An 84,600-nucleotide genomic window follows, 5' to 3' on the forward strand; every position below is an offset into this window, starting at 1 on the left:
CGTACGACGTAATATAGGCTGTGTACCGCAAGATAGTAACCTATTCTATGGTTCAGTCAGAGATAACATTACTTTAGGCCGCCCTTTGGTGGACGATCGTGATGTGATGGATGCAGCAAACCGTGCCGGTGTGACAGCCTTTACTCAGCAAGACCCTGCCGGCCTAGAGCGTCAAGTGGGTGAAGGCGGTGGTTTACTTTCTGGTGGTCAACGTCAGTCAATTGCGATTGCTAGGGCTTTCTTAGGCCGTCCTCCGGTATTGCTAATGGATGAGCCGACCAGTGCAATGGATAACCGTTCAGAAATGCACATTAAGCACCAGCTTAGCCAACTGTTACCAAGTGAAACGCTGATCCTTATCACTCACAAAACCTCGATGTTAGATGTTGTAGACCGAGTCATCGTGATGGAGAAAGGCAGCATAATTGCTGATGGTCCGAAAGCGAAGGTTCTGTCCGATCTCAAACAAGGCCGTGTAAGAGCAGTTAGCTAAAGCCTGTCATCAACACAATCATCAAAGGGGGGAGCGAATGCTCCCCCCTTTTTTATTCCCTTAAACCATGACAAAAAGGGAACAAAGTAACTGGACATTTTCTTATTTTCTCGAAGTTAAGTTGAGTAAAATACCAGGCTATCCATTAACAAAGGGCTCTTGGTGTCTAATCTCAACCTGCTTAGGTATTATCAGCGAATCGCACCCATCGGTGTCGGTAGCGAAATGAAAACCACAGTACAGGAAGTAGCTGATTTACTGTGTACTTCTCCTCGACATGCCCGCAACCTGTTATCACAAATGCAAGACCTAACGTGGTTAACCTGGCAACCGAAAGCCGGTCGAAACCAACCTTCATCGCTACTGTTAAATATCGAATTAGGCGCACTCAAGGAGAGACTTGCTCTAGAGCGAATCCAACAAGGTAAGTATGAGAAAGCTTTGGCTATTCTTGATGAGGACGAAGCAACGTTTGGCCGCCTGCTGAAAACCACCTCAGGGGCTTCTGTTCAGGAAGGCCGTGTCAGTATCCAACTCACATACAAACGCATGTTCGAGCGCATTGTGCCACACCAATTACACCGCTGTAGCGAGCGCTTCTTCTTGCGTCAGGTTTATTGCTGCTTGGTCTCCAGCCATGACAATGGTGTTATCAAACCAGAACTCGCTCACCACTGGCGTTATGACGAAGCAAGCTATCAATGGACATTCCATCTTCGCCCTGGACTTACGTTCCACAACGACGAACCAATAGACGCTGATACCATTGTGAGCCTCTTTGCTAAACTCAGTGCCCTTCCCTATTATCAAAAAGAACTCGCGCACGTCAACGACATCAGCGCACCACATCCACTGAAAGTGGTATTTACATTAAGCAAACCAGATCAAGGGTTCGCAGGGCTTGTCTCTGGTGTCAAATACGGTATTCAGCCAGCAAACCAAGTCAATGTTGCAAACAACAATGCGGTGATTGGCAGTGGCCCATTTACAGTGGTCGAACACGACAAAAATAAACTTAAGCTGCAAGCGTTCGATGGCTACTATTCATGTCGTGTGTTAGTCGACTTAGTTACGATTTGGAGCGTCAACGACGAGAAAATGGAGAACCCATCGCTATCTAGTGACGCACCTATTCAAGTATCTGAAACGACAAGCGGTATTGAAGTCTCAATACAAGCACCCAATGCTACTCAAGCGAGTCAACACAGTCGCACTGAAGATGGCTGCTTGTTCGCGTTATTCAACCACCATGCAAAGCATCCGTTAACACGTGCCCAACGCTGTTACATTACGGAATTGATTCAACCGCAGCGACTACTCGAAGTATTCCAGAAAAAGAAGGTTCATTACGGCAGTGTCGTAGCCAATAACTTATTACCAGTTTGGAATCCCGTTTTACGCCCGTTTGGTGAATTCAGCGCGCTACCAAAAACCATTACCATTGCTGGATACAACTACACAGCATTGCGTCGATGCGCTCGGGCTATTTCTTCAGTACTTGCCGAACACAATTGCGTGGTTGAAATGGTGATGTATTCCTATCGAGAGTTGAGTGAGAAAGCGAACAACGGCACACTCGATGAAACACTGATCTTAACCAATATCAATTTAGACGATAACCGTCATGCTTCAGCATTTTCTAATTTCGACTGTAACAACGTGCTGTACCACACTTTAGGGGAGGCAAATGCAAGTTGGCTTGATCAGCAATTGGAAAACCTAAGAGCGAGCACGCCGCTTGAAGATTACCTAACGGCGTTAGAGCCGATCGCTTCAACCTTGGTCAGTGAATACTGGATTGCCCCAATGTTTCATCACACTCAAACATTACGATTTCAAGGTGTCTTAGAAGATGTCGCACTCACCAACTGGGGATGGCCAGACATTCGCTCGGTGTGGTCTTCTGATTAAAGAGAGGTTGCGATGAGGATGTTTTTGATAGAGGCGCCGCACACTGGCGCCTTTTATAGTGAAATGTCTTCTTGTTCCATCTTAAAGGAACATTGAATCTCGTATTGGTTGAAGGAAAACACGCTTCCTCCATGGGTGCGCTTGGTTGTCACCGTTTCATCACCAAACTGCACGGTGACTCGTGTATAAACCTTTTCGTGTGCTTCGACTGTACATTCTGCTAGGTTCGTTTCAAATTCCGCTTCCAGAGTATCAAGCTTTTGTTTAGTGCTTTCTATGGCGTGATTGTTCTTCTCGCGCTGCTGCTCAATTTGTAACGCTTGTTCTTCACTTCGTTCTGCTTTAGGTAATTTTTTAAACTCAAGCTCTTGGCGAATTACGTCCATAGTCTGTTCTTGCGCGTGTCTATAGATTTCCTTAAGTTCAGCAATCTTCTGTCGGTAACCATCATAGCGTGCAAAACCATGAACCTTAGTTGCAGTATCTCCTTCAACGCCTAAGAAAACGCACTCCACCTTGCCACCCACTTTCGCTTCACCGCCACTGAGTGTGCCGTGCTTCTTGAGTGAGTCCATCACAATAAGGTTGTTACCACAGCGTATTTCGTTACTCATGCTGTGCACGCCAAAACGAATATCACCCGCCGTCTGTAATTCGGCGTTTTGAGCATAGCTTGCCGTGATAGAACCTTTGCTAAATACCTTACAGCTTTTCGGTTCTCCCTCTTTGGTCGTATGTCCGATGATTCCTTTCGCGACTTTGATATCGCCTTGCGCCTGAACTTCAGCCGATTCAATAAAGCCGCCGACGGTAATGCTCCCTGTGGCTTTCACAACCATACCTGGTTCAATGTTGCCAGAGACAAACACGTTACCTTTAAACTTTATGTGTCCAGTAGAGACATCGACATTGCTAACACACAATGCGTCATCCACTTCGATGGTTCGATCTTTAATGATGGGTAAGCCGGGGTGGGAAGCGAGCAATAGATTTGGGTCATCAGGAGAAATGTAGGTGCCTTTACCAGGCTTGATTAAGCTGTCTTGTCCAGGGATTGGCGGGATGACTCGACCTTGAACCGTAAAGCCAGCGACGCCTTTAGTCGCGGGAGTGCGCTTCATCAATTGGTCATTCAGTCCAACGGTGATGGTTTCTCCCAAATCCCGCATATCTATCTTGCCTTCGTCTTTACCTCGGGGCTTTAGAACTTGACGTGTAATGTCTTCCACGAGCGCTGCAAACTTGGCGTCTTTACCCCTGATCGGCTGAGTGCCTTTAGCGACAGGCTGAGTAAACTTTTCTCCCGGCCTAAGCTTACTACTCATCATTAATACTTTTCTGAGGGCTAACTTATTAATCCCTTTAGTGATGTGAGCTTGGGCTAGACAATGAATGATGTCACTACCGCGCAGAGGGTTTCCGTTGTATGGACCAGTGACAACAAGACTCGCTAACATCTCATCATCGGATAGTTGCACCTCTACACTGGCGTCACGAACTTCAGCAATCAGAATACCTTCGTAAGCTTCGCCTTTGCCTTCTTTAGCAAGAGAGACAAAACGCAGCACTTCTTCTTCAAAAAGAAAATAGCTTGATGCGTCTATTGCTTCCAAGGCTGGTGGCAGTGTCTTGTTATCAAAGCTTGCATCAACCACAAACCCTGACGGCAGACATGCCATCACTTGTTGCTTATCTTCCGACAGTGTAACGATGTTATCCCACATTCGAATTGAGTATCCCTAATGACTCAGTTGTTATTCAGTCTATATAAATCAATCTGAGCTTAGAATCGTCACATTATAATAATCAGCGTCACATCACTTACTTTCGTGACTGCATAGATGACTCATAAATAAGACGTACTCATTTTATGATTTGTCTCACCTTTACAAAGGCAAAGCGACAATTCTCACACGGTTTAATTTGAAGTTTCATTGTCTAATGATGTGGTGACTTATCTGAGTTAAATAGGAAATTGAGATAGTGGAATCGAAATGAGGCTGAAGGCGTGGGATTGAGGAACAGTTTACAGTGTAAATTCAAAATTCTAATTTACACTGTAAATTCACCAATAAGGCTTCTACATCTTTTCGAAATTGAGCCTCAACTTGCTTACGCCCAATAAAGTTAAACTGTTCAACACAGCTCCCCCACCCTTTCTGTTGAACAACTTTGGCAAGCAACAAATCAGAGACGGAAGAGTGAACGACATTCGTAGAATCGAGAACTGTTTTCTGAGCTTGGCGTGCATTACTAATAAGCACCAACTTCAACACACTGTAGCCAATGCTATCGTAACTATTCCCTCCATCAACATAGTTCTTGATAAGTTGGACTTCGAGTTCGCAGAACGATTCAGAATAAGTTGGCAACAATGCTCGCACCATATCCACTTCAAGAGATGCCAGAGAGCCCGAAACAACAAAACAAAAACTACGCTCAAAATGGTTCAGAAGTTGGCTGATCCAACTTTCTGAATTTGCATTAAGAGGCTTAACCATTAGCACAGAGTGACAGCCACTTGCCTGATCACGCTGGTGGCCAATATGTACTGGTGCAAAATCATTATTACGCCAGAATGCAATCAAATCGCTTGTCGCTCCAAAACTCGTCGCTAAGTAGTCGGCTTGTTCTATGTGCTGTGACAACTCGTCCAGCATCCAACTGCCGATACCAAAACCTTGGTGACGTGTTGAAACCGCAATGCGCATGACTCTGATACAGCGGTTCTTTGCCGCTTGTACTGCGCCAAGTTGATTTGCCAACAACACCGGAGCCAGATGACCTTGAGGCCTACGTTTTCCAATTTGAATCTGGGAAATCAATTCGCTGTCTAACCCACCCTCTTGCGTGACCAGAATACACCCCAAACATTCTTCTTGCTGCCAAGCCGTGTACAACTGAATCGCAGGGTTATTGAGAAATTGCATCAAGTCATTTGGGGATGTTTGATAATGAGCATCGACCAATAGCGAAAAACATTGTTGAAGCGTGCTCGGGTTAGTTAAACAATCTTGCTTAGATACCTCGACCAAACTTAGTGAGCTGAGTTCCTCACTAGAAAGTAACTCAACATCGCGCTCTACGGCATCATTTGATGAGGCGGCACCAAGTAAGAAACAACCAAATAACCAGGCTTCAAGCGGGTCGTTATTATTCCAACGGATAGGTTGTTCCAGCTTATAGCCTTTCCAGCCAGGTCGGTGTTTAGTAAGCCATGCTTCGAATTTGATTCCGAAACCTCGACCACTGCCTTCATAGCCGTGCACCGTGGTTGAAAAAACCATACGGTGATAATTGTCGACCATAGATTTCGACATTGGAATAGGAATCGCCGCCGCTTCATCAACCAATAATAAATCACACTCGGGCTTTGATTTTAGTAGTTCGTCTGGCGCAACAAATCTAAGGCTGCCGCCTTGATAGCAAACATGAGTGGCATTCACGACTTTACAGCCATTGAGCCGTTGCTTCGCATGTGAAAAAACAGGCTCAGTGGCTTTGACAGATGGAGCTGTCACAATAATGTTGAACCCGCGACGTTCAACCAAAAGCTGCGCTGCTGCAATACCTAATGTAGAGCTTTTACCACGGCCTCTATCAGCCGTTAAAATCAAAGGACGCTTTCGATGACCAGACACCACTTTTTTGACTAACTCAATGGCGATATTCTGCTGCTCAAATCGATCTAGATGTTTTGGAGCGTTACTCTTTTGTGGAAGTAAATCGAAGCTGCGTTCCAATCCTGAAGCTTCATCATCTTGAGACACAGAAATAAGCTTTTCGAAATGCGTATGTAACCAACGTTGGCCAAACACTAAACCTTCGGTATTTTCGATATCAGGCGGTAACACCAACAACAGTCCGCCACCGACCAAGGCACCGAGTGCTGCACTAAAGCCATTCGCATCAAACTGCTCTCTAAAATCACAAACAAGCACTTGGCATTCGCGACCAAGAAGTTGCTGACCTTTCTTTGCAGGCGCATGTATAACGCCATCAAATGGAGTCCCACCAATTTGGAAAACCGTTTGTGTATTGTTCTCTTTGAGGTAACTAGAAATAGCTGAGTTTTGCCATGTCGCATCGCCATTAAACACCACGCCGTAACGGTGATCATTATGTTGGGCGATATCGGAAAGTGTATGCAGAAACGTGTTGATTGGGCTTGTCATAATTCGTGTCCAGATTCATCTAAACACAGTTTATCACAGCCAAATAAAAAGCCGCATAAAGCGGCTTTAGAGAAGTTTTGGAAAGTAATCGACTTAGTCGAGTTTCGATTGCACGAACGCTAGGATTTCTTGCATCGTTGCATCATCAACTTTCTTCAGGTTTAACGCTAGGTTTGAACCCTTACGGCTGTATGAAGCACGACCTTTGATAAGCTCAACTTTTGGTGACGCCTTTTTCGCTGGCGCAGGAGCCAGTTCAAGAATCCAACCTTCTAGCGTTTCCGTTACGTCTTTAGTTAGACGAGTTACGCCTTGTGCTTCACTGCGCTGCCATACAAAACCTTCAGAAGCATCACACTTAGTGAGTAATGTTTGCTGCTGGTCTTCAGTCAGGCCACTGAATTGTTTATGCAGTTTAACAATCGTTGGACGACCAAGGTCGCTCACATTTGGGTAAGCTTGAAGTAGTTCAAGTGGTAAAGCAGCTGCTTTCAAAGCACCACTCACTAGCGCTTCGCTACACTGGAACATTTTTGCTAACGCTTTTTGGTCTTCAGCTTCGCCTTTATCAAGCTTGGCTTGCATCTCTTTACCCTTCTCGTACAGAGAAAGCGGCTTATGAGCGTTGGCTACATCAGATAAAAATTTAGCGTGTTCGCCGTTAATGTTTTCAGCAACATAGATTAGGAACTCTTTGTCAGCCAAAATACATGACATACGACGACGGCTACCATCAAGAACTTCAATCTTACCGTCTTTGTTTTTACGACCTACTGCTGGGTATTGCTGGCCGCGTTCTTTCAGTGTTGTAAGAACATCAGAAAGAGCATGTTCGTTTAGGAAAGATTGTTCACGAGCATTCTCTTCAAAAACAACGGTGCGAGTTGCTACTTCAGAAGCAGGAATTCGAACCAATTCAAATGAAACTAAATCTTCGCCAGCAACAGAAAGCTCGATCACTTGAGCCTGTTCTTTGGCAGCAGTTTGCGCTTCTTGGGGCGTAGCAACACGACGTTTGTTTGCCTTACCAAATAGCTTTGCATTTAAGTCAGATGTTTTAATTGCCATTCTTGTTATCCCTGATTAAGTGAAGGCCAGTTGCTATGTAATACTCGCTCTAATTCTAGAGCACTTTTTTGTACCGCGTCTTGAGCGACAGCCAGAGTCTTCTTACCGCCTTCAAAATCACTCACTGTAAGGTCGAAAACCGTGCTGTAAGTATCTGCACAAGTCTCGAATGCACGGCTTCTTGGAATCGTTGCCATCATTACTTGGTCATTCAACAGGTAGTTCATTTCAGTCAGTACTGATACCTGTTTCTTGTTGTCGTCTTCAAACATGGTTGGCATTAGACGAACAAACTCAAGCCCTTTCCAATCGTCCGGGAACATTTCGTACACGGTTGGTAAGTGTTGGAAGAAGTTAACCGTTGAAGCCCAATCCAAACGCTTCGCCGCACATGGAATCAAAAGTGCGTTAGACGCGTACATTGCATTCCATACCAGCGGGTCTACGTGCGGGCCGGTATCAATCATAATCACGTCAAAATCATCCGCGATTTTATCGATAAGCTTCTCTTTTAAGAGACGGACAATATCTAAAGACTGATCTTGAGAAAGGCTTTGCCACGCTTCAGCGTTGAACATTGCATCTTCTGGGAAAGCAGAAATAGTCTTTAGGTTTGGGTATTGTGTTGGCAACAGTACATTTTTACGCAGAAATTCTTGGTCAACTTCTTGGCCTTCTGGCACGTTGTCCAACATGATATCAACAGCAGAATAAATGCTATCGTGCTCAGTACCACTGATTTGTGGGTTTAGGAATAAGCGCAGAGAGCCTTGTGGATCTAAGTCAATCAGACAGATACGGTAACGTTTATCAAGATTCAAAGATAAACATGCCGCTAAATGAACCGCTGTCATTGATTTACCCGTACCACCCTTTTGGTTCTGTACGTTGATAATCCATGGCTTATTCCCCGCATGCTGTTTACGTTGGTGGAATTTTGGCACTTCAGCCGCGTCCATCAGCATGTGAGCTTCGGTCAATGAAATTGAGTAATGGTTAGCATTATTCTTCGTAAACTGGTGGCCTTCCGCCTCAAGCTTAGTGATAGCTTCATCCAATTTACGACGAGTTAAGCCAGAACGAGTCTCCATCATAGCCTTAGACATAGGCGGAAAATGCTCATCACTTCGTTCTTCCAAAATAATCTCAATTCGGTCAGCCTGAACTTGTTGAGTTTGTTCGGCTAGCTGATAGAGCTTATCAATCGTTTGTTCTCTTTTCATTGCCAGTTTCCGTAATGATTAACTAAGTACAAATTGTACAGCGATCACCGATAAAAACAACAAAAACATGAACATACATTTATGAGTAAAATCACATAAAATAGACTGAATTTTTACAGTTTGATGAAATAGTATCTAAAACAAATACAAATTTGACTACTTTCATAGTGCATAACTAACCTAATTTCCCCTTAGATTTAAAATGTTACAGCATCACTTATTTACAATGTAAATGCTAAAATGCCCAAAAAACGCCGGAACGATTGAAATACAACCATAGATTACGGTCTATGTGATTTTCATTCTAAATTACAGGCGAATCACGCAAAAAATAACAATACATGAAAATTGGAAGTTCGATTTGAGAAAAGCGATTCGATACCGAACCATTTCAAAGTAATGAGCACCATTGAATAATGGACAAGCTAAATCACAACCGGAAGAATGATCATGGTGTAAATGACGAATTCTACAATTGATAAACTGATATTATGAAGCATGATCAAGGTTCATCGTCGCCAATATTGATCCGAATGAATGTCTATTCAAAATGATCAACTTCCGGAAAAATGATCAAGTAGATATCGTTCCGGAAGCATATATTTTTGGACCTAACTTACGGACAAATGCTTTTGGAATGGGGATTCAAGGCTTATTGGGCCTCATTGCTAGGAAATTCAATCGACACAAGATGGGAATACAGAAACATGACAATTTCATGATCATGCTTCCTACCTTTGGTTAGGTGTCTTTTTAAAATGAGAGGCAACCTGTGATAAATCAATATTGAATGGATTTTGTACGAAACAGGGCAGGAACAATGAAAATCACGACTTACTTGATCATTGTTCCGATAAATTGGTCGTCAAAAATATCCACACAGTCAGCAAATAAGCGCTTCGAAACAAAGTAGACAAAGATCGGCTGTGGATAAGCTGTATAACCATAATGATCATGCTTTCGAATCAACAATGATCATGCTTACAATGACTTAATGATCATCGTTCTGACTCACTGTGATCATGCTTTCTTCTGTTTTATGATCATCGTTTCGAGTAACTTATGATCATGCTTTCCAAGCGTATTTTATTTAACACTTTAAATTCAGCAACTTAAAAGCAAACTTACAGCCAGATCATTAGATCACTTAATCATTTAAGATCATATTAATCAAAAAGATCAGTTATTTAAAAGCCAATAAATTCTCTTTATTTATGATCATTCTTTCTTTATCATTCAGGAACTATAGTGAAATTACGGTTAGTGTGATACGGATCAAAAATGAAACCAGAAGAGAAATTGTTAATTAAGGCACGAAGCCACAAAGATGGTCATTTATTTGAGGTATCTGAAACAGCCGTTGAATGGATTGAACAATATCAACACTTCAAAGGTGTCACTAAAAGCATAGTTGAGCTTCTTAACCTAATTTCACTTCGTGGATTTAGCAGCAAAGATGGATACGTTTCAACGACCGAGATTATTGAATCAACCGATGGTCAAGTTACCCGCGCAGCTTTGCAACAAAGATTGAGAGCGGCGGTAAATATCGGTCTTTTCAAGCAAATCCCTGTTCGCTTTGAAGAAGGCCTAGCAGGAAAAACCATGCTGCATCGTTTTGTGAACCCTAACCAATTAATATCGGTATTGGGTGCCACCAGCTTGGTGACAGAAAGTGTCAAACAGAATGAAAAGCAAAAGCGTTCTAAAGCCCTAGCTCAAACCAAAGTTAACAAACGCCTGCTGAATGAACACGGACTCAATACCCCACCAACAATGAAAGATGAAGCGGACCAGTTCATTGTGTCTCCCACAAACTGGGCGGGGATTATTGATCAAGCGTTAGCGCCACCACGAACGCGTAAGAGTTACCAAAAATCAATGGTTTCGATCTCAGGTACTCGCGCAGTGATCGAGACAAGATCATCGAAAAATATCATGACGGTTGATGATCTCATGACGCTATTCGCTTTATTTACACTCACCGTCCAATATCATGATCACCACCAAGATGATTACCATCTTGATGCAAAGCACACACCGAACAAAACACCACTCTACATCACCGATATTTTGTCGCTTCGAGGCAAAAAAGACAGCGGCCCTGCACGTGACTCAATCCGTGACAGTATTGATCGTATCGAGTTTACAGATTTTCAATTGCATGAGCTTACTGGTCGTTGGCTTAGCGAGAACATGCCAGAAGGCTTTAAGAGTGATCGTTTCCGATTCTTAGCGAGAACCATTACTGCATCAGAAGAAGCGCCTACAGAGGGCTCTGACGGTGAAATTCGCATTAAACCGAACCTATACATCCTTGTTTGGGAGCCATCGTTCTACGAAGAGCTGCTGACACGTGATTATTTCTTCTTGTTCCCGCCAGAGATCCTGAAGCAACATACCTTGGTTTTCCAAATGTATTCTTACTTCAGAAGTCGTATGGCACGTCGTCATTCTGATTGCATGCTGTTAAGCGAACTTAATCAGAAGTTGGCTCGCAACATCGATTGGCGTCGATTCTCAATGGATCTGATCCGTGAATTGAGAAAGCTTGGCGAAGCAGGAGATCAAGAAGATACCTTCCTGGTTAACCTGTGGGGTTACCATTTGACGATCACAGCTTTGATCGAGAAAGGGAAAACTACAGACTATCAAGTTGATATTAAATGTAACGTGGAAGAAGTATTGCGTTACTCGAGAGCCCGTACCACCAATGCCGGTAAACGTAATATGGCACCAACTCTGCCAAACCCGCTCCGCAACGAGATGGTATCGAAGCAGAAGCTGGAAGAGCTGTCTGAAATTATCGATGGTGAGTTCGAACCAATCCAACGCAAGGCACCATCACCAAGAGGCAAATTAGGGCGTCGTGTTAAGCAGCGTAAGCACTCTGTTGAGATCAATGCTGATGAGATCATGATAACACTCTCTAAATACACCTCTGCAGAGGCTCTAGAACGCAGTATAACGGCTTTATCTGCTATGACAGGGCATTCACACGCCTCAATCAAAGAAGAGTGCTCAGAGCTTATTGAGAAGCTTGATTGGCTAAGAGTAGGGGATGAGATCATTCCTTACGAAACGTTAAGTAAGTTAATTGAGCTGTACAACGACCGCGATAGTAACAGCAACCGCCACCTTTCGATTGAACGTCTTATCTCTGGCTTAGCGGTTCGCCGCAAAGTGTGTAAGCAAGTTCACGAAGGGCATTTGGATGAGAATGTGTTCTTAGCGTTAGATGAGATGGCGATTGGCCACTAATTCTGGGCCTGTTTTCAGGCCTGTGAATGGAAATTTGAAACATCATTAGGTGTTGATAAGAACCGCACCTAACGCTGACAAAGTGATGACAAAGTAGCGCACTCGGTTGATTATTATTTATCCCGAATAGACAACCTTTTGTCCTTTCTTATGATTAATAGATTGGCTCATATTTTGTTACATCATACTGAATAGATTTTTGCGAGTTCCCTAAGGGACTCGCTTTTTTTTGTCTAAAATTCGGCTAGCCATTAAAAATCAATAGTTTAGTGTGTTTCCTTCCGAAGCATGATCAAGGTTAGATCATGCTTTCATGGATCTTGTTCATTGGCAGGAAAGGAAGCTTCTTAGGGGCGACTGTGGATCAAGTGAGTAGCGATCAGTGAATCTGATGTTTTACATTACCTTGATCATCGTTTCGGGGATGGCTCGCCATGAAGCGGACGTGCGACTCGATCAACTTCTCTGATTCTGCTTGCCAGCGCGGCTCCTGCTGTTGATTGGCAAACTCGAGAGCCAGTACACACAGATGCTGAACTCGTTGAGTACACCACTCTTGCAAGTCTGGTTCCGCTTTGGGGTCACAAGACACCGCTTGCAGCTTGCCGTAAGCAAACATTAGGTATTGGTAAGCCTTTTCTTGATGGTGTGCATTTTCGTTCGGCTGTCGATAGAAGGTAAAGATTCTCAGGCAGCCATCTAACCAACATGCGATACCTTTGCTTTGTTCATCCGTGATCAATGGCCCCCAGAGTGCATCTGGAGGCGTTAAGATCAAAGGTTCTAACCGTTCCACTTGATCATGCTTTCGGGCTTTGTACCAATCTCCGATCCGCTCTAACCAAGTGTCTAGTTCATTCATGCAACATTATCCCATTGTTTTACAAAGTGATTATCAGCAACTTGCTTAACGTTATGCTGTATTTCACTGCTTTGTTCTCGAATACGATCAGCGTCTATTGAATAGTTTGGTTCATTTTTAACGAGTTCGCCAAATGGCAGATCAGGATCTGGCACCGCAGAGATCAATAGCTTGGTGTATGGGTGTTGAGGATTGGTCAAGATCGACTGAGTGGATCCCCATTCGACGATCTGTCCTTTGTACATAACTGCTGTTTCTTCTGCGATGTAATGTGCAGTCGCGAGATCATGGGTTATGTACAAAAAGCCAATCCCGAGTTCTTTCTTCATTCGTTGCATTAGGTTGAGCACGCCAAGTCGAATCGAAACATCCAGCATGGAGGTGGGTTCGTCGGCAAGAATAACCTCAGCTCCAACCGCCAGTGCTCTTGCTAGGTTAACCCTTTGTCTTTGGCCTCCACTGAGCTCGTGGGGGTACTTAGCCAGTGTTTCAATGGGTAACTCCACCAGCGTTAATAACTCTTCCAGGCGCTCTGCTAGCGCTTGTTTGTTGGCGACTTGCTTATGAATCTTGAGAGGGCGTGTTAAATGGTGCTCTATAGTATGTGTCGGATTCAGCGAGCCAAACGGGTCTTGGAACACCATTTGCACTCGGCTGCGGTAGTCCAAGGTGTCTTTGCGGCTGTTGAGGGTTGAGATGTCTTTGCCATTGAATAGGATCTCGCCTTCTGTCGGTGGGTAAACCTTGGTCATTAGCCTCGCGCAGGTACTTTTTCCGCAGCCTGATTCGCCAACGAGAGCTAACGTTCTTCCTGCGTATAAGTCAAAACTCACGCCATGCAGGGCTCTAAATATCTCCTCTTTGCCAAATCCGCCACCAACGGTGAACTCTTTAACGAGGTTTTTTACTTGCATAATTGGTTGTGACATTGAGGCTCCTAGCACGCTGTGGCGTGAGCATGTTCGTGAATATTAGGGAATGAACTCCACAGCTTTTGGGTGTAGGAGTGCTGAGGGTTATTGCGAATTTCGTAGGCTTGATTGACTTCAACTATCTTGCCATGACGCATAATGGCAATGCGGTCACACAGCTGGCTCATCAGGGCCAAATCGTGGGTGATAAAGAGGATTGAGAAGCCGAACTCTTCTCTGAGTTGGTGTATCTGTTGCAATATTTCTCGTTGAACGACGACATCTAGAGCCGTAGTTGGCTCATCCATGATGATCAGTTTGGGATTGAGCGCGAGAGCGATTGCAATCACCAGTCTTTGACGCATACCGCCGCTAAATTGGTGAGGATATTCGGTTAGGCGATGGCGAGGAATATTCACTAAGTCGAGCAGCTTTTCTGCGCGATCCTTGGCTTGTTCATCACTCATCCCTTTGTGGTGGCGTAACACATCGGCAAACTGTTCTTCAATGGTTAACACTGGGTTGAGTGAGTTCATGGCACTCTGGAACACCATGGCGATCTCACTCCAGCGTAATGTATTAAGCTGGCTGTCAGATAGTCTCAGTAGGTCTTGCCCACCAAAAAGTATTTGACCGCCAGAGATGAATGCGGGCGGCTTATGAAGTCGGTTAATGGCAAACGCGATGGTGCTTTTGCCACACCCCGACTCGCCAGCCAGACCAAAGATTTCTCCTTGTCCTATGCTAAAGCTGACGGACTTTACCGCGTTGAAGTCTCCGTCATCGGTGATGTAGTCGACACATAGGTTCTTCACTTCGAGAAGAGGTGTATCTGGATTTTCCATAGACATGATAGATACTCAGTTATGATATTGATAACCATTATCATTAACATGTGTTGGATTTAGTGAAAGCGATCAGCACAAAAACAATGAAGTGCCTCGAAATTTATCTTGGGGTATTTCAGGAATTTTCAGTGGGAAACGCGAAAACTAAGGGAGGAAAGTGAGAGTTGGATCAAACCACATTTCTTATGGGGAATCTTTTAAATGTAATTGCAGAAAATGGCTTTGGCAAAGTTTAAATGAGCCATTTATTAATTAGCTTTATGAAGCGTCGGAATCATCACATTTCAGTGCAGAATTTCTTAACAAGCGAAATAGCATTTGCTACAGATTACCTGTCCATTACATGGTGCTTTTCGGAGGAAAACATGTCCATTAATTCTATCAACCATGATGAAATGACAAACATTGCAAACAAGTGGGATGCTGAAGAAGAAGTATCTTTCAAACCAGAAAAGAAAATGAAGTCCGCTGAAGCTCGTCGTCGTATCGAGGCTCTAAGAGAAATTAGAGAAAGCGGTTTGAGTCTGGAAGAAGCGAGGGAGCTGGGTCTGATTCACTAATATCCCCGATTGCATTTAAGAGGGTGGCTCAGTGCCACCCTTTGATTTATAAGCACTTTATTCATTTATCACTCGATTCCGATCTGCAATTTACCTTCTACGCTCAAAGCTCAATCACACAAATTTTCTCAGTGGTCTCTACTTTTCGTCTAAAAACAGGCTGACGGCATACTCTTGAACTAAGTTGTTTGACAGCAATATGCAACGCCACTAGTTTTAAAGTCACAGCAAAAATATGCGATGACGTTGGTGAGGAGAAGGCTATGTCCAATTCTGTGGCTCAAGCTGAAGAAGTGTTGTTTTATGAACCAGAAGATCCGAACGGATACCTCTCTAATTTCGCAGCTTGCCCTATCAAAGTCGATGATCAAGTTTGGGCTACAAGTGAGCATTATTATCAGGCGATGAAGTTTTCTTCACCGTCGCTGAGAAACATCATTCTTGAAGCGAACACTCCCGCTGAAGCATTCGCTTTGAGCCGCCAATACGAAGACCAGGTTCGAGAGGACTGGTACGATATTCGTGTAGAGGTGATGCGATTCATTGTGACCGAGAAATTCACACAGAACCCGCAGTTTGCTCTGTTTTTAACGAGCACGGGCGATTCGGTGATTAAAGAGCACTCTCATAAAGACCATTTTTGGGGAGATGGGGGAGACGGAACCGGTGAGAATCACTTAGGGAAAATTTTGATGGCAGTGCGCCAACAACTTCGTAGCCAGCAACTGCATTTGATCACATCACATTAAGTACACATTAAAAAGGCCGCTCTGGTTAGCTTATACGCTAACCAGAGCGGCCTTTTTTATTTCTATAGCTTCCGGTATCCGAAGCCGCTAGAGTGCGTTAGCGAGCGATACGTTTAATCGAATCCTATAGGTATCTTTGTACGATGTCGTCGAGTTGTCCATCGTCTTTCATTTGGTCTAAACGTTGGTTAATAAAAGTCTCGAGCTTGGGATCCATTTCTGGGTCGAAAGCCAAATGAATTGGGTAGTTGTTGATGACTGAACCGAAGTCCTGCATTTGGTAATCATCGATATTGAGTTTCTGTTCATTTAGGTTGTATTTGATTCGTGATTCCATCTCTACAAATACAGTATCACCGGGTGCACGGTTAAGTACGCGGAACGCAGCTGTGTAATCTTTTACTCGAATCTCATTGAGCTTACCTTGCTGGATGTACGGCTCTAAGTTTGGATACTCAAACCCCACCAGTAACACCACGGCCTTTCCGTCCAGATCATCAATCGTATTGAACTCGAATGGCTTTTTACCGCTACTCAGCAATACGTGTTTTACATTGTAAATTGGCTCTTTAGATAGGTTGGCTGATTGGATGTTTCCCCAGCTAGGGCTACCATAAGTGACCCAATTTGGGTTCTCCCTCACATCTAGCTTGTCGATCATTCGATTAAAAGGGTAGGTGTGGTAGTTAATCTCGTACTGGCTGTCATCAAATACTGCTTCCACAATATCAGATACGATTCCAGTGTGAGATGACCCGTCAGTTTCGATCTGAAAAGGTTGCGCTTGGCTCGCAATAATGTAGTAGTGAAGAGGCTCGCTTGAAAAAGCATAACTGCTTGAAAACAAACTGACTATGGATGCAACGATAAGATGTTTTTTCATAACCTTCCCTAGTTATTTGATGAATGACTACTATTATACTAGTTGAGTAATTGTAGTTTGCTAAGATAACAACAATGGTAATTTTTGTATGGTGAAAAAAGGAAAACGCTATATTGGACTCTCTCGACAGTTGATCGGGGCCATCATTGCAATCAGTACCTTATTCACAGTCATAGTGACAGGTCTTGGGTTATATGTGGAGTACCAAAATCGAGTTTCTTTTATCAGTTCTCAGATCGAACAGGTCAAAGCAGGCTACCTTTCCGGTTTAACTTCGAGCCTTTGGGTTGAAGATCGGGCTCAGCTGTTTGTGCAAGCGGAAGGTATCTCTCGTCTTCCCTCGGTCAGTTACCTTCTCATCGAAAGCCCCGATGAAAAAATTCTAGAGCTAGGTCGTCCAGCGACTGGGCAGTCATACTCTCAGTCTTGGGAAATGGTTTACCAGATGGGGGGGAAAGACTTCCCATTGGCAACCCTCACGGTGCAGTCCGATTTAAGTATGATCCTCAATGACTTTGAAGAACGAGTGCTGTTGCTACTCGCTTTCGAAGCCGTGAAAATCTTTCTATTGTCATTGGTGTGTTTGGTCATCGTGTATCGCTTGGTCGTAAAACGTCTAATGACCATGTCATCACAGATTAACGAGCAGCAAGTTGAAGACAACAAACCGCGCTTTATAACCCCAACCGATTCTACCTACAAAGACGAAATATCGACGTTGGAAAACAGCTATAACCAATCGATTGAACGTATTCGTCAACAATATCAAGAGTTGATCAAAGCCAAAGAGACCGCTGAAGTTGCTAACCGCAATAAGAGTGAATTTTTGGCTAACATGAGCCACGAGATCCGAACTCCCATGAATGGAATCATCGGACTTTCGTCTCTGCTATCTGAAATGGATATGCCGAAAGAGCAAAAAGAGTATGTCAACATGCTCAATACCTCTTCACTTACCCTGCTAGACCTTATCAATGACATCTTGGATTATTCGAAAATTGAAGCGGGACGTTTAGAGCTTCAACAAGAGCCGATGAAAATGATGGGCATTGCGGCTGATGTTGAGTCGACGTTCAGAGTTAAAGCTGAGCAAAAAGGGCTTCGATTCCAACTAGCAATAGACCCTAAGATTCCAACCATGGTGATTGGTGATGGAACGCAGCTCAGACAAGTGCTGAATAATTTAGTGGGTAATGCCATTAAATTTACTGAGCGCGGTCATGTGACGCTTTCTCTTCGTCTAGAAAAAGTGATTGAGCCTGAGCAGAAATTGAGAGTTCGATTTGAAGTTGCCGACAGCGGTATTGGTATCGCAGAAGACAAACAAAAATCGGTATTTGATAAGTTTCAGCAGGCTGATGGCAGTACCACGCGTATTTACGGCGGTACCGGATTGGGTCTCACCATATGCGATAAGATCGTGACCTTAATGGGCAGTAAGCTTGAGCTAACCAGTATTGAAGGGAAGGGCAGTACCTTTTACTTTGTGGCTGACTTTGATCCGTGTTTGGAGATTGACGAAAGTAATATTGATTTTAATAAGGTCTCGGTGTTGCTGGTAGATGATAGCCAACTGAACATGCGTATCACATCGACACAGCTACAATCGTTTGGTGTGTCCTCTACATGCTGTGAAACCGCAACCCAAGCGCTAGAGCTCGTTTCAGAGTCTGTCGAAAACGCTTCGCCTTACGACTTAGTGTTGATTGATAAAGTGATGCCTTCTATCGACGGGTTCCAGCTTGCAAGAAACCTGATAGAGCGCTTCGGTAAAGCCTGCCCTAAGCTAGTTATGATCTCTGCTGACCCTCGTAAGCAAGACGAAATGCATGCCAAACAAGTGGGTTTTATTGCCTACATTGCTCGCCCGTATCAAGATAACCAGCTTAAGTGGACCATCAGTGAGGTATTAGCGAGATCGGCGGACACCTCGACCTTCACCTATCCAAACCGCGGTGAAGTCGCGTTCAAGGACAATGAGCCTGTACCAACCACTAAACCAGCGGTGGTGGCGAAAGAGAGCGTTAAGGCTGAAGAGTCTAAGCCTCAACCAGAAACCTCGTTATTTAGCGGTAAAGTTCTGGTGGTTGAAGACTCTAGAGTCAACCAGCAGGTTGCCAAGATGATGCTTAAGAAGCTTGGCTTTGAGGTCGACATTGCCGATAACGGTAAAGTGGGAGTCGATAAGTTTAAGCATAATGAGTATCAGATGATCTTCATGGACTGTCAGATGCCAGTGCTCGATGGCTTTGAAGCGACAAAACAGATTAGAGCACTCGAAGAAGGGACGTCGAAACATATTCCTATCGTGGCGCTAACAGCCAATGTCGTGCAGAGAGATAAGCACTTATGTTTTGATGTGGGGATGGATGAGTTTTTACCTAAACCCGTGAACCAAGGTAAATTGAGAGAGATTGTCGCGAGTTTTTTGTCTGATAAAAGCGAACTAACAGGAGAAAGTGATCAGAAGATTGTTTAGTTCGCACGCCATTAAATCTCATCGTTAGAACCCAAAACTCCGACCTAATCCGTCGGAGTTTTTGTATATGTAGGGTTACCCTCTCAACGGATGCGGCACTAGCCAATACTATCGATGTGGATCACTACTGAGTCTGGTCGCCAGTATTCCAATTCACAGTCCATCAACTCGCCATCTTGTTTGTAGTTCACGCGGCAGATCTTCAGCACCGGTTGCCCCTCAGCTAAATTCAACGCCTTAGCGACATAGGCTGGGGCTGAAGTGGGAATGACATCAAAGCGCGAACGTTTGGTCTCATAGCCATACTTCTCTCTATAAATACCTGTTAGCGACATGGTGAGGTTTTCCGACAATATTTTTTCAAACAAGGGGGCTTTCAATACGTTTTCGACGAACAGTACCGCTCTGCCATCAATAAAGCGTAATCGCTCGATCACGTGTATTGGTGTTATCTGTTCTATCTCTAATGCTCTGGCGTAATCACCTGCCGCCATCTCTGTGCGAGTGCTCAGCAGTCGTGTTTCTGCGATGCGATCTTGTTCGCGAATCATTTGATGAAAGTGAGAACGAGACAATGGGTTGTAGCGAATACGTTCGGGTGACACATACCAGCCTCGGCGCTCCTCTCGGTATATCAGGCCTTCGGTTTCTAACGACACCAATGCATCTTTGAGTGTGATTCGTGTGGTGGAAAACAGTTCGCTGAGCTCTCGTTCGGATGGCAGTTTTTGCCCCTCGGTGAAGATACCCGATTGAAGTTGTTCTCTGATGCTCGCCTTAATTCTACCTAGCTGTGTCCCTGATTGCGCTGTTGCCAATGTTCTCATTACTGATCTAGTCCATAAGTTCGTGTGCTCAATAAGGTAAACCATGGAGTTAACAGGAATGTGACAGTAAACAAAGGCTTACTGTCATATGGGTGAAATAGAACTGCCATGAAAATGCACCCTAACTGTCAAATAAGTTGCGCGAAAGCGTCACACTCTGGCGATAGCATACAAAACGAACTTACTGACCTAGTCCAGAGGGATAGAGACAATGAAAACTTTGCTTAGCCGTTCAACTGTATCGCCAGCCAAACTGAGAGATTTACCTGCAAAACTGTTAGGCGCAACGCTAATAACGGCAACACTTTCAATGCCAGCGATGGCGAAGGATGCTGATCTTGAGTCACTGATTGAAGCCGCTCAAAAAGAGGGCGCGGTTTACAGTGTGGGCATGCCAGACAGTTGGGCAAACTGGAAAGGCACATGGGCTGATCTGAAAGCGAACTACGGTTTGAAGCATCAGGATACAGACATGAGCTCAGCACAAGAGATCTCGAAATTTGAAGCAGAGAAAAGAAATGCAACCGCAGATATCGGTGATGTTGGCTTCGCCTTTGCACGTGTTGCGGTGAAGAAAGACGTGACTCAGCCATACAAGCCAAGTACTTGGAATGATATTCCAGACTGGGCGAAAGACAAAGATGGTCACTGGGCTCTGGCTTATACGGGCACTATCTCATTCATCTCAAACAACAATCTTGTTAAAGACGCACCAAAATCTTGGAGTGACCTACTAGAAGGCGATTACAAAGTCACTGTTGGTGACGTAGGCGTAGCAGCACAAGCAAACAGCGCGATTCTAGCGGCGGCATTTGCGAATGGCGGTGACGAGTCGAACCTAAAACCGGCGATCAAATTCTTTGGTGAACTAGCGAAGCAAGGCCGTCTATCTTACACCGATCCAAGCATTGCGAACCTTGAAAAAGGTGAAGTGGAAGTAGCGATCATGTGGGATTTCAACGCCCTAAACTACCGCGACAAGATTGACCGTGAGCGCTTTACTGTAAATATTCCACAAGATGGTTCAGTGATCTCTGGTTACACCACCATCATCAATAAATACGCAAAGAACCCGAATGCGGCGAAGCTGGCTCGTGAATACATCTTCAGTGACCAAGGCCAGATCAACCTAGCTGAAGGTTACGCGCGCCCAATCCGTAGCAACGTGACGCTTCCTCAATCAGTACAAGACAAGCTGATCTCGAACGAGCAATACAGCAACGTTCATCCAGTCACTGACTTCTCAGCATGGGAAAAATCAGCACGTCGTCTGCCGCGCCAATGGCAAGAAAGCGTCTTGATTCATCAGCAGTAATCCATATTCAAAACAAGCAACAGAGAATAGACCATGAGCAATAAGGTTATCCTTGTTGTTCTAGATGGACTGAATTATCAGGTAGCCCGTGATTGCATGGGCTACCTGAACGGTCTTCTAGAACTGAGTGATCTTCAGGAAAAACAAGGCGACTCGCTAAATGTGAGCACGCCAAAACACAAGCTTCGCGCCACACTTTACCCAATGCAGTGTGAGCTGCCGTCCATGTCACGTCCACTGTATGAGTGCATCTTAACCGGAGTTCGCCCCGTTGAGAGTGGCATCGTTAACAACCAAATTGTGCGTTTATCGAATCACGAATCGATTTTTAGTTTGGCTAAATCACAGGGCAAAGTAACGGCTGCCGCGGCGTATCACTGGGTGAGTGAGCTGTATAACCGAGCGCCTTTTGATGCAGTGCGTGATCGCTTTACCAACGACGAAACCATGAACATTCAACATGGCTGTTTCTACCACTGGGACCACTACCCAGATGAAGCCTTGTTCTTGGATGCTGAGCATTTGCGTGTCACCCATCAGCCGGACTTCTTGCTGATTCACCCAATGAACATTGACGACATGGGCCACAAGCACGGGTTGGACTCTCGCCAATACCGTAATAGTGCACGTGGCGCCGATATCTACCTGTCGAACTACCTTGAGAAATGGGTGGACGATGGTTATCAGGTGATCATCACCAGTGACCACGGCATGAACAATGACTTGTCTCATGGTGGTATTCTGCCTGAAGAGCGTGAAGTGCCATTCTTTGTGATTGGCGATAAGTTCACACATCAAGAATGTTCAGTGAAACAGACTTATATTTGCGGCAGCGTGTGTCAGCTACTCAACCTTGAACACGATAAATCTTACACTCAGGAATTGTTGGCCCTATGAGCAGTTCTGTAATCACGCAGAGCGATGACTCTGCGCTTAAACCTCAAACCAAATCTTGGTTCAAACGCTTCAAGCCCGCCTTATGGCTTGCGCCTTTCGCCCTGTTTTTCTATCTGTTCCAACTGGCACCTATGGTTTGGGTGTTGATCAACAGCTTCTTCTACGACGATGAGCTCTCTCTCGAAAACTATTCCGAAATATTCGATTCTGCCTTCATGATGCAGGCCTTTGGCAACAGTTTATGGTTGTCGATTTGGTCGAGCATTGTTGGCTTAGCGATTGCGACTCTGTTGGTCTCTTCATTGCGCCGCGTTGATTCTAAAATCCGCGATGCGGTGATTGCCTTTACCAACATGAGCAGCAACTTCTCTGGTGTGCCTCTGTCGTTCGCCTTCATCATTATCCTAGGCACCAATGGCGCTATCACCTTATTGCTAAAGCAGTACGGATTGCTGGGTGATTTCGACCTGTATGGCAAGTGGGGCTTGCTGGCGATTTATATCTACTTCCAGATCCCATTGGCGGTGTTGTTGCTGTATCCAGCGTTCGATGCATTGAATGACGACTGGCAAGCTGCCTCGGCACTGCTTGGTGCGAGAACTTGGCAATACTGGACCAAAATAGCGTTGCCTGTGTTATCACCGGCCTTGTTCGGCACCTTCATCATCTTGATTGCTAATGCAATTGGCGCGTATGCGAGCGTGTATGCGTTGACTTCGGGTAACTACAACGTGATTACGATTCGAATCGCGAGCTTGGTATCGGGCGACTTGTTCCTTGAACCCAACCTAGCAGCCGCAATTTCCGTGATTCTGATGGCGATGCTGGCCTTCATCACCGTGATTAACCAATGGCTGATCAGCAAAAGCTACGCAGGGAAGAGAAAGTAATGAACACCGTAAATACTCGCTTTCATAAAACCGTGGTCTATTCGATCGTTGGTATTATGATGATTCCGATCTTGGCGACCTTCATTTACTCGATCTCTTCGCGTTGGGGCGCGACGATCTTGCCTGATGGTTTTACTTTGGATTGGTACATCAACCTGTTGACGGATCCTCGCTTCTTACAAGCCTTTGGTCGTTCACTATTTATCTGTGTGGCGGCGTTGTCACTGAGTGTGGTGTTGGTTCTACCTGCGATTTTCGTGGTGTTTTACTATTTCCCGAAACTCGACAAGGTGATGAATATCCTCATCTTATTGCCGTTCGCAGTACCGCCAGTAGTATCGTCGGTGGGTTTGCTTCAGCTGTATGCCGATAGCGAAATCTCTTTGATAGGCACACCGTGGATTCTGATTGGTACTTACTTCACCATCGCGCTGCCATTCATGTATCGCGCGATTGCCAACAGCTTTGAAGCTATTAACCTGCATGACTTGATGGACGCGGCTCACCTGCTCGGCGCAAGCACGACTAAGGCGTTTTTATTGATTATTCTGCCAAACCTTAAGAAAGGCTTAATGGCATCGCTGTTCTTGTCATTCTCGTTCCTATTGGGCGAGTTCGTGTTCGCCAACATCTTGGTGGGTACACGTTACGAGACGCTGCAAATCTACCTATACAACATGCGTCAAACCAGCGGTCACTTCACGTCAGCCCTTGTGATGACGTACTTCCTGTTTATTTTCTTACTGACTTGGTTGGCAAGTCGTTTCAGCCAAGGAACCAAATAATGAGCTTTGTAAATGCGAAAAACCTCACCAAGCGTTTTGGTGACAACACAGTATTTGAAGATATTGAATTTTCCATCGAGAAGGGAGAGTTCATCACGTTGCTTGGCCCAAGTGGCTGCGGTAAATCGACCTTGCTACGTAGCTTGGCTGGTTTAAATCCGGTCGATGGTGGCGAAATCTGGGTGAATGGTGAGGAGATTACTCACCAAGTGCCGCAAGAGCGTGGCATCGGCATGGTGTTTCAATCTTATGCGCTGTTCCCGAACATGACGGTTGAAGGCAACATTGCGTTTGGCCTTAAGATGAAAAAGCTTGCTGCTGACGAGATTAAGCGCGAAGTTGCGAAAGTGATTGGGCTGGTGGATTTAACGGGCAAAGAGAAGTTCTACCCGCATCAGTTATCAGGCGGCCAGCGTCAGCGTGTGGCTTTGGCAAGAGCCTTGGTGGTCAAGCCGCGTATTCTGTTGTTGGATGAACCGCTTTCTGCGCTGGATGCGAAGATCCGTAAACATCTTCGCCAACAGATCCGAGACATTCAAAAAGAGATGAATCTGACCACGATCTTCGTGACTCACGATCAGGAAGAGGCGATGATCATGTCTGACCGTATCTTCTTGATGAATAAAGGCGAGATCGTACAAGCGGGTACACCTGAAGAGATCTACACTCAACCGGCCAATGAGTTCGTGGCAGGATTCATGGGACACTACAACTTGGTGCAAGCGAACAAGGCTAAGCAGCTGTTTGATATTGAAACCGAGTGGAAGGTGGCGATTCGTCCTGAATCTATCTACGTTAAAGAGCAAGGCCGACAATATGGCGAACATATCTCTGCGCCGAAAACCGGCACTATTCGTAACCACCAGCTGTTGGGCAACGTGATTCGCTACCAAGTGGATGTCGACGAGTGTGAGCTGACGGTCGACCTGCTGAACCGTTCTTCTGAACGACTATTGGCAAATGGCAGCCAACTTGAACTCCTGTTTAACCTTAATGAAATTCAACCTGTGAGAGCCTAAGATGTTCAAACCTTTGTATGTATTTGATATGGACGAAACGCTGATCAATGCCGATGCAGCGATGCTCTGGAATGAATTCTTGGTTGAAAAGGGCATTGCTACAGCGCCGAACTTTATTGAAGAAGACCAGCGCTTAATGGGCTTGTATTCGGAAGGTAAGCTGAACATGGAAGACTACCTCACGTTCGCTATGGAGCCACTCGCTGACATGCCAACTGAGCAAGTCAGCGCTTTGGTGGAAGAGTGTGTTGAGCAGTATATTTTACCTAAGCAGTTCAAACAGTCGAAACCATTGATAGAGCAGCTGGAGCGTGATGATATCGACATGTTGATCATCTCGGCGAGCGTCACTTTTTTAGTAGAAGCTGTGGGTCGTAAGATTGGTATCGAGAATGCACTCGGTATCGATTTGGTCGAAAACCAAGGCCGTTTTACTTCTCAAATATTAGGTGTGCCGAGCTACCGAGAAGGTAAAGTCACCCGTTTGAAAGAGTGGTTAGACAATCAAGAAACTAACTATTCAGACATTCACTTTTATACCGATTCAATCAACGACTTACCTTTGTGTGAACACGCTGATTTTGCGTATTTAGTGAACCCATGCCCGCGTTTGAAAGCACTGGCCGATAAACCGAATTGGTCTATTCTCAACTGGGATTAACGCGAACCCTATATTCGAATAAGCTTCGTTTTAGAACTTATCAAGCCGCTGACTACAGCGACTTTTTGTTTGCCAGTGAATGAGGTTTGACGGAATTCTCTAATCTGCACTTTTCATTGAAAACCTCGAATGTAACAACTTAATAACATTCCTTGCTTGGTTGTAAATCAAACCACCATCATTCAATCCCTTGATAGTGCTTACTTTCTTGTGATTAGAGTTTGTCTGTAACAAATATTTTACAAGGTGACGGGTTTTTAGCGTGATTGTCCATTTCTCTCCATCCATTCCAATCTGTCGGCTTGTGGGCCAAATTTAATTAAGGACAAAAAACAAACAATCATTTCACAAAAAACGTAACACAAGACCGATAGGTACAAGGAGAAAGTTCATGGTGGAGTCATACAACCCGCTTGGTACGGATGGATTCGAGTTTGTTGAATACACAGCTGTCGACCACAAGGGAATTGAGCAACTTAAAGCGCTGTTTGTGTCACTTGGCTTTGCCGAGATTGCTAAGCACCGTTCAAAAGAGGCTTGGCTTTATCGACAAGGTGACATCAACTTTATCGTCAATGAACAACCACACAGCCAAGCTGAAGCGTTTGCTAAAGTTCACGGCCCATCGGTGTGTGGCATGGCGTTTCGTGTTAACGATGCAACCACGGCAATGACGCAGGCGTCTAACGGTGGTGGTGAAGAGTACAAGACAGAAATCGGGCCAATGGAGCTGAGTATTCCTGCCATTTATGGCATTGGTGAAAGCTTGCTTTATTTCGTAGACCGTTACGGCAAGCAGAGCATCTATGATGTTGATTTCCGATTCTATGATGATGCAGAAGAGCGCATGGCGAAAGCGGATGTGGGCCTCTACGAGATCGACCACCTTACGCACAACGTGAAACAAGGCAATATGGATCTGTGGTCTGGTTTTTATGAGCGTATCGGCAACTTCCGTGAGATCCGATACTTTGATATTGAAGGTAAGCTGACAGGCCTTGTGAGCCGCGCAATGACTTCACCATGTGGCAAAATCCGCATCCCTATCAATGAATCTTCAGATGACAAATCACAAATCGAAGAGTTCATCCGCGAATACAACGGTGAAGGCATTCAACACATCGCACTTGCGACAGATGACATCTACAAAACAGTGAAAACTCTGCGTGATCGCGGCATGGACTTTATGCCAACGCCGGATACCTACTACGAGAAAGTTGACGAGCGTGTTAAAGGGCATGGTGAAGATACTGATCTACTGCGCGAGCTGCGTGTTCTGATTGATGGTGCACCGACGAAAGACGGCATCTTGCTGCAAATTTTCACACAGACGGTTATTGGGCCTGTGTTCTTTGAAATCATTCAGCGTAAAGGCAACGAAGGCTTTGGCGAAGGCAACTTTAAGGCGCTGTTTGAATCGATAGAAGAGGACCAGATTCGTCGAGGAGTATTAGACGATGCATAAATGGATCTCGTTTCCTCATCGGGAGGGGGTGTGCTCTAAACAAGCGCATGCTGATTTCCCCGAAGAGGCTATCTATGAGCGAGAGGCGGGCCGAAGTGGTTTCTTCGGCCCTGCCGCTCATTTCCATCACCAACATGCGCCAACAGGTTGGTCAGAGTGGGAGGGCGACTTACGCCCTCGCGCTTTTGATTTTACGCTGGTGGACAAAGCCAGTCAGATAACCCCATGGGCTGTGCCTCATCTTTTGCATAACGCGGACTGCAAAATTCGCGTATGGCGCATGGATGAGAAGATGGATTTCTTGGTACGTAACTCCGATGGCGATGAGCTACTGTTCATTCACCAAGGCAGGGCTGATCTCTATTGCGATTATGGTCATTTAGAGGTTAGTGAAGGGGATTACGTGATGATTCCGCGCTCGACTAATTGGCGCTTGGAGCCAAGTGAGCCAATGTTCATTTTGATGATTGAGAACACCGACGCGGCTTATTCCTTGCCGGAGAAGGGCATGGTCGGCAATCACGCGGTGTTTGATCCGGCGGTTCTTGAAATTCCATCGATCAACGATCAATTCCGTGCTCAGTATTCAGAAGATCAAACCCAAGTTCAGGTGAAACGCCATGACAAAGTCAGCGTGATCACTTATCCGTTCAATCCTTTAGACGCGATTGGTTGGCATGGTGATTTGGCTGTGGTGAAAGTGAACTGGCGCGATATCAGACCGCTGATGTCACATCGCTACCACTTGCCACCGTCTGCGCATACCACTTTTGTTGGCGCGGGCTTTGTGGTGTGTACCTTTGTGCCGCGCCCGATTGAGAGCGATCCTGGCGCATTGAAAGTGCCGTTTTACCACAACAATGATGATTACGACGAAGTACTTTTCTATCACGCTGGAGACTTCTTTAGTCGCGACAATATTGAAGCGGGCATGGTGACTTTCCACCCTGCGGGCTTCACTCATGGGCCTCACCCTAAAGCTTTTAAGGCTGGGCAAGCGTATAAGAAAAAGTTCACCGACGAAGTGGCTGTGATGATCGATACTCGCCATGCACTGCAGTTCTCTGACGAGCTCGATAGCGTTGAGAACAAAGAATATGTCTACAGTTGGCAAGAGAAGTAAGGGGCAACAAGGATGAAATTAGCAACCAAGAAAAATGGTACTCGCGATGGTCTTTTGATGGTCGTGAGTAGAGATCTCAAACAGTGTGTGCCAGCGACGGAAATTTTTCACGCGATGCAACTGGCGCCAACCATGCAAGTCGCCCTGGATAACTGGGACAGTGTGGCACCTCAGTTAGAAGAGCTATACAACTCGCTCAACACTGGCCATGTGACGGGCAGTGAAGTGTTTGCGCCTCAATATTGTGAATCGCCTCTGCCACGCGCTTATCAATGGGCGGATGGTAGCGCGTATGTAAACCATGTTGAGCTGGTGCGTAAGGCTCGTGGTGCTGAAATGCCAGAAAGCTTCTGGGTTGATCCGCTTATGTATCAAGGTGGCTCAGATGCCTTTATTGGTCCACGTGACAATATTGAATTTGCCAGTGATGAGTGGGGTATCGACTTCGAGGGAGAAGTTGCGGTTATCACCGGAGATGTGCCAATGGGAGCTAGCGCCAAGCAAGCGCATGATTCGATTCGTCTGCTAATGTTGGTGAATGATGTGTCGCTGCGTGGTTTGATTCCGGCTGAGCTCGCCAAGGGCTTTGGTTTCTTCCAGTCTAAGCCCTCTTCAGCGTTTTCTCCGGTTGCCGTTACGCCCGATGAGCTAGGTGAACAGTGGAAAGGCAGTAAGGTGCACCTGCCACTGACTTCAACCTACAACGACACACCTTTTGGTTGCCCGAATGCCGGTGTCGACATGACCTTCAATTTCGCGGAGCTGATTGTCCATGCTTCGAAGACTCGCCCACTGTCGGCTGGTGCGATCATTGGCTCTGGCACGGTATCGAACAAGCAAGGTACTGACCACGGCACCTCAATTGCGGAAGGCGGTGTGGGCTACTCGTGCATTGCTGAAGTACGCATGATAGAGACAATTCGTGATGGTAAGCCGTCGACTCAATTCATGTCGTTTGGTGATTCGATTCGTCTAGAGATGTTCGATGCCTCTGGTGACTCGATCTTTGGCGCGATTGACCAAAAAGTCAGTCAATATCGACCACGCTAGTGATAACGACAAGAGTAAAGCGACAGAGATGAATAGTATGGACAAGGGCTCTTTATGAACAAGAAGATCACACTCTATGGTTACTGGCGCTCTTCGGCAGCCTATCGAGTGCGCATTGGGTTGAATTTAAAGCAACTTAGCTATGAGTCGAAATCGGTGCATTTGGTGCGTAATGGTGGCGAGCAGCATGATCCACAATATCACGAGCTCAATGCCAGTGAATTAGTGCCCGTGCTGGTGGATGGTGACGTTCAACTCAATCAGTCGCTGACAATCTTGCAATACTTGGACGAAAACTATTTGTGTGAGAGTTGCCCAGACACCTTGTTGATCCCTGAGCAACCCCCACTGCGTTACCAAGCGCTGGCGATGGCTCAGGATATTGCGATGGAAATTCACCCTCTGAACAATCTGCGTGTGCTGCAGTATCTGGAGCGAGAATTGTCGTGCGAACAAGAGGCGAAAAAGGATTGGCTTCATCATTGGATGAGCCAAGGTTTCCATGCTTTAGAAGAGAAGCTGGCGAAGCACAGAAAAGCGCACGGCGACTCGGTGTATAGCATCATGGATTCACCCTGTATCGTCGATATTTGCTTGGTGCCGCAAGTTTACAATGCGCTACGCTTTGATGTGGATATGTCGCCTTATCCGCTGATCAACTCGATTGTTGCAGCGTGTAACCAGTTACCTGCGTTCATTGATGCGATGCCAGAGAATCAGGCAGATGCGAACGTATAGCTCAGATTAAGCCCCAACGGCTGTTAAGAGTAGAAAGCCCTCCATGATGTTCATTCGTGGAGGGCTTTTTTTCAAGTTTAAAGCGAAATCACACGCTTGATCTCATCGAGCACATCCGCATTGGCTATCGCACCGATGTTCTCAACGGGTTTGCCATTTACCACCTGTTTCACTGCCAGCTCTACCAGTTTTCCTGAGCGTGTTTTTGGCACGTCGCTGATAGTAAAAATTTGGCTTGGTACATGCCTAGGTGAACAAGAGGATTTGAGCTTGTGCTTAATGGCGGTCAATAGCGTTTCATCTAGAACCACATCTTGCTGCAGTTGAACGAACAACCAGATCTGCTCATTGCGGTCGACATCTTTTCCTACTGCAATGGAATCTATAATGCCCTCAATGGTGTTCACTTGTTGGTATATCTCAGCAGTGCCAATACGCACACCACCAGGGTTGAGTGTGGTGTCACCTCGCCCGTAGAACAGATAACCGCCATGCACGCTCTGTGCGACTTCGTCTCCGTGATGCCATACATTTTCGAACCTGTCCCAATAAGTGCTGTGATAATGCTCTCCTGTGTCATTCCAGAAGCCAACTGGGAAATTGGGGAGGGAATTTGTACACACCAGTTCACCACGTTCGTGATCGACTTTATGACCCGTTGAATTGAATACCTTGATGTCGACGCCAAGCCCTGCCTGTTGGCACTCACCGCGATACACTGGTGATATAGGGTTACCTAACACAAAACAGCCACAGATATCGGTGCCGCCAGAAATAGACGCCAAATGCAGATCTTGTTTGATGTGTTTGTAAACGTAATCAAATTGCTCTGGGTAAAGCACAGAACCCGTTGAGCACAGAGTTCTTAAATGAGGTAGAGAGTGACTGTCGATAGGCGAGATCTCTGCCTTCTCAATCGCTTCTAGATACTTGGCAGATGTACCAAACAGCGACACATCGGTGCGTTGTGCTAAGTCCCACAGAACATTGGGTTGCGGGTAAACAGGGCTGCCATCAAAGATCACCAAACAAGCACCGCTGGCAAGTGCAGAAACGTGCCAGTTCCACATCATCCAACCACATGTGGTGTAGTAGAAAACGCGATCGTTCGGCTTAACATCGCTGTGCAGTTGATGCTCTTTTAAGTGGTTGATGATGGTGCCGCCAACAGAGTGCACAATGCACTTTGGCTTACCTGTGGTTCCAGAAGAGTAGAGCACAAACAGCGGATCATTGAAGCCGATACGCACAAACCGAACAGGTTGTGGCTGGTAATGATTGATAATGTTGTTCCAGCTTTGCAGCGACACGTCACTCTCAAAATCATTCTTTTTTAAATAGCCGATTTGACACACCTGTTTTAGCTCACTGAGGTGCTCAATGATGGCGCTGTTCTTGTCTGCCATATCAAATGTTTTACCATTGAAAGTGTAACCATCGCAGGTGAATAGCACCTTGGGTTTAACTTGGCCAAACCGCTCAATCACACTCTCAACGCCAAAATCAGGCGAGGTTGACGTCCAAATCGCACCTAAGCTGGTGGTCGCGAGCATGGCTATCACTGTTTGTGGCAGGTAGGGCGTATACGCAGCAACCACATCACCTTGCCTGACGCCGCTATCAACAAGCCATTGCTGAACGTTGGAGACAGCTTCATATAGGGCTTTCCATGTGTAGCTCTGCTGCTCACCACGTTCATTCTCAAACCAAATCGCTTGCTCGTCAGGCATGGTTTGCGCCAAGCGAAGCAAATTTTCGGCATAGTTTACTTGCGCATTCGGAAACCAAACTGCATCACGATTCGATTTAGGCTGCTGCCAGCGGCTCTCACCTTGCGTTTGGATTTCACTTCCTTGCGAGCCAACCACGCCACAAAACTGCCACACGTTTTTCCAAAACAATTCCGGCTGATCCACCGACCATTGATGGAGTTCGGCGTAGCTTTGTATGCCTCTCTCTCGGTTTAATTCAGAGAGATTAAGACTGTCGATAAATCGGGTTAAGTTGGCATTGGCGATACGCTGCTCGCTAGGCTGCCAAACTGACTTGTTGCTTTCGTGCATTCCTTTACCTTTAACAAAAAGTTAACGATTTCAGTCTGGTATTTAGGGTTTACAAAGTCAAAAGATCAGCAAAATAAGGGTACGGCGGGATTGTGTAAATAAAATGTTACACAATCTGGGTTTTGGAAAAATAGAGCAAATTGGCGCTTATAAGGAGTGGAGATAGGCTTAAAGGGAGACATTCGAAAGGAGGTATGTAATGACTCAATATCATTCTAAGCCCGTGAGCCAAGAGGGATGGGTTGAGTGGAGCCTCGAAGAAGACGCCATTTGGCACGACTTGGTGACAAGGCAACTGGACGTCATTAATGACCGCGCTTGTGAAGCCTATTTACACGGATTGACGCTGCTTGATCTGCCATTAGATAGAGTTCCTCAACTCCCTGAAATAAACAAAGTATTAAAAGAAACAACAGGTTGGCAGGTAGAGCCGGTACCAGCCTTGATAGATTTCGATCGTTTTTTTGACTTGCTTGCGAATAAGAAGTTTCCCGTCGCGACGTTTCTGAGAACGCGAGACGAGTTTGATTACCTACAAGAGCCAGACTTTTTCCATGAGATTTTTGGTCACTGTGCCATGCTTACTAACCCTGATTTTGCTGCGTTCACTGAGCATTATGGAAAACTGGGTCAAGCGGCTACTTCTAAGCAGCGGGGTTATCTTGCCCGTTTGTATTGGTTTACGGTTGAGTTCGGATTAGTAAAAGAGGGCGATAGATTGAAAATCTACGGCGGCGGCATTCTCTCTTCTCCAGCAGAAACCAATTATGCGCTAGAAGGGGATTTGGCTGTTCGTGAGCGTTTTGATTTACAAACGGTGCTAAGAACGCCTTACCGCATCGACATCATGCAACCGAAATATTATGTGATTAATGATTTGGCTGAACTGTTTCAAATCAGCCAAGAAAACCTGTTACAGCAAGCTGATCTCGCGATTGATGCGGGGCTACTACCACCACTTTTTGAACCCAAGGAACCGACACATGTTGAATGAACTAAAATGCGAAGCCTGTAGTATCGATGCGATTGCCCTGACTAAAGATGAACAACAGTCGCTATTGCTGGAGTTGTCTGATTGGCAAATCATCGAAAGAGACGGCATCCCGCAGCTTGAAAAGGTATACAAGTTTAAGAACTACAAACAAGCATGGGCATTCAGCAATAAAGTGTCAGAGTTGGCAGAAGAAGAGTTCCATCATCCTTCTATCCTACTGGAGTGGGGTAAAGTCACCGTCACTTGGTGGAGCCACTCAATCAAAGGCCTACACAAAAATGACTTCATCTGTGCTTCACGCTGCGATGTGTTCGCGGAGAGTGAATAGTCATTCTGGGCTGGAGAAGTACTTCTCCAGCCTCAATGATTTGAATTCCCCTTTATTCGGCTCACTTTATGATTTGAATAATGACCTTAAACACCTCATAATGTGATTTGAATAAGTGATACTTTCGCATCATGGGGCGTAATATGTGGATTTGGCAGCAAGATAATTGGCCAAACTTTGTTTGGGATAATCAGAGAATAGGCGTGAGGTTAAGAGAAGTTCGGCTTAATCAGGGCATTTTATTGGGCAAGATTACCTCTCAATCTGCAGACCAAACGCAAACAATGCTCGATACTTTGCTAGCGAACATTGTCCACTCCAGTGCGATAGAAGGAGAAAAGCTGAATGCCTTCTCTGTTCGTTCTTCTTTAGCCAACAAACTTGGCGTGAGCGAAGAGCGACCTTTTCCTACGACAGAACAAACCGATGGCCTAGCTGAAATTATGTTGGATGCGGTGCAGAACCTAACAGAGCCACTAGCGCTTGATAGGATCTTACATTGGCACGATAGACTGTTTCCTCAAGGCTACACCATGTTTAACCCTGTAGTTGGAGGTCAACTACGAGGTGACGCTCCGATGCAAGTGGTATCAGGAAGAATTGACCGTCCAACTGTGCACTTTGAAGCGCCTAGCCGAGACATTCTTGATGTTGAGCTAGATACATTTATCACATGGTTTAATGATTCACTTACCGACGCTACACTCGATCCCTTACTTAGAGCTGCGATAACTCACCTTTGGTTTATCACCTTACACCCGTTAGATGATGGTAATGGTCGTATTACTCGATTGTTGACCGACTTGGCGTTAGCACAAGCAGAGAAGCAATCGGTACGTTTCTATGCGATGTCGGTGGGGATACTTGCTAATCGCAAACATTACTACGAGATATTGGAGAAAACCCAGAAAGGGGGACTCGATATCAGCGATTGGTTGATGTGGTTCTTAGATACATTAGATGAGACGTTTACAGGCGTTTTTTCTGAGGTTGACCAAACCGTTTATAAGACCAATTATTGGCGAAGTGTAGATCAAACTAAGCTTACTGTAGAGCAAGTGAAAGTGCTTAATAGAATGCTTGATGGTGATTTCTCAGAAGGTATCAATGCTAGTCAATATAAAAAGGTAGCGAAGGTGAGTAGTGCCACAGCAACACGTCATTTGAGCGCGTTGCTTAGACATGGTTGCTTGGTCAAATCTGGTTCTGGCGGCCGAAGCACCCGCTATCTGTTGCCGAAGTAGGGCTTTAACTTCAAACCTCCTTGCCTCACTACTTGAGGTGGACCTAAAGGCAATCGCATCAAATTTTGGGCCGATATTGTTGATTTTTCATCGTTCTTATTCAATCAACCCGCCTCAAGTTCCCTTAAGTCAACTCTAGAACCACTACTTTTTCTTAATATTTCCACTCATTGTATCCTTGTAAATATCAGCCTTAGTGGTAAGTGATTATTAATATTAGAAAATATCTAGTAAAATTTCAAAAGCTAGTACCATGCGTAAAGTTTTACTAGCGAGTTTAGGAACTCTTTGTCTAAAAGCTGTTGAGCTAGAAGGATTAATTAATATGGTTCTGTATCAAAGTTATGCGCAAGAACTGCTTAGTAAAATAGGTAGGTTAAACCATTTGGTAAAACATGCCCCTTCAATTGGAACATTTCATGAGAACATTGTTAGCAATTACTTAGAGGGTTTTCTATCTCGACGATTTTCTATCAAAACAGGGTTTGTATTTAACTCAGAGACAAATGAAGTTAGTCCTCAGTTAGATATTTTAGTCATAGATGAAATGTCCCATCAGCTTATCTCTTTAAGGATGGAAACTTTGTAGTTGTTGTGCCTGATGCTGTTGTGTGTGCGATTGAAGTTAAAACAAACTTTGATAAAGAGGCCTTCGATGATATTTCCCAAAAGTCACTTAAATATCGAAAAGTACACCCTAAAGGGGTTAACTTGTTAGCCCTTTGTTTTAATTCTACAGTGCAAGTCGAAACATTAAGTAAGTGGTATCGCGCGCAGTCTATTGATGATTTGTGGTTAAATTACCCATCAGAAATTACGATCATAGACCGATGCATTATTCAATCAAACCCCGAGCCTCTTGTTAAGCCTTCTGGCGCCTGTCGTATCGTTTGTAATGATGGGGTTGAGATTGAAGAAGCACTACTAACTAATTTCCTATTTACCGTAATGAAGCGATGTGAGCTCAAAGCTGGTGTGAATGACGCCAGAACTATTGGCGCTATTTTTGCGGGTGACTTTGATCGCTTATTTACAATTAAACATCACGTGTTTAAATACGGAGTCGGTGAAGTTGGACTTGATGAGCTCAACCGAGTAGATGGTTCTTCCATATATAAACATTCAACTTGACCTACATCAGCACTTGCTTGGTTTCTTGTCTCATAAATCCTTTCTGCTACTCATAGTATTGGTTTTATGAGGCTGCTCTATGATATATTTCTCGGCCAAGTGTATTACAGACGAAGGCGACTAATGTCTATCAACCTTTCACTCCTTCCACCCAGCGAGAAAAACAAAATCGAACTGGATAAGCAGGCATCGTTTCTAGTATGGAAATTGAAGCAGGCTAAATGTGGCCCAGAAGCCATTGTTGAAGAAGCAATGAAGCTCGGTGACCCAGATGAAAAGGCGTGGTTTGAACAGTCTGTAGAAAAATACAAACGAGTAATGGGCGTCGCATAACCGCAGACAAACCTTGCTCAGCAAAGCTGTAGAATTGAAATGACACAGTAATTTGCTAGAATTTGCCCCGTTAATTGAATCAGAGAGAAGATCCCGATGGGAAGAAGTTTTGAAGTGCGCAAAGCCTCAATGGCTAAAACTGCTGGCGCAAAAATTAAAGTTTATTCCAAATACGGTAAAGAAATTTACATGTGTGCGAAGAATGGTGGTTCAGATCCAGACATGAACCTGTCGCTAAAGCACCTTATTGCTAAAGCGAAGAAAGACCAAGTTCCTGCACACGTTATCGACAAAGCGATCGACAAAGCAAACGGCGGCGGTGGTGAAGACTACGCTCCAGCTCGTTACGAAGGCTTTGGCCCAGGCGGCACAAGCGTAATCGTTGACTGTCTAACTGACAACGGCAACCGTACTTTCCAAGACGTTCGCCAATGTTTCGTTAAAACTGGCGCGAAAATTGGTGTTGAAGGTTCTGTTTCTCACATGTTCGCTCACCAAGCTGTATTCCAGTTCAAAGGTGAAGATGACGAGATCATCCTAGAAACACTAATGATGGACGACGTAGACGTAACAGATGTTGAGCTAGAAGATGGTGTAATCACTGTATTCGCTCCAACAACTGAGTTCTTCAAAACGAAGACTGCACTAACTAACGCGTTCCCTGAGCTAGTTCTAGATGTTGAGGAAATCACTTTCGTTCCTCAAACTATGACGCCAGTAGCGGAAGAAGATTCTGAGAAGTTCCAGAAGTTCCTAGACCTTCTTGATGACTGTGATGACGTTCAGCAGGTATACCACAACGCTGAGCTGTAATTTTTACAGTTACAAATAGTTAATAAAAAACCGAGCCTAGTGCTCGGTTTTTTTATGCTTTGAGTATTGATCAAGCCTTGATCATCGTTCCGTATTTTTGCCAACAAAGAGCCCGTTGATACAGCACTGATTAGCAAAGCGTGCGCGGTCGACAAATCCACTCAGATAGCTTTCGAATCAAAGGGAGTACTGTAAGGTTCAGCACAATGGCACATGGCCAAGCAAGAAAGAAGCTTTGTAACCAGATTGGCGGCCACTCGTGGCTGAATCCCATTTTGTAGCCAGAAATTAACCCAGACATGATGGTTGCCATGGTGAGTGAGGATAAAATCGCGGTTACCCAAAATTGTTTTTTGCTCATATATGTTTCTCCCGTGATTTTCTGTAACTGATGAGATAAGGTTACAACTATCCATTAATGAGAAAAATAGGCATAAATAGAAGTATGAATTCCATATTCGGAAACATTGACGATCTATTCCTGTTTTGTACTGTGGTTGAAGAGGGCTCGTTGCTGTCGGCATCGAAGCGGCTTCAACTGCCTGTGTCGACTATGTCACGCCGATTAACCGCTTTAGAAGAGCGTTTGAGCATCCGCTTGTTAGAAAAGAAGGGTAGGGAGCTTGTTGCGACGAAAGATGGTGAGGCGGCCTTTGCAGCGCTGAGCAGTGGTATGGAGTCCCTTCATCAAGGCTTTAGTAGCCTGCTTGAAGAGCGCGACGCTATTCAAGGCAAGATAAAACTCGCCGTGCCTCATAATTTCTATAGTGGTTTTCTTCGCCCGACTGTCGAGCAATACCTTACTCAATATCCAAATGTGCAGCTCAATTTGATTTTGAGCCAGCAACAAGTGGTGCCTCAAACCGACCGTGATTTGTTGATCACGTTTCAGATTTCCGACATGGACGGCATGATCGCTCGACCATTGTTTAAAGCGAAACATGGCTTTTTTGCAAGCCAAGCTTATTTAGATTCGCGTGGGCCGATCGTTAAACCAGAAGATCTTGAACATCAAGACTGGATTAACGTTGATGATGTGTTTGATATGCCGCTCTACAAAGCGGGTCACCTGGAACAGATGGTGACGATCAAACCCAAGTTTATTGTGAACGATATTCATGCGGTCGCGGCAGCAGCGCAGAAGGGGCTGGGTATCGCTTCGCTGCCTTTTCGTCATGTATATCCGGAAATGAATCTGGTTCAAGTGCTCCCTGAGTACCATCGGGGTGATCGCCAAGCGTATTTAGTGTACAAAGAAAGAAAATATCAGCCGAAGGCTTTAACTCTGCTTATTGAGGCGTTAATTAAAAGCGTTCAGTCGTTCCATAGCGATGAGCTGAGTTAAATAAAAGGAGAAAGAAATGAAAGTAAGTTTTATCGGGTTAGGCGTTATGGGTTTCCCAATGGCAGGACACCTAGTCAAAGCCGGTTTCGAGGTAACGGTATTTAACCGTACTCACAGCAAAGCATTGGACTGGGCTGAAAAACACCAAGGTAAAGCCGCTGAGAGCGTTGCTGAGTGTGTGGCAGAAGCTGATGTTGTGCTGGTTTGCGTGGGTAACGATGATGACGTACGCAGCATGACAACCAGCGAAACAGGCGCATTGGCCGCTATGAAGCCAAACGCGATTCTTGTTGATCACACGACAACCTCTGCAATCCTTGCTGAAGAACTTGAAGTTGTAGCGAAAGAAGCGGGTATTCGCTTTATGGATGCACCAGTGTCTGGTGGCCAAGCGGGTGCAGAAAACGGCGTGTTAACTATCATGTGTGGTGGTGAACAGGAGCTGTTTAACGACCTTCAACCTGTGTTCGAAGCTTACGGTAAATCGTCGGTTCTGATGGGTAAAGTCGGCCAAGGCCAACGTGCGAAAATGGTTAACCAGATCTGCATTGCTGGTGTGTTGAATGGCTTATCTGAAGGCTTAGTGCTTGCTGAGAAATCAGGTTTGGATATCCCAACTCTGGTTGATTGCCTTAAAAACGGCGCTGCTGGCTCGTGGCAGATGGAAAACCGCGCGACGACAATGGCACAAGACAAGTTCGATTTTGGCTTCGCCATTGATTGGATGATCAAAGACTTAGGTTTCTGCCTAGATGAAGCTGAGCGTCAAGGCATTCAACTTCCATTGACGGAGAAGACCAACAACGCATACAAGGCACTGTCTGCACAAGGTGAAGGCCGCATGGATACCTCAGTATTGATGAAAGCCGTGGTTGAAGAGACTAAGAAGTAGAAAGATAGAAGCAATAGAAGCAATAGAAGCTTCGTTTAGATAACTAAAAATAGCCGCTCATCAGCGGCTATTTTTGTTTGTAAAAAGCAATAACGAACCTATCTCGCTCGTGTTAGGGAATTAACTACCCAGACTGAAGCATGACCCTTTTAACCACGTCATGAACCGCAAGATTTAGAGGGCTTTGACGATCGACAAGACGCATGCAGGATACAAGGTTTAAATCAATTCTAAGCGCTTTGGGGGGCTGTATCGTATTAAGCGAAGCGTCCTTCCAACTGTCACTTAACACGCAGGCGTGTTCTCCCTGCTCGAGAATTTGCCTCGCAACTGAAAAATTGTCCACTGTGATACTGATGTTGGGGTTAATTCCACTGCTTCTCAACATCTCTAAATATCGGTAGCGGTCTTCATTCCAGCCTTGACTGCGGATCTTGATAAAAGGCAATTGCAACGCCTCTTCCCATGTTAGTGGCCCCAATGATTTTGACACGGCGACCACCAGTTGGTCGGCCATGATGCGTTTCTGGAAGATATTGGTACTGCGGTCTTCGTTTAGAAAGTGCACACCCAAGGTGATATCACCCTCTTCTAATTTTTGCTCTGTATCTGATGTCCAAGTCTTCAGCTCTATTTGTGCTTTGGGGAATGTTTTCGAAAGTTCCCTAAATAAACTTAGACCTGAAAATTCGAGTGTGGAGGCGAAGAAAGCGAGGGTGATTGGCCCTTCATAGGTAGCAGGATCGAATGTTACTGGTGAGGTAGCTGAGTGCACGAGCGACAGAGCTTGCTCAATCTTGGGCAAAATAGATTTGCTGTAGTGCGTTGGCCTCAACCCTTCCGTGGTACGTTCGAAAAGTGGGTGTCCTAATTGCTCTCTTAGCTTGGTCATTTGCTTGCTGACAGCGCTCTCTGAGATCCCCAGCTTTATCCCAGCCCTTTTTAGGCTATTCGACTGACACAGCAATACAAACGTACGTAGTAAGTTCAAATCTACACTTTCCACCTTGGCAAGTCCTATTTTCCATGCTTTCCATCTTGGCAGTATAGAGTGATCACTGTCGGCGGAGCAAACAATACTCTTCCAAATGACATTCACTTTGAAATATAAAGGTCGCTACTATGAAAACACAATTTCCCCTTACTGCTGTTGCTTTATTCTCAACCAGCGTTATTGCAGCGCCAACTATTGTCACGGAAGATAATTTTGCTCAGGCATACACCAATATGCGCCTCGGCGCTGTGGTAGAAAAAGCGGGTGGTATCAACACATTTTTTGAGATGCCAGTACCGAGCAGTGTTCCTGAAGAGCAGTTCGTTGTACGAATGAATCGAGACACTTTCTATTCTGTTTCTGTCATCGATATGTCGAACGATGATGTCTATGTGACTGTTCCAGAAACCGACCAATATGTATCGCTGCAAGTCGTCGATGAAAACCACGAAACACAGCCAATGATCTACGGTTCGGGTCGCCATAAAATCAGCGCAAAAACGGATCACGCATTTGTTATTGTTCGTGCTCTTGAAGATGATGCGCGCCGTAACCTGAAGATTGAGACCAGCAGCGATAAGCCGTTTGTTGTAAGAGAGTGGGACATGGCGTCATTTAAGGCCACGGATAGAGCTGGTAACATCGATTTCAGTGACGGCTATGATCAATCAAAAGCGTTTGGTAACAAAGAAAGTGGTCAAACTGATTACATGAATTATGTTGGCGCGGCTGGTGGCTGGGGTGGCGCAATGGTCGAAGACAACATCTATCAAACCAGTCAGTACTTCGATGCGAATGCATGTTACGAGACGACTTTCAAAGACCCGAAGGCAGGGGCATTCTGGTCTGCGACGGTTTACAATGCTGATGGGCGTATGTTTAACGATAAGGCTAACATTTCGAGTGAAATGGAACCTGTTATGAACAGTGATGGGACATATACTCTCCGTTTTGGGTGTGACGGCCAGCCAAACAATATTCCAACGATGGAAGGCAATAATACGGGCAAATTTAATGTGCTTATGCGCCATTACAACCCAAGTGAGCCAGTCAGCAAAGGTGAGAAAGGTTACAACCCGGTGACGATGATTAAGAAAGTCGGTTAAGTTAATTCAGCGGTTTTTATGGAAGCCGTAGTCGACAAAACGAAAAATAGCCGCTAATTAGCGGCTATTTTTGTTTGGTTTGAGTGATCTAGCTTTATTTTGTTCTTTCAGCTGTATTGGAAGCTTTAATTCCTAAATGTGCCAGAGGCAAAAGTAGTTCATTGGACATCACGTTGTGATAATTTCCTTTATGAACTAAATCTTCTTGGCTTTCATCAAGAACCAATTCGATATTGTTTGCTAGATCTGGAAGCAGTAATCGAAATGTGTGTTCTTTAATGCGGCTTAAGAACTCAGTACCTAACTGTGCAAGTTCATCACCAATGACGACCAAGTCTGGGTTTAGCTGGTTAATGTTATTAACTAAACCGTGCGCTAAGCATTTAGCTAAATAGTCGACGGCACTTATTGCAGCTTGTTCTTGGTTATGGAATGCACTCACTACTACTTCAAAATCTGCGGACTCTAGTGATGCTTCAAGTTTGTAGCGTTCTATTAAGGCTGTCGTTGAGCTGTAAAGTTCAAGGCAACCTAGGTTCCCACATTTACATTGTGGCCCTTGAAAATTAATAGATGTGTGACCAATTTCTCCTGCGGCACCTAAGCTGCCATGGTAAACCTGTCCTTCGATAACCAAACCAGAGCCCACGCCTTGTCCAAGAGACACATACAATAAAACACTCGCATCATAAGTGTTTTGCAATTGACGCCAAACTGCAAGTGCTGCCAATTTAGCATCGTGACCGGCATAAATTGGATGGTCAGGAAATTGTTCACGCATATGAGAGATAAAATCAATATCTTGCCAGTTTTTAGCATCCGTCATTAGCATGATTTTATTGTCTTGCTCTAAAAATGGCCCAGGCATAGCAACAGCGATACCTAGAACATCACCTTCTTGCTTTTGAAGTACATCGCTTACTTGCTGTGTTAAATACGCGATTAGCTCTTCTGGACTATTATCGATATTGATTGGTTTGACTATGCTAGTCAGTGAAGCGCCATTGAGATCGAAGGTATCAATAGAGAAGTTAGTACGTTGTATTCGAACAGACAAAATTCGCAGGTGTTGAGTGTTGAATCCGAGATAGATAGAGCTCCGGCCACGCGCGGCTTTTCGTACGCCAGTTTCTACGATTAGCCCTTGTTCTATTAGCGGTTTAATTGCTCGTGTCACTGTCGCTTGATCAAGCCCAACGAGTTGACTTATCTCTTTTCTGGAGCAACTACCACTTGTGTGAAGTGCATTAAGAATCACGCGTTTATTATGATTTTGTACATCATCTAACGAAACGCCTAGTCCGCTTTTCATAGGCTTGTTCATAGTTCTCCTGACCAGTTTGATCTGCAATAACGTTCCAATGGCTCTATACAATATATTGAAAAAGTTAAGTTTCAATAAAATCATATAGTTAGAAATAGGCTCTACTTTACTTATGTGAGCGTAATCTCAAGTTCATCATACTATATTTGTTAGCTGCAATTAAATGAAATATATTTGATTGCAGGTTGCAATTAAATATATTTCGATAACATTGGAGGTCCTTGTGGTATTCGATAAGAAGAAGCATCAGGCAATTATTGATCAAGTTGAAGATTACATCGCTGAGCATAAAGATACAGTCAAGCAGCACCATTGGCGTGAGCATTACCATTATCAAGCCCCTGTTGGTTGGATTAATGACCCGCACGGTTTGATTCAGTATCAAGGTAAATATCACCTCTTCTATCAGCATCACCCATTTAGTGGAAAGTGGGGCACCATGCACTGGGGGCACGCTGTCAGTGAGGATTTGATTCACTGGGAAACTCTGCCAGAAGCGTTGGCACCAAGCGAAGAATATGACGGCTGGGATGGCGGCGGTATCTTCACCGGTAGTGCGGTTAATAATGATGGCGTGATGACATTGTTCTACACGGGATGCGCACAAGCTCGCCAAGTCCAATGTATGGCAACATCGACGGATGGTATCAACTTCGAAAAATATGATGGAAACCCAATCTTATCGGATCCACCAGAGGGAATTAACCTACATGACTTCCGCGATCCAAAGGTTTGGAAGCATGAAGGCTCATGGTACATGGTGACAGGTGTAACAGATGGCGTGAGTGATCTCATCAATGCATCAAACTACGAGACCAATGGATTTGGTAAAGTCTGTCTGCACAAGTCAGACAATTTAACCGATTGGGAATTCGTAGGGTACTGTGTTGAAAGTATGGGCGAATTGGGGACAATGCTTGAGTGCCCAAATATCTTCAAATTGGGTGACAAACATGTCCTTATGTATTCACCAATGGGTATGCAACAACGCCAAGTGGTTTACCTTGTTGGTGACTTAGACTACCGAACTGGTAAGTTCCATTGGTCCACTATGGGCTCATTAGATTGGGGCTTCGACTACTACGCACCACAAGTCTTCGATGATGAAAATGGGCGTACTCTCATCCAAGCTTGGATTGGTTCATGGCCATTCATGCCATGGTGTGATGGCACTTACGATACGAGTGAACTTGGTTGGTACGGCAGTATCACATTGGCTCGTGAAGTCTCTTTATGTCACGACGGGAAACTGAAGTTCACACCAGTGCAAGAAGTTGAAAAATTGCGTCATTCGCCAAAAAGGCATACAGAGCTAGAGTTAAACGATGGTGAAAAGTTCGCATTTGAAGCCGGTGATAATGTTCACTGTGAAATCATTGCTGACATTGACCTAGCTGCTAGCGACTGTGATAGCGTTGTGTTTGAGATTCGTAGTAAAGGTGAACAGAAAACACTGATTGAGTTGGATCTTAAGAAAGGCGAGTTGGCCTTTGATCGTACCCAGTCAGGTAGCCGCTCCGCTTTACGTAGAACATGCCCACTAGAGTGTGCAAGTAAGGATCGAGCAAATATCCGTATCTTTATGGACAGTATTTCTGTGGAAGTCTTTACCGATGGCGGTCGTACTGTGATGACCAATAACATCTTTTCTGATGAAGACAGTGCAGGCCTCTATGTATACGCTAAGAACGGTAACGCAAGAATTGAAACACTAAAAACATTTGGAATGAAAAGTGTTGCCGAATAACTGATTCAGTCTTCCTCCTCTTCTATTTAGCCCAGCATATTGCTGGGCTTTTTTGTTTCTTAAAAAGAGTTTCTATTAAAAAACGAGCCTCTTTCCCCTGCTGAAAATAAAGATCTTCAGAACAAAAACACGATCCTTTTCACATTCTAAATTCTATTTAATTGTTTCTTGCAATTAATTTGAGTAAGTTTAATTGCAAGAAACAATTAAATCACTTTGGAGAAGAAAATGGCTATCGTTACACTAAGACAATTACTGGATCATGCTGCAGAAAATGGTTATGCAGTGCCAGCATTCAACATCAGCAACATGGAGCAAGGGCTTGCTATTGTTCGCGCGGCAGCAAAATGTAATTCAGGTGTCATCCTGCAGGCGAGTATCAATGCTCGTAAAAGCTACGCTGGTGACGTGATGCTTTATAAGATGGTTTGTGCTCTGGCTGAAATGTTCCCGAAAACGCCAATCGTTCTTCACCAAGATCATGGCAACAGCGAAGAAACTTGCCTTTCAGCCATTCGTCACGGCTTTACGTCAGTGATGATGGATGGCTCATTAGAGCGAGATGCTTCAACCCCAAGTAGCTATGATTACAATGTAGATATTACGAAGCGTGTGGCTCAATCTGCACACTGGGTTGGTGCGTCTGTTGAAGGCGAGCTGGGTTGTATTGGCTCTTTAGAAACAGGTGAAGCGGAAGCGGAAGATGGTGTTGGCGCGACTGGCATTCTTGAAAAGAGCCAACTTCTAACTGACCCGGACCAAGCTGTTGATTTTGTAAAAAGAACTAAGGTCGATGCATTAGCAATCGCTTGTGGTACAAGCCACGGTGCTTACAAATTCACGCGCAAACCCGATGGCGATATCTTAGCAATGAACGTTATTGAAGAGATTCACTCAAAGCTCCCAACCACTCACCTTGTTATGCATGGCGCATCTTCGGTACCTCAATACCTTCAAGATATGATTAATGAGCATGGTGGTGAAATGCCTCAAACATACGGCGTACCAATTGAAGAGATTGAACGTGGTATTAAGCATGGTGTTCGTAAGGTAAATATCGATACTGACTGTCGTATGGCGATGTCCGGTCGCTTCCGTGAACTCGCGATGAAAAACCCGCAAGAGTTTGACCCACGTAAGTTCCTGTTAGCTGGAATGGACGAATTAACGAAGCTTTGTTTAAACCGATTTGAACGCTTTGGCTGTGCTGGTCACGGTGACAAGATCACACCTATTTCTATGGATGACATGGCTGCACGCTACGCTAGCGGTGAGCTTTAATTCAAAGGAGTTCTACGTATGGGAAATTGTGTATTTATAGGCAGAAGCACGATTGATTTAATGAGCTTTGTTGAAGTGATGCCTGGCCCCGACCAAAAGGTGAATGCCATTGCTGATTTTATTGGTGGTGGTGGGTCTGCACTCAATGCAGCGATTGCATGCAACGCATTAGGCTCTGATGTACACCTTTGGACATGTTTAGGTAAAGAGCACCTCTATAAATCGATAGTGACAGCAGAGCTTAATGAACACGAAATTTCGGTTGTGGATTTAAGTTTAGACGATGAATACCAGCTACCACTATCGAACATTATCTCTGCAAAGCAAACGGCATCTAGGCTTATTGTTAACGCCAGTCAGCCCGATTGCGAGCAGGTGATAAGTTTAGACCCGAAATGGTTAGACAATGCAAAGCTTGTGTTACTTGACCAATATGAACATCCGTTTGTAAGTGCGAACGTACAAGCACTAGCTGAGTTTACTGGGGATATTGTTTTAGACGCAGGTACTTGGAAATCACACAGCGAACTGTTTTTGTCTCTCTGTACTATCCCTATTGTTTCAGAGGAGTTCACCAACGGTGACAAAGAGAAAATGCAGGAGCTTTGTGACCAATATGGGATAAAAAAGTGGGCAATGACGCTGGGTGACAAAGGTGTTTTTTATAGTGATGAGTCTGGTAGTGGGTTAATTCCTGCACCTAAAGTTGATGCTATCGATACGCTAGGTGCTGGAGATATTTTCCATGGGGCCTTTTGTCATTACTACTCAGAGAATCAAGATTTCCGAGGCTCTTTGAAGAAAGCTAGTCACATAGCGGCATTATCATGTACTGAATTAGGAACCAGATCATGGCTAAAACACATTCGTTAGCGGTTGATGACATTGCAAGTATTCCTCAGCTGGTTGCCAATACTTACCAAGAGTCTGGGAAACCGATTCTTGTCATCGGTATATCTGGTGCACCAGCTACGGGTAAATCAACTCTGTCAGAATCTCTACATACCGGATTATCTAAGTTAGGTCTCAAAGCCCAACTATGTCCTATGGACGGCTTTCACTACCCCAATTCGGTACTGAAAGAGAAAGGACTGACGTCAGTCAAAGGTAGCATCGAAACATTTGATGTAACCTCATTAGCACATTTGCTTTCCAAAGCGGTGACGCCAAACACTGACGCATTCTTTTGGCCGAAATACTGTCGTGAGTTACATGATCCCATTGCAGAAGGTTTTTTAATTGAGCCAGACACTCAAATTATTTTACTTGAGGGCAATTACATCTACTCAACCGACGAAGACTGGCGACCAGTCAGCGATTTAATTGACTTGAAGATCTTTCTCACAGCAAGTGAAGAAGTACTCAGAGAGCGATTAATATCAAGACACCTAGCTGGTGGAAAGTCGAAAAAAGAGGCGCTCGATAAAACCGAGCGCGTGGATCTAGTCAATGCGTTAAAAATAAAAAAATACGAATCAAACGCAGACTACGTAATCCAGACGCACTAGAACAGCGTCCCATGTACCCTACAATTCTCATGGAGAGATCAAATGATTCTTAGTGAAAACAATAAGAAGATGTTCTTTTTGACATTTATTTGCGCGGCGGCAACCATCGGTGGTTTCCTATTTGGAATGGACACCATTGTTATTGGCGGCACAATCACACAAATCACACAACAGTTTGAATTATCGGCCTTACAACAAGGTTGGTATGTATCTTCAGCGCTCGTGGGATGTCTATTTGGTAGCGTAATAGCTGGTCCTATTGCGGACTATGCTGGGCGTAAGAAACCTCTGATGTTAGGAGCTCTATTAGCCATCATCTCTGTACTTGGTTGTATGTACGCAAACTCATTTAACTTGCTTATCTGGGCTCGCATTATTGGTGGCTTCGGTATTGGTATCGCAACTGTAGTTTGTCCTATGTATATTGCTGAGGTAGCTCCAGCAAGGCATAGAGGTAAACTCAGTAATCTGTTTCAAGTTGCCATCGTTATTGGTTTAACTTGCTCAGTTATCACCAACACGCTGATTGTTAACTACAGCCAGTCAGCCGTTGTTACCGGTCATTACCTTGATCATTTCTTTATTACTGAAAACTGGCGTGGCATGTTCTCTGTTGAATTCTTACCTGCTGTCATTTTTCTAGGGTTAGTAGCGTTTTTCCCAGAATCACCTCGTTGGTTAATATCTAAAGCGAAAGAGAAAGAAGCCGCGAGTATTCTAAGAAAGTTCCTAACCAAAGGTGAAGCGGAAGAAGCGATCATTGAATGTCGTCAAGTTATCCGCTCCGAGAAAACAGGTTCTTACAAGCAGCTAGTTAAAAACCCAGTGATGCGTTTTGGACTGATGACGGGGATATTACTAGCAATCTGGTCAGAATGGTCTGGTGTAACAGTTGTGATGTACTACGGCCCTGTAATGCTAGAGGAAATCATGGGTAACCAAGGTTCAGCACTAGGTGGATTTGGCTGGATCTGTTTAGTCAGCGTTATTTTTACCTCTTTATCAATGGTGTTCATTGACAAGGTAGGCCGTAGAAAAATGCTGATAACCTCTGCAGTTGGTTGTTTCACTTGTCTGATTGGCCTTGCGATATTCTTCGACAGACCTGACACTCCACCAATGTTGATTGTTGGATTAATGGCGTTCTTTGTTGCCTTCACAGCACTAGGTTTAGGCCCTTTGAAGTTCACAATTTCAGCTGAGATTCTGCCAACTTCTGTTCGTGGCCGTGCAGTCTCTATCACGACTGCGGCTATTTGGATTCAGGGCGTTATTTTGAACTCATTCACGCCTGCTTTTAGAGAATCATTTGGGACATCTGCGCTCTTCATTATGTTTGCGATCATCCTACTTGGACAAGTTTGGTTTGCTATCAAAATACTTCCTGAAACAGCAAATCGCAGTTTAGAAAGCATCGAGAAAGAATTAAAGCAGCGCTTCGACATACAAAAAGTTGAAGAAAAAGAGCTTCAACCAAAGCAAGTGTAGCGATCACTTGTTGCTAATATGGATAGAGCCTCCAGTATTTGGAGGCTCTTTATTTTCTCTAAACTTGCCAAGTACCTTCCCCATTCACACCCTCTCTCAGCCATTCACTCCTCATTATTACCATTCGTCGCATTGATAAAACGACGTGACAGTTTGTGGTTAACCTTTCAACGTCAACATTTGAAAGGGATTAGAAATCATGACTGCTTCAAACACTTACAACTCATTTACTGCTCTGTTTCGTCGTTCACTTTTAATTGGGTTAGCTTCAATCGCTCCTACGCTGGCGCTAGCTAATCCAAGTTCAGACGTGCTTGATATTTACAACCAAGCCGCGCAAGGCAATGAAGACCTAGTCGAGGTGGCCTATGAGCGCCTCAATGACACGCTGCAACAAGACGGTGCAACACCACTAACCTTGGTCTATTTAGGCAGCACAGAAACCTTAATGGGGCGTGATGCGTTCTTACCTTGGAACAAGATGAAGTATGTCGAAAAGGGCTTATCGACCATAGATAAATCATTGGTGTTGCTGAAAGACGAAGACCAACCCATTCATGAACAACCTCGTGTTCAAGGATTACCAGATTCTTACCTGACTCGCGCCATGGCCGCGGTGACTTACACCTCTCTACCAGACATGTTTAACCACTTTGATCGCGGTTACGATCTGTTCCTCTCGCTACTGGCGGAAGATGAATTTCAACAACAGCACTTCTCTGCAATCTCATGGATTTATCGCTACGCCATTGCCGCTTCGATTCGTGCTGAAGACCTTAAGCAAGCACAAACGTGGCTAGAACAAATGGAAACAGCCGATGCTGGCAATATCGAAACTATGACTGCGAAGGCGCTAATAGCGAAAGCCAAGTAATAGTTGCGAAAGCGAAATAAAGGGCATGGAAGCTAAATAGTTGGCGAGTAATCAGAGGAAAACGGGATGATAGAATTTAAAGGAATCGGCAAATCTTATCTCACGGGCGGTCAAAGTGTAGACGCTCTCAAGGGAGTCGATGGTCAGATTAAACGCGGTGAAATGGTGGCGTTGTGCGGCCCGTCGGGATCGGGGAAAAGTACACTGTTGAACATCCTAGGTTTGTTGGATATGGACTATCGAGGTGAAATAAATATTGATGGCAAAGCGTATCCAACAGAGCAGATTGCTGCTGCGCGTTTTCGTCGCCAGTCGTTGGGTTTTGTGTTTCAGCGCTTCAATCTTGTTCCGGTGATGACAGCGCTTGAGAACGTCGCATATCCATTGATGTTGAACCAATGTTCGAAGCAAGAACAGCAGGTGAGAGCGCAAGATATGTTAGAGCGTGTTGGGTTAGGAGATTACATTCATCATCGTCCAGACAACCTTTCAGGCGGTCAGCAGCAACGTGTCGCGATAGCCCGAGCGTTAATCCACAACCCAAGCCTAGTGATTGCCGATGAGCCGACTGCTAGCTTAGACAGCCATACCGCCAACCTGGTGATCGACATTATGAAAGAGCTCGGTCATGAGATGGGCACTACCTTTATCGTCGCAACGCACGACCCAAGAATGGCACTGCGCTGTGACCGAGTGATTGAACTTATCGACGGACAACTGGCACCACAAGCCACAGCAACGGAGGCTATCTCATGGGCAAGTTAACACAAAGAATGAGCACGTTTTTGTTTCCAACCTCTGTGCGTTTGGCATGGCTCAACTTATTGAGAAACGGTCGACGTAGTCTGCTTTCGGTGTTGATCATCGCGATTGCCGTATTTGCACTGACGTCGGCAGGAGGCTATGGGCTTTACACCTACGAATCCTTAAGGGAATCGACCGCGCGCGATACTGGCCATCTCACTTTGAGCACGCCGGGATACTTTGAACAAGATGAAGATATGCCGCTGAGTAATGGTCTGGATAACGCTCAAGCGCTCACCAAGAGCATTATTGGCGACAGCGATGTGCGTGGTGTTCAGCCACGAGTTTACTTTAGTGGTTTGGTGTCTAACGGAAGCAAGTCGACCATCTTTATGGGAACGGGTGTTAATGAGCGAGAATTCGACATGAAAGGACCTTTCCTTGACGTGCGCAGCGGTCAAACCCTCTCGGATGTGAAATCACCAAGATACGATAGCCAAGAGCCACAAGTGATGCTCGGAACCGACCTTGCTCGTAACCTCAAAGTGGCTGTTGGTGATTGGGTAACGCTGCTAGCTACCACCAGTGACGGTGCTTTGAATGCCTTTGATTTTAAGGTGCAGGGTATCTACTCGACAGGAGTACCTGAGCTGGACAAACGTCAGTTGTACGTGCACATCACCACCGCACAAGAGCTTTTAGCGTCAGACAAAGTCAGCACCTTGTCGGTATTTCTTTTTGAAACTAATAATACTTCGACGGTTCAACAACGCATCCAATTGGCTTTGGACAAGCAAGTTGGTCAACAAGGCTCAGATATTGAGATTACCCCATGGCAAGATCGTGCGTTCTTCTACACCAAGGTTAAAGACCTTTACGACCGTATCTTCGGCATCATGGGCGCAGTGATGGCATTGGTGGTATTCGTATCTTTGTTCAATACCATGACCATGTCAGTGACGGAGCGAACTCGTGAAATTGGCACTTTATCGGCACTCGGCAGTTACCCTTCTGAAATCGTGGCAGGTTTTCTAAAAGAGGCGGGCTTACTGGCGGTGATTGGCAGTGCGATAGGCGCACTAGTGAGTGGTTTAGTGTCGGTGTTATTACTGGTGGTTGATGTGCAAATGCCACCACCTCCAGGACGAACTGAAGGTTACCCTCTTAATATTTATTTCTCATTGGAATTGGTTGGTTATGCCACCTTGGGTGTACTGACGATCTGTTTGCTAGCCGCTTATTTCTCTGCTCGCAAAGGCGTAAATAAGCCAATCACGGAGGCGCTGGTTTATGTATAAATTTACTCGTTCACTCACTGTTTTAGGTTGTGCGTTAGTGTTGGTTCTAGCATCGGCATCAAGCTGGGCTATCGATTCACAGCAAGTTACCGAGATGATTGCTAAGGCAGACAGCTACCGTTTGAACAGCGAACAGGCATCAAAAGTGGTATCTCTGGTCGCGCTATATCAAGACGAGCAACTAGACAAAACCCGCGAATACAACGTCTACACAAGACCAAACCGAGAGTCGCTGGTCGTGTTCAAGTCGGCGGTCGAGGCGGGTCAAAAGATGTTGATGATAGAAGACAACTATTGGTTACTGATGCCGAAATCTCGCCGTCCAATTCGTATCACCCCGATGCAAAAACTGCTTGGTGAAGCTTCGGTTGGTGACATCTCGACGCTGACGTGGAGCGAAGACTACCAAGGCGAGTGGGTTGCTGAACAATCGGTTGAGATGCCAAGTGGTGAACAGCTTGATACCCATCACTTAAAACTCACCGCAAAAACTAAGGGCGCGAGTTATCAATCTATCGATCTGTGGTTAACAGCAGACCGAGCATTTCCAGTCAAAGCAGATCTGTATCTGCGTTCAGGAAAGCTAGCTAAGCAAGCGTGGTTTACTGAAGGCGTGCGTGATGGCTTGCCAAGTGTGGTGTCGATGACCCTACTCGATAAGATTCAACCAAGTAAGAAAACCGTGATTGAGTACCGCGAGGTAAGCGAACAAGCCTTGGCAGACAAGTATTACAACCCCGCTTATTTATCACGTAATAGCGTGTCTGGGCTTTAGGTGGGTGGTATGAAAGCTTCTAGCCGTCGATTCCACATCAAGCCTTCAATCGCTAGCTTGTTTGCATTGTCTTGTGTGAGTAACACGACTCAAGCGGACGATCTGAGCTTTGCGTGGGACTGGCAACTGAGTGCTGAAGCTGTTGAATCGCGAGAGTCGCCATTTAGCCCTTTCGAATCTGACAATAGCCAGTCACTCAATGGCTTGCTGGATCTTGAAGTTGGATATGGCAATTGGCTGGGCCTTTTTGCAGTGAAAGCCAATGACATTTTGACTAATACTCCTCAAAACCAAGACGCGAGCTTTAAATCGGAATTCATTGTGCGCGAGTTGTTTTGGCAAGGTGGTGTTGAACTGTCTAATTCAGCGTTCGGTGATCACTACCTCGATGTCACGCTCGGTAAGGTTCGCCTTGATTGGGGCGTTGGTTATGGCTATCGACCTTTAGACATCATCAAGCCTTATCGACAAAACCCAGTGGGCATTGTCGCAGAAGAGGGCGCCGGTGTAGCTTCAGCGTCACTGTTCGATATGACGGGCGAATGGACCCTGCTTTACAGCGATTCATCATGGACCTCCCAAGATGTGAATCAGTTCGAAAAGCAGAATCAGCAACAAGGGTTCGGCTTACGTCGTTATAACTTAGTAGGCGATCACGAATATCAATGGGTCGCTTATTACGACGATGTACGCCACGGTTTGCTTGGAGCGAGTTTGGTGTCGGTATTAAACCTCGCGTGGGAGTTTCATGGTTCGATGGTTTATCAGCGACAAAGTTTGGGTTACAGCCAGCCCAACTCACCGCTTGAACCGGTTTATCTAGAAGAGCAGGGCGAGGCTTATCAAGCCTTAGTCGGACTGACATGGGCCAATGAAACGGGCCACAATGTAGTACTGGAATACTGGTTTGATAGCCGCGCTTGGAGTGATTCTGAGTGGCGAAGCGCTTTAGAGAATGCGGAGTCTTTGTCTCTTAATCCCATGACAATATCGTTGGCGAGCTCTTACGCTCAAGGTTATCAGCACGCTAACTTGGTTCAACACAACCTCATGTTTCACTGGTCTTTGGACTCGACACATGGCTGGTTTGAAGATATCACGCCAACATTTGATGTCATGCTGTCTCCAAAAGACGGCGGCTTTATTGCTACGCAGTGGCTCAATTATCAGGCTTTCGATAATGGCGATTCATCGTTGGAATTGGAACTTGCTGCACGCTTTCTAGGCGGTAAAAGTGATTCTGCTTACGCGAACTTACCGGATAGTCATATGATTCTTTTAAATATCAAAGGACGATTTTAATGGACACTTCTTCAAACAGTCGCTTTTCATGGATCAAAAGCTTTGCGTTCACCACGCTATTTTGCGTTCTTATTGCAATTACAACTAACACGATTTGGGGAGGCGGGTTAACGCTTAACTTGGCCATCAGCTTCGGCTTTGGCTACAGCGCGGTTGGCTCTTCGTTTGTGTTGGTTAAGTGGTTTAAACGTGAATCTCGCGTATTTGAAGTCGGCGTTTCGATGCTCATTGCTATGGTGGTGGGTACCTTGAATGCGCACTATTGGTTGAACGGCTTTTTCGGCTCTAACCTTTCCGATCTTAAGTCCGTGATGCTGCTTGGTGTGATTTTCTGTTCCGTTTGTTATTACTACTTCTACACAAGAGAGCAACAGTTACGTGCCGATAATGAATTAGAGGTGGCGAAGCGTCACCAAGCTGATCAAGAAAAGGTCGTCGTACTTAGCCAGTTAAAACAGCTGCAAAGCCAAATTGAGCCGCACTTTTTGTTCAACACTCTTGCGACCATCAATGTATTGATTGAGAGTGACAGCGCCAAAGCTAAGTTGATGCTTGAAAAACTGACTGACTTGTTGCGTGTGACCCTGAAGAACAGCCGTACTGAGCAATCGACTATTGCTCAAGAGGTCGATTTGCTCGACGCGTATCTTAACATCCAGAAGATACGATTAGATGAGCGTTTGACGTTCTCGATTGAAACCAACGACATTAGCGAGCAGCAAGTGATTCCACCTTTCTTGATTCAACCTTTAGTTGAGAACGCGTTAACACACGGAATTGAACCTAAGGCTACTGGTGGTGAAGTCAATATCCGAATTGTTAGACAAGACGATCAGATGAGAATTGAAGTATCAGACAGTGGCGTGGGACTGACAGCACCGTCTATTGCTGCTGGCCATGGTGTGGGATTGAGTAATATTCGTCAGCGTATTGATACCTTATACGGAGATAAGGCGAGCCTGACGATCACAGAGCAAGCGACTGGCGGCGTGGTGTCTACTATCTTGTTGCCGCTCATCAGCGAAACTAGCTCCGAGAATGCAGTTCTGAAACTCTAAGTACTGTTACGAAAACAGACGATTTACAGTGTGAATTTAAAGGAAGAATAATGATCAACTCAGGACTAAAGCCCAGCGTGACGGCAATTATCGCAGACGATGAAGCACTGTTAAGGCATCACTTGGATAAGAGTCTTGCTGAGGTTTGGCCTGAGCTAGAGATTGTCAGCAAGGCCCAAAATGGGGCAGAGGCTATGCAGAGTATTCAGCAGCTTCAACCTGACGTCGTCTTTCTTGATATTCGCATGCCAGAGCTTGATGGTATTTCGTTAGCCAAACAATTGAACAAGCTTGCATCACCGCCGCTGGTGGTCTTCATTACGGCTTACGACGAGTATGCCGTTAAAGCTTTTGAGCACAATGCGATAGATTACCTACTCAAGCCAATCAATGAAGAGCGCCTGCTAGTTACCTGTCAGAAGGTTCAAGCGCGCTTATCAAGTAATCAAACACAGTCCGGTCACATGCCAGAACAACCCGACATTGCTGCACTCATGAGTCAACTTCAGCAACTGTCACAGTCGGCGTCACAGCAAACGCAGCCTCCTTATTTGTCGCAGAAAAAGTATCTCACGTGGCTCAAAGCCAGCGTTGGCGAAGACATTCACCTGATCGCCGTCGATGATGTGGCGTATTTCAAAGCAGAAGATAAGTACGTATCGATATTTAAGAAAGGGCAGGGCGGGCTTTTACAGGAGTTTATTCTTCGTGTATCTCTAAAAGAGTTACTCGCTCAACTTAATCCGGATGAGTTTTGGCAGATCCATCGTTCAGTGGTGGTGAAAGTGTCGGCTATTGATAAGGTCAAAAAAGGACTATCCGGTCAGATGTCGGCGTATGTATCCGGTGACAAGTTGCCAATCAGCCGTGCCTCGCAAGCTCTGTTTAAAGGCATGTAGGGAAGTGGCTTAAAGGTATGTAACGATCTCGCAAATCGCACGATGATTTATAAAATGTAGATCGCAATCACAAAGATACTTATTTGGTTGTATATCAAATAATAATCATAAGCTCAATCTGTATATTGTCAGTCAATAACAGTAAGAGGTTGTTATGAAAACATATTATTTAGCAGCGGCAATATGCCTATCTGTGGTGGGGTGTAGCTCAACATCCAACATCACTGAACAATTAATCCAACCAGATCCTGCCTGGACTTCAGGTCAGTTGGAAAACGGTCTTACCTATCATATTTATCCAGATCATGAAGCATCGGTATCTGTACGTTTAGTCGTGCATGCAGGCTCCATTCAAGAAACACCTCAACAAGAAGGCTACGCTCACTTTGTCGAGCACATGGCATTTAATGGTAGCAAGAATTTCTCTCAAAACGATGTGATTCGTCTATTTGAAGATGCGGGTTCTAGTTTCGGCGCGGACTTAAATGCCTATACCTCTTATGAAGAGACGGTGTATGAATTAGATTTGCCAGATAACCTCCAATTAGAGTCAGCGTTAACCTGGATGCGTGACATTGGGGATGGTCTCGATCTTGCCAGCTCAGAAGTTGAAAAAGAGAAAGGCGTCATTCTCGGAGAGTTCCGCATGGCTCGCCTTGATGATAAGTCATTCGGAGAGATATTTTACGACCACTTCATTGAAGGCGGTCCTTACGACTCTCAAGATTCATTGGGCACCAAAGCGTCAGTTGTTGATGCAACCTCTCAAGGCCTAGGTGACTTTTACCAGACTTGGTATCAACCTCAGATCGCAGAGTTAGTGATTTCTGGTGATGTTGACCTCAAAACCTTGATTCCAATGATTGAAGAGAAGTTTTCGGGTTGGGAGCGCGGCGAAACGCCAAGACCAGAGAAACAGAAAACGACTTCGTTTAATGAAGGTGATTATGTTGAGTATGCAGGCAGAGAAGCGCCAAGCATCACTTTAACGTTCAATCGTGGTCTGTATCACATCGAAAACCATGCTCAACAACACCAGCGTTGGTTAGATGAAACGGCTCTACAACTCATTCGTCAAAGACTCGAAACGGTATTCAATGACGCAGCCTTACCGACCCAATGGGTAGCATCTGAAAACTATCAAATGGGAGCTCTGAATTATTCATCAATCAGTGTTGGTTTCCCGAATGGTGGGCGCGACGTAATCCAACAGGAGCTTCTCTCGACGCTGGCATCACTGCGTGATTTTGGCGTGTCGAAAACGGATATCGTTGCCGAGCAGCATTATTACCAAGACCTGCTAGATAACATCGAACATGATTGGGATAAGTTTGATAGCGCTGATCACGCGAGCGATAAAGCGAGTGCTCTTGCCAGTGGCCGAATCGTCCAATCACAGAAAGACTATCAAGCCAGCCTAGAAGCATTCATCGCTAATCTAAGCCTTGAAACGATCAACGACAACATCAAGAATCTGTTTTCTGATGATTACTTCCTTGTTATTGGCATGGACGACTCTGAAGATAGAACCGCTGTCGTCAACTCTTTAGATAGCTTAAAAGCCACTTACAGCGAGCCAGGAACTCCACTGCTCGCTGTTGCTTCTGCAAGTGCGTTTGCTGTTCCTAGCTCGACGGGCGAGGTTGTGCTTGTCGAACAAATGTCGGTAGATCCATACATTCAGAAATGGACGTTAAGCAATGGCGTCGATATGTGGTACCTACGTGATTATGCTGCGGGCGATGATGTTGGTGTGATGTATATGAGCCTCGGCGGAAAAGCCGCTTTAGAACCGAGCTTATACCCAGCGGTTGAAGTTGCATTGCCGACGTTTGCTCGAAGTGGTGTCGGTGAGTTTACGGGCTCTGAGCTTTTAGCGTACTTTGATCGTGAAGATATTAGAGCTGATTCCTTTATTGGTAATACTCGTCATGGTATCGAATTTAATATTCAGAAGGATGGGCTAAAAGATACATTTGCTGCGCTGTATACCTTCATCACGGCACCTAAAATCAACCCTGAGCAACTAGAGGCAGTGAAGCAAGAGTTTGTACAGGGACAAGAATCTTTCTTGAGCAGTCCTGTCGGTCAGTTTGAACGCGCAATAAACCAAAATATCTATAGTCCGGATAGTCGTCATCTGTTGGTTGATAAAGAGCGTGTTGCAGCGGTTTCAGTGGAAGATGTCGATAACCTTCATCAGCAGCTGTTTGGTCAAATGAGACATAACCAGCTGGTAGTCGTTGGTGATATCGACCCAAGTGTATTGAAGCCTTTGGTTCAGCAGTACTTGGCTTCTATTCCATTGGAAAAAGCCGCGATACCTGAGTTTAAAGTGGCTTACAACCAGCCATTAGAGTCACGTATTGATTTGGCGATTAACAATGTAAATAGTGCTGAGTATATCTTGCGAGTGATCTCTGAACCCGCAAGCGCTACCGAGCAAGACTTCACGGCAAAAGATATTTTCATGGAAAGCTTACTAGAGCGCCTACTGGCGACTCGTTTAGATAGCTATATTCGTGAAGAGTTAAGCTTAGATTACTCGCCTTATACCTACTCAGCATCTGCCGATGGGGAACCGTCTCTTGAGTGGGTTATAGGGGCGATGGTCGCGCCAGAGAATGTCGAAAAGGTAGAGCTGGCAATCGATAAGGTCATTAGCGACCTTCTACAAGGTGTCTCTGAGCAAGAGATGCATGCGGTGGTGAAACAGTTTGAAGCTGATTTTAAGCCTCTTGAGATGAGCTCTATCGATCAAGCCTGGTATGTATCTCGTTACCTACTTCATGGCTACGATATCGACGCTTTATCTCAAGTGGAACGAATGGCGAGATCGATTTCTGCAGAAGATATGAATGCGTTAGTGCAACGTATCTTTGGTGAAAATAGCCGTAAGGTTAAGAACATCATGCGACCGAAAGCGTCATAACAATCAGCGTTGGACGCATACGTAATGGAAAGCCAAGCCTAGTTGCTTGGCTTTTTCTTTTTTTAGAAGCATTGAAGCTTAATCGGTTGCATCGAATCATTTTCTAAAAAAATGTTTTAAATCAAGACAGCGTTTCATTTGTGTTGTAGATTGGCGATCTAAGAGAATGTTGTTTGGATATTAGATTGCTTAAACTGGGTACCCGATTAGTCTTAATGTTGTTTTTACTGAGCTTTGGCTTAGTGAATTCTAACGGCTATTCGTTTCCTTCTAAGCCGTTTCAAATCGAGACTGCTCAACAGCAATCTTTCGCGCAAAAACAGTGTCAGAACGCTGCCATTGATGACCCATCGGCCTATTTGGAGTGCGATAAAGTTCAAGTAGGCGCTTCGTCAGTAGGTGACAGCTCCAATTATCACGATACTGAATCTAGCCTTCAAGCGACCACTTACCGACGTATATCAACTAATGAGCAAGAAAGCGCGCCCGATCTTGAGCCTGCTTATCATTTGCTGATTGACTTCTCTCCCCCTTCTTTACTGGCTTCGCTGTTAGCGACAACTCCGATGTTGGACCTCAAACAGCACTGGACCAGTATTGTCAGCTCTCCACCTTCCCGTTTGTCGGGGTGGAAAGAGGGCAACATCCAATATTCACATTTCCGAGAGCTTATTAGCTAATCGTTTGCCCCTGATTGGTCGCATCGACGATCCCTTGTGTCCGTTGTTCTAGCCAATCCTCAAAACAATTCGCGAATGCACTCTGCTGCCGTTCAATCAGTTTGGCCTGGTTGTCGTAAGTTTCGTGCCTGTTCGCAACATATTAGCTTAAGAAATAAGAGATCTTGACTGTGAAAAAACGCATTCCAAGAAAACAAATCAACCACTACTCGAAGTGGAAATACGTGGTACTTATCACCACCATTATCATCATGATTCTGAGTGCTTTACCGTCTTGGTATGGCGAAGATGCTTCGGTACAAATTAACAATCGCTCTGAGCAAACCATCGACGCGACGCAGGTGACTCAATACCTAGCGAGCGAAGGCATCCAAGCTAAATCGGCTTATCAGAAAGACAAGCGTTTAGTGGTGATCTTAGAAGATGTCGAGCAGCAAGCAAAAGCCAAAGAAGTGCTGAATGAGCGTCTGCTTGATACTGCAACCGTCGCGCTAGCAATGGAGCCAGCGGCACCAAAATGGCTAACTGACATGGGTTTTGCACCGATTCAGCTAGGCCTGGATTTACGTGGTGGTGTGCAGTTCTTGCTCGAAGTAGACATGGAACCGGTTTACCACGCGCAAGCGCAAGCCGTGGTGGACGAGATCACCAGCCAAGTGCGTTATGCCCGCGGTAAAGTTGTAAACGACAAAGTGGAATTTAACTTCCGTACCGATGCGGATTTTGAAAAGGCGCAGAAGCTGATTCGTGAAGAGTTCCCGCAATGGCTACGTGACAGCTCAGACAAAAAGCTGACTCTAACGCAATCTGAAGATGAACAACGCACGCTTCGCAACCTAACGGTTCAACAAAACCTACAAATCATGCGCAGCCGTATTGAAGAGCTAGGTATCACCGAAGCTTCAATTCAGCGCCAAGGCGAAAGCCGTATCCGTATCGAATTACCGGGTGTACAAGATCCTGCAGCTGCAAAAGACGTGATTGGTGCCACTGCATCATTGGCATTCTACTCGGTTTACGACAACCCAACACGCAACACTCAAACGCTAAAAGATACCGATGGCAACCATGTGGTTGTTGCTCGCAAAGCAGTACTAAGTGGTGAACATATTATTGATGCACGCAGTGGCATTGGTGAAATGGGCAGCGCAGAAGTAAACATCACCCTAGATTCTGCGGGTGGTAAGAAAATGTCTGAGTTCTCTCGTCATAATATCGGTAAGCCAATGGCGACAGTGTACAGCGAGTACAGCCGCGACAGAGCCGGTAACAGCGAGAAAACCAGTGAAGTGATCAGCGTTGCGAACATCCAATCTCAATTGGGTAGCCGCTTCAGAATCACAGGGGCAGGCAGCATGGCTGAAGCGCAAGAGCTTGCTCTGTTGCTTCGCGCAGGCTCACTAACGGCGCCTGTTACCATTATTGAAGAGCGTACCATTGGTCCATCTTTGGGCGCAGAAAACGTGACTAACGGCTTTGCTGCACTGGCGCTTGGCCTTGGTCTTACTCTAACGTTCATGGCGCTATGGTATCGCCGTCTTGGTTGGGTCGCGAATGGTGCGCTTATCGTTAACATGGTGACGCTATTTGGTCTGATCGCATTGCTACCGGGGGCGGTTTTAACGCTGCCGGGTATTGCTGGCTTGGTATTAACCGTTGGTATGGCGGTGGATACTAACGTACTTATCTTCGAACGTATTCGAGACAAAATGAAAGAAGGACGCAGCTTTGCTAGCTCCATCGATCGTGGTTTCGATAGCGCGTTCTCATCTATCTTTGATGCTAACTTCACCACAATGATTGTAGCTGTCGCTCTTTACACCATTGGTAACGGACCAATTCAAGGCTTTGCTTTGACACTGGGCTTAGGTCTTTTAACCAGTATGTTTACGGGCATTTTTGCTTCACGAGCGATCATCAATTTGGTTTGGGGGCGTGACCAACGCCACGATGTAAGGATTTAAGCATGAGTACTTCAACAAAAATGACAATTTCAGAACGCTATTTTTCAAATAGCAATATGACTCTCCTGCGTAAGGTGATGTCGGTAATCTCTATTGTGTTGTTCATGAGCTCAGTAATGCTGGTGGCCGTGAAAGGGTTTAATTGGGGCTTGGACTTTACAGGCGGTGTAGTTGCTGAGGTTCAACTTTCTGATCAAGTGACCAAAGACGCATTGAAAACACAGCTTGATGCCGCGTTCCAACAAGACGTGCAAGTGGTTGGCATGGCAGAGCAAGACCGCTGGACTATTCGCTACAGTCAACTAACAGACGCACCGCAGATCAACTTAGTTGATGCTTTGGCATCGGTGAGTGACCAAGTGAAAGTGCTGAACAGCAGCGTGGTTGGCCCTCAAGTGGGTCAAGACATGGTTGACCAAGGTGGCTTAGCGGTATTGGTGTGTTTCTTAATGATCATGCTTTACCTAAGTGTACGATTTGAATGGCGTTTAGCTCTAGGTGCTCTGGCTGCGATCATTTACGACGTGACGATTATCTTCGGCTTATTCGCCTTGACTCAGTTCGAGTTTAACCTAACGGTGTTAGCGGCGGTATTAGCGATTCTGGGCTACTCACTGAATGACTCAATCATCATTGCTGACCGTGTCCGCGAGATGCTGCGTGGCAACCCTAACGGCGATACCGACAACCTGCTTAACGAATCAGTCAAAGCAACGTTCTCTCGTACTATGGTGACTTCAGGTACGACGTTGTTGACGGTATCTGCGCTTTGGTTGCTTGGTGGCGCAGCGCTACAAGGTTTTGCGATTGCATTGGTTGTGGGCATTGCGAGTGGTACTTGGTCTTCAATCTCGGTCGGTATCACCCTTCCGAAACTACTTGGCCTACAGCCTTGTCACTACCAAGTGAAACCGCCTGTAGAAGTTGAGGGTGAGTACCCTTAAGTTATCTAGTTTGATAATGCTGCAACTCAGTAAATGAGTTTACTTTAGCCCTTCGTTTTTAACCGAACGAAGGGCTTTATTTTATTTAAGAGTCAATTAGTTAGAGAAAAGAGAGCCTATTTCAAAAAACGACGGGTTGAGCAGGCAAGCACTAATGATATGAAGTATGTTTATATGACGTTAGTAGAAATGAGGCAAGGGAATGGAATATCGACATCAATGTCACGTAGGCGACCACGGTGATGCACTGAAGCACCCTGTATTAAGTGCTCTGGTTCAGTCATTAATGCAGCAGCATTCGCGCCTCAATGTTATCGACACTCACTCAGGTACAGGGTGTTATGACCTAACCACAGCACCAAGTAATCACGCAGGCGAATTTGCAGAAGGGGTTGGGTACCTTTGGCGAAACAAGGCCTACCTTCCTGAGTCATTCGCATCTTTTATGTCGGTGCTGGAATACTACAATCCGAATCAACTTATCACGTTGTATCCCGGCTCGGCGGCGATCACCTATCAACAAGGTCGTAGCCAAGATAGCTTTTATTTTTCCGATATTCAGCAAGATGAAGCCGATTTACTGCAAACCAATATTGAGAAGTTGCAAGGCGATCTGGATGTCTCTAGCAAGCTGACCATTAGTGCGGGCGATGGGCTTAAAGCACTGCCTGACGATGTCGCGAAACATGATAGCCACCACCTGATTGTGATCGACCCACCTTACGAAACGGATTCCGAATATCTCGCGGTGATTGATGCTTTGGTTAAGGCCTATCAACAGTCAGAGAGAGTATCTGCATTAATTTGGTATCCGTTATACACCGATGATCGAAGTTCTCTAATATTGGACCACTGTGTGACAGCGGTGACAGATGGCTTGCTGCCAAGTCCGATAAAGTCGGAATTACGATTGCGTGATCCGAAAGGAGATGACCGCCTTATTGGTAGTGGCTTGCTGTTATTTAACCCACCACAAGGCATTGCAGGGACGGTTGCTGACACGCTTGATTATTTGCATAGTCAGCTTGCAACCAATGGTGAAGGCTATTGGCAAATGAAAAGTCTATAAATCTGATTGGTATGGGCCTTCTGATGAATTAGTAGACGCAGTTCACTAAATCACTGTTATTTATGTGGTTTAAATTGACCAAACGCTAACTTTTATCGATTGATTAATTGCCGTGAATCATTTAAAAATGGAATATCAGTGCGCGCAAGTGCATAATGGCTCATAAGTTAAATAATTAGCCCAAATTAATATCAGATTGTGGTTTACCCCCTAAACTGCATTAGGCTCGCACTAGTCACGCGAGCCTTTCTTTTGCCTGAAGGAAAACTTAAGGCAGCACTATCACTTCAAAATCCACTACAACGCAGGATAATCGATATAGCCTTTTTCGTTGCCGCCGAATAGGGTCGCACCATCGAGTTGTGCTAGCTCGCTGCCGTTTTGTAGGCGTGATACAAGATCTGGATTTGCTACGAATGGGCGACCAAATGCGACGAGATCCGCGTAGCCTTTGCTTAGCACTTCTTCGGCGCGTTGTGGTGTGTAGCTGCCAGCGACGATGATGGTGTTAGAGAACAACTCTCTTAGTTCGACTCGGAAGCTTTCAGGGATAACCGGCGCATCATCCCAATCAGCTTCTGACAGGTGCAAATAAGCGATATCACGAGCTTGCATTGCTTTCGAAGCCTCCAAAATTGTTGGCACTATGTCTGGGCAGTTCATGTCTTTGAAGGTGATGAATGGCGCCAAACGCACGCCAACTTTATCGGCACCTATCTCTGCAATCACAGCATCAACCACTTCAATCAGGAAGCGAAGTCTGTTCTCACGGCTTCCACCATAGTTGTCGTTGCGCTTGTTTGAGTTGGTTCTTAGGAACTGGTCAATCAGGTAGCCATTGCCACCGTGGATCTCGACGCCATTAAAGCCTGCCTTGATAGCTTTCTTTGCTGCATTCGCAAAATCTTGAACCACTCGATCGATGTCTGCTTGAGTCATCTCTCTTGGTTGGATGCAATCCACCGTATTGCCGTTGCCATTCTCATCAGCAATCCACACCTGAGTTTCTATTGGAGCCAAAGCTGACGGAGCAATTGGTAGTTCTCCCTTTTGAAAGGTAGGGTGAGACACGCGGCCGACATGCCAGAGCTGACAGAATATTGCTGCGCCTTGTTCTTTGGCTGCTTTGGTTACTGACTTCCAACCTTCAATTTGTGCATCGGTATAAACGCCGGGAGTGAATGAGTAGCCTTGAGAGTCGTCAGAGATCTGCGTCGCTTCAGTGATGATAAGCCCAGCGTTAGCACGTTGTTGGTAATAGGTCGCCATCATGTCGTTTGGCACGTTTCCAGGTTGGCTAGTACGAGCGCGTGTCATGGGTGCCATAACGACACGGTTTTGAAGTGCTAGACCTTTGAGCTCTGATGTTTCGAATAATTTGTTCATGGTATCTACCTTGTTTTAATTCAGTACTTTTTAATTCAATGTTTTTAGTTTTGTATTCGGGTTATAGAGCGGATTACTTGCTTTCCGCTGGGCTGAAAATAGAGTTGCTTTGTGGCTTATCAGCTCGGTTGGCTTTAGCGATAAGTAGCAAGCCAATTACAGGAACAACAATGGCTGCGAATGGAATCATGCCTGCACCTAACTGGCTGTCGAGTACCATGCCACCAAGGAAACCACCGAAGGCATTCGCTAGGTTAAAGGCTGAAATGTTGGCTGTAGCAGCAAGTTCTTGTCCTTCACCACCGTGGTTCATTACTCGAAGTTGCATGGCAGGAACGTTCGCAAATGATGCAATACCAAAGACAAATGCAGCTGCAACGAATAGGATTTTGTTGTCTACCACTAGGCCCACCACAACCAGTGAAGCGATCATCGCGATTGCCCAAAACATGGAAGCTTTGCCTAAATCTTTATCTGAAGAGCGGCCGCCCAATGTGTTACCTATGATTAAGCCCACACCGACAATCACTAAGATCCAAGTGACTGAGTCTTGACTGTAACCCGTGATGTGCATGGCAATAGGCGCAAGGTAGCCGTAAAGCGTCATAAACCCAGACCAAGCAAAAGCGGTGATCGCCAAGCTGATAAGCAGCATTGGATTTTTAAATGCCATTAGTTGAGTCTTGATGTCTTTCGCTTCGCTATGACCGCTTGATTTGATTGACGTTAGGATAGAAATCATCGCGATGGTGCCAAGTGCAGCTACGGTAAAGAAGGTGGTGTGCCAACCGAACTGCAAGCTAATCCATGTACCAGCGGGAACGCCAAGAACGTTTGCCAGCGTTAAGCCTGCGAACATTTGACCAACCGCGCGGCCTGCCATTTTTTCCGACACTAGGTTGGTCGCGACAACCGCACCTATGCCATAGAAAGGACCTTGAACTAAGCCAGCAATCACACGGCTAGCGAGCAGTAATGGATAGTTAGGCGCTAGGGCTGACAAGACATTACCAATAATGAATAGCGCCATTAATCCAATCAAAACCATCTTCTTATTAAAGCGTGCAAGATAGATAGTTAAGATCGGCCCGCCGATAACTATAGCTAACGCATAAGCACTGATTAGATAACCTGCTTGGCCTTCTGTGATCGAAAGGGATGTGGCAATTTGTGGAAGAATGCCTGCGATAACAAACTCAGCGGTGCCGATTGCAAATGCAGCGAGTGTCAGTATCCAAACTTGGAATGGGATCTGTTCTTTTTTCATGATGATCTGCCTATGTAAATTCTGGTTTGTTAGGACGCTTAGGTACACGTCCTAACGATTGTTCTTTGTGTCTTTGCGAGGTGTTTTAGCCGAGCAGCGCGCCGCCATCGATGTCGATAATTGAGCCAGTCACATATGAGTTTTTAATCGCGAACAGATAGCCCATGGCGGCCTCTGAAGCATCACCGACTTTGCCAACAGGTAAGTTCTTCTTGGCGTTGTCGTACATGGTGTTACGAGATGAGTCGTCCATATTCTTGTAGGCTTCGGTCATGGTTAAGCCTGGGCTGACGGCGTTCACTCGAATAGGCGCAAGTTCTTTTGCAAGCACTTTAGTCACACTCTCTAGTGCGGCGTTGATGGCGGTTTTTACGTAAGTGCCTGAGACTACTTTGCGTGACAACATGCCTGTGGTGAGCGTGATAGAACCGTTGGGTTTGATGTAACGTGCCGCATGCTTGGCGACGTTTAGGCTGCCCCAAAATTTGGTATCAAATGCCGTTTTTGCGTCTTTAAGAGCAACGTCGGTCACCTTTCCTGCGGGAGCAGATGAGCCAGCCGTGACCACCAAATGATCGAAGGGACCAATCGATTCGAAGTATTCGCAAATCGACTTTTCATTACTGATATCAACGCCTGTGTGTCGACTAGCAATGTGTACTGTGTTGTCTTCGTTTCTCAATTGCATCGCTAATGCTTTACCGATGCCTGATGTGCCACCAATGATGACGAAAGTGCTTCTTTCTTGGTTCGTTAATACGTTGTTCATGTTCTGAATTCCTGCGTGTTCTGCTGATAGTTGTCATTATATTTATTCGATTAATTTTGATAATTGGCTAAAATGTGAATTCATTATTCGGTTTAGGTGAACAGTGTGGCGAGGAAGAAATAGCATGGATAAGTTTTCAGACATGGCGATGTTCGTCAGTATCGTGAAGCACCAAGGGCTGGCTGCAGCAGGGCGTGAGCTAGGCTTATCACCAGCGACCATGACGGCAAGGTTGCAGGCACTGGAAGAGCGATATGGCGTGAAGCTGTTGAATCGAAGTACTCGACATGTGTCTTTGACTGACTCTGGCGAGCTATATCACAAGGCGTGTCTAGAGATATTGGATAACGTTAGCGAAGCCGAAAACCTGATTCAAAATGGCGTCAAAGAGGTTAAAGGCCCTTTAAAGATCGCCGCACCGAAAGACATCGGTAAGCAATACATTCTTCCGATTCTCTCTGAGTTCTGTCAGCAATATCCTGACGTGATCCCTTACCTGTATTTGAACGATAACCTGTCGAATATTGCAGAGTCGGGCATGGATGTGGTGATTCGCTACGGAGAGTTAGTTGACAGCAGCTTGATATCAAGACGTTTATCCCCGAGCCGACGTGTGTTGTGTGCTTCTCCTGAATATCTTGCCAAGCATGGAACGCCATTAACACCTCAAGATTTAGCAGACCATGATTGCTTAGCAATGCTGCGCAGCAATGAAGAGCTCAAGACTTGGCACTTTCAAGATCACGATATGAAGAAGTCGATTACCGTTGTGCCAAAGCGATTCTCAGACGATGGCGAAGTGATTCGCTACTGGGCATTAAAAGGCGAGGGTATTGCGCTCAAATCCGTGCTGGATGTGCAAGATGACATCAATAACCAACGCCTTGTCACGCTGCTCAACGGCTATATGAAAAACTTCAATACTTCGACCTCTGTATCAAGCGCAGACTTGAATGTGGTGTACATCAGCAAGAAGTATCAACCTAAGCGAATTCGACTATTTTTGGATTTCCTAATCGATAATTTTGGCCGTTTGACAGATAAATCAATTAATTAACGCGATATGACAAAACTCTCGAACTGAAAACGAGGCTGCGGACAGAACTGGCTGAACTGGTTATGATGTGAGCAATACATGGATGTTACTGGAGAGAACAATGAAAATAGTTGGCAATACGGTGATCAAACCATTCCATAAAGCGACCTGTCATTGTGGTGCGGTGGAGTTAGAGCTCAGCCTACCTAACGGCATCGAAAAGCCGCGTCGCTGCGATTGCTCTATTTGTCGTCGTAAAGGGGCGATAGTGGGCTCGGTAGCCTTGGATGGTATCAAGATCCTCAAAGGTGCAGAGCATCTCAAGTTATATCAATTCAATACCAACACCGCGAAGCACTACTTCTGTTCGAACTGCGGTATCTATACCCACCATCAACGTCGCTCTAGCCCAAATGAATATGGGTTCAATATTGGTTGTTTGGAAGGGGTGAACCCTTTCGATATCGGTGATGTGGTGACTAACGATGGTGTAAACCATCCTGCGGATCGCTAAGGAGAAAACATGTCTGATTATGGTGCCCTGATTCGCTGGCAGAAAGGTGACGATGAGGTATTTAGCGATAACCAATACAGTCGCGGGCATACATGGGAGTTCGACGGTGGCGTTATTGTACCCGCCTCGTCATCGCCTCATGTGGTGCCATTGCCACTTTCGGTGGCTGAAAATGTTGATCCCGAAGAAGCCTTTATTGCCGCGATTGCCAGTTGTCATATGCTGACGTTTTTGGGCATTGCTGCTAAACAAAAGTACGTGATTGAGTCTTACGTTGATGATGCGATAGGCGTTCTTGAAGAAGATAAAGCAGGGCGAGCTTGGGTTAGCCATGTGACGCTTAGACCTCAAATCCAGTTTGTTGGTGATAAGCGCCCAACGGATAAACAGCTCGAAAAGTTGCATCACCTGGCGCACAGTAACTGCTTCATTGCCAACTCTGTAAAAACCGAGATCACGGTAGAGATCGACTCGTAACCCACATTATGTTTTCAGTTGTACTCAAGATCAATTAAGGGAGCAACTTAGCGATGCTCCCTTACTTTGGACTGAGACTGCGATTGATAGGGCGTTGCTCAAGCCGATCTGCTTACAGCGGCTTCTTCAAAGCACCTCTCAACGTATTCAGTTTGATTACTTATCTAACAAAAAATCCAAAGCTAATTTGTAGCCTTTTGTGCCCATACCTATTATGGTGCCTGCAGCGACAGGTGAGATGTACGAGTGATGGCGGAAAGCTTCGCGTGCATGCACGTTAGAGATGTGTACTTCAACCACTGGTACCTCAACCCCTTTGATCGCATCGTGAAGAGCAATCGACGTATGCGTGTAAGCACCTGGGTTAAACACAACGCCAGCGCATTCACCTTGAGTAAACTCACGCCCAGCTTTGTGGATGGCATCAATTAGGCTGCCTTCAGTATTGCTTTGAAAACACTCAGCGTCATAACCGTACTCCGCTGCGACTTTGCGGCAGTTTTCTTCTACGTCAGCCAGTGTTTCGTAGCCGTATTGTGCAGGCTCACGTGTGCCAAGTAGGTTCAGGTTTGGTCCGTTGAGTATTAAGATTTTTTTCATTGAGTCATTGTCCTTAACGTAAATTCGCAAGCTGTGTTTGCTTAAAAGTATTGAGTTGTTGAGTTGAAACTTGGGCACCAGTGAACAGGGTGAACGCGTCATGTGCTTGATGGAAAAAGAGTTCAAAGCCACTCAACGTATTGATCGATTTCTGCTGTGCGGCTTTTAGAAACTCTGTCTCTCGCGGTGTGTATACGGCATCAAAACACCAAGCCTGATCCTGCAACCAAGAGGCTTCAATTGGGCAACCGGGTGTTTGATAGTGACCGATGGGCGTGCAATTGAGGACACCTTCTGCTTTTTGTACCGCTGTTTCTAGCGTCGTTTCATTCAAACATACGGTATCTATATTCTCAGCCGCAAGTAGCTTCGCTAGGCTATTCATTTTTGTTAGATCCCGGTCATATATTGCGATCTCTGTCGCACCGAGATCGGCCAGTGAAAAGCAGATTGCTTTGCCGACGCCACCACAACCAAGCACTACCACGTTGCCCGGCTTGTGCTGAGCAAATTGGTTAAATGCAGCGATAAAGCCACTGTAGTCTGTGTTGTAAGCGATGACCTGTTGGTCACGTTTAACCAGCGTGTTAGCTGCACCGACTCGCTTGGCACAAGGCGCGAGCTGATCGGCGACCGATAGTATTTGTTCTTTGTAGGGGTAGGTAACGTTAGCTGAATCAATCTCGTTGTCGAACAAGTCAGTAGTGTGCTGGTGGAGTGCTTCTGCGCTGTTCGTGGTCAGCTCTTCGAGTTGGTAGTGCAGTTCAATATTAAGCTTTTCAGCAAGGGTGTTGTGAAAATCTGGCGATTGAGAACGTTGTATGTTCTGCCCTATGAGTCGACATTGAATCATGATTCACTCCTTATCGTTATTTGTCACTACGCTAGCAAAACCCTCTTTATCGCGATAATTGTTTTTTCCTAACACCCATTCAATTTTTGAAGATTGCCGATAACGCAGGGCGCAGCACCTAAGCGGTAACTGGTGTAATTGCACTCCCTATCTCAAAATCTTATACCTTGCGAAATAATTGAAATATCGCCTTTGTCACCACCTCTTTATAGTGAATACATCAGCGAGCAGTAACCACCTTTGAAGGGATTCACCTGCCGAAATGGATTAAGAGGGAACACAAATGCAGAACAACGTCGTAGTACAAAATATTCAGCGCGCAGACAAAGAGCTTATTGAAGGCCTGCGTCAATGTGGTGTGGCTACCATTCATGAAGCTCAGGGACGTAAAGGCTTATTGGCTCACTACATGCGCCCAATTTTCCAAGGCGACGCGGTTGCAGGTTCTGCATTGACCATCTCAGGTGCAGCGGGTGATAACTGGATGATGCACGTAGCGATCGAGCAAGCAAAAGCGGGTGACTTCTTAGTATTCGCACCGACTTCCCCTTCTAATCACGGCTTCTTTGGTGACTTGCTAGCGACATCGGCGCAAGCGCGCGGTGTGGTCGGCCTTATCATCGAAGGTGGCGTACGTGACACTTGTGACCTGCGTGAAATGAATTTCCCAGTATGGTCTAAGGCGATCTTCAGTGAAGGTACCATCAAGGAGACATTGGGTTCAGTGAACGTGCCAATGAATTGTGCCGGCGCTCTGGTCTACCCAGGTGATGTGATGGTTGCGGATGAAGACGGCGTTGTAGTTGTGCGTCGCGAGGAGGCGGAAGAGGTTCTGCATGAATCATTAGCGCGCATGGAACGTGAAGAAGCAAAGCGTGTTCGATTAGCGAACGGCGAGTTGGGTCTGGACATCTATCAAATGCGTGGCCGTCTAGAAGAGAAAGGGCTGAAATATGTCTAGCCATCCCTTCAGTGCACCATGCATGTGGATGCGATCTGGTACATCAAAGGGAGCCTATTTCCTGCGCAAGGACTTACCAGAGAGCGAGCAAGCATGTGAGCAGTTTTTGTTATCGATGATGGGTACCCCGGACCCAAGACAGATCGACGGTATTGGCGGCGCAGACCCACTCACTTCGAAGGTGGCGATAGTGGAATCGTCAAAACGTGAAGGCGTCGACGTTGACTACCTATTTCAACAGGTATTTGTTGACCAAAAGCTTATTAGTGGCAAGCAAAACTGTGGCAATATTTTAGCGGGTGTTGCACCGTTTGCGATTGAACGTGGACTAGTAGAAGCACAAGAGGGTCAAACCTCTGTTCGCATCTTCATGGAAAACACGCAGCAGGTAGCAACGGTTACTGTGCAAACCCCAAACAAGCAAGTGACTTATGCTGGTGACTGCCATATTGATGGAGTCCCTAATACAGCGGCTCCGCTAGCGGTCTGCTTTGAAGATACGGCTGGCTCTACCTGTGGTGCTTTATTGCCAACGGGGAACGAAGTCGACGTGATTGATGGCGTGAGCGTAACTCTGATTGATAACGGTATGCCTGTCGTGGTGCTAAGAGCGCAAGATTTTGGCCTAACTGGTGACGAGTCTCGCGAGCAATTGGACGACAACGCAGAACTTAAGCAACGTCTGGAGTCGATACGCCTGCAAGCTGGGCCAATGATGAATCTCGGTGATGTTCGTGAGCTAAGCGTGCCGAAAATGACACTGGTGAGCGCACCTCAATATGGTGGTGGTATTTCAACGCGAACTTTTATCCCCCATCGCTGCCATGCGTCGATTGGTGTATTGGGCGCAGTGAGTGTCGCGAGTGCCTGCATCTTGAATGACGCCCCAGCAAAGCAACTTGCTGAAGTCAAAATAGAAAAACAAATACATATCGATGTTGAACACCCAATCGGAAAGATGAGCGTGGTGCTAGACGTTGAACAAAATCAAGTGAAGTCCGCCGCGATCCTTCGCACAGCAAGAAAGCTGTTCGATGGCACCGTATTTGGACTGTAAGCCTGCTGAAAATAACAAGGAAGAAACATGGACGCTGATTACCTACCGTTCCACCCAAATCCAAGCAAGCCGAAGTTTGTGGTGCCAGAAGGCGCAGTGGATAGCCACTGTCACGTTTTTGGTCCTGCGGCTAAATTCCCTTACTCTCCGGCGCGTAAGTACACCCCGTGCGACGCGTCAAAAGAGCAGCTTTTTGCCCTGCGTGATCACTTAGGCTTTAGCCGTAATGTGATTGTTCAAGCTTCTTGCCACAGTACCGATAACCGCGCGCTTGTTGATGCGCTAGAGACCGCTGGTGAGTTAGCTCGTGGCATTGCATTCGTTGACGAAACTGTCACTGACGAAGAGCTGCAAGCGATGGACAAAGCTGGCGTTCGCGGTGTTCGTTTTAACTTTGTGAAGCGCTTGGTTGATACAGTACCAACTGAAAAACTTAAAGCGATAGCTGAGAAGATCCGCCCATTAGGCTGGCATGTTGTGGTCTACTTTGAAGCGCAAGATATCGATGATGTGACGCCGTTTTTAGAAGAGCTTAACATGACGGTAGTGATTGACCATATGGGTCGTCCTGACGTGACAAAAGGTGTTGATAGCCAAGAGTTCGGCAAGTTTATTTCGCTGATGGAGCGTAACCCAGATATCTGGTGCAAAGTGAGTTGCCCAGAGCGTTTGACTCAAACGCCACCGGATTACTCCGATGTGGTGCCGTTTGCAAAAACCTTGGTTGATCTGTTTCCAAACCGCGTACTTTGGGGTACCGACTGGCCACATCCAAACATGAAGTCACACACTCCAGACGATGGCCACTTAGTGGATGTGATTCCACAAATTGCCACTACTGTTGAGCAGCAGCAAGCACTACTTGTTACTAACCCAATGAAACTTTACTGGCCGGAGAGCGTGTAACATGACTTACCTAAATAACAAGCCGATCCCCGGCACAACCATGTTTGATGGCGCGATGGCGCGTAAAGGCTATGGCTTGAACAAGATGTGTCATTCACTTAACGAACAAGCGGGGCGTGATGCGTTTTCAGCTGATGAAATGGCTTACTGCGACAAGTATGGCCTGACGGAAGCTCAAAAGACGGCAATCAAGGAGCGTGATGTTCTAGGGTTGATCGCAGAAGGTGGCAGTATCTATTACCTTGCCAAATTCGTCGGTATGTTGGGACTCAACATGCAAGACATTGGTGCAATGCAAACGGGTATGACAGTTGAAGAATTTAAACAGATGTTAGTAGAGGCAGGGAAATAGTTATGGCAAAGATCGTTGGCGGAATTACCACTTCCCACATTCCTTCAATTGGTAAAGCAATTGAGAACAATCTACAACAAACTGAATACTGGAAGCCTCTGTTTGATGCGTATCCACCGATTCACCACTGGCTAGATGAAGTTCAACCAGATGTAGCAGTCGTTTTTTATAACGATCACGGCCTAGAGTTCTTCTTAGATAAGAAACCGACCTTCGCCATTGGTGCCGCGCCAAGTTATAAGAATGCCGATGAAGGCTGGGGTATTCCAACTATTCCAGAAATCAACGGTGACCCAGAGCTGTCGTGGCACATCTGTAACGAACTGGTTGAGAACGAGTTTGATATTACCATCTGCCAAGAGATGAAAGTTGACCACGGTCTAACTGTACCAATGCAGCTGATGTGGCCAAACTTCAGCTACGGTCACATGAAGGTGATTCCGGTATGTATCAACGTAGAACAGCACCCAATGCCATCACCTAAACGTTGTTACGATCTAGGTAAAGCGATTGGTAAGGCAGTAGAAAGCTACGATAAAGACTTGAAGGTTGTTGTACTTGGCACTGGTGGTCTTTCTCACCAGCTAGACGGTGAGCGTGCTGGTTTTATCAATAAAGAGTTCGACCTTTACTGCATGAAGAAGCTGATCGACAACCCAGAAGAGCTGACTAAACTTTCGATTTACGACCTAGTAGAGCTGGGCGGTGCGCAAGGTGCGGAATTCATTATGTGGCTTGGTATGCGTGGTGCATTGACTGGCGAGCTTAACGTGCTGAAAAGCAGCTATCACGCCCCCGTGTCGAATACCGGCGCTGGCACCATGTTGATAGAAAACCGCTGATTACATTAACCGTCAAATGTTTAAAAAGCCCCAGAGTGTCATGCTCTGGGGCTTTTTATTATTAGCAGATTAGCTTTGTTGAATCTCGTGGGACAATGCTATAGCCCGTGTCGACCACTCTTGGTACAAAGTTCTCATCGTGAAAGCTTTCGAAAGCTAAGTTAGCCAGCTCTTCAGCGATGATTTGACTATTAAGATTCACACTGGATAGGCTGATTGGAGTCAAACATGAGCTTATTGAGAAATCACCAAAGCCAATCACACTGAGTTGCTCTGGGATGGCGATACCTCTTTGTGTTGCTTCTAAGATGACGCCGATACCTATCGCATCATTGGTAGCAACAATCCCATCAATGCCCCGATGGTTTGCTAAGGCTTGCGAGAGATGGCGTCGCGTATCTTCGTAAGAATTTCGCGTGTAAGGGATATCAATAAGCACAGGTTCTTGTTGCTCTGCATTACGAAGCGCTTCGCAGTATCCGATATATCGCTTTTGAGCACGTATGTCATCTTTATAGCGCGTTGAAAAATAAGCGATTTTTTTACAACCTGAATCAATAAGATATTGGGTTGTATCAAAGCCAGATTTTTCGTGCTCAAGTCCGACTCTAATATCGGTATCACCACCTAAATCGAGTAGCTGAATGACAGTCGCAGAGCTTCCTTTAAGCATCTTGTTGGTCGCATCAGTATGCTCTTGACCTGTGATGATTAGAATCGAAGGTGACCACTCAAGCATTGAGCGAACCTGCTCTTCTTCTTTATCTAAGTTGTGATCATGGGATGCTATTTTTAGTTGGAAGCCTTTTGGGCTAACTAATTCCTCTAACTGCTGCAGAATGTCACTGATCACTTCATTGGCAATGGATGGAACAATGACAGAAATGCTTTTGCTCTTGCTGCCGGTAAACTGACTCGCGATCTTGTTGTAAACATAGCCAAGCTCATCAATTGATTTTTGAATCTTATCGCCAGTTTTCTTAGAGACCTTTTCAGGCTTTCTGATATAGAGAGAAACCGTAGATGGTGAGACGCTCGCGTGAAGCGCAACGTCATCAATCTTAACAGTTTGAGTGGCTTTTTTTCGCATAAGGACGTAAACCTGAAGACTTAACGAGTTTAACAATAATCACAGTCGCGCCAAAAACGATAGCGGCAACCAAATATGGGTAGGTTACTGGTACCCCGTTAGGGTTAGCAATACCAAGTGGCGATAGCGTAACATAAATGAGAACTAATGCCGCGACCATAAATACACTATAAGCTTCGGCATAACGCCACTTCGCCATAGGAATCTGAGGTTTGCTCATTTTCTCGACATAAGCATGACTTGGTGAGAAATGGCCGATCAGCAACATAATCGAGATTTCCAGTACGAACAATATCCCCATTAGGTGGATGTAGTGAACGGTAATAGCATCTTTGAAGATAAAGTTGTAAGCACTGTAAACAACGATATGGAAAGGTAGGATAAACTTCGCTGCTTTCGCTGGCACCTTAGTCGTTAAAAAGCCAACCAATACAATCGCAATAACCGGAATATTATAGAAGCCAGTGAATCGACGCAGCAGATCAAAGATACCGCTTGGGAACTCCAATAGTAACGGAGAGATAATAATAGAGATTAGCGCAAAACCCAGTGACGTCATTTTACCGACTCTAACCAGTTTCTTCTCATCATTACACTTCATTAGTGGGCTGTAGAAATCGAGTGCAAACAAGGTCGCACTTGCGTTCACAATACTATTAAAGTGGCTGATCACCGTACCAAACAAGGCTGCAGCAAATAGACCCGTTAACCACCAAGGAAGAATCAGCTTCACCAGCGTTGGGTATGCTAAGTCAGGCAGTTCTAGAGTATCACCGTAAATCTTAAAAGCGATGAGCCCTGGCAGTACCATAACGATAGGCACAATCAGTTTGATAGAGCCTGCGAATAACACGCCTTTTTGACCTTCAGAAAGAGACTTAGCACCAAGGGTACGCTGAATGATCATCTGGTTGGTACACCAGTAGAATAAGTTCGCCGCAATCATGCCAGTAAAGATGGTTGAGAATGGGACGCTGCTATCTGCGTCACCAATGGCGTTGAGTTGTTCTGGGTTACTCTTTATTAGTTCTTCTATTCCAGTTAGCGCACTGCCATCCCCTAGCATCATTAAACCCAAAACAGGAATAAGCAGAGAGGCGAGTAGTAACAGAACTCCGTTAATCGTATCTGAAATTGCCACTGCTTTTAGCCCGCCAATTGCGGCATATAGCCCACCTACAGCACCCATAGCCAATGACAACCCGGCGATTACCCAGAAGTAATCGATATTGACCATCTCTTGTATGTGAAACATTTTCTCAATGGTGATTGAGCCGAGATAAAGACTCACCGGGTTGGCCATAATGACGTAGCCAATCAGACACATCATGCTGATCATACGGCGGGTGTGGGCGTCAAAGCGTTCTTCCAAAAATTCAGGAATCGTTGTTAGCCCTCGCTTCAAGTACCTAGGAAGAAAGAACAACGCCATGATGATAGTCGCAATGGCGGCTGTACTCTCCCAAGCCATACCACTGATATCAAATCGATATGCGTTGCCATTTAGCCCAATCAGTTGCTCGGCAGATAAATTAGACAACAACAGTGAACCCACAATGAAGTAGGCGGATAACCCCCTGCCAGCTAAGAAAAAACCGGACACACCCTCTTCACTAATTCCCTTCGTTTTTCGATAAGAATATAGCGCTACAATTACTGTAAAGAGCAAAAAGCTAAATGTAATAAAAAGTGACTGACTCATTAAAAGTACCAATTTGATAGCGTTTACGTGGAAAATACCTACATTTTTTGGGCGTCTCACCCTGTTTCTTACGTAAAGTTGACTTAAAACAATAAAAGTTAATTCGTATGCTATGTTTCTTGATAGAGATCTCATTATTGTTTTTTCGGCGTTGCGATCGTAGCGCTACGAAAATAAAGTTCACCCCAAGAGATACGAATAACAAGTTGGAAAATATGTTTAATACAGCGAATTTGAAGAAACGCGATATTTCGGAACTACGAAGCCAACGTTGGTACGCACCAGATACGATTCGAGCGTTTGCTCATCGTCAACGCAGCCAGCAAATGGGCCTGAATCGCGAAGAGTTCATGGGTAAACCCGTTATTGGCATTATCAATACGTGGAGTGACCTAAGCCCTTGCCACTCTCACTTAAGAGAGCGTGCAGAAGCAGTAAAACGAGCAGTATGGGCATCAGGCGGTTACCCAGTAGAACTCCCTGCGCTTTCGGTAGGTGAAGTACTGGTCAAACCAACGACGATGTTATACCGCAATTTCCTTGCTATGGAAGCAGAAGAACTACTGCGTCAGCACCCAATTGATGGTGCAATTTTGATGGGTGGCTGTGATAAATCGACACCTGCTCTATTAATGGGCGCAATTTCAATGGATATTCCGATGCTATTTTGCCCAGCAGGACCTATGTCTTCAGGCAAATGGCGTGGCACAACAACAGGCGCAGGCACTCACACTAAGAAATACTGGGACCAACTTCGTTTAGGCGCGATTACTCAGCACGATTGGGTTGAGTTAGAGGGTGCCATGACCCGTTCTATCGGTACTTGTAACACTATGGGTACTGCATCAACGATGACTTCTATTGCTGATGCAATCGGCTTTATGATTCCAGGTGCTTCTTCTATTCCTGCTGCAGATTCTCGCCATACACAAATGGCTGCGCAGTGCGGTAAAACGATTGTCGACATGGTTTGGTATGACCATAAACCGTCTTCTTGGCTAACTCGTGAAAACTTCCTGAACGGCATCGTTGCTTACATGGCTGTAGGTGGCTCAACAAACGCAGCCATTCACCTGATTGCGATGGCTAACCGAGCGAAAATTAAGATCACGCTTGATGATATGGAAGAAATTGCTCGTAAAGTACCTGTACTTGCGAACTTATTCCCATCGGGTGATCAGCTTATGGAAGAGTTTTTCTTTGCTGGCGGCCTAATGGCTCAACTGAAGAAAATCAGTCAATTCTTACACCTTGACGTAACGGGTGTGCTCAACACGCCAATGAGTAGCTGGTTAGAACACGCTGATTGTTACGATGACAACGTAATCCGTGACCTAGAAAACCCAGTAGTGCCACTCTCTCAAGGCTGCGCACTATCTGTTCTTAAAGGTAACTTATGCCCGAACGGTGCGGTAATGAAATCTTCAGCGGCACTGCCTGAACTGCGTAAGCACCGTGGTCGTGCACTGGTATTCGATAATCATCAAGATTTATCAGACACCATCGATCAACCAGACTTAGATGTGACTAAAGATACAGTCATCATCCTAAGAAACGCAGGGCCAGTTGGTGCACCGGGTATGCCGGAATGGGGCAACCTTCCAATTCCTAAGAAACTTCTTAAAGAAGGCGTCACTGACATGGTTCGAATTACCGATGCACGCATGTCAGGCACACACTACGGCACTTGTATCTTACACGTTGCGCCAGAATCAGCAGTAGGTGGTCCACTCGCATTGGTGAAAACTGACGACATCATCGAGCTCGATATTGAAGCAGGCACACTGAACATGCTGGTGTCTGAAGAAGAGCTAGCAAATCGCCGTGAGAACCTGAAGCCAACACACAAAACATTCGAGCGTTCGTACGCTGCGCTATACCAGCAACACGTAACTCAAGCAGACGAAGGGTGTGATTTCGATTTCCTTCAAGCGGGCAGCGACGTTCCAGAACCACCAATTCACTAAGGTATAAACAATGAACAAATTTAAAAACGCAATTGAAGCTGGTGACGTACAGCTTGGTACTTGGATGATGACTGGCAGCGATACCGTTGCTGAAGCGATGGCGACAGTGGGCTTTGACTTCTTGGTTCTTGACCAAGAGCACGTGCCAGTAGATTCACTCGATGCAGTCCGCATTGACCGTGCTGTTCGCAACGCATCAAACAAAACAGTACCGCTTTACCGCCTAGCGTGGAATGACGTGGTGTTGATTAAGCGTGCTCTTGATGGTGGTGCAAACTCACTAATGGTGCCATTCATTAACACAGCAGAAGAAGCAAAAGCGGCAGTAGAAGCGGCTTACTACCCACCACTAGGTAAACGTGGTTTTGCAGCTGTTCACCGCGCTTCTATGTACGGTTCAAACTCTGATTTCCTACGTGAAGCAAACGAAGAGCTATGCTTCATTTTACAGATGGAAACACCAGAGGCGATCGACAATATGGAAGAGATTGCAGCGGTTGAAGGTGTTACTGGCTTCTTCATCGGCCCTGGCGATATGTCTGCGGCAATGGGTCATACGGGTAACCCGTCTCACCCTGAGGTACAAGCAAAAATCGCACAAGGTCTAGATAAAGCGAAAACACTGGGCTTACCTTGCGGGATCGTTGGCGGTACACCTGAATTGGCGAACAAATACCAAGAAATGGGCTTCTCATTCGTCGCACTTGGTTCTGATATGAGCTACCTAATGGCTCGTGCAAAAGAGCAGCTAGCAGCTATCCGCGGTGAAGAAATCACAGTATCAGGCGGTGAGGTTTACTAATGCTTAATGTCGTCACTAAAACTCAAGGCGAACTTGTACTTAAAGTCGCTCCACAACTTGGCGGTGCAATCGCAGGCTTAACCTATCGAGGTATCGATATTTTAAGACCGTTACCCAATCAAGATGATGTGATTGTGAATCAGTCGGGCAGTTTTCCTCTTGTGCCTTACTCCAACCGAATCGGGCTGGGTAAATTTGAGTTTGGTGGTGAGCGTTATGAGCTAATTAAAAACTTTGGGGACCACCCACATTCCATTCATGGGAACGCTTGGAAAGGCGAATGGGTAGTCGCAGAAGAGTCTGCGACAGGGTGTGTCCTCAAGTTTTTACACCAAGCTGATTTGGAAGAGTACCACCACTGGCCTTGGCCTTATCAAGCAACTCAAACGTTTGAACTGCTTGAAAATGAGCTGAGAGTGACACTGAAATATTTCAATCTAGCAGAGCGCACTGTGCCTGTTGGCCTTGGTTTCCACCCTTACTTTGCCAATGCCGATCGAAGCTTGATTCAACTTAACGCAGACAAGGTATTACTCAACGATGAAAACACCTTGCCATGTGCCACTGTTGATGTGCCTAAAGAGTGGGATTTCAGTACTTTACGACGCCCTCAACCAGAGTCAGTCGACAACTGTTTCTCAGGTTGGGATGGTCACGCCAATGTGATTTGGCCTGAACAAGGTATCAGAGCGGAAATGAGTTCTCCGGATGCAAGCAATGTGATTGTGTTCGTGCCAGGAACTGAGAAAAACTTCGTTGCTATCGAGCCAGTAACGAATGTGAACAACGCAATTAATGACCTCACCAGTGGTGAAAGTGACCAAGCAATGAAGCTAGTCGATGCTGGTCAGTCCGTATCAATGACAATGATTATTAAGGTTTCAGACTATGAGTAATCCAGAAGTCTTATTCGATTACATCGGGCATTTACCTGAATGTCCAACTTGGGATGCCAAGACCCAAACTCTACTTTGGACAGACATTTTAGAACACGAGATCCATCGTTTCTGCCCTGAGAGCAAAGCTCACACTGTACTGAACTTCGATGAAGAAGTGGGTTGTTTTGCTCTGCGTGAAAAAGGCGGCTTCATTGCAGCTATGCGCACAGGCATCTTCCTTACTGATGACAGCGGCAAGATCGAAAAGCAAGTATGTGAAAACCCAAACAATCCGTTTGTTGCGCGTTTCAATGACGGCGGTGTTGACCAAGATGGCCGCTTCTATGCGGGCACTTACTGGGGCCCAAGGACGTTCAACGGTGCAATGTTGATGCGTATTGATGCATCGCTTACACCAAAGGTTGTGCAGTGCGACATTCTTGGCGCTAACGGCCTTGCATTCAGCCCTGACAAAAAGTGGATGTACACCACTGACACTCCTAACCATGTGATGTACCGAACCCCTCTACTGGCGGACGGTGAGCTGGGAATGCGTGAAGTGTTTAAGACTTTCCCTCAAGGCAATGGTCGTCCTGACGGTGCGGCAGTTGATGTGGAAGGTTGTTACTGGACGGCACTGTTTGATGGTCACCGTATCGCAAGAATCAGCCCTGAAGGCGATATCCTTGAAGAGTACCCACTGCCAGTGCGCTGCCCAACCATGGTCTGCTTTGGTGGTGACGATATGAAGACACTCTTCATTACAACTACTCGTGAAAACATGGAACAGGAAGAACTTGAAGAGCGCCCGCTTTCCGGTGCGATCTTCACAATGAGAACCAACGTGGCCGGTATGGTCAAACCAACATTTTTAGAGAACGAATAATATGCAAACTATTGGATTTATTGGCCTAGGTCTTATGGGTGAAGCGATGTCAAAGAACATCGTTCAAAAACACGAAGGTAAAGTTTTTGTTTACGATCTAAATAAAGAGCAAGTCGCTAAGCTCGTGGACGCTGGCGCAACAGCAGCAGACAGCATCGCAGAAGTTGCGAAAAAAGCCGACGTTATCATCTCAATGGTACCGAAGTCAGTTCACGTACAAGCCGTTTACAAAGAGCTTATCCCAGAACTGTCTGAGCGCCATATTACCATCGACATGTCGACTATCGACCCAAGCGTGTCTATCGAAGTCTCGAAGCAAGTGGCTGAAACAGGCGCAATCATGCTAGATGCACCAGTCGTTAAATCAGTACCGGCAGCCATCGCTGCGGACTTAGGTATCTACATCGGTGGTGACAAAGCTGCATACGAAAAAGTAGAGCACATCTTGGCAATGATGGGTTCAAACCAAATCCACCTTGGTGACAATGGCCGTGGTCTTGTGATGAAAATCCTTCACAACAACCTAGTTGGTGGCATTCAAAACGCGATGAACGAAATGGTTGCAGCCGCTGAGCACTACGGCATCGAAAAAGACGACTTTGGTACTGCATGTTCTTACGGTGGTGCGTCGAACTTTTACATGACAGGCAAGCTTCCTGCTGTCGCTAAACAAGATTACACCACTGCGTTTTCTCTAGAGAACATGGCAAAAGACGTTCACATCATGAAATCAATGATGGAAGAGTCAGGCCTGACGCTACCAGGCGCAGAGGTTGTGAAGTCTGTTTATGACCAAGGCCTAGAAGCGGGTATCGGCGGTGAAGACTTCTGTGCAACTTACAAAGTTGTTCAACAAAATTCAAAAGCATAACTAATTTGACCTCCGGCTATCGGCTGGAGGTAATTTCCAATCGAGGCAAAAGAAAATGAATTACGCAGAAAATGTAAAATACGCATCTCTTGAAGGTAAAGTTGCTGTAATTACGGGTGGTGCAAGTGGTATCGGTGAAGAGCTGGTACGCAGCTTTGTAAGCCAAGGCTCTAAAGTTGCTTTCCTAGATTACGACAAAGAAGCAGGTGAGAAACTGGCTGAAGAACTTGGTTGCCTATTCCTGTTCTGTGATGTGACCAACACTGAACTGCTTCAAAACTGTTTCCAAGAAGTGTCTAAGCACTACGGTACGGTTGATATCCTAGTGAACAACGCTGGTTCTGATGATCACCATACTATCGATGATCTAACAGAAGAATACTTCGACAACCGCATCAACATGAACCTACGTCACCAGTTGTTTGCGATTCAAAGCGTTATTGATGGCATGACAGAAAAAGGTGCGGGCTCAATCATCAACATGGGTTCAATCAACTGGATGCGTGGCCGCCCAGGTCGTGTGTGTTACTCACTGTCTAAAGCGGCTATCCACGGTTTCACTCGTACTCTAGCTCAAGAACTAGGTGAGCGTGGTATTCGTGTGAACAGCCTTGTTCCAGGTGCAATCCGCACACCTAAGCAAGACGCAATGTGGGCAAAACTAGACCCATCAGCAGTAAACCAATTCGTAGAACTTCAAGCGCTTAAATTCCGCTTAGATGGCACTCACTGTGCTCGACTAGCGCTGTTCCTTGGTTCGGATGAATCTTGTGGTTGTACTGGCCAAGACTTCGTAGTGGATGCAGGTCTAACTCTTAACTAATTATAATTAAATGGATTTTTAGCAATGTCATTTTTTGATTTAACAACTCCAGATGGAGATGCACTAAGTGGTACAACGGTAATCACTGTTGTAGGTCTTATGTTCATGTACACCTTTGTCGGCATTTGTGCGGGCTTTGGTGGCGGCCTAACGACGATGCCTTTGGTATCAATGCTTTTACCAGTAAAAATGGCGGCACCGATGTCCGTTATGGTTGGTACCGCAACAGCGCTATACGCGACATGGTTATCTCGTAAAGAGACTGACTGGAAATCAGCAATGGTTCTGATTGGTTTCTCTATCTTAGGTGTACCAGTAGGTATCTACGCACTGTCTTACCTACCAGACAGCATCATGAAAATGGGCCTAGGTATTTTCCTAATCGTGTACTCTTTCTACAGCCTATTTGTTCCACGCCTACCGGTTTACGATAAAAACTGGATTGCAGCGCCAATGGGTGCAGTAGCGGGTGCGTTAGGTGCGGCGTTCTCTACGAATGGTCCACCGGTTGTTATCTACGGTATGCTTCGTAACCTTGGTCCTGCGGCTTTCCGTGGCACACTGAACGCGTTCTTTACTGCAAACAACCTAACAATCATTGGTGGTTTGGCAACAAGCGGTATTCTGACTGTCGATACAGTGAAGCTAGTAATGTTCGCTATCCCGACTATGATTCTTGGTTCTGTTGTTGGTCAGTACGTTCATAAACGCATTCCAACATCTGTGTTCCGCCTAATGGTATTTGTACTACTGATTGCTTCAGGTGCAATGCTAATTAAAGGTGCTGCTGACTTACCTGCTGCTCTTTGTCTAGGTGTTGCATTTGGTGCGCTTGCTATCTGCCAACTTGCTTTCGGTAAGAAAGTAGCGGCTATCCGTAAAGCGGATGAAGAAGAAAAAGCGAAAGCAGCTGCGGAAACAGCAACAGCATAACTGACTCTTTCTATCGTTGAATGAAAAAGCCCTATAACGTTTCATCGTTATAGGGCTTTTTTTTGGTTCATCGCGGCTTTCCGGGGAAAGCCGCTTTTATCTTCAAGAAGAAGTAGTCTGTATCTCGATACCCATACCCCATTCGCTTGATTAACTTTATTTTGTTGTTTATCCCTTCCAATGTGCAGGTGTTGAGCGGATAACTTGCCGATCCAATAATACCGTGAAGATAAGGCCTCAGTTTTCGTGCGAACTCTTTCAATGGCTTAATTCCACTTTCTTGCACTTGTGCCCACCATACCTCC

Annotated in this window: 80 protein-coding genes (1 of these 80 running past the window's edge); 58 read left to right on the forward strand and 22 right to left on the reverse strand. The window is 45.6% G+C overall.

Going from position 1 to position 84,600, the window contains the following annotated elements:
* Together L1D55_RS01070 and L1D55_RS01075 are read left to right on the forward strand one after the other, a co-directional pair.
* Window positions 1-493: the end of a type I secretion system permease/ATPase gene (locus L1D55_RS01070; protein WP_004736912.1), read on the forward strand. Its footprint begins 1,622 nt before the window's first position; 493 of the gene's 2,115 nt are visible here — the last part of the coding sequence; its start codon lies off the left edge, out of view; it ends in the stop codon at window positions 491-493.
* 162 nt (window positions 494-655) lie between these two features.
* Window positions 656-2,404 (forward strand): SgrR family transcriptional regulator, encoded by a 1,749-nt coding sequence (locus tag L1D55_RS01075; RefSeq protein WP_239916113.1) that lies wholly within the window; start codon window positions 656-658, stop codon window positions 2,402-2,404.
* Between the two features lie 53 nt (window positions 2,405-2,457).
* On the opposite strand, the gene L1D55_RS01080 is transcribed toward L1D55_RS01075, so the two are convergent.
* The 4 genes from L1D55_RS01080 to L1D55_RS01095 form a co-directional block, all read right to left on the reverse strand.
* Window positions 2,458-4,128, reverse strand: coding sequence for a FapA family protein (locus L1D55_RS01080; RefSeq protein WP_239916116.1), 1,671 nt, complete (start codon window positions 4,126-4,128; stop codon window positions 2,458-2,460).
* Between the two features lie 315 nt (window positions 4,129-4,443).
* Window positions 4,444-6,579: a GNAT family N-acetyltransferase gene (locus L1D55_RS01085; RefSeq protein WP_239916118.1), complete on the reverse strand. Its 2,136-nt coding sequence runs from the start codon at window positions 6,577-6,579 to the stop codon at window positions 4,444-4,446.
* 93 nt (window positions 6,580-6,672) lie between these two features.
* Window positions 6,673-7,647 (reverse strand): ParB/RepB/Spo0J family partition protein, encoded by a 975-nt coding sequence (locus tag L1D55_RS01090; RefSeq protein WP_008217970.1) that lies wholly within the window; start codon window positions 7,645-7,647, stop codon window positions 6,673-6,675.
* Between the two features lie 5 nt (window positions 7,648-7,652).
* Window positions 7,653-8,870 (reverse strand): ParA family protein, encoded by a 1,218-nt coding sequence (locus L1D55_RS01095; RefSeq protein ID WP_004736920.1) that lies wholly within the window; start codon window positions 8,868-8,870, stop codon window positions 7,653-7,655.
* 1,281 nt (window positions 8,871-10,151) lie between these two features.
* Here L1D55_RS01095 and L1D55_RS01100 point away from each other — a divergent pair.
* The gene (locus L1D55_RS01100) at window positions 10,152-12,131 is read left to right on the forward strand and encodes a replication initiator protein RctB domain-containing protein (protein ID WP_102424076.1); all 1,980 of its coding nucleotides are present in this window, start codon (window positions 10,152-10,154) and stop codon (window positions 12,129-12,131) included.
* Window positions 12,132-12,510: 379 nt separating this feature from the next.
* Here L1D55_RS01100 and L1D55_RS01105 read toward each other — a convergent pair whose 3' ends face one another.
* The 3 genes from L1D55_RS01105 to L1D55_RS01115 are packed head-to-tail and all read right to left on the reverse strand — an operon-like array spanning window position 12,511 to window position 14,755.
* Entirely contained in the window at window positions 12,511-12,993 is a 483-nt protein-coding gene (locus L1D55_RS01105) for a hypothetical protein (RefSeq protein WP_008216907.1), read from the reverse strand.
* Window positions 12,990-13,922 carry an ATP-binding cassette domain-containing protein gene (locus tag L1D55_RS01110; protein ID WP_239916119.1) on the reverse strand — a complete coding sequence of 311 codons (933 nt, stop codon included), beginning with the start codon at window positions 13,920-13,922 and terminating at the stop codon, window positions 12,990-12,992. The genes L1D55_RS01105 and L1D55_RS01110 overlap by 4 nt, the downstream gene beginning before the upstream one ends.
* An 8-nt stretch (window positions 13,923-13,930) precedes the next feature.
* A complete protein-coding gene (locus tag L1D55_RS01115; protein ID WP_198778377.1) occupies window positions 13,931-14,755 on the reverse strand; it encodes an ABC transporter ATP-binding protein in 825 nt (274 codons plus the stop codon).
* Between the two features lie 362 nt (window positions 14,756-15,117).
* Between L1D55_RS01115 and L1D55_RS01120 the strand changes: the two genes are divergently transcribed.
* Both L1D55_RS01120 and L1D55_RS01125 read left to right on the forward strand, forming a co-directional pair.
* Window positions 15,118-15,312 carry a hypothetical protein gene (locus tag L1D55_RS01120; RefSeq protein WP_004736928.1) on the forward strand — a complete coding sequence of 65 codons (195 nt, stop codon included), beginning with the start codon at window positions 15,118-15,120 and terminating at the stop codon, window positions 15,310-15,312.
* A 188-nt stretch (window positions 15,313-15,500) separates the two neighbouring features.
* The gene (locus L1D55_RS01125) at window positions 15,501-16,061 is read left to right on the forward strand and encodes an NADAR family protein (RefSeq protein ID WP_239916120.1); all 561 of its coding nucleotides are present in this window, start codon (window positions 15,501-15,503) and stop codon (window positions 16,059-16,061) included.
* 124 nt (window positions 16,062-16,185) lie between these two features.
* Here the strand turns inward: L1D55_RS01125 and L1D55_RS01130 are convergent, their stop codons facing one another.
* Window positions 16,186-16,944: a transporter substrate-binding domain-containing protein gene (locus L1D55_RS01130; RefSeq protein WP_239916122.1), complete on the reverse strand. Its 759-nt coding sequence runs from the start codon at window positions 16,942-16,944 to the stop codon at window positions 16,186-16,188.
* Between the two features lie 88 nt (window positions 16,945-17,032).
* Between L1D55_RS01130 and L1D55_RS01135 the strand changes: the two genes are divergently transcribed.
* The gene (locus tag L1D55_RS01135; protein ID WP_239916123.1) at window positions 17,033-19,423 is read left to right on the forward strand and encodes a response regulator; all 2,391 of its coding nucleotides are present in this window, start codon (window positions 17,033-17,035) and stop codon (window positions 19,421-19,423) included.
* A gap of 98 nt (window positions 19,424-19,521) precedes the next feature.
* Here L1D55_RS01135 and L1D55_RS01140 read toward each other — a convergent pair whose 3' ends face one another.
* Window positions 19,522-20,250, reverse strand: a complete 729-nt coding sequence (locus L1D55_RS01140) for a UTRA domain-containing protein (protein WP_128163076.1) — start codon at window positions 20,248-20,250, stop codon at window positions 19,522-19,524.
* Between the two features lie 211 nt (window positions 20,251-20,461).
* Here L1D55_RS01140 and L1D55_RS01145 point away from each other — a divergent pair, with 211 nt between their 5' ends.
* From L1D55_RS01145 to L1D55_RS01170, 6 genes are read left to right on the forward strand one after another with little or no spacing between them, the layout of a single operon-like run.
* Entirely contained in the window at window positions 20,462-21,565 is a 1,104-nt protein-coding gene (locus L1D55_RS01145; protein ID WP_239916124.1) for an ABC transporter substrate-binding protein, read from the forward strand.
* Between the two features lie 33 nt (window positions 21,566-21,598).
* On the forward strand, window positions 21,599-22,462 hold the full coding sequence (locus L1D55_RS01150) for an alkaline phosphatase family protein (protein WP_239916125.1): 864 nt from the start codon (window positions 21,599-21,601) through the stop codon (window positions 22,460-22,462).
* Window positions 22,459-23,352, forward strand: a complete 894-nt coding sequence (locus L1D55_RS01155) for an ABC transporter permease subunit (protein ID WP_239916126.1) — start codon at window positions 22,459-22,461, stop codon at window positions 23,350-23,352. The genes L1D55_RS01150 and L1D55_RS01155 overlap by 4 nt, the downstream gene beginning before the upstream one ends.
* Complete coding sequence (locus L1D55_RS01160; RefSeq protein ID WP_004732591.1) at window positions 23,352-24,137, forward strand: ABC transporter permease; 786 nt, start codon at window positions 23,352-23,354, stop codon at window positions 24,135-24,137. Before L1D55_RS01155 ends, L1D55_RS01160 begins: the two co-directional genes overlap by 1 nt.
* The gene (locus tag L1D55_RS01165) at window positions 24,137-25,156 is read left to right on the forward strand and encodes an ABC transporter ATP-binding protein (protein WP_239916127.1); all 1,020 of its coding nucleotides are present in this window, start codon (window positions 24,137-24,139) and stop codon (window positions 25,154-25,156) included. Before L1D55_RS01160 ends, L1D55_RS01165 begins: the two co-directional genes overlap by 1 nt.
* A gap of 1 nt (window position 25,157) precedes the next feature.
* Window positions 25,158-25,817 (forward strand): HAD family hydrolase, encoded by a 660-nt coding sequence (locus L1D55_RS01170; protein ID WP_239916128.1) that lies wholly within the window; start codon window positions 25,158-25,160, stop codon window positions 25,815-25,817.
* 99 nt (window positions 25,818-25,916) lie between these two features.
* On the opposite strand, the gene L1D55_RS01175 is transcribed toward L1D55_RS01170, so the two are convergent.
* The gene (locus L1D55_RS01175) at window positions 25,917-26,105 is read right to left on the reverse strand and encodes a hypothetical protein (protein WP_239916130.1); all 189 of its coding nucleotides are present in this window, start codon (window positions 26,103-26,105) and stop codon (window positions 25,917-25,919) included.
* 103 nt (window positions 26,106-26,208) lie between these two features.
* Here L1D55_RS01175 and hppD point away from each other — a divergent pair, with 103 nt between their 5' ends.
* Genes hppD through maiA form a run of 4 tightly spaced genes read left to right on the forward strand, consistent with a single transcriptional unit; the run spans window position 26,209 to window position 30,193 of the window.
* Complete coding sequence (gene hppD / locus L1D55_RS01180) at window positions 26,209-27,282, forward strand: 4-hydroxyphenylpyruvate dioxygenase (RefSeq protein ID WP_102424055.1); 1,074 nt, start codon at window positions 26,209-26,211, stop codon at window positions 27,280-27,282.
* Entirely contained in the window at window positions 27,275-28,405 is a 1,131-nt protein-coding gene (locus tag L1D55_RS01185; RefSeq protein WP_171369596.1) for a homogentisate 1,2-dioxygenase, read from the forward strand. Before hppD ends, L1D55_RS01185 begins: the two co-directional genes overlap by 8 nt.
* 12 nt (window positions 28,406-28,417) lie before the next feature.
* Window positions 28,418-29,455, forward strand: coding sequence for a fumarylacetoacetate hydrolase family protein (locus L1D55_RS01190; protein WP_239916132.1), 1,038 nt, complete (start codon window positions 28,418-28,420; stop codon window positions 29,453-29,455).
* Between the two features lie 54 nt (window positions 29,456-29,509).
* Window positions 29,510-30,193 carry a maleylacetoacetate isomerase gene (gene maiA, locus L1D55_RS01195; RefSeq protein WP_239916134.1) on the forward strand — a complete coding sequence of 228 codons (684 nt, stop codon included), beginning with the start codon at window positions 29,510-29,512 and terminating at the stop codon, window positions 30,191-30,193.
* A 77-nt stretch (window positions 30,194-30,270) separates the two neighbouring features.
* Here the strand turns inward: maiA and L1D55_RS01200 are convergent, their stop codons facing one another.
* Entirely contained in the window at window positions 30,271-32,256 is a 1,986-nt protein-coding gene (locus L1D55_RS01200) for an acetoacetate--CoA ligase (protein ID WP_239916135.1), read from the reverse strand.
* Window positions 32,257-32,455: 199 nt separating this feature from the next.
* Here L1D55_RS01200 and phhA point away from each other — a divergent pair, with 199 nt between their 5' ends.
* The 7 genes from phhA (at window position 32,456) to L1D55_RS01235 (ending at window position 37,099) form a co-directional block, all read left to right on the forward strand.
* Window positions 32,456-33,250, forward strand: a complete 795-nt coding sequence (gene phhA, locus L1D55_RS01205) for a phenylalanine 4-monooxygenase (protein WP_239916137.1) — start codon at window positions 32,456-32,458, stop codon at window positions 33,248-33,250.
* On the forward strand, window positions 33,240-33,578 hold the full coding sequence (locus L1D55_RS01210; protein WP_128163101.1) for a 4a-hydroxytetrahydrobiopterin dehydratase: 339 nt from the start codon (window positions 33,240-33,242) through the stop codon (window positions 33,576-33,578). Before phhA ends, L1D55_RS01210 begins: the two co-directional genes overlap by 11 nt.
* A gap of 131 nt (window positions 33,579-33,709) precedes the next feature.
* The gene (locus tag L1D55_RS01215) at window positions 33,710-34,822 is read left to right on the forward strand and encodes a Fic family protein (protein ID WP_239916139.1); all 1,113 of its coding nucleotides are present in this window, start codon (window positions 33,710-33,712) and stop codon (window positions 34,820-34,822) included.
* Between the two features lie 253 nt (window positions 34,823-35,075).
* Entirely contained in the window at window positions 35,076-35,411 is a 336-nt protein-coding gene (locus tag L1D55_RS01220) for a DUF6602 domain-containing protein (RefSeq protein ID WP_239916141.1), read from the forward strand.
* A gap of 5 nt (window positions 35,412-35,416) precedes the next feature.
* A complete protein-coding gene (locus L1D55_RS01225) occupies window positions 35,417-35,953 on the forward strand; it encodes a hypothetical protein (protein ID WP_239916143.1) in 537 nt (178 codons plus the stop codon).
* 123 nt (window positions 35,954-36,076) lie between these two features.
* The gene (locus L1D55_RS01230; protein ID WP_004736949.1) at window positions 36,077-36,286 is read left to right on the forward strand and encodes a DUF3283 family protein; all 210 of its coding nucleotides are present in this window, start codon (window positions 36,077-36,079) and stop codon (window positions 36,284-36,286) included.
* A 96-nt stretch (window positions 36,287-36,382) separates the two neighbouring features.
* Window positions 36,383-37,099, forward strand: coding sequence for a YebC/PmpR family DNA-binding transcriptional regulator (locus L1D55_RS01235; protein ID WP_004736950.1), 717 nt, complete (start codon window positions 36,383-36,385; stop codon window positions 37,097-37,099).
* Between the two features lie 130 nt (window positions 37,100-37,229).
* On the opposite strand, the gene L1D55_RS01240 is transcribed toward L1D55_RS01235, so the two are convergent.
* Window positions 37,230-37,460 carry a DUF2798 domain-containing protein gene (locus tag L1D55_RS01240; protein ID WP_004736951.1) on the reverse strand — a complete coding sequence of 77 codons (231 nt, stop codon included), beginning with the start codon at window positions 37,458-37,460 and terminating at the stop codon, window positions 37,230-37,232.
* A gap of 84 nt (window positions 37,461-37,544) precedes the next feature.
* On the opposite strand from L1D55_RS01240, the gene L1D55_RS01245 reads away from it, so the two are divergent.
* On the forward strand, window positions 37,545-38,444 hold the full coding sequence (locus L1D55_RS01245) for a LysR family transcriptional regulator (RefSeq protein WP_116871107.1): 900 nt from the start codon (window positions 37,545-37,547) through the stop codon (window positions 38,442-38,444).
* 16 nt (window positions 38,445-38,460) lie between these two features.
* Window positions 38,461-39,336 carry an NAD(P)-dependent oxidoreductase gene (locus tag L1D55_RS01250; RefSeq protein WP_239916145.1) on the forward strand — a complete coding sequence of 292 codons (876 nt, stop codon included), beginning with the start codon at window positions 38,461-38,463 and terminating at the stop codon, window positions 39,334-39,336.
* A 124-nt stretch (window positions 39,337-39,460) separates the two neighbouring features.
* Here the strand turns inward: L1D55_RS01250 and L1D55_RS01255 are convergent, their stop codons facing one another.
* A complete protein-coding gene (locus tag L1D55_RS01255; RefSeq protein WP_239916147.1) occupies window positions 39,461-40,342 on the reverse strand; it encodes a LysR family transcriptional regulator in 882 nt (293 codons plus the stop codon).
* Between the two features lie 116 nt (window positions 40,343-40,458).
* Between L1D55_RS01255 and L1D55_RS01260 the strand changes: the two genes are divergently transcribed.
* Window positions 40,459-41,436 carry a DUF1254 domain-containing protein gene (locus L1D55_RS01260; RefSeq protein ID WP_239916149.1) on the forward strand — a complete coding sequence of 326 codons (978 nt, stop codon included), beginning with the start codon at window positions 40,459-40,461 and terminating at the stop codon, window positions 41,434-41,436.
* Window positions 41,437-41,530: 94 nt separating this feature from the next.
* On the opposite strand, the gene L1D55_RS01265 is transcribed toward L1D55_RS01260, so the two are convergent.
* Complete coding sequence (locus L1D55_RS01265; RefSeq protein ID WP_239916150.1) at window positions 41,531-42,760, reverse strand: ROK family transcriptional regulator; 1,230 nt, start codon at window positions 42,758-42,760, stop codon at window positions 41,531-41,533.
* Window positions 42,761-42,983: 223 nt separating this feature from the next.
* Between L1D55_RS01265 and L1D55_RS01270 the strand changes: the two genes are divergently transcribed.
* From L1D55_RS01270 to rlmJ, 17 genes are all read left to right on the forward strand, one after another.
* Window positions 42,984-44,507, forward strand: coding sequence for a glycoside hydrolase family 32 protein (locus tag L1D55_RS01270; protein WP_128163111.1), 1,524 nt, complete (start codon window positions 42,984-42,986; stop codon window positions 44,505-44,507).
* A 228-nt stretch (window positions 44,508-44,735) separates the two neighbouring features.
* Window positions 44,736-45,788, forward strand: coding sequence for a class II fructose-bisphosphate aldolase (gene fba, locus L1D55_RS01275; protein ID WP_128163113.1), 1,053 nt, complete (start codon window positions 44,736-44,738; stop codon window positions 45,786-45,788).
* Between the two features lie 18 nt (window positions 45,789-45,806).
* The gene (locus tag L1D55_RS01280; RefSeq protein ID WP_239916151.1) at window positions 45,807-46,661 is read left to right on the forward strand and encodes a PfkB family carbohydrate kinase; all 855 of its coding nucleotides are present in this window, start codon (window positions 45,807-45,809) and stop codon (window positions 46,659-46,661) included.
* Window positions 46,640-47,296 carry a hypothetical protein gene (locus tag L1D55_RS01285; RefSeq protein WP_239916152.1) on the forward strand — a complete coding sequence of 219 codons (657 nt, stop codon included), beginning with the start codon at window positions 46,640-46,642 and terminating at the stop codon, window positions 47,294-47,296. Before L1D55_RS01280 ends, L1D55_RS01285 begins: the two co-directional genes overlap by 22 nt.
* Before the next feature lie 42 nt (window positions 47,297-47,338).
* Window positions 47,339-48,784: a sugar porter family MFS transporter gene (locus L1D55_RS01290; RefSeq protein WP_239916154.1), complete on the forward strand. Its 1,446-nt coding sequence runs from the start codon at window positions 47,339-47,341 to the stop codon at window positions 48,782-48,784.
* A 199-nt stretch (window positions 48,785-48,983) separates the two neighbouring features.
* Window positions 48,984-49,658, forward strand: a complete 675-nt coding sequence (locus tag L1D55_RS01295; RefSeq protein WP_239916155.1) for a hypothetical protein — start codon at window positions 48,984-48,986, stop codon at window positions 49,656-49,658.
* A gap of 66 nt (window positions 49,659-49,724) precedes the next feature.
* Window positions 49,725-50,423: an ABC transporter ATP-binding protein gene (locus L1D55_RS01300; protein ID WP_239916156.1), complete on the forward strand. Its 699-nt coding sequence runs from the start codon at window positions 49,725-49,727 to the stop codon at window positions 50,421-50,423.
* The gene (locus tag L1D55_RS01305) at window positions 50,411-51,700 is read left to right on the forward strand and encodes an FtsX-like permease family protein (protein ID WP_239916157.1); all 1,290 of its coding nucleotides are present in this window, start codon (window positions 50,411-50,413) and stop codon (window positions 51,698-51,700) included. Before L1D55_RS01300 ends, L1D55_RS01305 begins: the two co-directional genes overlap by 13 nt.
* Window positions 51,693-52,475: an outer membrane lipoprotein-sorting protein gene (locus L1D55_RS01310; protein ID WP_239916158.1), complete on the forward strand. Its 783-nt coding sequence runs from the start codon at window positions 51,693-51,695 to the stop codon at window positions 52,473-52,475. The genes L1D55_RS01305 and L1D55_RS01310 overlap by 8 nt, the downstream gene beginning before the upstream one ends.
* Window positions 52,476-52,484: 9 nt before the next feature.
* Window positions 52,485-53,777: a hypothetical protein gene (locus L1D55_RS01315; RefSeq protein ID WP_239916160.1), complete on the forward strand. Its 1,293-nt coding sequence runs from the start codon at window positions 52,485-52,487 to the stop codon at window positions 53,775-53,777.
* Window positions 53,777-54,835, forward strand: coding sequence for a histidine kinase (locus L1D55_RS01320; RefSeq protein ID WP_239916162.1), 1,059 nt, complete (start codon window positions 53,777-53,779; stop codon window positions 54,833-54,835). The genes L1D55_RS01315 and L1D55_RS01320 overlap by 1 nt, the downstream gene beginning before the upstream one ends.
* Window positions 54,836-54,885: 50 nt before the next feature.
* Complete coding sequence (locus L1D55_RS01325; RefSeq protein WP_239916164.1) at window positions 54,886-55,734, forward strand: response regulator transcription factor; 849 nt, start codon at window positions 54,886-54,888, stop codon at window positions 55,732-55,734.
* A 154-nt stretch (window positions 55,735-55,888) separates the two neighbouring features.
* Window positions 55,889-58,666, forward strand: coding sequence for a M16 family metallopeptidase (locus L1D55_RS01330; protein WP_239916173.1), 2,778 nt, complete (start codon window positions 55,889-55,891; stop codon window positions 58,664-58,666).
* A gap of 215 nt (window positions 58,667-58,881) precedes the next feature.
* A complete protein-coding gene (locus L1D55_RS01335; RefSeq protein WP_239916233.1) occupies window positions 58,882-59,346 on the forward strand; it encodes a hypothetical protein in 465 nt (154 codons plus the stop codon).
* Between the two features lie 164 nt (window positions 59,347-59,510).
* Window positions 59,511-61,310 carry a protein translocase subunit SecD gene (gene secD / locus L1D55_RS01340; protein WP_239916175.1) on the forward strand — a complete coding sequence of 600 codons (1,800 nt, stop codon included), beginning with the start codon at window positions 59,511-59,513 and terminating at the stop codon, window positions 61,308-61,310.
* Between the two features lie 2 nt (window positions 61,311-61,312).
* Complete coding sequence (gene secF, locus L1D55_RS01345) at window positions 61,313-62,254, forward strand: protein translocase subunit SecF (RefSeq protein ID WP_105024009.1); 942 nt, start codon at window positions 61,313-61,315, stop codon at window positions 62,252-62,254.
* A gap of 202 nt (window positions 62,255-62,456) precedes the next feature.
* Window positions 62,457-63,323 (forward strand): 23S rRNA (adenine(2030)-N(6))-methyltransferase RlmJ, encoded by an 867-nt coding sequence (gene rlmJ, locus L1D55_RS01350; RefSeq protein WP_239916186.1) that lies wholly within the window; start codon window positions 62,457-62,459, stop codon window positions 63,321-63,323.
* A gap of 297 nt (window positions 63,324-63,620) precedes the next feature.
* On the opposite strand, the gene L1D55_RS01355 is transcribed toward rlmJ, so the two are convergent.
* The 3 genes from L1D55_RS01355 to L1D55_RS01365 all read right to left on the reverse strand — a co-directional run bounded on the left by L1D55_RS01355 (window position 63,621) and on the right by L1D55_RS01365 (window position 66,745).
* Window positions 63,621-64,709: an alkene reductase gene (locus tag L1D55_RS01355; RefSeq protein WP_239916188.1), complete on the reverse strand. Its 1,089-nt coding sequence runs from the start codon at window positions 64,707-64,709 to the stop codon at window positions 63,621-63,623.
* A 73-nt stretch (window positions 64,710-64,782) separates the two neighbouring features.
* On the reverse strand, window positions 64,783-65,976 hold the full coding sequence (locus L1D55_RS01360; RefSeq protein ID WP_239916190.1) for an MFS transporter: 1,194 nt from the start codon (window positions 65,974-65,976) through the stop codon (window positions 64,783-64,785).
* Window positions 65,977-66,061: 85 nt separating this feature from the next.
* The gene (locus tag L1D55_RS01365; protein ID WP_239916192.1) at window positions 66,062-66,745 is read right to left on the reverse strand and encodes an SDR family oxidoreductase; all 684 of its coding nucleotides are present in this window, start codon (window positions 66,743-66,745) and stop codon (window positions 66,062-66,064) included.
* Window positions 66,746-66,869: 124 nt separating this feature from the next.
* Between L1D55_RS01365 and L1D55_RS01370 the strand changes: the two genes are divergently transcribed.
* The 3 genes from L1D55_RS01370 to L1D55_RS01380 all read left to right on the forward strand — a co-directional run bounded on the left by L1D55_RS01370 (window position 66,870) and on the right by L1D55_RS01380 (window position 68,772).
* Window positions 66,870-67,802 carry a LysR family transcriptional regulator gene (locus L1D55_RS01370; RefSeq protein WP_239916194.1) on the forward strand — a complete coding sequence of 311 codons (933 nt, stop codon included), beginning with the start codon at window positions 66,870-66,872 and terminating at the stop codon, window positions 67,800-67,802.
* A 100-nt stretch (window positions 67,803-67,902) separates the two neighbouring features.
* Window positions 67,903-68,295: a GFA family protein gene (locus L1D55_RS01375; RefSeq protein WP_152470055.1), complete on the forward strand. Its 393-nt coding sequence runs from the start codon at window positions 67,903-67,905 to the stop codon at window positions 68,293-68,295.
* A gap of 9 nt (window positions 68,296-68,304) precedes the next feature.
* Window positions 68,305-68,772, forward strand: coding sequence for an OsmC family protein (locus L1D55_RS01380; RefSeq protein ID WP_239916195.1), 468 nt, complete (start codon window positions 68,305-68,307; stop codon window positions 68,770-68,772).
* Between the two features lie 156 nt (window positions 68,773-68,928).
* On the opposite strand, the gene aroQ is transcribed toward L1D55_RS01380, so the two are convergent.
* A complete protein-coding gene (gene aroQ, locus L1D55_RS01385; RefSeq protein WP_008216825.1) occupies window positions 68,929-69,372 on the reverse strand; it encodes a type II 3-dehydroquinate dehydratase in 444 nt (147 codons plus the stop codon).
* Window positions 69,373-69,385: 13 nt separating this feature from the next.
* On the reverse strand, window positions 69,386-70,225 hold the full coding sequence (locus L1D55_RS01390; RefSeq protein ID WP_239916197.1) for a saccharopine dehydrogenase NADP-binding domain-containing protein: 840 nt from the start codon (window positions 70,223-70,225) through the stop codon (window positions 69,386-69,388).
* Between the two features lie 283 nt (window positions 70,226-70,508).
* Here L1D55_RS01390 and L1D55_RS01395 point away from each other — a divergent pair, with 283 nt between their 5' ends.
* From L1D55_RS01395 to L1D55_RS01415, 5 genes are read left to right on the forward strand one after another with little or no spacing between them, the layout of a single operon-like run.
* Window positions 70,509-71,186, forward strand: a complete 678-nt coding sequence (locus L1D55_RS01395) for a 4-carboxy-4-hydroxy-2-oxoadipate aldolase/oxaloacetate decarboxylase (RefSeq protein ID WP_239916199.1) — start codon at window positions 70,509-70,511, stop codon at window positions 71,184-71,186.
* The gene (locus L1D55_RS01400) at window positions 71,179-72,243 is read left to right on the forward strand and encodes a 4-oxalomesaconate tautomerase (RefSeq protein WP_239916201.1); all 1,065 of its coding nucleotides are present in this window, start codon (window positions 71,179-71,181) and stop codon (window positions 72,241-72,243) included. Before L1D55_RS01395 ends, L1D55_RS01400 begins: the two co-directional genes overlap by 8 nt.
* A gap of 27 nt (window positions 72,244-72,270) precedes the next feature.
* Window positions 72,271-73,149 (forward strand): amidohydrolase family protein, encoded by an 879-nt coding sequence (locus L1D55_RS01405; RefSeq protein WP_105058663.1) that lies wholly within the window; start codon window positions 72,271-72,273, stop codon window positions 73,147-73,149.
* A 1-nt stretch (window position 73,150) separates the two neighbouring features.
* Window positions 73,151-73,501, forward strand: coding sequence for a protocatechuate 4,5-dioxygenase subunit alpha (locus tag L1D55_RS01410; RefSeq protein ID WP_105058664.1), 351 nt, complete (start codon window positions 73,151-73,153; stop codon window positions 73,499-73,501).
* A gap of 2 nt (window positions 73,502-73,503) precedes the next feature.
* A complete protein-coding gene (locus L1D55_RS01415) occupies window positions 73,504-74,343 on the forward strand; it encodes a class III extradiol dioxygenase family protein (RefSeq protein ID WP_239916203.1) in 840 nt (279 codons plus the stop codon).
* A 61-nt stretch (window positions 74,344-74,404) separates the two neighbouring features.
* Here the strand turns inward: L1D55_RS01415 and L1D55_RS01420 are convergent, their stop codons facing one another.
* Window positions 74,405-75,433, reverse strand: a complete 1,029-nt coding sequence (locus L1D55_RS01420; protein WP_128163191.1) for a LacI family DNA-binding transcriptional regulator — start codon at window positions 75,431-75,433, stop codon at window positions 74,405-74,407.
* On the reverse strand, window positions 75,405-77,135 hold the full coding sequence (locus L1D55_RS01425) for a solute:sodium symporter family transporter (RefSeq protein WP_239916205.1): 1,731 nt from the start codon (window positions 77,133-77,135) through the stop codon (window positions 75,405-75,407). The genes L1D55_RS01420 and L1D55_RS01425 overlap by 29 nt, the downstream gene beginning before the upstream one ends.
* Window positions 77,136-77,350: 215 nt before the next feature.
* Here L1D55_RS01425 and L1D55_RS01430 point away from each other — a divergent pair, with 215 nt between their 5' ends.
* Genes L1D55_RS01430 through L1D55_RS01460 form a run of 7 tightly spaced genes read left to right on the forward strand, consistent with a single transcriptional unit; the run spans window position 77,351 to window position 84,295 of the window.
* On the forward strand, window positions 77,351-79,102 hold the full coding sequence (locus tag L1D55_RS01430; protein WP_045419559.1) for an IlvD/Edd family dehydratase: 1,752 nt from the start codon (window positions 77,351-77,353) through the stop codon (window positions 79,100-79,102).
* 10 nt (window positions 79,103-79,112) lie between these two features.
* Window positions 79,113-79,904, forward strand: a complete 792-nt coding sequence (locus L1D55_RS01435) for an aldolase/citrate lyase family protein (RefSeq protein ID WP_020197708.1) — start codon at window positions 79,113-79,115, stop codon at window positions 79,902-79,904.
* Window positions 79,904-80,800 (forward strand): aldose 1-epimerase, encoded by an 897-nt coding sequence (locus L1D55_RS01440; protein WP_105058668.1) that lies wholly within the window; start codon window positions 79,904-79,906, stop codon window positions 80,798-80,800. The genes L1D55_RS01435 and L1D55_RS01440 overlap by 1 nt, the downstream gene beginning before the upstream one ends.
* Window positions 80,793-81,668 carry an SMP-30/gluconolactonase/LRE family protein gene (locus L1D55_RS01445; protein ID WP_239916207.1) on the forward strand — a complete coding sequence of 292 codons (876 nt, stop codon included), beginning with the start codon at window positions 80,793-80,795 and terminating at the stop codon, window positions 81,666-81,668. Before L1D55_RS01440 ends, L1D55_RS01445 begins: the two co-directional genes overlap by 8 nt.
* Window position 81,669: 1 nt before the next feature.
* Window positions 81,670-82,539 carry an NAD(P)-dependent oxidoreductase gene (locus tag L1D55_RS01450; RefSeq protein ID WP_239916209.1) on the forward strand — a complete coding sequence of 290 codons (870 nt, stop codon included), beginning with the start codon at window positions 81,670-81,672 and terminating at the stop codon, window positions 82,537-82,539.
* Window positions 82,540-82,594: 55 nt separating this feature from the next.
* A complete protein-coding gene (locus L1D55_RS01455) occupies window positions 82,595-83,362 on the forward strand; it encodes an SDR family oxidoreductase (RefSeq protein WP_045419544.1) in 768 nt (255 codons plus the stop codon).
* 24 nt (window positions 83,363-83,386) lie between these two features.
* Window positions 83,387-84,295, forward strand: coding sequence for a sulfite exporter TauE/SafE family protein (locus tag L1D55_RS01460; RefSeq protein WP_239916212.1), 909 nt, complete (start codon window positions 83,387-83,389; stop codon window positions 84,293-84,295).
* A 67-nt stretch (window positions 84,296-84,362) separates the two neighbouring features.
* On the opposite strand, the gene L1D55_RS01465 is transcribed toward L1D55_RS01460, so the two are convergent.
* Window positions 84,363-84,600: transposase (locus tag L1D55_RS01465; RefSeq protein WP_239916214.1), on the reverse strand; the 238-nt coding region annotated here is incomplete at its 5' end.

The organism is Vibrio sp. Isolate22, assembly GCF_022398115.1.
Lineage (GTDB): Bacteria > Pseudomonadota > Gammaproteobacteria > Enterobacterales > Vibrionaceae > Vibrio.

Excerpts from the sequence above, each read along its gene's own strand:
- L1D55_RS01080 (WP_239916116.1), bottom strand. The coding sequence starts at position 4,128 with ATGTGGGATAACATCGTTACACTGTCGGAAGATAAGCAACAAGTGATG.
- L1D55_RS01085 (WP_239916118.1), bottom strand. The coding sequence starts at position 6,579 with ATGACAAGCCCAATCAACACGTTTCTGCATACACTTTCCGATATCGCC.
- L1D55_RS01090 (WP_008217970.1), bottom strand. The coding sequence starts at position 7,647 with ATGGCAATTAAAACATCTGACTTAAATGCAAAGCTATTTGGTAAGGCA.
- L1D55_RS01095 (WP_004736920.1), bottom strand. The coding sequence starts at position 8,870 with ATGAAAAGAGAACAAACGATTGATAAGCTCTATCAGCTAGCCGAACAA.
- L1D55_RS01100 (WP_102424076.1), top strand. The coding sequence starts at position 10,152 with ATGAAACCAGAAGAGAAATTGTTAATTAAGGCACGAAGCCACAAAGAT.
- L1D55_RS01105 (WP_008216907.1), bottom strand. The coding sequence starts at position 12,993 with ATGAATGAACTAGACACTTGGTTAGAGCGGATCGGAGATTGGTACAAA.
- L1D55_RS01110 (WP_239916119.1), bottom strand. The coding sequence starts at position 13,922 with ATGTCACAACCAATTATGCAAGTAAAAAACCTCGTTAAAGAGTTCACC.
- L1D55_RS01115 (WP_198778377.1), bottom strand. The coding sequence starts at position 14,755 with ATGTCTATGGAAAATCCAGATACACCTCTTCTCGAAGTGAAGAACCTA.
- L1D55_RS01120 (WP_004736928.1), top strand. The coding sequence starts at position 15,118 with ATGTCCATTAATTCTATCAACCATGATGAAATGACAAACATTGCAAAC.
- L1D55_RS01130 (WP_239916122.1), bottom strand. The coding sequence starts at position 16,944 with ATGAAAAAACATCTTATCGTTGCATCCATAGTCAGTTTGTTTTCAAGC.
- L1D55_RS01135 (WP_239916123.1), top strand. The coding sequence starts at position 17,033 with ATGGTGAAAAAAGGAAAACGCTATATTGGACTCTCTCGACAGTTGATC.
- L1D55_RS01140 (WP_128163076.1), bottom strand. The coding sequence starts at position 20,250 with ATGAGAACATTGGCAACAGCGCAATCAGGGACACAGCTAGGTAGAATT.
- L1D55_RS01145 (WP_239916124.1), top strand. The coding sequence starts at position 20,462 with ATGAAAACTTTGCTTAGCCGTTCAACTGTATCGCCAGCCAAACTGAGA.
- L1D55_RS01150 (WP_239916125.1), top strand. The coding sequence starts at position 21,599 with ATGAGCAATAAGGTTATCCTTGTTGTTCTAGATGGACTGAATTATCAG.
- L1D55_RS01155 (WP_239916126.1), top strand. The coding sequence starts at position 22,459 with ATGAGCAGTTCTGTAATCACGCAGAGCGATGACTCTGCGCTTAAACCT.
- L1D55_RS01160 (WP_004732591.1), top strand. The coding sequence starts at position 23,352 with ATGAACACCGTAAATACTCGCTTTCATAAAACCGTGGTCTATTCGATC.
- L1D55_RS01165 (WP_239916127.1), top strand. The coding sequence starts at position 24,137 with ATGAGCTTTGTAAATGCGAAAAACCTCACCAAGCGTTTTGGTGACAAC.
- L1D55_RS01170 (WP_239916128.1), top strand. The coding sequence starts at position 25,158 with ATGTTCAAACCTTTGTATGTATTTGATATGGACGAAACGCTGATCAAT.
- L1D55_RS01175 (WP_239916130.1), bottom strand. The coding sequence starts at position 26,105 with ATGGATGGAGAGAAATGGACAATCACGCTAAAAACCCGTCACCTTGTA.
- hppD (WP_102424055.1), top strand. The coding sequence starts at position 26,209 with ATGGTGGAGTCATACAACCCGCTTGGTACGGATGGATTCGAGTTTGTT.
- L1D55_RS01185 (WP_171369596.1), top strand. The coding sequence starts at position 27,275 with ATGCATAAATGGATCTCGTTTCCTCATCGGGAGGGGGTGTGCTCTAAA.
- L1D55_RS01190 (WP_239916132.1), top strand. The coding sequence starts at position 28,418 with ATGAAATTAGCAACCAAGAAAAATGGTACTCGCGATGGTCTTTTGATG.
- maiA (WP_239916134.1), top strand. The coding sequence starts at position 29,510 with ATGAACAAGAAGATCACACTCTATGGTTACTGGCGCTCTTCGGCAGCC.
- L1D55_RS01200 (WP_239916135.1), bottom strand. The coding sequence starts at position 32,256 with ATGCACGAAAGCAACAAGTCAGTTTGGCAGCCTAGCGAGCAGCGTATC.
- phhA (WP_239916137.1), top strand. The coding sequence starts at position 32,456 with ATGACTCAATATCATTCTAAGCCCGTGAGCCAAGAGGGATGGGTTGAG.
- L1D55_RS01210 (WP_128163101.1), top strand. The coding sequence starts at position 33,240 with ATGTTGAATGAACTAAAATGCGAAGCCTGTAGTATCGATGCGATTGCC.
- L1D55_RS01215 (WP_239916139.1), top strand. The coding sequence starts at position 33,710 with ATGGGGCGTAATATGTGGATTTGGCAGCAAGATAATTGGCCAAACTTT.
- L1D55_RS01220 (WP_239916141.1), top strand. The coding sequence starts at position 35,076 with ATGCGTAAAGTTTTACTAGCGAGTTTAGGAACTCTTTGTCTAAAAGCT.
- L1D55_RS01230 (WP_004736949.1), top strand. The coding sequence starts at position 36,077 with ATGTCTATCAACCTTTCACTCCTTCCACCCAGCGAGAAAAACAAAATC.
- L1D55_RS01235 (WP_004736950.1), top strand. The coding sequence starts at position 36,383 with ATGGGAAGAAGTTTTGAAGTGCGCAAAGCCTCAATGGCTAAAACTGCT.
- L1D55_RS01240 (WP_004736951.1), bottom strand. The coding sequence starts at position 37,460 with ATGAGCAAAAAACAATTTTGGGTAACCGCGATTTTATCCTCACTCACC.
- L1D55_RS01245 (WP_116871107.1), top strand. The coding sequence starts at position 37,545 with ATGAATTCCATATTCGGAAACATTGACGATCTATTCCTGTTTTGTACT.
- L1D55_RS01250 (WP_239916145.1), top strand. The coding sequence starts at position 38,461 with ATGAAAGTAAGTTTTATCGGGTTAGGCGTTATGGGTTTCCCAATGGCA.
- L1D55_RS01260 (WP_239916149.1), top strand. The coding sequence starts at position 40,459 with ATGAAAACACAATTTCCCCTTACTGCTGTTGCTTTATTCTCAACCAGC.
- L1D55_RS01265 (WP_239916150.1), bottom strand. The coding sequence starts at position 42,760 with ATGAACAAGCCTATGAAAAGCGGACTAGGCGTTTCGTTAGATGATGTA.
- fba (WP_128163113.1), top strand. The coding sequence starts at position 44,736 with ATGGCTATCGTTACACTAAGACAATTACTGGATCATGCTGCAGAAAAT.
- L1D55_RS01280 (WP_239916151.1), top strand. The coding sequence starts at position 45,807 with ATGGGAAATTGTGTATTTATAGGCAGAAGCACGATTGATTTAATGAGC.
- L1D55_RS01285 (WP_239916152.1), top strand. The coding sequence starts at position 46,640 with ATGGCTAAAACACATTCGTTAGCGGTTGATGACATTGCAAGTATTCCT.
- L1D55_RS01290 (WP_239916154.1), top strand. The coding sequence starts at position 47,339 with ATGATTCTTAGTGAAAACAATAAGAAGATGTTCTTTTTGACATTTATT.
- L1D55_RS01295 (WP_239916155.1), top strand. The coding sequence starts at position 48,984 with ATGACTGCTTCAAACACTTACAACTCATTTACTGCTCTGTTTCGTCGT.
- L1D55_RS01300 (WP_239916156.1), top strand. The coding sequence starts at position 49,725 with ATGATAGAATTTAAAGGAATCGGCAAATCTTATCTCACGGGCGGTCAA.
- L1D55_RS01305 (WP_239916157.1), top strand. The coding sequence starts at position 50,411 with ATGGGCAAGTTAACACAAAGAATGAGCACGTTTTTGTTTCCAACCTCT.
- L1D55_RS01310 (WP_239916158.1), top strand. The coding sequence starts at position 51,693 with ATGTATAAATTTACTCGTTCACTCACTGTTTTAGGTTGTGCGTTAGTG.
- L1D55_RS01315 (WP_239916160.1), top strand. The coding sequence starts at position 52,485 with ATGAAAGCTTCTAGCCGTCGATTCCACATCAAGCCTTCAATCGCTAGC.
- L1D55_RS01320 (WP_239916162.1), top strand. The coding sequence starts at position 53,777 with ATGGACACTTCTTCAAACAGTCGCTTTTCATGGATCAAAAGCTTTGCG.
- L1D55_RS01325 (WP_239916164.1), top strand. The coding sequence starts at position 54,886 with ATGATCAACTCAGGACTAAAGCCCAGCGTGACGGCAATTATCGCAGAC.
- L1D55_RS01330 (WP_239916173.1), top strand. The coding sequence starts at position 55,889 with ATGAAAACATATTATTTAGCAGCGGCAATATGCCTATCTGTGGTGGGG.
- L1D55_RS01335 (WP_239916233.1), top strand. The coding sequence starts at position 58,882 with ATGTTGTTTTTACTGAGCTTTGGCTTAGTGAATTCTAACGGCTATTCG.
- secF (WP_105024009.1), top strand. The coding sequence starts at position 61,313 with ATGAGTACTTCAACAAAAATGACAATTTCAGAACGCTATTTTTCAAAT.
- rlmJ (WP_239916186.1), top strand. The coding sequence starts at position 62,457 with ATGGAATATCGACATCAATGTCACGTAGGCGACCACGGTGATGCACTG.
- L1D55_RS01355 (WP_239916188.1), bottom strand. The coding sequence starts at position 64,709 with ATGAACAAATTATTCGAAACATCAGAGCTCAAAGGTCTAGCACTTCAA.
- L1D55_RS01360 (WP_239916190.1), bottom strand. The coding sequence starts at position 65,976 with ATGAAAAAAGAACAGATCCCATTCCAAGTTTGGATACTGACACTCGCT.
- L1D55_RS01365 (WP_239916192.1), bottom strand. The coding sequence starts at position 66,745 with ATGAACAACGTATTAACGAACCAAGAAAGAAGCACTTTCGTCATCATT.
- L1D55_RS01370 (WP_239916194.1), top strand. The coding sequence starts at position 66,870 with ATGGATAAGTTTTCAGACATGGCGATGTTCGTCAGTATCGTGAAGCAC.
- L1D55_RS01375 (WP_152470055.1), top strand. The coding sequence starts at position 67,903 with ATGAAAATAGTTGGCAATACGGTGATCAAACCATTCCATAAAGCGACC.
- L1D55_RS01380 (WP_239916195.1), top strand. The coding sequence starts at position 68,305 with ATGTCTGATTATGGTGCCCTGATTCGCTGGCAGAAAGGTGACGATGAG.
- aroQ (WP_008216825.1), bottom strand. The coding sequence starts at position 69,372 with ATGAAAAAAATCTTAATACTCAACGGACCAAACCTGAACCTACTTGGC.
- L1D55_RS01390 (WP_239916197.1), bottom strand. The coding sequence starts at position 70,225 with ATGATTCAATGTCGACTCATAGGGCAGAACATACAACGTTCTCAATCG.
- L1D55_RS01395 (WP_239916199.1), top strand. The coding sequence starts at position 70,509 with ATGCAGAACAACGTCGTAGTACAAAATATTCAGCGCGCAGACAAAGAG.
- L1D55_RS01400 (WP_239916201.1), top strand. The coding sequence starts at position 71,179 with ATGTCTAGCCATCCCTTCAGTGCACCATGCATGTGGATGCGATCTGGT.
- L1D55_RS01405 (WP_105058663.1), top strand. The coding sequence starts at position 72,271 with ATGGACGCTGATTACCTACCGTTCCACCCAAATCCAAGCAAGCCGAAG.
- L1D55_RS01410 (WP_105058664.1), top strand. The coding sequence starts at position 73,151 with ATGACTTACCTAAATAACAAGCCGATCCCCGGCACAACCATGTTTGAT.
- L1D55_RS01415 (WP_239916203.1), top strand. The coding sequence starts at position 73,504 with ATGGCAAAGATCGTTGGCGGAATTACCACTTCCCACATTCCTTCAATT.
- L1D55_RS01420 (WP_128163191.1), bottom strand. The coding sequence starts at position 75,433 with ATGCGAAAAAAAGCCACTCAAACTGTTAAGATTGATGACGTTGCGCTT.
- L1D55_RS01425 (WP_239916205.1), bottom strand. The coding sequence starts at position 77,135 with ATGAGTCAGTCACTTTTTATTACATTTAGCTTTTTGCTCTTTACAGTA.
- L1D55_RS01430 (WP_045419559.1), top strand. The coding sequence starts at position 77,351 with ATGTTTAATACAGCGAATTTGAAGAAACGCGATATTTCGGAACTACGA.
- L1D55_RS01435 (WP_020197708.1), top strand. The coding sequence starts at position 79,113 with ATGAACAAATTTAAAAACGCAATTGAAGCTGGTGACGTACAGCTTGGT.
- L1D55_RS01440 (WP_105058668.1), top strand. The coding sequence starts at position 79,904 with ATGCTTAATGTCGTCACTAAAACTCAAGGCGAACTTGTACTTAAAGTC.
- L1D55_RS01445 (WP_239916207.1), top strand. The coding sequence starts at position 80,793 with ATGAGTAATCCAGAAGTCTTATTCGATTACATCGGGCATTTACCTGAA.
- L1D55_RS01450 (WP_239916209.1), top strand. The coding sequence starts at position 81,670 with ATGCAAACTATTGGATTTATTGGCCTAGGTCTTATGGGTGAAGCGATG.
- L1D55_RS01455 (WP_045419544.1), top strand. The coding sequence starts at position 82,595 with ATGAATTACGCAGAAAATGTAAAATACGCATCTCTTGAAGGTAAAGTT.
- L1D55_RS01460 (WP_239916212.1), top strand. The coding sequence starts at position 83,387 with ATGTCATTTTTTGATTTAACAACTCCAGATGGAGATGCACTAAGTGGT.